105 protein-coding genes and 1 pseudogene (1 of these 106 running past the window's edge) are annotated in these 93221 nt (G+C 34.2%); 27 read left to right on the top strand and 79 right to left on the bottom strand.

Annotated elements, in window-relative coordinates:
* From esaA to BAQ48_RS20435, 7 genes are all read right to left on the bottom strand, one after another.
* On the bottom strand, positions 1-1930 hold a 1930-nt coding region (gene esaA / locus BAQ48_RS20465), incomplete at its 3' end, for a type VII secretion protein EsaA (RefSeq protein WP_071712610.1).
* 126 nt (positions 1931-2056) lie between these two features.
* Positions 2057-2353, bottom strand: a complete 297-nt coding sequence (locus tag BAQ48_RS20460; protein ID WP_000918601.1) for a WXG100 family type VII secretion target — start codon at positions 2351-2353, stop codon at positions 2057-2059.
* A 317-nt stretch (positions 2354-2670) separates the two neighbouring features.
* Positions 2671-3099: a GNAT family N-acetyltransferase gene (locus BAQ48_RS20455; RefSeq protein ID WP_071712609.1), complete on the bottom strand. Its 429-nt coding sequence runs from the start codon at positions 3097-3099 to the stop codon at positions 2671-2673.
* Positions 3100-3102: 3 nt separating this feature from the next.
* Positions 3103-3468: a cupin domain-containing protein gene (locus BAQ48_RS20450; protein WP_071712608.1), complete on the bottom strand. Its 366-nt coding sequence runs from the start codon at positions 3466-3468 to the stop codon at positions 3103-3105.
* A 12-nt stretch (positions 3469-3480) separates the two neighbouring features.
* Positions 3481-3966 (bottom strand): GNAT family N-acetyltransferase, encoded by a 486-nt coding sequence (locus BAQ48_RS20445; protein ID WP_071712607.1) that lies wholly within the window; start codon positions 3964-3966, stop codon positions 3481-3483.
* Positions 3963-4523, bottom strand: a complete 561-nt coding sequence (locus BAQ48_RS20440; RefSeq protein ID WP_071712606.1) for a 2'-5' RNA ligase family protein — start codon at positions 4521-4523, stop codon at positions 3963-3965. Before BAQ48_RS20440 ends, BAQ48_RS20445 begins: the two co-directional genes overlap by 4 nt.
* A 6-nt stretch (positions 4524-4529) precedes the next feature.
* Positions 4530-5096 (bottom strand): GNAT family N-acetyltransferase, encoded by a 567-nt coding sequence (locus BAQ48_RS20435; RefSeq protein WP_071712605.1) that lies wholly within the window; start codon positions 5094-5096, stop codon positions 4530-4532.
* Positions 5097-5232: 136 nt separating this feature from the next.
* Here BAQ48_RS20435 and BAQ48_RS20430 point away from each other — a divergent pair, with 136 nt between their 5' ends.
* The gene (locus BAQ48_RS20430; protein ID WP_071712604.1) at positions 5233-5859 is read left to right on the top strand and encodes a DUF1648 domain-containing protein; all 627 of its coding nucleotides are present in this window, start codon (positions 5233-5235) and stop codon (positions 5857-5859) included.
* A gap of 32 nt (positions 5860-5891) precedes the next feature.
* On the opposite strand, the gene BAQ48_RS20425 is transcribed toward BAQ48_RS20430, so the two are convergent.
* Entirely contained in the window at positions 5892-7019 is a 1128-nt protein-coding gene (locus BAQ48_RS20425; RefSeq protein WP_071712603.1) for a metallophosphoesterase, read from the bottom strand.
* Positions 7020-7138: 119 nt separating this feature from the next.
* A complete protein-coding gene (locus BAQ48_RS20420; RefSeq protein ID WP_071712602.1) occupies positions 7139-7561 on the bottom strand; it encodes a GNAT family N-acetyltransferase in 423 nt (140 codons plus the stop codon).
* 131 nt (positions 7562-7692) lie between these two features.
* Here BAQ48_RS20420 and pdxR point away from each other — a divergent pair, with 131 nt between their 5' ends.
* A complete protein-coding gene (gene pdxR, locus BAQ48_RS20415; protein WP_071712601.1) occupies positions 7693-9108 on the top strand; it encodes a MocR-like pyridoxine biosynthesis transcription factor PdxR in 1416 nt (471 codons plus the stop codon).
* An 89-nt stretch (positions 9109-9197) separates the two neighbouring features.
* On the opposite strand, the gene BAQ48_RS20410 is transcribed toward pdxR, so the two are convergent.
* Positions 9198-10043: a YitT family protein gene (locus tag BAQ48_RS20410; protein ID WP_071712600.1), complete on the bottom strand. Its 846-nt coding sequence runs from the start codon at positions 10041-10043 to the stop codon at positions 9198-9200.
* A gap of 233 nt (positions 10044-10276) precedes the next feature.
* On the opposite strand from BAQ48_RS20410, the gene BAQ48_RS20405 reads away from it, so the two are divergent.
* Complete coding sequence (locus tag BAQ48_RS20405; RefSeq protein ID WP_071712599.1) at positions 10277-11155, top strand: aminoglycoside phosphotransferase family protein; 879 nt, start codon at positions 10277-10279, stop codon at positions 11153-11155.
* 23 nt (positions 11156-11178) lie between these two features.
* Positions 11179-12069 carry a GNAT family N-acetyltransferase gene (locus BAQ48_RS20400; RefSeq protein WP_071712598.1) on the top strand — a complete coding sequence of 297 codons (891 nt, stop codon included), beginning with the start codon at positions 11179-11181 and terminating at the stop codon, positions 12067-12069.
* A gap of 20 nt (positions 12070-12089) precedes the next feature.
* On the opposite strand, the gene alr is transcribed toward BAQ48_RS20400, so the two are convergent.
* The gene (gene alr, locus BAQ48_RS20395; protein WP_071712624.1) at positions 12090-13265 is read right to left on the bottom strand and encodes an alanine racemase; all 1176 of its coding nucleotides are present in this window, start codon (positions 13263-13265) and stop codon (positions 12090-12092) included.
* Positions 13266-13436: 171 nt separating this feature from the next.
* Here alr and BAQ48_RS20390 point away from each other — a divergent pair, with 171 nt between their 5' ends.
* Positions 13437-13898, top strand: a complete 462-nt coding sequence (locus tag BAQ48_RS20390; RefSeq protein ID WP_071712597.1) for a DinB family protein — start codon at positions 13437-13439, stop codon at positions 13896-13898.
* Here the strand turns inward: BAQ48_RS20390 and BAQ48_RS20385 are convergent.
* From BAQ48_RS20385 to BAQ48_RS20350, 8 genes are all read right to left on the bottom strand, one after another.
* Complete coding sequence (locus tag BAQ48_RS20385) at positions 13867-15063, bottom strand: MFS transporter (RefSeq protein WP_071712623.1); 1197 nt, start codon at positions 15061-15063, stop codon at positions 13867-13869. The two genes, BAQ48_RS20390 and BAQ48_RS20385, sit on opposite strands and share 32 nt — an antisense overlap.
* A gap of 202 nt (positions 15064-15265) precedes the next feature.
* Positions 15266-15811, bottom strand: a complete 546-nt coding sequence (locus BAQ48_RS20380; protein ID WP_071712596.1) for a MarR family winged helix-turn-helix transcriptional regulator — start codon at positions 15809-15811, stop codon at positions 15266-15268.
* Positions 15812-15959: 148 nt separating this feature from the next.
* Positions 15960-16736, bottom strand: coding sequence for a Cof-type HAD-IIB family hydrolase (locus BAQ48_RS20375; RefSeq protein WP_071712595.1), 777 nt, complete (start codon positions 16734-16736; stop codon positions 15960-15962).
* Positions 16737-16742: 6 nt separating this feature from the next.
* Positions 16743-17333, bottom strand: coding sequence for a histidine phosphatase family protein (locus tag BAQ48_RS20370; RefSeq protein WP_071712594.1), 591 nt, complete (start codon positions 17331-17333; stop codon positions 16743-16745).
* Between the two features lie 92 nt (positions 17334-17425).
* The gene (spoIIP, locus tag BAQ48_RS20365; protein WP_341350498.1) at positions 17426-18670 is read right to left on the bottom strand and encodes a stage II sporulation protein P; all 1245 of its coding nucleotides are present in this window, start codon (positions 18668-18670) and stop codon (positions 17426-17428) included.
* A 34-nt stretch (positions 18671-18704) separates the two neighbouring features.
* Positions 18705-18923, bottom strand: coding sequence for a hypothetical protein (locus BAQ48_RS28120; protein WP_207544845.1), 219 nt, complete (start codon positions 18921-18923; stop codon positions 18705-18707).
* Between the two features lie 953 nt (positions 18924-19876).
* Positions 19877-20845, bottom strand: coding sequence for an SPFH domain-containing protein (locus tag BAQ48_RS20355; RefSeq protein WP_000226247.1), 969 nt, complete (start codon positions 20843-20845; stop codon positions 19877-19879).
* Positions 20846-20847: 2 nt separating this feature from the next.
* Positions 20848-21276 (bottom strand): NfeD family protein, encoded by a 429-nt coding sequence (locus BAQ48_RS20350; protein ID WP_071712589.1) that lies wholly within the window; start codon positions 21274-21276, stop codon positions 20848-20850.
* Between the two features lie 269 nt (positions 21277-21545).
* Between BAQ48_RS20350 and BAQ48_RS20345 the strand changes: the two genes are divergently transcribed.
* A complete protein-coding gene (locus tag BAQ48_RS20345; RefSeq protein ID WP_071712587.1) occupies positions 21546-22763 on the top strand; it encodes an MFS transporter in 1218 nt (405 codons plus the stop codon).
* Between the two features lie 49 nt (positions 22764-22812).
* On the opposite strand, the gene BAQ48_RS20340 is transcribed toward BAQ48_RS20345, so the two are convergent.
* From BAQ48_RS20340 to spoIIP (BAQ48_RS20315), 5 genes are all read right to left on the bottom strand, one after another.
* The gene (locus BAQ48_RS20340; protein ID WP_071712586.1) at positions 22813-24288 is read right to left on the bottom strand and encodes an amidase family protein; all 1476 of its coding nucleotides are present in this window, start codon (positions 24286-24288) and stop codon (positions 22813-22815) included.
* 186 nt (positions 24289-24474) lie between these two features.
* On the bottom strand, positions 24475-24921 hold the full coding sequence (locus BAQ48_RS20330) for an NUDIX hydrolase (protein WP_071712583.1): 447 nt from the start codon (positions 24919-24921) through the stop codon (positions 24475-24477).
* A 23-nt stretch (positions 24922-24944) separates the two neighbouring features.
* The gene (locus BAQ48_RS20325; protein ID WP_071712582.1) at positions 24945-25685 is read right to left on the bottom strand and encodes a M15 family metallopeptidase; all 741 of its coding nucleotides are present in this window, start codon (positions 25683-25685) and stop codon (positions 24945-24947) included.
* A gap of 11 nt (positions 25686-25696) precedes the next feature.
* On the bottom strand, positions 25697-26194 hold the full coding sequence (locus tag BAQ48_RS20320; RefSeq protein ID WP_000617592.1) for a GNAT family N-acetyltransferase: 498 nt from the start codon (positions 26192-26194) through the stop codon (positions 25697-25699).
* Positions 26195-26417: 223 nt separating this feature from the next.
* The gene (gene spoIIP, locus BAQ48_RS20315; protein ID WP_071712581.1) at positions 26418-27572 is read right to left on the bottom strand and encodes a stage II sporulation protein SpoIIP; all 1155 of its coding nucleotides are present in this window, start codon (positions 27570-27572) and stop codon (positions 26418-26420) included.
* A gap of 89 nt (positions 27573-27661) precedes the next feature.
* On the opposite strand from spoIIP (BAQ48_RS20315), the gene BAQ48_RS20310 reads away from it, so the two are divergent.
* Both BAQ48_RS20310 and BAQ48_RS20305 read left to right on the top strand, forming a co-directional pair.
* On the top strand, positions 27662-27958 hold the full coding sequence (locus BAQ48_RS20310; RefSeq protein WP_071712580.1) for a hypothetical protein: 297 nt from the start codon (positions 27662-27664) through the stop codon (positions 27956-27958).
* A 4-nt stretch (positions 27959-27962) separates the two neighbouring features.
* Entirely contained in the window at positions 27963-28268 is a 306-nt protein-coding gene (locus BAQ48_RS20305; RefSeq protein WP_071712577.1) for a permease, read from the top strand.
* Here BAQ48_RS20305 and BAQ48_RS20300 read toward each other — a convergent pair.
* The 4 genes from BAQ48_RS20300 to cbpA form a co-directional block, all read right to left on the bottom strand.
* Entirely contained in the window at positions 28241-28768 is a 528-nt protein-coding gene (locus tag BAQ48_RS20300) for a DUF1572 domain-containing protein (RefSeq protein ID WP_071712576.1), read from the bottom strand. The genes BAQ48_RS20305 and BAQ48_RS20300 overlap by 28 nt on opposite strands.
* A gap of 17 nt (positions 28769-28785) precedes the next feature.
* Complete coding sequence (csaA, locus tag BAQ48_RS20295) at positions 28786-29115, bottom strand: chaperone CsaA (RefSeq protein ID WP_071712575.1); 330 nt, start codon at positions 29113-29115, stop codon at positions 28786-28788.
* A 66-nt stretch (positions 29116-29181) separates the two neighbouring features.
* A complete protein-coding gene (brnQ4, locus tag BAQ48_RS20290) occupies positions 29182-30519 on the bottom strand; it encodes a branched-chain amino acid transport system II carrier protein BrnQ4 (protein WP_404801655.1) in 1338 nt (445 codons plus the stop codon).
* Between the two features lie 448 nt (positions 30520-30967).
* Positions 30968-31615, bottom strand: coding sequence for a cyclic di-AMP binding protein CbpA (gene cbpA, locus BAQ48_RS20285; RefSeq protein ID WP_001220508.1), 648 nt, complete (start codon positions 31613-31615; stop codon positions 30968-30970).
* Positions 31616-31871: 256 nt separating this feature from the next.
* Here cbpA and BAQ48_RS20280 point away from each other — a divergent pair, with 256 nt between their 5' ends.
* The 3 genes from BAQ48_RS20280 (at position 31872) to BAQ48_RS20270 (ending at position 34741) form a co-directional block, all read left to right on the top strand.
* On the top strand, positions 31872-32741 hold the full coding sequence (locus tag BAQ48_RS20280; protein ID WP_071712574.1) for a hypothetical protein: 870 nt from the start codon (positions 31872-31874) through the stop codon (positions 32739-32741).
* A gap of 208 nt (positions 32742-32949) precedes the next feature.
* Positions 32950-34257 (top strand): hemolysin family protein, encoded by a 1308-nt coding sequence (locus tag BAQ48_RS20275; protein ID WP_071712573.1) that lies wholly within the window; start codon positions 32950-32952, stop codon positions 34255-34257.
* 1 nt (position 34258) lies between these two features.
* Positions 34259-34741 carry a DUF456 domain-containing protein gene (locus tag BAQ48_RS20270; RefSeq protein WP_071712572.1) on the top strand — a complete coding sequence of 161 codons (483 nt, stop codon included), beginning with the start codon at positions 34259-34261 and terminating at the stop codon, positions 34739-34741.
* A gap of 24 nt (positions 34742-34765) precedes the next feature.
* Here BAQ48_RS20270 and BAQ48_RS20265 read toward each other — a convergent pair whose 3' ends face one another.
* From BAQ48_RS20265 to cls, 4 genes are all read right to left on the bottom strand, one after another.
* On the bottom strand, positions 34766-35386 hold the full coding sequence (locus BAQ48_RS20265) for an NAD(P)-dependent oxidoreductase (RefSeq protein ID WP_071712571.1): 621 nt from the start codon (positions 35384-35386) through the stop codon (positions 34766-34768).
* Between the two features lie 102 nt (positions 35387-35488).
* Positions 35489-35668 carry a hypothetical protein gene (locus BAQ48_RS20260; RefSeq protein ID WP_001045957.1) on the bottom strand — a complete coding sequence of 60 codons (180 nt, stop codon included), beginning with the start codon at positions 35666-35668 and terminating at the stop codon, positions 35489-35491.
* Positions 35669-35813: 145 nt separating this feature from the next.
* Positions 35814-36272, bottom strand: coding sequence for a spore coat protein (locus BAQ48_RS20255; RefSeq protein ID WP_071712570.1), 459 nt, complete (start codon positions 36270-36272; stop codon positions 35814-35816).
* A 31-nt stretch (positions 36273-36303) separates the two neighbouring features.
* The gene (cls, locus tag BAQ48_RS20250) at positions 36304-37488 is read right to left on the bottom strand and encodes a cardiolipin synthase (RefSeq protein WP_071712569.1); all 1185 of its coding nucleotides are present in this window, start codon (positions 37486-37488) and stop codon (positions 36304-36306) included.
* Between the two features lie 160 nt (positions 37489-37648).
* On the opposite strand from cls, the gene BAQ48_RS20245 reads away from it, so the two are divergent.
* On the top strand, positions 37649-37735 hold the full coding sequence (locus tag BAQ48_RS20245) for a YjcZ family sporulation protein (RefSeq protein ID WP_000505094.1): 87 nt from the start codon (positions 37649-37651) through the stop codon (positions 37733-37735).
* Between the two features lie 125 nt (positions 37736-37860).
* On the opposite strand, the gene BAQ48_RS20240 is transcribed toward BAQ48_RS20245, so the two are convergent.
* The 8 genes from BAQ48_RS20240 to cotH form a co-directional block, all read right to left on the bottom strand.
* Entirely contained in the window at positions 37861-38367 is a 507-nt protein-coding gene (locus BAQ48_RS20240; protein ID WP_000148200.1) for an acyl-CoA thioesterase, read from the bottom strand.
* Between the two features lie 108 nt (positions 38368-38475).
* The gene (locus tag BAQ48_RS20235; protein WP_071712568.1) at positions 38476-39345 is read right to left on the bottom strand and encodes a TIGR03943 family putative permease subunit; all 870 of its coding nucleotides are present in this window, start codon (positions 39343-39345) and stop codon (positions 38476-38478) included.
* A 3-nt stretch (positions 39346-39348) separates the two neighbouring features.
* Positions 39349-40245 (bottom strand): permease, encoded by an 897-nt coding sequence (locus BAQ48_RS20230; RefSeq protein WP_000418729.1) that lies wholly within the window; start codon positions 40243-40245, stop codon positions 39349-39351.
* 198 nt (positions 40246-40443) lie between these two features.
* Positions 40444-41385 (bottom strand): magnesium transporter CorA family protein, encoded by a 942-nt coding sequence (locus BAQ48_RS20225; protein WP_071712567.1) that lies wholly within the window; start codon positions 41383-41385, stop codon positions 40444-40446.
* 184 nt (positions 41386-41569) lie between these two features.
* The gene (locus BAQ48_RS20220; protein ID WP_071712566.1) at positions 41570-42949 is read right to left on the bottom strand and encodes a putative polysaccharide biosynthesis protein; all 1380 of its coding nucleotides are present in this window, start codon (positions 42947-42949) and stop codon (positions 41570-41572) included.
* Positions 42950-43051: 102 nt separating this feature from the next.
* A complete protein-coding gene (uptA, locus tag BAQ48_RS20215) occupies positions 43052-43654 on the bottom strand; it encodes an undecaprenyl phosphate transporter UptA (RefSeq protein ID WP_000881208.1) in 603 nt (200 codons plus the stop codon).
* 105 nt (positions 43655-43759) lie between these two features.
* Positions 43760-44377 carry an NUDIX hydrolase N-terminal domain-containing protein gene (locus BAQ48_RS20210; protein ID WP_000153593.1) on the bottom strand — a complete coding sequence of 206 codons (618 nt, stop codon included), beginning with the start codon at positions 44375-44377 and terminating at the stop codon, positions 43760-43762.
* A 104-nt stretch (positions 44378-44481) separates the two neighbouring features.
* Complete coding sequence (cotH, locus tag BAQ48_RS20205) at positions 44482-45558, bottom strand: spore coat protein CotH (RefSeq protein ID WP_071712565.1); 1077 nt, start codon at positions 45556-45558, stop codon at positions 44482-44484.
* 181 nt (positions 45559-45739) lie between these two features.
* Here cotH and exsB point away from each other — a divergent pair, with 181 nt between their 5' ends.
* Positions 45740-46357, top strand: coding sequence for an exosporium protein ExsB (exsB, locus tag BAQ48_RS20200; protein WP_071712564.1), 618 nt, complete (start codon positions 45740-45742; stop codon positions 46355-46357).
* 40 nt (positions 46358-46397) lie between these two features.
* Here the strand turns inward: exsB and BAQ48_RS20195 are convergent, their stop codons facing one another.
* From BAQ48_RS20195 to BAQ48_RS20170, 6 genes are all read right to left on the bottom strand, one after another.
* Positions 46398-47015, bottom strand: coding sequence for a phosphoserine phosphatase 1 (locus BAQ48_RS20195; protein ID WP_071712563.1), 618 nt, complete (start codon positions 47013-47015; stop codon positions 46398-46400).
* A gap of 13 nt (positions 47016-47028) precedes the next feature.
* Positions 47029-47574 (bottom strand): short-chain dehydrogenase, encoded by a 546-nt coding sequence (locus BAQ48_RS20190; RefSeq protein ID WP_071712562.1) that lies wholly within the window; start codon positions 47572-47574, stop codon positions 47029-47031.
* Positions 47575-47589: 15 nt separating this feature from the next.
* Complete coding sequence (fosB, locus tag BAQ48_RS20185) at positions 47590-48006, bottom strand: FosBx1 family fosfomycin resistance bacillithiol transferase (protein ID WP_071712561.1); 417 nt, start codon at positions 48004-48006, stop codon at positions 47590-47592.
* A gap of 58 nt (positions 48007-48064) precedes the next feature.
* Positions 48065-49726 (bottom strand): peptide ABC transporter substrate-binding protein, encoded by a 1662-nt coding sequence (locus tag BAQ48_RS20180; protein ID WP_071712560.1) that lies wholly within the window; start codon positions 49724-49726, stop codon positions 48065-48067.
* Positions 49727-49815: 89 nt separating this feature from the next.
* Positions 49816-50796: a DUF2628 domain-containing protein gene (locus BAQ48_RS20175; protein ID WP_071712559.1), complete on the bottom strand. Its 981-nt coding sequence runs from the start codon at positions 50794-50796 to the stop codon at positions 49816-49818.
* A 25-nt stretch (positions 50797-50821) separates the two neighbouring features.
* A complete protein-coding gene (locus tag BAQ48_RS20170) occupies positions 50822-51274 on the bottom strand; it encodes a methylated-DNA--[protein]-cysteine S-methyltransferase (RefSeq protein ID WP_071712558.1) in 453 nt (150 codons plus the stop codon).
* A 133-nt stretch (positions 51275-51407) separates the two neighbouring features.
* Here BAQ48_RS20170 and namA point away from each other — a divergent pair, with 133 nt between their 5' ends.
* A complete protein-coding gene (gene namA, locus BAQ48_RS20165; protein ID WP_071712557.1) occupies positions 51408-52445 on the top strand; it encodes an NADPH dehydrogenase NamA in 1038 nt (345 codons plus the stop codon).
* Positions 52446-52474: 29 nt separating this feature from the next.
* Here the strand turns inward: namA and BAQ48_RS20160 are convergent, their stop codons facing one another.
* Together BAQ48_RS20160 and BAQ48_RS28015 are read right to left on the bottom strand one after the other, a co-directional pair.
* On the bottom strand, positions 52475-53134 hold the full coding sequence (locus tag BAQ48_RS20160; RefSeq protein WP_001042755.1) for an oxidoreductase: 660 nt from the start codon (positions 53132-53134) through the stop codon (positions 52475-52477).
* A 116-nt stretch (positions 53135-53250) separates the two neighbouring features.
* The gene (locus BAQ48_RS28015) at positions 53251-53388 is read right to left on the bottom strand and encodes a hypothetical protein (RefSeq protein ID WP_084064931.1); all 138 of its coding nucleotides are present in this window, start codon (positions 53386-53388) and stop codon (positions 53251-53253) included.
* A gap of 278 nt (positions 53389-53666) precedes the next feature.
* Here BAQ48_RS28015 and BAQ48_RS20155 point away from each other — a divergent pair, with 278 nt between their 5' ends.
* Both BAQ48_RS20155 and BAQ48_RS20150 read left to right on the top strand, forming a co-directional pair.
* Positions 53667-54617, top strand: coding sequence for a metal ABC transporter substrate-binding protein (locus BAQ48_RS20155; RefSeq protein WP_071712556.1), 951 nt, complete (start codon positions 53667-53669; stop codon positions 54615-54617).
* Positions 54618-54752: 135 nt separating this feature from the next.
* Positions 54753-55223 (top strand): GNAT family N-acetyltransferase, encoded by a 471-nt coding sequence (locus BAQ48_RS20150; protein WP_071712555.1) that lies wholly within the window; start codon positions 54753-54755, stop codon positions 55221-55223.
* 96 nt (positions 55224-55319) lie between these two features.
* Here the strand turns inward: BAQ48_RS20150 and BAQ48_RS20145 are convergent, their stop codons facing one another.
* Positions 55320-56270 carry a CobW family GTP-binding protein gene (locus BAQ48_RS20145; RefSeq protein WP_063222785.1) on the bottom strand — a complete coding sequence of 317 codons (951 nt, stop codon included), beginning with the start codon at positions 56268-56270 and terminating at the stop codon, positions 55320-55322.
* A 164-nt stretch (positions 56271-56434) separates the two neighbouring features.
* Here BAQ48_RS20145 and BAQ48_RS20140 point away from each other — a divergent pair, with 164 nt between their 5' ends.
* Positions 56435-57337 carry an aldo/keto reductase gene (locus BAQ48_RS20140; RefSeq protein ID WP_071712554.1) on the top strand — a complete coding sequence of 301 codons (903 nt, stop codon included), beginning with the start codon at positions 56435-56437 and terminating at the stop codon, positions 57335-57337.
* Between the two features lie 24 nt (positions 57338-57361).
* Here BAQ48_RS20140 and BAQ48_RS20135 read toward each other — a convergent pair whose 3' ends face one another.
* On the bottom strand, positions 57362-57946 hold the full coding sequence (locus BAQ48_RS20135; protein WP_071712553.1) for a GNAT family N-acetyltransferase: 585 nt from the start codon (positions 57944-57946) through the stop codon (positions 57362-57364).
* A gap of 75 nt (positions 57947-58021) precedes the next feature.
* On the bottom strand, positions 58022-59494 hold the full coding sequence (locus BAQ48_RS20130; RefSeq protein WP_071712552.1) for a flavin monoamine oxidase family protein: 1473 nt from the start codon (positions 59492-59494) through the stop codon (positions 58022-58024).
* Between the two features lie 177 nt (positions 59495-59671).
* Between BAQ48_RS20130 and BAQ48_RS20125 the strand changes: the two genes are divergently transcribed.
* Together BAQ48_RS20125 and BAQ48_RS20120 are read left to right on the top strand one after the other, a co-directional pair.
* Complete coding sequence (locus BAQ48_RS20125) at positions 59672-59863, top strand: DUF3896 family protein (protein WP_071712551.1); 192 nt, start codon at positions 59672-59674, stop codon at positions 59861-59863.
* A gap of 104 nt (positions 59864-59967) precedes the next feature.
* Positions 59968-60969: an LLM class flavin-dependent oxidoreductase gene (locus BAQ48_RS20120; RefSeq protein ID WP_071712550.1), complete on the top strand. Its 1002-nt coding sequence runs from the start codon at positions 59968-59970 to the stop codon at positions 60967-60969.
* A gap of 45 nt (positions 60970-61014) precedes the next feature.
* Here the strand turns inward: BAQ48_RS20120 and BAQ48_RS20115 are convergent, their stop codons facing one another.
* The 3 genes from BAQ48_RS20115 to BAQ48_RS20105 form a co-directional block, all read right to left on the bottom strand.
* Positions 61015-61959: an alpha/beta hydrolase gene (locus BAQ48_RS20115; protein WP_071712549.1), complete on the bottom strand. Its 945-nt coding sequence runs from the start codon at positions 61957-61959 to the stop codon at positions 61015-61017.
* A gap of 257 nt (positions 61960-62216) precedes the next feature.
* Positions 62217-62672, bottom strand: coding sequence for a DUF3939 domain-containing protein (locus BAQ48_RS20110; RefSeq protein WP_071712548.1), 456 nt, complete (start codon positions 62670-62672; stop codon positions 62217-62219).
* Between the two features lie 110 nt (positions 62673-62782).
* A complete protein-coding gene (locus BAQ48_RS20105) occupies positions 62783-63226 on the bottom strand; it encodes a Dps family protein (RefSeq protein WP_000105199.1) in 444 nt (147 codons plus the stop codon).
* Positions 63227-63467: 241 nt separating this feature from the next.
* Here BAQ48_RS20105 and BAQ48_RS20100 point away from each other — a divergent pair, with 241 nt between their 5' ends.
* Positions 63468-64508 carry a YkvI family membrane protein gene (locus tag BAQ48_RS20100; protein ID WP_071712547.1) on the top strand — a complete coding sequence of 347 codons (1041 nt, stop codon included), beginning with the start codon at positions 63468-63470 and terminating at the stop codon, positions 64506-64508.
* Between the two features lie 34 nt (positions 64509-64542).
* Here BAQ48_RS20100 and BAQ48_RS20095 read toward each other — a convergent pair whose 3' ends face one another.
* From BAQ48_RS20095 to rsgA, 5 genes and pseudogenes are all read right to left on the bottom strand, one after another.
* A complete protein-coding gene (locus BAQ48_RS20095) occupies positions 64543-64911 on the bottom strand; it encodes a DUF3979 family protein (RefSeq protein WP_071712546.1) in 369 nt (122 codons plus the stop codon).
* A gap of 319 nt (positions 64912-65230) precedes the next feature.
* The gene (locus tag BAQ48_RS20090; protein WP_060630531.1) at positions 65231-65536 is read right to left on the bottom strand and encodes a hypothetical protein; all 306 of its coding nucleotides are present in this window, start codon (positions 65534-65536) and stop codon (positions 65231-65233) included.
* Between the two features lie 196 nt (positions 65537-65732).
* Positions 65733-66551, bottom strand: coding sequence for a methyl-accepting chemotaxis protein (locus tag BAQ48_RS28590; protein ID WP_415783884.1), 819 nt, complete (start codon positions 66549-66551; stop codon positions 65733-65735).
* Between the two features lie 123 nt (positions 66552-66674).
* A pseudogene (locus BAQ48_RS28585) lies at positions 66675-67520 on the bottom strand (HAMP domain-containing protein); the annotation flags it as partial.
* A 390-nt stretch (positions 67521-67910) separates the two neighbouring features.
* Entirely contained in the window at positions 67911-68960 is a 1050-nt protein-coding gene (gene rsgA, locus BAQ48_RS20080) for a ribosome small subunit-dependent GTPase A (protein WP_071712544.1), read from the bottom strand.
* Positions 68961-69412: 452 nt separating this feature from the next.
* Here rsgA and BAQ48_RS20070 point away from each other — a divergent pair, with 452 nt between their 5' ends.
* Together BAQ48_RS20070 and BAQ48_RS20065 are read left to right on the top strand one after the other, a co-directional pair.
* Positions 69413-69760, top strand: coding sequence for a DUF4257 domain-containing protein (locus tag BAQ48_RS20070; RefSeq protein WP_002118502.1), 348 nt, complete (start codon positions 69413-69415; stop codon positions 69758-69760).
* A gap of 84 nt (positions 69761-69844) precedes the next feature.
* Complete coding sequence (locus BAQ48_RS20065; protein ID WP_000162691.1) at positions 69845-70069, top strand: hypothetical protein; 225 nt, start codon at positions 69845-69847, stop codon at positions 70067-70069.
* A gap of 301 nt (positions 70070-70370) precedes the next feature.
* Here the strand turns inward: BAQ48_RS20065 and BAQ48_RS20060 are convergent, their stop codons facing one another.
* Entirely contained in the window at positions 70371-71306 is a 936-nt protein-coding gene (locus tag BAQ48_RS20060; protein WP_071712543.1) for an aldo/keto reductase, read from the bottom strand.
* Between the two features lie 107 nt (positions 71307-71413).
* Here BAQ48_RS20060 and BAQ48_RS20055 point away from each other — a divergent pair, with 107 nt between their 5' ends.
* Entirely contained in the window at positions 71414-71722 is a 309-nt protein-coding gene (locus BAQ48_RS20055; RefSeq protein ID WP_071712542.1) for an ArsR/SmtB family transcription factor, read from the top strand.
* 39 nt (positions 71723-71761) lie between these two features.
* Here BAQ48_RS20055 and BAQ48_RS20050 read toward each other — a convergent pair whose 3' ends face one another.
* From BAQ48_RS20050 to BAQ48_RS20040, 3 genes are all read right to left on the bottom strand, one after another.
* A complete protein-coding gene (locus BAQ48_RS20050; RefSeq protein WP_071712541.1) occupies positions 71762-72712 on the bottom strand; it encodes a serine protease in 951 nt (316 codons plus the stop codon).
* Between the two features lie 239 nt (positions 72713-72951).
* The gene (locus BAQ48_RS20045; RefSeq protein ID WP_064474212.1) at positions 72952-73239 is read right to left on the bottom strand and encodes an AbrB/MazE/SpoVT family DNA-binding domain-containing protein; all 288 of its coding nucleotides are present in this window, start codon (positions 73237-73239) and stop codon (positions 72952-72954) included.
* A gap of 115 nt (positions 73240-73354) precedes the next feature.
* Complete coding sequence (locus BAQ48_RS20040; RefSeq protein WP_071712540.1) at positions 73355-75235, bottom strand: FtsX-like permease family protein; 1881 nt, start codon at positions 75233-75235, stop codon at positions 73355-73357.
* A 269-nt stretch (positions 75236-75504) separates the two neighbouring features.
* Here BAQ48_RS20040 and nadE point away from each other — a divergent pair, with 269 nt between their 5' ends.
* A complete protein-coding gene (nadE, locus tag BAQ48_RS20035; RefSeq protein WP_071712539.1) occupies positions 75505-76323 on the top strand; it encodes an ammonia-dependent NAD(+) synthetase in 819 nt (272 codons plus the stop codon).
* A 44-nt stretch (positions 76324-76367) separates the two neighbouring features.
* Here the strand turns inward: nadE and BAQ48_RS20030 are convergent, their stop codons facing one another.
* The 4 genes from BAQ48_RS20030 to BAQ48_RS20015 form a co-directional block, all read right to left on the bottom strand.
* Positions 76368-76829 carry an NUDIX hydrolase gene (locus BAQ48_RS20030; RefSeq protein ID WP_071712538.1) on the bottom strand — a complete coding sequence of 154 codons (462 nt, stop codon included), beginning with the start codon at positions 76827-76829 and terminating at the stop codon, positions 76368-76370.
* A 30-nt stretch (positions 76830-76859) separates the two neighbouring features.
* Positions 76860-77057, bottom strand: coding sequence for a DUF4083 domain-containing protein (locus BAQ48_RS20025; RefSeq protein ID WP_071712537.1), 198 nt, complete (start codon positions 77055-77057; stop codon positions 76860-76862).
* Positions 77058-77158: 101 nt separating this feature from the next.
* Positions 77159-78319 carry a transglutaminase domain-containing protein gene (locus tag BAQ48_RS20020; RefSeq protein ID WP_071712536.1) on the bottom strand — a complete coding sequence of 387 codons (1161 nt, stop codon included), beginning with the start codon at positions 78317-78319 and terminating at the stop codon, positions 77159-77161.
* 145 nt (positions 78320-78464) lie between these two features.
* Complete coding sequence (locus tag BAQ48_RS20015; protein ID WP_071712535.1) at positions 78465-79217, bottom strand: YwqG family protein; 753 nt, start codon at positions 79215-79217, stop codon at positions 78465-78467.
* Positions 79218-79441: 224 nt separating this feature from the next.
* Here BAQ48_RS20015 and BAQ48_RS20010 point away from each other — a divergent pair, with 224 nt between their 5' ends.
* Both BAQ48_RS20010 and BAQ48_RS20005 read left to right on the top strand, forming a co-directional pair.
* Positions 79442-79585, top strand: a complete 144-nt coding sequence (locus tag BAQ48_RS20010; RefSeq protein ID WP_000540420.1) for a YjcZ family sporulation protein — start codon at positions 79442-79444, stop codon at positions 79583-79585.
* An 87-nt stretch (positions 79586-79672) separates the two neighbouring features.
* Positions 79673-80638, top strand: coding sequence for a patatin-like phospholipase family protein (locus tag BAQ48_RS20005; protein WP_071712534.1), 966 nt, complete (start codon positions 79673-79675; stop codon positions 80636-80638).
* A 108-nt stretch (positions 80639-80746) separates the two neighbouring features.
* On the opposite strand, the gene BAQ48_RS20000 is transcribed toward BAQ48_RS20005, so the two are convergent.
* Both BAQ48_RS20000 and BAQ48_RS19995 read right to left on the bottom strand, forming a co-directional pair.
* Positions 80747-80914, bottom strand: coding sequence for a DUF3933 family protein (locus tag BAQ48_RS20000; RefSeq protein ID WP_000816374.1), 168 nt, complete (start codon positions 80912-80914; stop codon positions 80747-80749).
* A 12-nt stretch (positions 80915-80926) separates the two neighbouring features.
* Positions 80927-82369, bottom strand: a complete 1443-nt coding sequence (locus tag BAQ48_RS19995; protein WP_071712533.1) for an aminotransferase-like domain-containing protein — start codon at positions 82367-82369, stop codon at positions 80927-80929.
* A 118-nt stretch (positions 82370-82487) separates the two neighbouring features.
* On the opposite strand from BAQ48_RS19995, the gene BAQ48_RS19990 reads away from it, so the two are divergent.
* Positions 82488-83102 (top strand): LysE/ArgO family amino acid transporter, encoded by a 615-nt coding sequence (locus tag BAQ48_RS19990; protein WP_071712532.1) that lies wholly within the window; start codon positions 82488-82490, stop codon positions 83100-83102.
* Positions 83103-83155: 53 nt separating this feature from the next.
* On the opposite strand, the gene bcbE is transcribed toward BAQ48_RS19990, so the two are convergent.
* From bcbE to BAQ48_RS19940, 10 genes are all read right to left on the bottom strand, one after another.
* The gene (gene bcbE, locus BAQ48_RS19985; protein ID WP_071712621.1) at positions 83156-84385 is read right to left on the bottom strand and encodes a bacillibactin exporter BcbE; all 1230 of its coding nucleotides are present in this window, start codon (positions 84383-84385) and stop codon (positions 83156-83158) included.
* 239 nt (positions 84386-84624) lie between these two features.
* Positions 84625-84831: an alpha/beta-type small acid-soluble spore protein gene (locus BAQ48_RS19980; RefSeq protein ID WP_000113539.1), complete on the bottom strand. Its 207-nt coding sequence runs from the start codon at positions 84829-84831 to the stop codon at positions 84625-84627.
* Between the two features lie 126 nt (positions 84832-84957).
* The gene (locus BAQ48_RS19975; protein ID WP_071712531.1) at positions 84958-85800 is read right to left on the bottom strand and encodes a sugar phosphate isomerase/epimerase family protein; all 843 of its coding nucleotides are present in this window, start codon (positions 85798-85800) and stop codon (positions 84958-84960) included.
* A gap of 37 nt (positions 85801-85837) precedes the next feature.
* Positions 85838-86821, bottom strand: a complete 984-nt coding sequence (locus tag BAQ48_RS19970; protein ID WP_071712530.1) for a DUF6005 family protein — start codon at positions 86819-86821, stop codon at positions 85838-85840.
* Between the two features lie 24 nt (positions 86822-86845).
* The gene (asbD, locus tag BAQ48_RS19965; RefSeq protein WP_071712529.1) at positions 86846-87121 is read right to left on the bottom strand and encodes a petrobactin biosynthesis protein AsbD; all 276 of its coding nucleotides are present in this window, start codon (positions 87119-87121) and stop codon (positions 86846-86848) included.
* Positions 87118-88356 carry an AMP-binding protein gene (locus BAQ48_RS19960; protein ID WP_071712528.1) on the bottom strand — a complete coding sequence of 413 codons (1239 nt, stop codon included), beginning with the start codon at positions 88354-88356 and terminating at the stop codon, positions 87118-87120. The genes asbD and BAQ48_RS19960 overlap by 4 nt, the downstream gene beginning before the upstream one ends.
* Positions 88343-90181 carry an IucA/IucC family protein gene (locus BAQ48_RS19955; RefSeq protein ID WP_071712527.1) on the bottom strand — a complete coding sequence of 613 codons (1839 nt, stop codon included), beginning with the start codon at positions 90179-90181 and terminating at the stop codon, positions 88343-88345. Before BAQ48_RS19955 ends, BAQ48_RS19960 begins: the two co-directional genes overlap by 14 nt.
* A gap of 59 nt (positions 90182-90240) precedes the next feature.
* Positions 90241-92049 carry an IucA/IucC family protein gene (locus BAQ48_RS19950; RefSeq protein WP_071712526.1) on the bottom strand — a complete coding sequence of 603 codons (1809 nt, stop codon included), beginning with the start codon at positions 92047-92049 and terminating at the stop codon, positions 90241-90243.
* 304 nt (positions 92050-92353) lie between these two features.
* The gene (locus BAQ48_RS19945) at positions 92354-92893 is read right to left on the bottom strand and encodes a GNAT family N-acetyltransferase (protein ID WP_116758541.1); all 540 of its coding nucleotides are present in this window, start codon (positions 92891-92893) and stop codon (positions 92354-92356) included.
* 97 nt (positions 92894-92990) lie between these two features.
* Positions 92991-93221 carry the end of an MgtC/SapB family protein gene (locus BAQ48_RS19940; RefSeq protein WP_071712524.1) on the bottom strand. 450 nt of this gene lie beyond the right edge of the window, so the window shows 231 of its 681 coding nt (coding positions 451-681); the start codon falls outside the window, past its right edge; it ends in the stop codon at positions 92991-92993.

Genomic DNA, 93221 nt, shown 5'->3' with positions numbered 1-93221 from the left:
GGTTTCCTCCGTTTCCGTTATCTGTCCCTGTTCCGCCTCCTGGGTTTCCTCCGTTTCCGTTATCTGTCCCTGTTCCGCCTTCTGGGTTTCCTCCGTTTCCGTTATCTGTCCCCGTTCCGCCTTCTGGATTTCCTTCGGTATTATTGTTATTCTGTTCTGTCTTTTGAATGATAGGCTTTTTAACAGTGTTTACTAGCGGCATCATTCCATACTGCGTTTTATTAACTACATTTTCTACCTTGCTGTTTTCTGTTTTTGTTCCTTCATTCTCTTTATTTGGTTCTTCTTTTTTAGGTTCTTCGTTTCCAGAACTAGTTTCTTTCTCGTAATTCCCATTTAATTTCCATTCCCACGTTACAGGAGAGAAAACATCTATATTGACGCTTGAATCTATTAACTTCACACGAAGGCTAATATTTAAATCGCCTTCATTACGCGCAGATATTGCAACTGATCCGTTTTGCAAAAATTCACTTGTACGGTCCACACCATCAATTAATAGCGAATCTGTACTTCCATATAATTCAAATCCACTAGGAATGCTTACATTCATGGTTTGCGAAGAATCCATTCCAATTATTTTCGCTGTATCACTGAATGTAATTCCATCTTTAAACAAACTTTCTTTTACTTCTTTAATTGAATTTCCTAAAGATATGTTATTTGCAGGATCATAATAAAAATTATTTTCTTTACTATATTTATTTGTAAATTGGATTACATTTTTCAATTGTAATTTCGTTACATCAGGCAAATCACTTTGAACGATTTCTTCCATATTTAAACTAGGCAACTTCGTAATTAAATTTTCAATTTGTTGCTTAATTCGAATATCCGGTTGTTTCATCAACGAATTTATAACTACTTCTTGTTGTCCATCATTTGAAATAGACTTTTGTAATCGTTTCAGGATTGTCGCTTGAATGTCACTCTCTAACTTCCCTGCAAGTTCTGTATCATATTCTGACACTTGTTTTTTGACATCTGTTAAATATTTTTGAATTGCTGAAGCATCAGCTAAAATATTAGGATCTTTCTCTGAAAGCGTAAATTGATTTGCGATTATTTTATTTGCAGATTCTAGTGCGCTTAATTGTGTTAAAACATCGCCTGTATTCATATCGCTCATATACTGATTAAATTGATTTGTAAAATTATTCGCTAACAGATTATTATCAGTTTGCATTTTTTGAAAGTTATTAAATCCTTCTACATACGTATTATTAGATTTATTCCCTTCATCTAAAGCTTGACCAAACCCTTTTAAAACATCCTGGAATCCTTTAAAACTATTAACAGAAACACCCGTGTAATCTTGTACCGTTTTAAATTGGTTTGTGTAATTTGCCAACGGGCTATGTACATCTTTTTTATACATAGTCGTTTGAGTGTTCCCTTTTTCGATTATTTTACCTATATTATCTTGCGCACCTTGCAACTTACCGATAATACTTGCAAAATAAACATCAATGATTTGCTTATTAAAATCTTCTAAAATAGCAGAAGCTGTATTTTCCGCCTCAGCTTTCAAATCTTTATTTCCAGTTGCATTTACTTTGTAATTTAACGTTAATTTCTCTGGAAGTTCTGAATCAATCGCAACGGCCTTTCTAGAAAAATCGTTAGGTATTACAATCATCATATTGTAATTATTATTTTTCAAACCACTTTCTGCTACCCCACGACTAACTACGTACCATTCTTGTTTCGTATTTTTATTTACATTTTTAACAAATTGATCTCCAAACGCTATTTTATTACCTTCAAATACAGTACCTTGATCTTCATTCACCAATGCAACTGTCATTTTTTGTGTGGTATTCTCATTTGCTTTCTTAACATTTTGATTTAACGCTAAATAGGAGACTCCTGTTGATAGCACAAGAGCTAAAATAATAAACAACAAGATGCTCCACTTGAACTTTTTCACTACCTATCACTCCTGCGACTGCAAGTCTATTAAGTTAAAGACTCCATATCTTACTCTAGTTTTAAAGTAATTTAGCCATACAACGTATGGTTGCATGGCTAAATTATGTAGTTCTTTTTATCTGTCTTATTGTAGACCGAAATTACGAGAAAGATCTTCGTCATGTCTAGCAACAGCTTCTGCAGTTTTATTAAGCTGCATATTAATTTCTTGTAATAGCTGAGCAAAGTTTTGTACTTTTGGCTTTAATTGATTGAACTGTTGATCAAAGCCTTCAAAAGCACGACCTTCCCATTCTCCTCTTAATTCATTTTGTAAATTTTGTAGCTGACGTAAAATGTCCTCAATTTGATTTGCCCCTTGTCCATATCGAGTCGCTTTTGATTTAAGCTCCTCTGGTGACATACGAATTTGTCCTGCCATTATTAAATCCCCCTTAAAATTTAAAAATAGTAAAATTAATCCAAAATCAATTCTACAAATTGATTATATCAATAATTTAAAAATTTCTAAACAAAAAAATGATATTTTCCCAAAATTTCTCTTTTACTATAATAACAATATATTATATAATGTTAATTTATCTATTTTTCATTCATACCCTATACATTTACTATAAAGTTCTTTACATTTATTTTCTGAAAGGCAATGATCTCCCCTCAACCAATATGATAGGAGGTTATTAAAGTTGTTTAAAATGTGGTTTTTATTTTTCTTCTTCTCCCACTCGCAATATTTTCTCACTTCAAACTCATTATCACTTGCCTTTCAACAAACCCAAAATCTTCATATATCTCTTTCGCAAAATTTCCAGCATATACATTCAAACGAATTTCTAAATACTTCTCCTTCAATTCCTTAATACCAGCTTCCATCAACTCCCGTGATAATCCTCTACCGCGATATTCTGGAAAAACGTACAACTCATATATAAATCCAAGTTTTTCACGAGAAAAATAGTCTACACTTTCCCCTATTAATATCCATCCTAGTACTTTATTTTCTTCTTTAACGACTAAATAATATGCTCCTTTTTCTAAAATCGGCTTTGTAATTTCAAAGGCTTTCTCTATACTTAGCTGACAATTCCCTCTCGTCCCTTCAAAAAGTGACTGAGCTGCATATTTTAATATTTCATTGGTATCTTCTTGATTTGCCTTAATTATCATTTTTCACAACTCCCCTTGAATAATAGGCATTACTATCGCTTGTTCCAGATTCTCCGCTTCCATAACAATTGCCGTTAATCCATGTTCTGTACTTGTCTCATGAAACTCTCCCTTCTCCCAAAACACAGCTTGTCCAGCTTTTATTTTTACTTTTTCTTTATTTGTCCCACATACATACCCTTCTCCGCCCACAATAAGAAGCAGTTGTGATACAACTGCTTCATGATATCCAATAATTCTATTCGCTTGTAAATGCATAGCACCGATATGTATATTCCCTTGATAGTTTACTATTTTCGACATTATGAAATTAGACTGAAATACCGATAAGTGTTTTCCTACTTTTTCACTAAAATTAAATATCTTCATTTCTAGTCCTCCTTATATGTATAAAACCATCCTTACCGTCTGCATTAAATGTCCCTCGAAGTCTTCTTCAAATTGCTCCAATTCAGCAAAACCTTTCGCTTCATAAAAACGCTTTCCTTTTTCATTTGCCGCTTCTACATGTATGTATAGTTTCCGAATCCCTTTTAATACCGTCAGCCCTTTTTGTAATAAACCACTACCTATTCCTTTTCCTTGCTGATCTGGCAATAAATAAATCGCACCTAATTCCGCTTCATTTTGCAGTCTAACAGGTGAGAAATTTGCAAAGCCAATCACTTTCCCCTCTTCTTCTGCAACAAATAAATGTGTATTTTTAAGACGGTATTTCATTTTTTCATCAGAATATGCCTCGTCTAAAAAACGATCTTGAATCTCTCTCGGAATAATACCTTCATACGTATCATGCCAAGCTATTTTCGCCACTGATTGTACAGCATGAATATCTTCTTGCTTCATTTCTCTAATTATATATGTCATCTCGATGTCTCCATTCTCTTTAAATTATATTCTGCTAATATACTAGAAGAAATGGCAGAACCATTTTCATAATTTACCTTAATTAATTTTAATTTCTCAATTGAAGCTGTTGCGAAATCAAATTTTTCATATACATATTCCATTACATTTAAAAACTGATTTATATTTACCCTATTAGCAATCGTGCAATGCGGAATCCATTTTCCTGGTACGTAATACGAATTTAGATTATCGTGAAACGTCTTGAAATAATCATGATAAGAATGATGAAACCTTAACATTTCATCGGTAGTAGTCGGCGCTAGAAAAATTGTTCCATTAGTAGGAAAAGTTCCAATAGAAGGAAAGTCTACTGTAGCCAAATTTTCTTGAGTAGCTACAAACTTCTTTAATTTTTCAATATATACAGTAACATCTAACTCATTATAATCGGCAAGTGTAATATGTGGTTCTACTCCAGCTAGTTGATTTGTTCCAATTATATTTGTTAATTCATTTTGCAATGCTCTAATTTTATTAGTAAATACATCATCAAATGTAGCAATCGTAGCGTACATACTTCCTCACCCCTTCTTTACACACAGCGCTTCCCATTCTTCACGAATCATTCCCATTCGAATAGAATCATAGTACTTTCCATTATAATATCGGCAGTTTCGCATTCTACCTTCTAATCTCATTCCTATTTTCTCTGCTACTTTCATCATTCGTTCATTACCAGACCAAGTCGTGAGCCCTACTCTACCAATCTCCATCTTTTCAAATAGTAAATCTCGATATAATATTAATGCTTCTGTACCGTAACCACCATTCCAGTATGCTGGATCATAAATAACAATTCCCATCTCTAACCAACGCGTCGGTTTATGCTCCCAATAAAATCCGACTGTTCCAATAATTTGGCCGTTATGTTCTATAATTAAATTTGAAAGTGGTTCTTCTTGTAAACGAACCTGCATCTTCTCTTTATAAGACGGATATTCTTGCATTGAAAACGGAAAATACGGTGCATCCCATTTTTTCCATTCTGGATTTTCTTCTTTAAATACGATATTCCATAATGTTTTTATATCTGATTCTTCTATTGTACGAATAGTAACTTTCTTTCCTTTTAATATAACGTTTTGCATAATTACCTCCTACATCCCTCTTCATTTCATATATAATTATAATATTTTTTCAGAAAAATCAAAACAAATATAGCGTATTTTATTGTATAATTTTGTTATAAGATACCAATTATTCATTTAGAAAGCTGGTGATTTAATGAATAATCGATTTAGTATTGCTTCATTTCTCACTATTATTACGACAAATATTATTCTCTATTTCTTCTTACCATCAAGTATCGTTACAAAATGGGACTTCAATGGAACGCCTACATCAACAATGGATAAAAGCACTTTTGTGATCGTAAATATAATTATATGTTCCTTCTTATTCTTTCTATTTTTAGCTTTATCTAAAGCTGCAGGTAACCAAAAATTTCTCATTTGGACTGGCAATACAATGTTACTATTCTTATTTTTTGTTGATATTGTCATTGCACTCATTGCACTTGGCTTCTCACTTCCTCTTGATCATTTAATATTTTTAGCATTAGGTTTATTATTTATATTAATAGGCTATTTCAGTTCCCAAATTGATACGACTAAGTCAACAGTTTCATTAGAATGGAATGATAAGCATCTTGAAAAAAGAGCTTCAAATATTTGTAGTATTTCAATGATGATCGCAGGTGTTTTTTTAGCGATACTTCCGTTTATCGTTTCTGCTCCGTATAGAGGTTATGGCATACTAGCGATTATTTTAGGAATGACGATTATCATTTTACCGAGTACGATTTATTTACTTATTAAAGACAGCAAGCAATCTACTCCTTTAAAAAAGTAATTAAAAAAATAGGAGGTTACATCCCTCCTATTTCAGCTTAATGTTTTCTTTTTCACTTTTTCTATCTCAACTAAAATCCCTTTCTCTATCCAGCCTTCTACTCCATCTCTTTTAACTAAATCATATCCTGAACAGCTTCCATCAATGAGAGAAACAATATCACCTTTTCTTACGCTTATTTGCGCACATGAAATATCCGTTTTCACTGTGTATTCACCTGAATCTAGTTGCTTTATGTATTCATCTTTCACAGAAAGTAATTTATTCGTTTCCTTTTGCCTGCATATTGTGTAATCTTGCTTATTCTCAATAGGCTCAATGTAATAATATGGATAGGTAACCCCGCCCTGCATTGTTACATCGGCATGAAAATCTGCTATTACTTCATACTCTGGAAAACAGTCTACATATGTATAAGAAAACGTATCACCAGCATCTGTCCTCTGAATGATAAATGCGTTTAATTGCCCTGCCTCTTTAATCGCATTTCCCCCATCAATTGCAATAATCTTTTTCTCTTTATCAATTACTGGATTATTAGAGGGTGCCTTATTTGAATAGTTCACAACCGGCCAATGTCCAACTACTACATACTGATTTGCACTATGTGATTTATTGAAAAACTCCGGCATTGCTATCGCATTTTTCCTCTCTGTTTCTTTCCAATCTTCTCTATCTTCTAGCCCTGCATGTACAAAAATATAATCTTCTGTTTCAATCGTTGTTGGCAACTCTGTTAGCCAATGTATTTCCTTTGAAAACTGACTTATTAATAATTCTCTTACTTCTCGAATAGAAGTATCTTCATGAATAGAGAAATGCAATCGCTCTAACCATTCATTAAAAATCGAATGCTTTCTCGAACATAAATAATTAATGAGCCCAGGATTTTCATTTAGAAGGGCATCCACTAAAACCTCACAATTCCCTTCAACAACGTGAACATTTGAACTGTTCTTCACAAGATTCATAACATAGTTTATTACACCAATGCTATCTCTTCCTTTTTCACAAAGATCTCCATTAATAATTAAATAATCTTCATCTTTAAAGTTAACTTTATGCAGTAATTCTTTTAAAAGTGATAATTCGCCATGAATATCAGATATTACGATTACTCTTACATCATTAGGGATTGATAATTTCTTTATTTTCTTCAAGTATAAGCGCTCCAATCATTCTCTTTCTTACTTTATACAAACAATTCAACAAAATAAATTATAAACCTTTCTAATTGAAAGAGGTTCTATATATTATGTCATATAGAACCTATCCTCCTTTATAAATTTTTATGAAAAGAATAACTCACTTTATCATATCCTTCCCTTTCATAAAAACGGTGGGCATCTAGTCTAGGAAACGCTGATGTAAGAGCGATAGACTCACATCCGTATTCCTTTCCCCAGTTCTCTATATACGAAAGCAATACATTCCCATATCCTTTTGAACGATGTGCTTCTGCTGTTACTAAATCATATACAAATACATGTTTTTTGTTATAAAAATTCGTGCAAATCGTTACACCGGCAAGGCTAACAACTTCTCCAATTTCATCGTATAAAGAGAATAATTTATAATTCTCTTCCTTCATTTTTCGAAATAAAAAGCTTGCTTCCTCTTTTGAAAGTTTCGTTCGTAATTGCTGTAAAACAGGTAATACTTCATCTAATTGTTCTTCTGTTACTACTTCTTTAACGTTCATTATAACTCTCCCCTAACTATTTATATAATTTTCTAAATGTTATATCATTATTATAGAAAGTAACTGCCTTCATCTTAAGTGACAGATTAATTCTTTTTTATAAGGCCAGTTTGTAAAGGAGGGGGCTAATAATGGATCTTACTATCCCATTACAATTAAAAAACAAAATACCAATTTACTTACAAATTTACGAATATATGAAACGAGAAATCTCTCAAGGATCACTATCTGCCGGTACACGTCTTCCTTCTCACAGAAATTTAGCAGCACAACTTAACGTGAGTCGTATTACTGTTGAATCCGCTTATCAACAATTACTAGCTGAAGGTTATGTAGAAAGCAAACCGAAACGTGGTATTTTTGTAGCGAACGTCGATATTGACGTGATTCCAAATAAAAGATTAGACGTAACAAAGGAAACGAGCAATTCTATAGATGAACAATTTGAATATGACTGTAGCCAAGGGCTTATTGATCAAACCGCTTTTCCAATTACACACTGGAAAAGAGCATTACAAGAAGCAATACTAAAGTACGAAAATACTTTGTTTGCTAAAGAAGACCCCCAAGGCGAGTTCGTTATTCGAGATCATATTTCAACATATTTATATCATGCGCGCGGCGTACATGCCTCACCTGATCAAATTGTGATTGGCGCTGGGACCCAGCCACTTCTTTGGCTACTACTCCAACTACTTGGTCCCACAAAAGAATACGGGATTGAAAACCCCGGATTTCACCGTGTACATGCAATTGTTAAAAGTTGCAATCGTAAAATTCACCCTATTCCATTAGATGAAAAAGGGATTCATATTTCTAGCTTATACAATACAAAATCTAATGTCGCATATGTTACACCATCACACCAATTTCCACTCGGAATGATTATGCCTTTGTCTAGAAGATTGGCATTGTTAAAGTGGGCCAATGATTGTAACGGATACATATTGGAAGATGACTATGATGGGGAATTTCGCTACACCGGCAAACCAATTCCGTCTCTACAAAGTCTCGACTCAAATGAACGTGTTATTTATATGGGGACATTTTCAAAGTCTTTTCTCCCTTCTTTACGAATGGGATATGCAGTTTTACCACCGCACCTTTTAAAAACATATAAAGATTTGCACGGTATTTTTAAACAAACAGTCTCTACTATACAACAACTTGCATTCGCTCACTTTATACAAAGTGGGAATTGGGAACGTCACATTAATCGGAGTCGTACATTATACAAAAGAAAACATCATACATTAGTAAAATCCATAACGAAAGAAATGAGTACTAACGTTCAAATTCTTGGCGAACAATCCGGACTTCATATCGTTCTACGCGTCCATAACAGTATGAATGAAGAAGAACTTATTGAATCTGCTAAGAAACAAAGTGTTAAATTATATCCACTTTCTCCATATGATTTTGTAACTGACTTACGTAAGGAACCCTACATATTACTCGGTTTTGGTAGTATTCCCGAAAACAAAATTGAAACGGTAGTTAAATTATTAAAGAACGCTTGGTTTCCTAGTTTAAAGGGCATTTGCTAACAGTTCGTTTAACTTGTAATACATTAACAATTCAATAAAACAAAAAGAAGGCTGTTCCAAAATAAATTTTTGAAACAGCCTTCTTCTAGTTATCCACCTGATCGTGAAGCCCTTCCCGGACGCTTAACACCCGTTGTTTCTGTTGAATAAGAAGCTTCAATTATTGCAGTTGGATCTACAGAGAGAACGAGATCTTTCATTTTCGGATAAATGAAACGGTTTGTAATACAATAAATGATTCTCTTATGCTCTCCTAAAAAACCACCTTCTCCATGTAGATACGTAACGGATAATTGTAATTCTTTCATTAATAGATCGCCGATTTCTTTATTCTTACCAGAAATAATCATGACGCTCTTACCTTGATTAATACCATCTAATATGAAATCAATCATCTTCGTAACAATATAGAAAATTGCTAATGAGAACATCGCTTGTTCGATTGAAAATAAAATCGCTACAAATATGAAAATAACCGCATTTACAGCAAGTAAAAATGTACTAATCGGTACTTTAAAATGTTTGTTCATCCAAACTGCTAACATTTCTGATCCGTCAATTGCACCGCCCATTTTCACTACAATCCCTACACCAATTCCAAACAGTACTCCACCATAAAGTACGATTAATAGTTCAGAAGTTGTAATTGCCGGGAATGGTTTTAAATAAATCAATCCGAGTGTTGTAACAACATTTGCATAAGATGTACGGATAAAGAACTTCTTTCCCATTACTTTTGCAGTAAATAATAAAATTGGGATATTAAGTCCTAAAAACACACCATAAAGTGGTAATCCTGCGACTTTATTTGCCATAATCGCAATAGCCGTTACCCCGCCATCTACTAATCCATTAGGTGCTAAAATAAGTTCTAATGAACCCGCTACAATAATGGAGCCAATTGTTAATAATACGTATTCAAATACTTTTTTCATTCATTACCCCCAAAACTTATACATTTTCTTAGTATTATCATAACTAATTTTTTTCGCAAATACAAAGAAATTGCCTTATATACACACATTTTTCACCTTTTTGGTAATTCTTATGTAGAATCTCAAACTCTAATACAATATATACAGAAATGTTAGCCATCCTAATTTTCACTTTTTAATTACATTGTGTTATATAATCAATTTATAGAATTTACAGAATAAGGAGTCCTTTCATGTTACAACAACTATTCACTTCACCTATTTTATCCGTTCACCCCTTACATCCAGGTTATGAAGACCATGCAAGTGACGTGTTTCTTGTTAAAACAGAAGCTGAAGAAGTTATTGTTCGTTCTTCAAAAATGACTGAAGAACCAAACAATGATTTTTGGTGGGGATGCAAAAACCTTTTTGGAATTGATCCACGGAACGTACATCATCTAGAAAAACTACACGCATTATTAAAAAAGCATACGACATTACCTATCCCGACGATTTTCCAAAAACATGTTTTAAATGGACGAGAGTATGTTATCGCCGAAAAACTAACAGGAAGTACGCTACAATCCTTTCTAGGACAACCTGATTCTATTTTATTTAGCCTTGGAAAGGGTCTAGCAGAAATTCATTCGTTTCAGGCAGATTTTATAGGAAGCCCATTAAGTACTTTCCAAGTTCCACTAAAAGAGTTTAACTCTCACATTTTAAAAGTAAGTAAAGACCTTATACATATGTTTTATTCCGATAATACAAGCATACATAACGCATTTCACACTTTTGAATCCCAGCTCTCTTCCCTATCGATACCAAAGGAATCTACACTCGTATTAATCGATATGGATCCCACTCAGTTTTTATCGGATGGTACAACTATTACGGGCTTAGTAGATACTGAAGCTTACGCAGTTGCTCCACGAGAGTTTGATTTTATTGGATTAGAATATGTACTTACAGAAAAAGAAGCTCATGCTTTTAAACAAGGCTATGAGACTATTATGCCTATTCCTCATCTTGAAGAATGTAGACAACCTTATCGATATTTGTATCGGTTATTATCTGTTCAAGGTAATGTAGAATTAGAAAAGTGGTTATGTCATCCATCCTATTTTTAATAACGATTGTGAGGGATTATGAAATGAGTATTAAAAAAAAGAAATCTGTAACAGCAAACGAAATGCAGCAAATGAAAAATTTAGCTTATATTTGTGGCCAACACGACCAAATTGATTACTCGTCAGATTTACATGAAAACTTTTTAACTACTCGTAATAAAGAAGAAATAAATGATTTTTTATTTTATGATGATACTCAATTAATCGGTGCACTAAGCATGTATGACTTTGAAAGACCAACAAAACTAGAGTTAATAGGATTCGTTCATCCGAACTATAGAAAACAACAAATAGGCACTACTCTTTTACAAACCGCAATGAAAGAAATACAGAACAGAGAGGTAGATGAAGCCCTTCTTATTATTAATGGCGACTCCACCTCAGGAAAATCATTTGCAGATTACTTGAAATTACCTTATCTATATAGCGAGTATAGTATGGAGTTCAAATCAAAAAAAACACAAAAAAAACTGGAGAATACTATACAACTTACACTTGCACCTACAGAATCACTTCCTGATCTTATCGATGTCTCTAGTAAAGCTTTCGGCGACTCTGTAGAAAATACAGCTATATGGTTACAAAAAATGTTGCATTCATCTTCTCACCAAGTATACAGCGCTCTTATCAATGACAACGTGATAGGAACAATTACAGTTGCTCACCAAGAGCATTTTACTACATTATCAGGATTCGCTGTGCACCCTTTTCATCAAGGACAAGGATATGGGAAAGATATCCTCACTACTATAGTTCATCGCCTCATTTCTGAAGGTGTTGCAACGATTATACTAGATGTTGAAACAAAAAATAATAATGCTTTAAAGCTTTATACACATTGCGGCTTTGAAATTATAATGAAGCATAATTACTATAACTTGTTACATAGCCCTCTTTTCATTTATAACAAATAAAAAAACTGAATCGATATGATTCAGTTTTTTCTTAATATATTTACAACCGCAGTCGTTTCTTCATTTTCTTTATAAACACGTGGAATTCTTCTATCTAACATACATGTAACTTCATAGTTAATTGTACCTAACATATCTGCTATTTCTTCTACCGCAATTTCTTCTTCACCTTGTTTGCCGTAGAATACAACTTCGTCTCCTACTTGTACTGGCATTGCTTTCGTAACATCAAGCATAAGCTGATCCATACAAACGCGGCCAATAACAGGTACTCTGACCCCATTAATTAAAGCTTGCCCTTTATTAGATAACTGACGATTATATCCATCCGCATACCCAATCGGTACAGTCGCAATCCATTCTTCACCAGTTGTTACATACGTATTTCCATAACTTACACCGCGATTTTTCTTCGCATGTTTAACATGTGCCACTTTTGATTTTAATGACAACGCAGGCTGTAAGGATACAACAGCATGATCCACTTCTTTTGAAGGATACATTCCATAGATTCCAATGCCGACACGAACCATATTTTGAAATGTGTTGCTAAGTTCCATTGATCCTGCACTATTTGAACTATGAATATATGGGATGTGAATTCCTAATTCTTTCGCTGTATTGACAGCTTTTTCAAATAAACTTGTTTGCATATTCGTATATGATTTATCAATTTCATCTGCCGTAGAGTAATGTGTAAATATGCCCACTACCTCTACATACTCCATACGGTTTAATTCTTCTAAAAATAGTTTAACCTCTTCTTCTTGTAAACCGATACGACTCATTCCTGTATCAATTTTAATTTGAATATGTGCTTTCTTTTGAAGGTGTTGCGCAATTTCATTTATGCCTTGTAAATCTTCTATTCTATAGACAGTCATCATAACATCATATTGAATTGCATATTCAGCAGCTGCAACTGATGTATAACCCAATATTAAAATTGGTACAGTAATTCCAGCTTCTCTTAATTCGATTGCTTCATCTACAAATGCAACAGCGAGTTGGTTTACCCCAGCCTCAATTGCCGATTTCGCAACTTCCACTGCCCCGTGGCCATACCCATTTGCTTTTACAGCAGCCATCATTGCAATCTGTTCATTGTTCACATGTTTTTTAAATTCTTTTACATTATGTTTTACAGCATTTACGTCGATTTCAACAATTGTATCTCTTCCATATTTCAAACTCATTGGTCTAACTCCTAACTCAATAATTGCATTCCATTCTATTTCACGTTTCATATGACCTTTTACAATATAATACTTTTCACTATGCTAGTCAAACTACTAGAATTTTCGGAATTTTTAGTATGATATAATACCCTCAAGAAACTATTATATATGGAGACGAGGAGAATTACAATGTTTGTACAATCTGCATTACATCAACTTAAAGTTGCTATTGATACATCTATTCAAATGCTGAATCAATATACTGAAAATGATTTAAAGATAAAGCCGATTGAATCAAAGCGGTCATTATTTGAAATGTGCACACATCTCGCACTTATTTGCCATGCAGATTTACTCATTTTAAATGGCATTACGGAAAAAGAGTTACATACCTTTTATATAGAATATACCCCTGAAACAATTGCTCATATGCAAGAAACGATGCTCCAAGGATACGATTTACTTTCTAAAACTTTTTCATCCTATTCCAATGAAGAATTAGCGGAAATTAAGACTGCTTATTGGGGTATTTCTTATTCTAGATTCGAATGGTTACTTGAAGTGGTTGCACACTTTTATCATCATCGCGGACAAATTCAAATTTTATTATGTGAGCATGTTAAAGATTCTTGCATTCCTTTATTTGAATAAAAAGAGTGGAAACAAGACCAATAAAGAGTATTACTCCTAATAACATAAACGTCTGAGCATAGTCCCCTATTTTCATAAGATAAATAGAAATAATTGGTCCTATACTAGTTCCTAAAAATAAAATGAAAGTATAAATAGAAACTGCTATTCCCCTTGCTCTCCCTCCTAATTGGCCGACAAGAGAAACTAAAGATGGAACCGATATAGCAATACCTATTACGAAACAGACGCTCATCATTACAAGTAACGGCAGCGTCGAAATAAATCCCATTGAGCTTAGACTAAAAATAGCAACCAACAATCCTCCTTGAAGAACTTTCTTTACTTCGAACCTCTTTGTTAAACGACCTGCAAGTGGTGATAGTAACATACCAAATAACCCCGCTAAGCGAAAATAAAGAATTTGTTCTGCTGTTAAATTGTAGATAGGTGAACTCAAATAATTGCCTAAAACAGTATACATATTAACAAAAGCCATTAATAAAACAAACGCAATCATATAGCTCCATACTAAGCTTTTATGTGTAAAAACTTTCTCCATCTGTTTAATTGGCGCCAAAATATCCGTATAAGCTTGAGATATTTCCCCTTTCGGAAGAGAATAATGAACCCATACAGCAGTGATGATATAGACAATGCTAAGAAGAAAGAAAACCATATGCCAGCCAAAATACTGACTAACAGCAGTACTTATTACTTGCCCTGCAATTCCAGCTACTAAAAAACCGGTACTAACAAATCCTATTGTTGTAACCTTTTTCTCTACTGGAAACATTTCTACAACGTAAGCTAACGCTACTGGAGAAAATGTAGCTGCTGCTATCCCCTGTAATCCTCGAAGAATAACAAGCCAAAATAAGCTATCCACAAACCCTAATAAAAAAGAAATAATCGCCAGTGCAAGCAATCCAATAAAGATCACTTTTTTTCGTCCATACTTATCAGAGATTGCCCCAAATAACAAACAACCTATAGCAAACCCTACAGAAAATATACTACCTGTAGCCGCAGATTGCGCTAATGTAACCTGAAAAAGGTCTGAAAATAGAGCAATTAAAGGAATCGTCACATATAGGCTGGACATAACCACCATACCTGCCCAACATAATACAGCTGTTATTACTGTATAATTCCTTTCACTACTTACTTCTTTTGATATTTCCATCATAAAATCTCCCCCTTACAATAATTTTCCTCATCGATTTAAAACTTCTAAAGTAAATGACTCAACATGAAATTCCATCAACACTCCCTTAATTCATTTACGTTAAAAGATACATCATCGTCCCTTTTAATTAGCTAAACATATAATAAGTCAACCTAATTATATGTTTAAATAAAAAAGTTGACTCTCACAATCAACTTAATTACCTACCTTCTCCTAATTTCACCTGCATATTTACTTGCATTTTATTTAATAACTTCTCTAAAACTTGACGCTCTTCCTGATTAAAGTCGTCAACTAATGAAGCGCAAGATAACCAAAAAGTTGGTAAAGATTGCGTAACTAGTTCTTTTCCTTTCGGAGTAATTTTCACCTTTAACCTTCTTCGATCTTCAGAATGATGAAATCTTACGATTAACGCTCGTTTCTCCATCCAATCTAATAAGCCAGTAACAGAAGCACGTGTTATCCCTAATCGACTCGCAATATCCGAAGGACTCATGTTCACTTCTTCTCCATTTGATTCCATTTCACGCAAAATAAACAACAGTAAAAAATCTAATTTACTTTCCGAAATACCAAGCGGAGCTAAATCTACGTCAACAGCATCAAGAACATTATCAGACGTCCATAACATTAACAAACCAAGTTTTGCTGCGATTGGATCCGTATCCGCTGATGCTGTCTTTTTTATTAGCTCTGCATACGGCCCAATCCCTAAAGGAAGAGAATCATTTTTTGAATTCATTCATCTTCACTCTCCTTTCTTTTCAATTAATTAGCTTACCTAACTACTTTTCATTATACTCACATTTTTCCTTTTATTGCAAGAATATTGTTAAACAAAAAAATCCTGCAATTCAAACAGGATTTTTTAAACTGACTAGCTATTATTTTTAAATCATACTAAACTTCTTTAAGGCAAAAGAAATACCGCCTTCACTTGATTTCTTTGTAACGAAATCAGCTTTTGTTTTTAACTCTTCTCCGCCATTTCCCATTGCAATCCCTAATCCTACATACTGCAACATCTCAATATCATTTCTGCCATCTCCAAAAGCAACAGCTTCTGATTTACAAATGTTTAAGTGATCCAATACTTTTTGAATTGCAGTTAGCTTCGATACTTTACTATCTTCCAATACATTTATAACGTAACTATGAAAACGCTCAAACGTAAGCATTGGATATCTTTCAAGAAATTTTTGAGCTTCAATTTCATCCCCATACAGACATAAACAATAGACCTCTTCTGACAAATCCCTGCTTTTTTCAGGATACTTTGCTAAATTTAACGTCTCGTTAAGCGCTTGAATTACACGTTCATTATCCGAGGCTATTCCGTTCATTGCAAATTCTTCTGTAAAGTAAGAAACACTATGACCATGTAATTCAGCAAAGTTTGAAATATCATGAACAATTTCACTTGAAAGTACCGATTTATGTATTACTTCATCCTCACACTTTATATGTGCACCATTTGCAGAAATAAACGTATTTATGCCCAGCTCTTTAAATTGTGAGCATAAGCTATATGGTCTCCCTGTTGTAACAACTACATGAATCCCTTTATCTATTAACCTTCTTACTGCTTCTTTTGTACTTTCGTGCATACTTCTATCAATCTCACTTAAAAGCGTACCGTCAACATCGAAAAATACAACTTTATACATAAATCACTACATCCCGTCTAAATGATTCGTATCATTAATGAAATGTACCGTTTTTTGTTCACCATCAATTTCAATTAAACTTATTCCCGTATCTCCCATTTTAAAGTAATAATCCATTGAAATTGGCATTTGGAAAAATGCTCGTAATAAACTATTTATTACACCACCGTGTGCAACGATTGCTATCCGACCATATGTATTCTCTGTAACGATTTTAGAAAAGATTCCTTCTATCCTCATTCGAAACTCAATAAATGATTCTCCATTTTCAAAACGGTCATGAAGAAACTTTGGCTCAGGATACTTCTTCGCTTCTTCAAATGATAGACCTGCTTGTACCCCATTATTAAACTCCATTAATTCCTCTTCTAATTGAATTGGACAACCAATTGCTTCCGCTAACGTTTCAGCAGTTTCGCGCGCACGTTTTAATGTACTTGCCCAAATGAAATCTGGTACAAAATCCTTTTTCACTTTCTGCACAAGTCTTTGCACTTGCTGTCTTCCGTTTTCTGTTAATTCAAAATCAGCTCGTCCTTCATGTACATTCAGAATGTCCGCTTCGGATTCTCCGTGTCGTATTAGTAGTATTTGCATTCGTTCCCCCACTCCCCGATTCAATATTCACAAAATTACATTATATCACATTTTTTTACTTTCCATAACAAAAAGGAACGGTCTCCCGTTCCTCACCCATTTACCTTCTCCGCATCATTCCAATAATACTTACTAAGTGCTTCCGTTAATACATCAATTGTGTTATATAATTCATCTAACGTATTATCCACACCACCAACTTCAATTAACATCGCATTTTTAGATAAATCTTGGTTATAAACGCCATTTCCATCTTTTTTATATTTCGGAAATATCCCTCTACTTAATCCGTAATAGTTTTCATCTAAATAACTATTGATTGCTCTTGCAATTTTTTCATTTTCTGCACGCCCTTCATTTTCCATCCCAATTATAAAATATAACCTTGCATATGATTTCCCGTTAATTACTTTTGTAGTTACTTTCTTGCGCTGGTCATCACGGTGTATATCTATCGGAAACGCAATTTTATTATTTTGCGCTAATGCTTCTTTTACATATTCATGAGATGCTTTATACGATTGCGGCCATTTCCATTTTTTACTCGCTAATAAATCCCCCATATTCGTTTTATCATGAACAACTGGAATTCCTTGTCCTTCCAGTTGTTCCTTCATCCGTTTCCCTAGTAAGGACACGTTTACATCTGGACTCGATGGATCGGTAGCCCCTGGTAATAACGGATAAAAGGATTCCCAGCTATGTGTATGGTAAATATACACTGCACTTTCCCCTTTTTTCGCTCCGTTCTTTTTCTGCACTGGATTATTCTTTTCCGCTTCTGTAACTTTATCTTTTGCAACTTCTCTCTCTTTCGTTACTTCTTCAATCGGTACACTAGATTCATTTGGGATATTTGTAAAGTTTGTCCCTTCTCCAGCTACAATAATGTTAGAGTAATACTTTGACATACCTGGCACTTCTTTACCGACAAATGTCCTTAAATCTTTAATTTTCAAATCTGTCGCAATAGAAAACATTACATTCCCAACTGACTCCCGTTTATTCTGCTTAAAATAATCAAATCCATAATAGCGATTCTCACTTTCTATCATTTGAACAAAACCTTGCATAGATACTTTTCCAAACCATTGATTCGCATAATTTGATTTCATTGTATGTAAAAGAGACGTCAAAATCGACGCTATAATAATTACTACTAGTGCATATAAAAAAAGTAACGAAATTAGTTTTTTTCCATGTATACGAGTTGCATACTTTTTCACTATATCACCTTCTTTATACATGGATATGTACAAGCCTTTCGTAATATACGCACTAAAAGAGAAATGACAAGTTTTTATAGTACTTTCGTCCGCATCGTCACTGACATACATAACGCATTACAAAACTAAGAAATTTATTGCTAAATTATGCACAACTATATAAATAAAACACCATCACAAGATGGTGTTTCCCCTTATCTGTCGCATCTACAATATCGTTCCGGTTGACTGCAGCTATTACAACATTCACATGGATATGAATCACACCTTCGACAACAGCGGCAATTTGCCTCTCCACATTCATTACAGCATTCGCATGGATAACTGTCACATCGACGGCAACAGCGACAATTCGCCTCCCCACATTCATTACAGCATTCACACGGATAACTATCACATCGACGACAGCAACGACATGGATATTGGTCACAAGTTCCGCAGCATTTACAATGGCTTTCAGGCTCATTACAACCGTTACAGCGAACTTCATATTTATCATCTTCATAGTCTCTGTCTCGTTGACTACGTCCTAAAATATCATCTGCTTCATCCACCTTATGTCTATAACCGCTATGTCTTCTATAAAAGTATGCATCATCCTCTGCTTGTTTCTTTCGATATTCCTCGTCTGACATCCCACTCTGTTTTTTTGCACTTGTATGAGAAAATCTAGAATTATTTCGGTCGTATTGCACTTCATCATCATGTCCATAAAAGCCCTCATAGCTTGCATCAGCAACTCTTTTTTTAGGTTCTCTAACTCGGCCACTGCTAAAACCTCTAGCATTATTTCTTTCGTCATCTAATTCTTCAGAACTCGATGAATCAAACAATATTCCTGCTGCAAATAATACAACAAAGAAAGCAAAGGCGGCATAAAGAATCGAATTAGATAGAGCAACAAAGAATAAGACAACAGTACCTAAAAAGAACAACACACTTTTTACATTTCTTTTTGCAATTGTAGAAAGCACAATAATTAAACCACAAACCAATACTACGGTTGTAGCACTTGGCAGGTCAAAAAAATACCAAATACACGCTACAATTGTTGCTAATATTACTAACATAAAATCCCCCCTGTTTCCCCCTCTTAAAAATCATATGAAATACATTACAAAAAATAAATATATAATTTTGTTTTTTATTAAAATCATGAAACTTAATGAAAATGCGATAGAAACAATTCGCTCCTAATTGCATCTCTATTCATTAAGAAATACCTGAAACAAGAATCTGTTATTTTAAAGGGACTACTATTTGTTATCCTGCTCAAAAATAAAAAGAGAAATGGCATCCCATTTCTCTTCCTCAATCTTATTGTTCTTTGTCTGTATCATTCGAAGGTAATTTCTTCGCTTGTTTTTCTTTAAAGATTTCTCCAATCGCCCCAAGAGTACCAAGTGTTTCAATGGCATTAGACGGAATAAATACTTTATTAGCTGGCCCTTTTGCAACTTCCACTAAAGATTCAAATGATTTGTAAGCAAGTACACGCTCATCTAAATTCGCTTCACGAAGTAATTCAATGCGGTTCTGTTCTGCTTTTGCAATTTCCTCAATCGCTCTTGCTTCCCCTTGCGCTTCTAATTCTTTCGCCTCTTTAACACCTTCAGCTTCTCGAATACGTGCTTCTTTATCCCCTTCAGCCATTAAAATTTTACTTTGCTTTTCCCCTTCAGCTCGAAGGACTTTATCTTGTTTCGCTGCTTCCGCTTCTAAAATAATCGCACGTTTATTACGTTCTGCTTTCATTTGTTTTTCCATTGATGCTTGCACATCTTTTGGCGGATTAATATCGACAACTTCAACACGTTCAATACGTACGCCCCATTTTTCTGTTGCTTCATCAAGCGCTAAGCGGATTTCTGTTGAAATTTTTTCACGACCAGATAATGTTTCATCCAGTTCCATTTTACCAATAATTTGACGCATCGTTGCAGAAGTAATGTTACGTACACCATATTCATAGTTTGAAATACCATATGTCGCAAGTTCTGGTTCAACAATTTGATAGAAAATAATTGTATCAATTTCTACTTGAACGTTATCTTTCGTAATTACCTTTTGCGGTGGTACATTTGTTTGTTGAATACGTAAATCATGATATACACGAACACGATCGACAATCGGGATTAAAATATTTAACCCTGGATGCATTATACGTTGAAACTTACCAAATCTTTCAATAACCCCAACTTTTTGCTGAGGAATAATTTTAATTGTTAATGCAATAAATGTAACTACAATTAGCGCGAATATAATCGTTAACGTTAATGCTACCATATTTATTCACTCTCCTTTTTCACTTGTAATATAGTACTATGCCTCTTTATAACAACAACCTTTTCTCCAACATCAATTGGATCATCTGCAATAGCTGTCCAAGTATCTCCATCTACTTTCACAATACCATTCTCTTCACTTGTAATCGCTTGCATAACAATTACCCTTTTACCGACAAGCATATCTACTGTATCAGTAAAACCTTTTGCTTCTCGAAAGTTTTTTGAAATTCTTTTCGTAAAAAACGTCAATGTTAAACTTACAATCCCACCAACAACAACTTGTAAAAATAGCGCATCAGGAGCGAACAAAGCAATAAGACCTCCGACAACAGCTCCAATTCCAAGCCACAGCATATAAAACGTAATCGACAACATTTCTGCTATAAATAAAATACCAGCTATTATAAACCAAATTACCCAACCAGCCATATGCAGCCCTCACTTTCTTGCTATTTTTTATATGTATATGAAGAAAAGAATGGTTTATCCGCCCTTTCTCATACATGGGCGTTTGCTACAAGCTATTGTATATATTCGCTGTTACAATGAGTATTATTAAAATACTATATTAATATATTCTTCATTATACATGAAAATTCCTTTCAAAAAATGACAAAAAATTTAATTCTTTCAAAAATTAAATCCCTAAATTATAATATTTCTAACTATTGTATTTTTTTAAGAAGGGATGATTCTGATTGCAATATCGTTCACTAGTTTACTATCTAGGGTCGAAAATATGCATTACTCTCGCTGACATCGTATACGTAATGATTATTACAACTCATATCTATATATCAACGAAATCAGCTACTATTACTGCTCTTTTTCCATTATTGCAAGTTATCACTAACCTAATTGCTAACATATCTGCACCACTTATCATGAATCGTTTTCCGTCTTTTTCGTTGCTATTTACTTTGCAATGGATGAAAACAACTCTTTTACTGTTATTAACGGTTTTATTTCCAGTCATTTCCACAAGTATTTTAGCCCTATTAACTTTCATTTTTTTCATTTCATTATGTAGTGGTTGGAGTGCTCCATTATTATACGGCATCCTTCCACGTCTGGCGCCGCAAGGAAAATTGGTAAAAGTAAATAGTATCTTTTCCTTTTCAACACAAATTACACAAGCGGCTGCTTATTCATTCACAAGTATTGTAGTACTTCTCATTGGCGTTACTTCTACACTCATGATTAATAATATTTTGATGATTTTCGGATGTATTGCATTGTATTTTTCATTACGTCCCATACATACTGAAAAAGTAACAGATCCTTCCTCTTCAAATAGTACTGCTTTATTAGAAGGCTGGAAACTACTATTTCAACACCCCTCTTTGCGCACAGTTACACTAATGGACTTAATTGAAACTTTCGCAGGAACAATATGGATTGGTGCTATTACGATGGCTTATGTAACGACTGTTCTTCATAAAGGAGAAGAATGGTGGGGATATATTAATACAAGTTATTACGTTGGCACGTTAATTGGCGGTCTATTAGCGTGGAAAATGAGTACATACATTCAAAATAATTTAATACGCTCTATGGCGATAGGCTCTCTTATATTTAGTATTCTTACATTTTTATACGGTATGACAAGCAGCGGATTTATCGCGATATTCCTATGTGTTCTAATGGGACCATGTTACCAAATTAGGGATATTTCTCAAACGACTGTTTTGCAATCCAGCGTCGCTCCATCTTTATTATCGAAGATGTATACAGCTCACGGTGCTCTTCTCTCAACAGCTTCTGGCCTTTCTATGCTTAGCGTTGGAATTATTACTGATATATTCGGTGTTCGTACTATTTATATCATCGCTTCTTTTCTTATTTTATGTTCTGCTTGTTTATCTTTTAGCTTATTAAAATATCATAAGACAGAATCGAAAGGTATTTCACGGTAATTAATAAAGTAAAAAGGACAGGAATTCCTGTCCTTTTTATATATTCTATTTATGACAAATCCGGAATTTTTCTATGTTTTGTCGCTTGTTCAAAAGCATATGCTAGTTTAATCAAAGTTTCTTCACGAAAAGCAGTACTTGCGAGCGTAATCCCAAACGGTCTCCTGCTCTCCATATATCCCGCAGGTATTGCTATAGACGGATAACCTGCTTTCGCACATATAGTAGAACCTATATAAGAAGGGAATAGAATCGCATCAAGATTATATTTTTCCAGTGCAAAATCAATACCTTGTTCTTGTGAAAAATATATATCTTCTAATCTTGCGTTGATATATTCAGGATTTCTTAACGTATTTGGAAAATCTTTTCTTCCTTCTAACTTAGTTTGCCCATATTTCAAAGCTCTTTCTGCTATGTTCTCGTTAAACTCCATTAACTCCGAAATAGAGTGCACTGGAATAGTAGAAGGTAATTTAGAAAGATAGTTATCTAGACTATGCTTTAGTTCATAAAGCGGTACTCCCCAGCTCCATTTTCTATGGAAAGACGGAATATCAATATTTTCTACTACTGTCGCTCCCTCACTACGCAATACTTCAATTGTTTCCTTAAACAATTTTTCATCATACTCACCAGATTCATAATACTCTTTTGGTGCGTTGTTATATACACCAATCTTTGCTCCATTTAAACCGTTAACATCAAGATACTTTGTATAATCATGTTCTATTATTCCCTCGCTTTTATGAGTAGCTACATCTTTCTCATCTACCCCAGTTAAACCCCCTAGTAAAATAGCAGCATCTGTTACTGTTCTCGCAAATGGACCCGCTGTATCTTGCGAATATGTGAACGGAATAATACCTCTACGACTAATTAAACCGACAGTCGGTTTAATACCGACTACTGAGTTTTGAACAGCTGGACTTAAAATAGAAGCATCCGTTTCCGTTCCAACAGATACTACTGTAAAGTTAGCAGCAACTGCTATCGCAGATCCTGTACTAGAGCCGCCAACAAACATATCATCCTCACCTGTACCGTAAGGGTTTATTGTTTGTCCACCTCTTGCACTATATCCAGCCCACATTTCAAATGACATTGCATTCGCTAATTCTGTCATATTTGTTTTCCCTATTATCACTGCTCCTGCTTCTCGCAGTTTCGTAACGAGAAATGCATCTTCACTACTTATATTTTGTTCTAGAGCAATCGTACCTGCACTTGTATGCATAGAGTCATTCGTTTCAATATTGTCCTTAAGTAAAACCGGTATACCGTGTAATGGACCTCTTATACCTTTTATCTTCCTTTCATAATCTAACGCTTCTGCAATAAAGATAGCATCTGGATTGATTTCTAAAATAGAATTGATTTTTGGTCCGTCTTGATCATACTTTGCGATTCTATGGAGGTAATACATAACTAACTCTTTTGAAGTTAATTGTCCAGCTTCCATCGCTGCCTGTATATCATGAATTGTTAATTCTTTTTGCAACCGTGTATTGAACTGAATCTCCATCGTCATTCTCCTTCTATACAGCCTTTTATTGATAACATGTATCTATTACTTTTTCATTTTCTCCGCTCCTCGCATATACAACTACAAGCCCTTTAAAAGAATTCAACTTCCCAATATAAAAACCTTTTATTTCCTGAAAAATAAAAAGAGTCTGAAACGAATAAACTTCCGCTTCAGACTCTTTTATTACTGTGCGTATACTTCATCTAACAAATGTAAAAACTCACCTTGTTTCCCGGCTAATTCCGGGCATTTGGCAATATCAATCCATTCGTAGCAATATACTAAACCTTCATCTTCCTCGCCGGCACTTACAATATGTTCCCAAGTATCTTTTACATCTGTAAGTAACGTTATATGGAAAAAGTGGCGCTTTTGATATTCCTGTTTTTCCTTCACATGAATAATATAATCTGCTAGAAAACGCTCTATACATAAATGACGTAATCCAGTTTCTTCTTGTACTTCACGAAAAATCGCTGCTTCTAACGTTTCTCCTTCATCAACGGTTCCACCTGGTACTTGGACACCAGCTTTAGGTATATCACGATGCTTAAAAACAAGTAGTTGCATACTCCCCTCTTTTTCTCTTGTCACATATGCATGTACCTTTTTCTTATATAACATCGTCATTATATTTCTCTCCCCTCAATTATTCACTCTGTTACTTCTTCAAGTGTCAATTGATTTTCATATAAATATGTAGCTTGTGGGTTCCCCACATACCTTACATGCCATGGTTCATACCGATAGCCAGTCATTGATTCTTTTTCTTTTGTATATCGAATCACAAAACCAAATTTATGAGCATTTTCAGAAAGCCACTGACCTTCTTTCGTTTCTCCAAAAATGGTTTCTAACTGAAACTTAGCAGATTGTGATGTGATATCCATAGCTAGTCCTGTTTGATGTTCACTCGTTCCAGGAACTGCACTCGACATTGCTGTTTTGGCTTCTCCATCTTGTTTTTTATACATTGTATTTAACGCTTTTTGTCGATCAAAAGATCTAAATCCAGAGACTGCAAATAAGAAAACACGCTCCTTATCTGCTTGCTGAAACATTTCCTCAAGCGCACTGGCTGCCTCTTTCCTCATTTTTTTCTTTTCTTGATCACCTTCACTTGAGTAGCGCACTTTCGGAATAACTAAATCTGGCGGTCTATACCCATCTGGTAAACGCCTACTTTTATTCACAAGCACAAGCATTGAATTCGGATTACTAATTACCGCAATATCCCCATCCATATTCGCAATCGTTTCTTTCGCTTTCGGAAATATATTATTTACATTTACCTCGCGCGCCTGCTTATCCTTATACATTTTATAATTGATTCCCGCTACTCCAACAATGAGTATCGCCGCTACGATACCAAGTAGTATCCATCTTTTTTTCATATAACGACCTCTTATTTTAATAATTTGGCCATTTCATACTCATCGATGTTCTCTCCATCGATAATAAGAGCAGCTCTTTTGACACCTTCTTTCTTAAATCCAACTTTTTTATATAGTGCCTGAGCTCTTGTATTGTGGGCCATTACCGTTAATTCTAAACGCCATACATCATGTAATCTTGCCCACTTCTCGACCTCTTTAAACAATCTAGTCCCAATACCTCGCCCGCTATACTCTTGCAATATACCAATTACAATGGCTGCAACATGTCTCTTTCTTTGAATATTATTTCCATTCACTAAAACAAACCCTACTATTCTCTCGTCTTCAATGGCTACAAATATTGTTGCATATTCATTTTCTACAAATCGATGTATCATTTGTTCTTGTTGCTCAGCTGTAGCTGTTCTTTCTCCTGGTTCATATAGCATAAATTTCGTTTCTTCATCTAATTGCTTACTCAATTGCAAAAATGATGCTGCATCTTCTACCTTGATTTCCCTAATCACTTCAATCACCCTACCCATTTCATAATAAAAAGTTTTCCTTGTAAAAAGATTTTCTCTACTTTCCCGAAAATCCCTTTGCAAATCTCCCAGTATAATTTGACAAATTTCGATATTACTATAACAACGACAAATTATGTCTATTCTGTGACGTCTCATCAATGCAAAAAAAACGCAAGTATTACACTCACGTTTTTCAGACTTTCCCACTAATTTATGTTTCACTTTATCCATTCACTTTTTCAGCTTGCCAAAAGTATTCACCAAACGCTTTAGCAAGTGCATCAATTGATCGATTTAATTCTTCCTCTGTATTATCTACTCCTCCAACTTCTATTAAGATCGCTTGTCCTGATAAATCTTGATTATAGACTCCATTTCCTGTTTGAAAGCCTTTTTGAATGACTCCTCGGCTCACCCCTGGGTATTTTTTATTAATCGCCTCATGTAAAGCCGTTGCTAATTGCAAGTTCTTTTCATAATTTTTATTACCTTTTCCAATCACAAATGCGAGTTTAGCGTATGATTTATCTCCAATTGTTTTTGTTGTAACATTTTTCCGTGCACTATCACGATGTAAGTCAAAAAAGTATTGTAGTTCTTTATTACCAGCCATCGCTTCTTGTACAATTTCTCGTGACAATTTATAAGAACTATTACTATTTAATCCTTTACTTATTAACCTTTGACCGACATCAGTTTTATCATTTGTAGCGCCGATTCCTTCGCCTTCTAACTGTTCACGAAATCGATCACCGACTATTGAAATGTTCGTTGCAGAACTTGTCGCTTTATTCGGATTTGGATCATTTGTTAAATTAAGTAACGGTAAGTATGATTCCCAGCTATGCGAATGATATATAAATGCAACTTGTCTTTTCCCTGTTGTTTGGGCTGGTTGTTTCTTCTCTGTATTCGAATCAGACTTAGGAACTTGTCCGGTTTCTCCAGTCCGTTCTTTTACTACTTCTTCAAGAGGAACGCTCGACTCTATCGGTAAGTTAGAATAATTTGTTCCTTCACCAGCGATAACAATTTCCGTATCATACTTGCCAAACCCCGGAAGTTCTTTCCCTACAAAACTACGAACATCATCAAAACGAATATTCGTAGCCATAGAAAAGAGGAATGAAGAAATAGAAAAATCTTGATTTAAATTCCGGTATTCTTGTGTAAAATAATGATTCTCTTTCCCAAGAACGTACATGTATCCATTCATTGATAACTCATTTAACCAGTTATATAAATACGTTGACTTCGTCTCTTTCAACGAAGTTACCATCATACTAATAAGAAAAAAAGTCGCTAATACCGTAGTAATGACAAATAAAATTAACTTGCGCACGCTTGTTAATTTCACATAAAAAAAGCCTCGATTCATACTATCACCCTCTCTATTCCAAGTTATGTACAAGCTGTAGAGAATAGACCGTCTAAATTCCGGCTATATTGTTAATGAGGTGAAATGAATTGAAGCTACTAATAGGAACATTACCCATTGTATTATCATTTATTTTTTATTGGCTTGCTAAGCATCCTACAATCCGTGTTGCATTACATATTTCAGCGTACTTAGCGCTATATGTACTCGGTACAATTATTTCTATTAATATATACGATGTTTTAATACAAGATTTAGTTTTCATGACAAGTATTCATGGAATTTTACTAAATCCATTTTTTCTTATAGCAGGAGCGTATATAGGGATATACACCTTATATCTACTTTTGACTTACATTATTGCAAATATAAAAAATGGAGCGTAATGAAATGCAACCACCGTTCATCTGTCATATATGCCAAAAAAGAATTACGCGAAAGAAAGATCTTATTACTGCCACATGGTACTTCCACTTGTATTTATTTCACATTGATTGCTTTAAACGACAGCAAGTGTTCATCTCAAGGTTCATCCCTGTAAATACACTTTTTAATTTCTTTCTTATTATATTTGGACTTATTTTTGGCAGTATTCTTATGATTACAGAACCATCTATTATTTGGCTTATTTTCTTATTTCCAATTTCATATCGATTTCTTTCCTATTATTATGTTGAACGTTTTTTCTCTACATAACATGCAGACTGTCCTCTAGGAATACTTAAACATTCCCACTCATTTTCTTTTAACATTTTACCGATGTAAATCATTTGTCCAATATGTAAAGCATAATGTGAAATTTGTCTTTCAATTGCTTGTATGACAGTATGTGCTTCACCGCGAATATATACGGTTTGCAATAAATGTTCCGGCGTTAGCACATTCATGGTATTAAAGACATATTCCCAGCCTTCATTCCATACCGCGAGAATCTCTTCCTTAGAATGATAACCGCCTTCAAATTCAGCATCTCGATTACGACCTGTTTTTTCACCATCAGACGTTAAAAAATCCGTCCATCTCGAACTCATATTACCATGCAGATGCTTTATAATAACTGCTATGCTATTTGTTTCTTCATGAGAAGACCATTCAATCTGTTCATATGATAATTGAGAAAGCACCCGTTCTCCTTGCTTCTTTGTTGCTTTAAAATTCGAAATGGCACATTGTAAATATTCTCGTCCAATATCCATATTCCCCCGCCTTTACACTAACTAATTTTTGTACCATTTGGCAGTTCCATATTAGGCTGAAGTAATACAACATCACCCGCTTCAGGTACGCCTCCTAAAACAAGCACTTCTGATTTAAATCCAGCTACCCGTTTTGGTGGAAAATTTACAACGGCAACGATTTGCTGACCGATTAAATCGTCCGGACTGTATCTCTTCGTAATTTGAGCGCTTGATTGCTTTATCCCAATTTCCCCAAAATCAATTTTTAGTTTGAGCGCTGGAACTCTCGCTTCTTTGAATTCCTCTGCATGTATCACAGTTCCAATTCGTAAATCTAAATTTAAAAAATCTTCAAAATTAGCCATTTTACCATTCCTCCCAATTATTACTTAGACAAAATCTATAAATCCCCTTTAAAAAAAGAAAGGCGCCTAAGCACCTTTCTTTTGTAATTCACTTGATTCATTTGATTTATAGAAGAAGAAACCGATAATCCCGCCAATACACGCTGGGACTAACCACCCTATTCCTTCTTTATATAAAGGTAACATTTGGAGTACATTTGAAATTGCGTCAATTTTGATATTCGCACTTTCTAAACCATTAAATAAGCTAATGGACAAGGCACCAAGTATTGCTCCAATATAAATTGTATTACGCTTTCCTATCCACTTATGGAAATACGAAAGAACGATTAATACAATTGCAACTGGATAAATGATCATTAACACTGGTAAAGTGACTGTAATTAATTGTGTTAATCCTAAATTCGATACAATTAAACTAAATCCACATACTAACGTTACAATCGTTTTATGCGAAAATCTCGGGAATAAATTTGAAAAGAACCCCGCACAAGCAGATGTTAATCCAACAGAAGTTGTTAAACAAGCGAGTATGATAACAAGTCCTAATAAAATTTTACCACTTGTTCCATATAACTCATTTACAACATTCGTTAAAATAAGTCCACCATTCTCTGATACCCCAAGTGATGTACTTGTTGAACCAAGATAAGCAAGTGATAAATAGATTAACGTTAAACCAAGTACTGCAATAATACCTGATACTACTGTTATTTTTGCAACTTGACTACTCTCTTTTATCCCTTTAGAGCGGATAACTTGTACAACGACAATTCCAAATACAAGCGCACTAATTGCATCCATCGTTAAATATCCTTGAATAAACCCACCAAAGAAAGCATTTTCTTTGTAAGCAGCTAACGGCGCAGCTGGTTCTCCAATCGGATCAATAATTGCCTTTCCGACAATAACAGCAACAATTAATACTAATAATGGTGTAAGGAACTTTCCAAACCAATCCACTAATTTAGATGGATTTAATGATAAATACCACGTTATTCCGAAGAAAATTATAGTGAAAAGAAATAGCATGTACCATTCTGAAACCATTGCATCTGATAGAAATGGCTTCATACCCATTTCAAACGAAACAGCTCCAGTACGCGGAATCGCGAAAAATGGTCCAATTGCTAAATAACTAACCAATGGGAAAATAAACGCAAATATAGGGTGAACTCTAGAAGATAGCGCTTTCAAGTCCCCCTCTACAAACGCGACAGCTGTAACAGCTAATAGGGGTAATCCGACTCCCGTTACAAGGAATCCAATTGTAGCAATCCAAACATTCTCTCCAGCTTGTTGCCCTAAAACTGGCGGGAAAATCAAGTTCCCTGCTCCTAAAAATAATGCAAATAGCATTAAACCAATTGCTACCGTATCACCTGGCCTTAAACGTCCCTTCATACTTTTCATTTGCATAGCACTTTTCCATTGTTTATCTCTATCTTTACAATATGCTATGCATCCTCCTCTCTGCTCAAGATGATAAAAATGCCCCTTACAAAGCAGTGTCTTTCTCCATAATTTCTCCATTCCCCTTATTTATTACTCTAATTATTAATATAATTATTGATTTTTGATTTTTTTGAATATTCAAGTCATTAGAGTGGTATTACGTGGAGTTTAGTTGTCAGACCTCTTTGTTTTTATCACACATATAGTAACATATTTAGTTGAAAAATAAAAACATATTTTCAAATTGATTTTTTTGAAAATCACAATTATCTACTTTTTCATTCTTCTACACAAACTTTATTCGGTCATTACACCATTTACATAAAGTTATTTTAAAATACTTTTTTTGCAAATGAAATAACAAAAGCCATCCAACATATGAGATGGCTTTTGCGAATTACTCTATCGTTTCAACTTCACGTGGATTATTCATCTCTTCTACATACACAACTCTAAATCCGTGGTCTTCTAAATCTTTCAATAACAGTTCTAGTTCACCATCGTTAAACTCTTCTCCTAATGTAAACATAATTCTACGAACTAATAATGCATCATTATCAAAAGTCATTAAACTTTGGATGCCAGTATATTTTTTTAACACTGTCGATAACTTTTGGATCGCTCCATTATAATCTTGCGTTCCAATCATAACAGAGTATTTACTAGAATGAACGCCCCATGCATCCTCTAGTAACTCAAAAACTTTCTTATGGGTTAAAATTCCTAGGAACACCCCTTTTTCGTCAATTACTGATAAATAAGGTAGTTTTTTAATTGTAAAAAAGACTTTAAAGAAAGAAGAATCTTCTCTCACATATCCATCTTTATCGTTCAATAATTGTAATACACTTTCTTCTAATGATCCTTTATATTCTAAAATATCTACTTTATATATGTTCCCTAAATATTTTTCTTTTTTTTCATCTAAAACTGGTACACAACGATAGCCAGTTTTGTTCAAATGCTCCAGTGCTTCCCCTATCGTAATTGAACTTGAGCAAAATAAAACTTCCCTTTTCGGCACATAATTCCCTTTAATCCTCATAAATAGCCTCCTTATGTTAAAATACTTTCTGTGCCATAACTATATTATATTTTCAGAAAAAAATAAATAATTTATTTTATTTTTCTGAAAATTATTCTTTTTCTTGTCATAATTTATTCATGAATCCTTCACTTGCATATTTTTCACTATCAATCTTCTCTCTCAATAACTCAATGAAAAATATATTGTAACTTCATTCAAAAAACGCTAAAATAAGAATAAGAATTTTCTGAATATTCTAAGAGTAGGTGGTTATATGTCATTGTTACGCTCACATATATACAAATTTTTATTTGGAGTTATTGTTATTTTTGCCATAAGTCCTATTCCAGCTCTTTTTATTACACACAATTACTCTTATCAAAATGGCTTTATTAGCATTTTTCAAAACTTCGCTCATCTTTCTTCTATATCAATTCCAAAAATTGATTGGATGCATGAATCTATCTTTGTCTCAGCAAATCAAATGATACATACTTCGAATCATCCAACACCGTTATTCCCTTACGTATGGGAAATATATTTTTTATCAATTGTTCGTTTTACCTTTACTCTTGCGATCGGATTCTTCATAAGTTTAGGTATCGGCCATTTATTTTTTAAAGCACCTAACTCGTTTAAAAAATTTACTACCATATTAAAATGGATTCCTTACTCTTTTTGTACTGTAATATTACAATGCTCAGTCTTATTACTGCTTCTATACGTCGCACAATTTATAAACCTTCCTTACTACTCATCTTTTATCATCGTATGTAGTACTTCCATGATTATCGTTATGCAAGCAATAAAAAAATGGATTCCTTTCTTAAATAACACAAATGAATATGAAATAAAACACTCTTCTTTTCTTGTAGATACATTATTTTTAGCTCTTACTTCAAATCATAAATCTATTTTAAGTTCCATTATTATTTCATTCGTTTTTATGGAATGCGTTTTCCATGCAAACGGATTATTACAATTTATCGTTCAATTTGGCGGAAATGCACCCATCATTGTTACAATCGGTCTATTACTACTCTATATCCCATATAGCATACTTTCTTTCCTTCAAACACTTTGGACAACAAACTACTTCAAACAACAATCATACGCCTTAACGAGAAGTATTTCAAAACCGTAATTAGAAATGACCCTCTATAATCTCCAAGTAGAGGGTTATTCCTTCTGTATAGCGGACAAAATAACAACAAATTCAAAAACTATTACAGAAACATACCAATATTTACCCTTTTTCTTTGACTATTCTTTTCATTTAGATTTATTATAAAAGTATAACATAATTGCAGGAGGTGACATCTTTATTCCACACTTTGGAATGGAGAACACACTTGGACATATTAAATATCTTTCTCATCTTTGTACTTATTCTTATTTCTGGCTTTTTCGTTGCATCAGAATTTGCTGTTGTAAAAGTACGAAAAAGTCGAATTGATCAGCTTGCAAATGAAGGAAATAAGCAGGCATTGGCTGCAAGGAGCGTTGTATCTAATTTAGACGTCTATTTATCTGCTTGTCAGCTCGGTATTACAATTACATCTTTAGGTCTTGGTTGGCTTGGTGAACCGACTGTGGAGCACATACTGCGACCACTATTCGAAAAAATTAATATTACTGGAACAATGGCGAATACTTTATCCTTTATTATCGCTTTTAGTGTAATTACATTTTTCCATGTTGTATTAGGAGAATTAGTTCCAAAATCTTTTGCTATTCAAAAAGCAGAAACCATTGCTTTAAAATTTGCTAAACCACTCATTTGGTTTGATAAAATTATGTATCCTTTCATATGGTTATTAAATAGTACAGCTATATTTTTCACAAAGCTATTTGGTTTAGAACCTGCTAAAGAAAATGAACTTGCCCATTCTGAAGAAGAGTTACGACTTATTTTAGGTGAAAGTTTTAAAAGCGGCGAAATAAACCAAACCGAGTATAAATATGTAAATAATATTTTTGAATTTGATGACCGCGTTGCAAAAGAAATCATGGTCCCTCGTACTGAAATGATTTGCTTATCTACTGAAAATACGTTAGAAGAAAACATGGATATCGTCGCAACCGAAAAATACACACGTTATCCTATCATTGAAAAAGATAAAGATGATATTATCGGGATGATTAATACGAAAGAAGTATTCCATGATCAAACGAAAGGGATTTATAAACCACTTGAGTCGTATATACATCCCGTACTCACTGTATTTGAAACTGTTCCAATTCGTAAAACGTTAGTCCATCTTCAAAAGAATCGTGTTCAGATGGCAATCGTTATGGATGAATATGGTGGTACTGCTGGACTTTTAACAATGGAAGATATTCTTGAAGAAATCATTGGGGAAATTCAAGATGAATTTGATGCGGATGAATCGCCTATGATTGAAAAGCGTACCCCTAAGCTTACTGTTTTAGATGGAAAAGTACTTATTTCTGAAGTAAATGATATATTCGGTCTACATATTGATGATAGCGACTTGGATACAATCGGAGGCTGGCTCCTCTCTCAAGCAGTTGATGTAAATATTGAAGCTGGATATTCCATTGAGTATGATGGGTTTCAATTTAAAGCATTAGAACTTGATGGACATCAAATTAAAAAAATAGCTGTACATAAATTGGATATTAAAAAGGAGTTATAAAGTGACTGCATTATTAACAATCTGTATCATTGCCTGTTTCATTGTTTCATTTCTCGCCTTTATTTATCCCATTATTCCAGGTATTCTAGCTGTATGGGCTGGATATTTGATTTACCATTTTGGTATAAATGGCGGAGAACTAACGATTTCTTTTTGGATTGTTCAAGCGATTTTCACACTATTTATTTTCGTTGCTGATTTTATTGCAAATGGATATTTCCTAAAAAAATACGGCAGTTCAAAATGGGGCGAACGTGTTGGTATGGTTTCGATCATTGTCGGATCATTCTTCTTCCCGCCATTCGGTTTAATTATAATACCATTTTTATCGGTTTTTATAACTGAGCTAATGCATAAAAAGGCGCCAAAAGACGCCTTTCTAGTAGGAGTTGCTACTGTCGTTGGATTTTTAAGCAGTACTGTAGCCAAAGCCATTCTACAAATCATTATGATTATCATCTTCGTATGTTATATCATTTTCTAACCATCCCACTTTTGGGATGGTTTTTTAATAGGAAATACCTACTCGACTATTTTCGTATATGTTTTTATGACACAAATCCCATGTGAAATGTGCTGTATCACCAACTGTAATTTTCGAGCCACCTTCTGGTAAGATATCTTTTTCAGTTCGATATACGCCTGTCACCTCACCATCTATTAAATGTGTCGGACAAACGACAGTCCAGCATACATTACTATTACTAAGTTCTTTATACGCAGCTAAGTGATCTTCTGCTGCCGTTGTCGTTTTCCTTTTTGATTCCGCTGATTGAAAACGATATATACTTAGATTTATTCTTGCCTGTAAAATACCAGCTGTTCCTATAGTAATGATTTTCTTTACACCTTCTTCTTCCATTTGCTTTATAATTTGCGGCATACTCTTCGCTAAAGTCCCATTTTGATCTGTTCCAAGTGCACTAATTACTATATCGCTTCCTTTTATCACTTTCTTTATATCCTGTTCGTTCCATACATTACCTTCTATAACTCGTAACCTTTCATGCTGTATTTCTATTCTATTTAAATCACGCGCTAATGCAGTCACTTCAGCTGAGTCCTTTAATGCTAATTTTATTACGTTTGAACCTACTCGCCCTGTTGCTCCCAATATACATACTTTCATTTGTTTTCCCCCTCTTTCCATTCTTTCTCTATTTTTCAATAATCTCAATCAATTTACAACAAAAAAGCTTCCTCATTTATAAGAGGAAGCTCTATTATTACTTTATTTCTTTTCTTTAGAATCCGTAGACTTCTCAGTGCCACTTGTTTCTTTATCCTTTTTATCCTCTTGTTGTGTTGTTGTATCATCTTCTTTCTTCTTGTCCTCATCTTTACTACAACCTACCATTAATAAAGAACTTGCAAGTGCCATAGCAGTTAATGATTTAACCCATTTGTTCATTTGCGTTTCCTCCTTTTGATAGAATATGTACAATCCCATATTACTCTCTATTTTTAAAGGAGAGATTGACAAATAGTAAATATACGGTAAATATTTGTAAATTTTCTAATAACAAAAAAACTAAGGCCCCTGTCACCTTAGTTTTTTATGCAAATTTCTCATTTTCATATGCATGGTTAATTTTATATTCCTTCTTCATAACATATTGCCACACACTATAAGCATAGCGATTCATTTTCAAGAAACAATTTTCCAAAAACGAGCGAAATTCTGGATTTGCAACTTCAACTGCTACTTGAGCCACCTTTAATGCTAATCGTTTTAAATGCGAGATATAACAAATTGCAATACGAATATCCCCGGTATATTTATCGTCTATTCCCTTTTCTATTTCGGGTAAATGAAACGACATTGGTTCACAAGTTATTCGCTGTACATTTTCTCCTTCTTGAAAGTTCACTTGTTCATTATATGCTTGTAACATATACGGTAAATGGTGTTGTAATAAATCCTTTAACTCTTCATCACGAACCCTTCCAGTATACTCTCCTACCTTGTAGATTAGCATATAACTATATCTCATTAATTCTTTCATACAGTCCATTTAAACTCCTCCCTTACCTTTTATTCATATGCTATAAATATGATGCGATTACATTCGCTATTCTTGCTAGAAACCAATCCCAGCTACTTATTTTTTCAAAATCTTCTTCAGAAAATCGTTTTGATTTATGAAAGTCTTCCTTTAATCGACTCCATACGTCATCAACAACTGTTTTGTCATATATGATACAGTTAGATTCATAATTTAAATAAAAACTTCTATTATCAAAATTCGCTGTCCCAATATCCACAATTTCTCCATCAATGATTGTTACTTTCCCGTGAAAAAAGCCATTCCGATATTGATAAATCTCCGCTCCAGCATGTAACATATCTTTCAAATACGGATAGGCAGCTTGTTTTAACAATACGGCATCACTTTTAAATGGGACGAGAATTTTCACGTTGACACCGCGGTTTAATGCATCTTTTAACTCTTTCATCATTTCTTTACTTGGTACAAAATATGGTGTAGCAATAATTAAAGACTTTTTAGCTTGCTTTAAAAGCGCTCCATATTCTTCCCATAATCCTTTTCCATCTGAAAATAAATATTGATATTTTACATTCCCTATCACAGGTAAACTTTCATGTAGAGGCATTTTTTCTCCCGTATCTTCTTTCCAGTCAACAGCAAATTTCCTTTCCATATCCGTGGCACCATTCCCTTTGACTCGTACATGATAATCACGCCACGGACCAAATTTCGGATCTTGTCCAAGGTACTCCTTTCCAATGTTAAAGCCGCCGACATATGATACTTTTCCATCTATCGTAACAATGCGTCTATGGTTCCGTTGATGCAATGAATAGAAAATATTTTTCAGTTTAGGCTTTTTACTAAACGTAAACTGGACACCATTTCTTTTTAGTTGACGGAGTATCTTTTTCTTCAGCTTATATCCACCTATTCGATCAACTGACAATTTTACTTCTACTCCACTCGATGCCTTTTTTTCAAGCAACCGCAAAAACTCTTGGCTTATTTCATCTTTACCTACAATATAAAAATGGATATATATGTACTTTTCTGCATTACGTATATCCTCAAATAATTTCGTATATAACTCTTCACCGTTCGTATATAGTTGAAATTCCCCTAATCGAACTTGTCCTAATTCATATTCACTAGCCATTTTTTTCCCCATTTCCACATCGATGTTCATCCAAATGAATACACCTATTAAACAAAGGAGTATAGCGAAAAAGTGTTTCATGGATATTTTCCTTTCTCCACTTACTGTTATTTCTATATCTTCCCTTTTTTAATACATTATCATGCAAGAAAATATGCCATTACATGATATATGTCCATATCAAACGATAGCTCATTTGCATATTGTATGTTGTATCTTAAAATAAAAGGAGGAAATAACAATGGGCTTCGCACATGGTAATGGATTCGCGCTATTAGTCGTATTATTTATCCTCTTAATCATCGTCGGTGCTGCTTGCTTCTGCTAAGTAGTCACTGTCATATGATATGTGGATGAAAAAACTATAAAAGAGGACACCTATTTAAGGTGTCCTCTTTTCCATATTAAAACTATTTCAGTCTTGATGGTTATTTTGATGACTACATATTCAACTCAAAAAGTTAGTAATGTAGCTACTTTCTTACTTTCTGCCTTACGTATATGACGTTGTTCTGCACGTAACACAGCGATACGATGTAGTTCTTTCTCTTCTTCTGTTTCAGGAATGACACGCGGAACTGGAACTGGATTATTTTCCTTGCTAAGAGCAACAAAAGTAACGAATGAAGTTGCTGCTATACGTTTCTCACCTGAAATTAAGTCTTCAGCTACTACCTTCACAAATACTTCCATTGAAGTTCTTCCCGTCCAAATTACAAAGGATTCATAACTTACACAATCTGAAGAACGAACCGGATGTAAGAAATCTACCCAATCCATAGAAGCTGTGACACATTCTTTTCTTGCATGCCTCGTTGCTGAAATGGAAGCAACCATATCCATCTCCGCTAATATCTTTCCACCAAATAGCGTATTATGATCATTTAAATCTGTTGGAAATACTCGGCTCGTTTTAAACACTCTAGATTCATTTGCTGTTTTCCCCTTAACTCCTGTCACTGTTTTCACCCCTTTAATTATTTATCCATAAATACTGCATCATGTGAACTACATGTTTAATATTAGCAATCTTTAGAACGTTTAGTCCATAAAAAAGAACCGATGTTATCAATCGGCTCCTCTAAATACATATTGTTCTTTCGGCTGTTCAACTTTATTCCATTTCGTTACTTCTAAAACAGGAATGTTCGCATGGAATGGTTGATAAAATTCAGTTGATATTTCTCCTTCAACTTGAATCCAATCATCATTGTTCCATTCTACCCCTTCTGGTTTTTTCACTAACATACCATATACACCAGAATCCGCTACACAATGTATGATACCGAAACGGAATAAGAAGTATTGTTCTTTTTTAGATGAATCATCTCTGAAAACAAATCCTTTATAGGATAGTTTTTTCCCAGTAAACTCGCCAGGATAATTATAAATCGTCTCCATACCTTTTAAGAAATCTTCATCTTTTAAAGCAATATTATCTTTCGTAACAAACTCTTTCTTCCCTTTCTCCATTACACCACGATAGCCTTCTTTTCCGTAATAAATACTCGTATCAGGTCTTAAAAATTGCCTTGTCATAAATGGATCTTTACTTTCTGCCTGTGCTACTGGAAAATGAAAGCCCTTCGCTTTAACAATATCCGAATCTAATGTCGCAATCGGGAAAAATAATCCTGAAACAATCGGGAAACAGAACAAAGTGTAAGAAAATGTTCGTTTCCACCATGTATTTTCATCTTTTGAATGATCATGCCCACAATGGCTATGATCACATCCACAATTGTGCTGTTCTTTCTCCTTTTGATGCTCTTTCTGGAAAACGATAATAATTTGTATAATCGTTAAGAATCCTAAAATAATAGCCGCTGTTTTTGATAAATAAGCATATTTCATATTGATATACTTCGTAATATTACCTGAAATATGAAGCTGCGCAATTAAAATTGTAAAACCTAATAATATATATGCTCGAAACATAATCTACCACCCCATCGCATATATGAGTAGTGAGCTCGCATAAACCACAAGTGTAACTGTAACCGTAACGACAATTACAAATTTCGTTTTAAATGTCGCAAGCATCATAAACATATTTTTAATATCCACCATCGGTCCATATACGAGGAACGCGACAAGTGATGCTGTTGAAAATGTACTTTGGAATGACGATGCAATAAATGCATCCGCTTCTGAACAAAGTGATAAAATAAAAGCAAGTCCCATCATAACAGCTGATGAAGAAAACGGCCCTTGTCCTATAGCAAGAAGTGTTGAGGTTTGTACGAACGTTTGAACTGCAGCAGCAATTAACGCTCCTAACACTAAATATTTTCCCATTGAGAAAAATTCCTCAACAGCGTGTGTACATACGTCCCACATTTTTTTACGTAATGGACGCTTATGATTCACTTCTGGGAAGTGATCATCTCTTAATTGATGCTCCTTAAACATAAATGATAATATAATTCCAACGATAATTGCTACGATAATCGCTACAATAGAACGATACCATACCATGTGCATACTACTTCCAAAGGCAACATATGTTGCAAATAATACAACTGGATTAATAATTGGTCCAGTTAACATAAATGCAATCCCCGCGTATGGTGGAACGCCTTTTCCAATTAATCGTCTTACAATCGGAACAATTCCACATTCACAGCCTGGGAACATCATGCCTAAAAAAGTAGCTAACAAAACAGACAGAAATCGGTTCTTCGGCATCCATCTTGCTACCATATCTTCTGTCACAAACATTTGAATGAATCCTGAAATAAATACACCAATTAGCACAAACGGAAGTGCTTCGATCAATATTGAGATAAAGATTGTATTCATTTGCAGGAATGCTTTCGGTAATTGAAACAATTCCATGATGTATTTCCTCCAACTTTTCATTAACAATATGTAATTTTAACCCCATTTTATTATTTGAACAAGACTTATAAGGAATTCATACCCTTTCTAGACATTACATTTCACACCTTATATCCTTTGTCAAAATTGGGATTTTATAATAAAAAAGCTGCTCTAACGTAGTTTTATAACTATGCTAGAGCAGCTTTCTTATTGTTAAAAGTAACGTTTCTTCCAAAACACAAATGCTAATGTGAAAGATAGTGTTACACATATGATGAGTACAATTACAAAGCCATGCGCTTCCCCTTCAAACGGAACCTTTACGTTCATTCCAAAGAAACTAGAAACCATCGTTGGTAAAGATAAAATGATTGTAATAGATGTTAACAGTTTCATAACACTATTTAAATTATTTGATATGACGGAGCTAAAAGTGTTCATCATTCCACTTAAAATGTGACTATATATTTCCGCCATTTCAATAGCCTGCTTATTTTCAATCAATACATCTTCTAATAAATCTTGATCGTCTTCGTACATTTTTAAAAATGTACTATTACGCATTAATTTTTGAATTACAATTTTATTAGCCTTTAATGACGTTGTAAAGTATACTAAACTTTTTTCAAGGCCTAACAATGTGAAAATCTCTTTATTTTTCATCGATTTATTTAATTGATGCTCTAAATCGATTGTTTTTCGATTAATTTGCTTTAAGTATCTTAAATAATAAGTAGAAATTGTATATAAGAGCTGAAGTGCAAAGCGTGTCTTTTTAAACGTATAAAATTCTTTAATACGTTGGTTAATAAAACGTTCAAAAATTGGGTTTTCTTCTAAGCAAATTGTAACAAAACAATCTGGCATGACAATCATACCTATTGGAATCGTGTCATAAATCGAATTTCCTTCTTCATCATGTCTAACTGTCGGAATATCCACGATAATTAAAGTATTACTGTCTTCCCTTTCAATACGAGAGCGTTCTTCATCATCTAAAGGGTCTTTAATGAAATCTAAGTCTACATTTAAAGTTTGTACTAGATATTGAATTTCTTCTTCCGTTGGATGAAGTACATTAATCCAGCAACCCTTTTGCATTTCCTCAATCTCTTGTAGTTTTCCGTTTCGGTCTGTTAAATACATATTTAACATACTATCACCCCGATTCTTTTTACATGTGGGAATCTACCTCACTTAAACAACAGTTTTTGAACCGCCATGTTCAGCATATGAAACATACGTTTAAATTTCAATAGAAAAATTATTTTGAAAACGTTTTTATTAGAAAAAATTTATAAACATAGAAAAAGACAGAGTGTTCTCTGCCTTAAAAAGCTTATGTTGCCTTTATAACATATTTAGAAAGCATCCACAAGTTAAAGCCAACTGAAATCGTATAGCCAGCGTATGTTGAAATGATAAAACTTACATAATCAAAATGTGGCAGCAGCACAATATTTAAAACTATTTTTACAATAAGTCCAATACCTAATCCTAGCACTGTTTTCTGTTGTTGATTGATTCCTTGTAACATAGCAGCCGTTACGGTGAAGAGAGAAAATAGTATACAAGCAGGAGCATAGTACTGTAGGATAATCCTTCCCATCTCCGGATCATTTCCTGCACCAAATAAAAGAGTATATACCGGCTTTGCTAACACCATCATCCCAATTGCCGCCGGTACCGTAATCCCTACTACTAATACATTCGTCCGCGTGAAATGTTTGTACAACAACTTCGTATTTCCCGCTGTATAAGCTTTCGTCATCTCTGGTACGAGAGACATACTAAAAGCTGTCGCAACAGAAACTGGAATGAGCACAACCATTTGAACTAAGCCGATGATCGCATTAATCTTTTCTGCTTCTCCTTGCATATATCCGATTTGTATGAGTAGTTTATTAATTGTAAATGTATCAATCGTCTGATACAACGGAATCGCTAAACCAACTACAACAAACGGTATTGAATATGTAAAGAGCTCCTTATATAACGAGAAAAAAGATTTCGTTGTTTGCGGTATACTTGCCATCTCTTTTTTCTTTAAATGCCTTCTTCTTTTCATATAATACGCACTTAATACACTTAATCCACCTATAGCCCCCATAAATGCACCAAACGTAGAAATACCAACTGCTAATGAAACAGAGGCTTTTAACACATATAAAACAACAAAGCTTCCTATCAAAATGGTTAAGACTCGAAAAAATTGCTCTACAACTACACTGAGCGCAGAAGGTCCCATCGATTGAAACCCTTGAAAGAATCCCCTTAATAAGCTCATTACTGGTACAAGTATTAATGCAAAACTTACAATTTGAATGTTATGAGTTACAGCCGTTACACTATTCCCTGTTTGATCATTTCCATCAATCACCAGTTCAGCTAAATGTGGTGCTAACAAATACAGTGTAAAACATGAGAGAACTCCCATTAAAAGCATAAATACGATACCACTTTTCAGCACTCTTTTAACCGTATGATAGTCATTCAGTTGATCGTATTTTGATACCATCTTTGAAACAGCGAGTGGTAATCCCATCGTTGCAATACTGAGCATAAGCGTATATGGACGGTATGCATATGTGTATAAAACGTACCCACTCGTACCGACCATAGCTGTAAATGGTATTACATATATAAATCCTAACATTTTAGATATCATCGTTGCCATCGTTAAAAATATCGTTCCACGTATAAACGGTGACCCTTTCATCACATTCCTCCGCTACGCTTTATTATTACACATTATGGACAACTCCCTTTCTTTAGAACCGAACCGAAACAAATAAAAAAAGCCAATGAAAAATCATTGACTTTAACGCGCTGCTTTTTTCTTTTTAAAATACTTTAAACCGAAGTATAGAGCAACAAAGAGAACCGCTCCTATAATTATGTAATGTGTGTAATCAGATGCATACTCTTTAATGTGTCGCCAATTTCCACCTAGCTTTTCACCTAAGTATATAAATAGTATTGACCATGGAATAATCGCAACTACTGTATACAGTGTAAATAGTTTTAATGGCATCTTAGCTAATCCTGCTGGAATAGAGATGGCATGACGTACGACTGGGATAAAGCGTGCAGAAAAGATTACTCCTGCTCCGTAACGCTTAAACCAATTTTCTGCTATGTCTAAATGATGTTTATTAATAAGTAGATATTTTCCATATTTCTCTACAACTGGACGTCCGCCATAGTATCCAAGCCAATATAAAAAGATTTGAGCTAAAGTACCACCGATTGTTCCAGCAATAACTGCACCGACAAAGCTAATTTTACCATCCGCGACTAAAAAGCCAGCATACGAAAGTACAATTTCACTCGGGATAATTTCAATCATTAAAGCTAGCGCTACTCCAAAGTAACCTAAGCTTGCAAAAAATTGCAATAACTGATCTATTATGCTTGCTAACATTTTATTTTCTATCTCCTTTTTTCTTCACATACCATCCCATTATTACATAAAGGTTGCATTCTGCCAATATCTTCATTCCAACAATATTATCGGGAATAAGTATTATTAATCTATTAATGTTTCTTTCCGAGGCTCTTTCATGTAGGCAAACATTTCTTTAATTTGCTCTTCTGTATTTCTAGCAATCGATAAATTAGGCAATTCATTCTCACCAAAAAACTCCACAGCTTCTGTTTCAATACTAGTTTTCTTTTCGCCACCAATAATCTTACAGCCAATAAAAATTTTATATACATGTGTTGCTGAAGGCGATGGTAGATGTTTTTCTTTATCAAATATAGCAAATAGCTTAAAATCATCTACTTCATAACCTGTCTCCTCTAAAACTTCTTTCGCAGCTACTTCTGTCGGCGTATAACCGACATCAGCCCATCCACCTGGTAATGCCCATTTTCCATCACTTTTTTCTTTCACAAATAATAGTTTTTCATTTTGAAAAATAACCGCTCTTATATCAACTTTAGGTGTTTGATAGCCTGTCTCACTTGCAAATAATTTCTCAACAACTTCCCAATCTGTTTTTGTGTAATGTGACATCATAGAAGTTGAAATATCTCTTAATTGTTGGAAACGCTCTATATCATACACATCCTTAGAATACGTTAACCCAGCCTGTGCTATAGATTGTATTTGCTTTACCCAATCAATCCATTTAATCGTCATCTCTACACAACCCCATTCTTTATCAAATAAATACTATTTCCCTTTTATTGATACGTCTTTATTATACAAAAAAAGAGATTGATAATGTTTCAATCTCTTCAAAATTAATCCAATTCATGTAGATGTTCTTGTATATACTTTCTTCTTTTGGTTATATATTGAAAAATCATTTCAGCTTCTTGATCAAATGTTTCTATTTTTTCTTTCATATATGGATCTTGTAGTAAATACGGACGAATCAATTCACACAATCCTTCTACTTTCGGCCTCATAAAAGAAATTGTAAATTGCTCTTCTAATATTTCTTCTAAAATACTGCGGTACTGCTTTCTAAATACAGGTATGTCTAACAACCTTGCACTTAACGTGTTATACCCTTGAATACGAATATACTCATGATTAAGCGGTCTTCCTTGTACATCGCGTCCCCAAGTCGCATCATAATCCCACGGTATAACTTCAAATAAATTTGTTTCATCATTATGATATAATGCATAGTTGTGAACGAAACCATCAAAGTTTTGCGTAAAAATGACCCCAGCTAACCACCGTAAATATTTATCTACATGTAGAAACTTCCCAATTTCTTTTTCATAAGCTTCCCTCGTCAATGTATTCGCTTGAAATACAAATTCACTCAGTTGTTCCTCACTGTTTTTATTTGAACACTTAAATTCATAACCCGCAAAAAGCTCTGTCTTAACATCTTTATCTCTCTCACTCATTAAAGAAAAATTCGCATCATCATCTATCGCATAATAAATAGAACCACTCGGTAACCCTCTATTTTTCAAAAAGTTTTCATCAACTGATTCTAACTGTAAATATACGCCTTGCATTTGACCATTAATTTTTACAAATACATGTTGTGACTTTGGTGAAAGTACACCAATATCATGAAAAAAATCTAAAGATAATTTATTTCGTATGAGAGACGGATCCATAAACTCAGAATTTAAGTGAAACTCCTTCGCCCCTTGAAATTTTTTCGGCTTATAAAACATAACATGATAAGATTTTTTCTCGAATTCACGAATATGAGCACCACGGTAGACAATATCAATGTCATACTTCTTTTTTCCATAAGTTAATTTTGCTGGCACTGGACTCTCTGACCAAATGTCTTTTTTCAATTCCACTAAGTACATTGGATGAACAAAAAAATCATATGAAGGCAGCATGTTTTCTCATCCCTTCTCAGTTCTCTTCATTCAATGTATGCACCACGCCTTGTCCATACATCCGCTATCATCCATTTATATAAAATTACACTCTTGTCCTGTTCAGAAAGAAATCGTATCTCATATCATGTTAAGGAAAAAGAATACCTTTTCAATTTAATACACGATAAGGAGGATTTCTATGAAACGTGATATTAGAAAAGCTGTTGAAGAAATCAAAAGTGCAGGGATGGAGGATTTCTTACACCAAGATCCAAGTACTTTTGAGTGCGATGATGATAAATTCTCTCATCATAGATGTACAACAGGGTGTAAATGTACAACAGGACGTAAATGTACAACAGGAAATAAATGTACAACAGGGCGTAAATGTCCAAGAACAAGATGTACTCGCGTAAAACATTGTACTTTCGTTACAAAATGTACTCATGTAAAAAAATGGACATTTGTTACAAAATGTACTCGTGTACGCGTTCAAAAATGGACATTCGTTACTAAGGTTACTCGTAGAAAAGAATGCGTTATAGTTACAAAACGTACTCGCGTGAAAAAATGTACTTTCGTTACAAAATGCGTTCGCTTTGAAAAGAAATGTTTCTGGACAAAACGATGTTTCTGTAAAAAATGTGTATTTTTCCCTCATAGCCATCATGATTCTTGTGATGATTCGTGGGATCATGGTAAAGACTGTCACGATGACGGGCACAAATGGAATGATTGCAAAGATTGCAGACATAAGTCCTCTTCTTGCAAAAACAAGAAATTCGATCACTTCTGGTATAAAAAACGTAATTGCTAGTTTTTTATGTCCACAAAAAAAGGCCGTTTTGCGGCCTTTTTTACTTTTCCTGAAAATGACTTATATCTGCAAATTGTTTTACTTCACCACAATCGTCATCAAACTCAATTACACTAAGACTTGCGCTGTGCATGAATGGATCATCCCATACATTTGCAATTTCAATACCCGCAAAATGTCCTACAAGTAATTTCGCCGCTGCCGCATGGGAAACAATTAATATATTTTCTCCTTTATGCTTTTCTAATAGAAGCTGTATCCCTTTAATAACTCTTTTATAAACAGACCCAAAATTTTCTCCTGATGTTGACTGAAAAAGATGTGGCTTATTCCAAAATAAATGTACTTCTTCTGGATATTGCTTTTCTATATCCGCGATTGTTTGTCCTTCCCATATACCCATATTAATTTCATAAAAGTGCTCATCCGCTATAATGGGTATATTACGTTCACCTTTTATTAACTCCGCAGTATGAAGGGTCCTTTCACTCGGACTACTATAGATCGCATGAATCGATAAATCTTTCATTCGATCCCCTAATTGTTTCGCTTGTAACATACCATTTTCAGTTAAAGCTGAATTTTTCCGTCCTTGCATTCGTTTCGCCACATTCCATTCCGTTTCACCATGCCTTGTTACATATATAGTTGTTTTCATTTCTTATTCCCCCTCACCATTTTGGTCGTAATTCCCACGGTTCTACTCTCCCTACAATCCATTCCGCTCGTTTACTTTCAATCCCTTTTATAACCCCATCCGCTATCTCTTCATTGGTAAGCCATCTTCCATATGTATCTTCTAAAATAAAACCTAATATAATTCTGTGATAACTACATTGTGTACCACCTATTTGTGATGCGGCCATACGCGATGCTTTACTGCCCAAAATATGAAATAAACTATATGTTTCAGACGACAAATCTAGTTCTTTACAGATGTTTGATAGAGCATGCTTTGCACTCGAGTGTACCCATGCGACAACTACTGTTATTGGACCATTTTTCTCAATTGTATCTTTAATAGCCACCTTCACATCGTCATCATCATGATAATCTAGAGAAAGGCATGTAATACTTTTAGGTGCCGAACTCTCTCGCTTAACATTTTCTAGCTTCATTTCATCTCGTCCAATAATAGAAACATGGAATCCTTGATCACAAAGCCACATAGATACTTTCTTTAACATCCCTGTTCCACCAATTACAAGCGCATGCAAATGCTCTCTCCTCCCTTAATAAAACGTCATATGAGATTTCTCATCCTTATAATAATTTAGACGGTCTTGTAACGTCCCTGAATGAAACTCAAACTTATGACCATCAGGATCAACAAAATATATAGACTCACAATCTCTTACATCTCGTTCTCTTCCTTGTAAAATATGAACATTATTTTCTTCTAACCGCTGCAATAGGCTTTCTAAGTCTTCTTTTTCAACAGAGAATGCAATGTGTGTATAAGATTGGCGAATCTCATCTCTCGGAATATGCGCCTCTTCATTAAGTGCTATCCATACGCCACATATGTTGAAATACGCTAGTTTTCTCCCTTTAACTAATAATTCTCCTTCTAGTACTTTTTCGTAAAATATAATAGATTTTTCTAAATTAGATACTGAAAAACATAGATGATTGATTCCCTTTAACAACTGGACTTCCTCCTATACAAATAAAAGATGAGCGAAAATTCACTCACCTTTTATTATACTATTTTTTTGTAATATATGCCCATTTATAACTGAAGTCCCCACCAAACGTATGATTCGCAATACCTTTTACGTAAGGTTTCTCTAAATACGCTGTACTTTGTTGGTACGCAGGAGAAATAGCAGCATCTTGACCAATTAAGATTTTTTCAGCTTCCGCAAGTGCTTTCCAGCGTGCTGCGTCATCTTTTAATAGTTCTCCTTTAGATTTCGCTACTAAATCATCATACTTCGGATTTGAATAATCCATTTCATTAAATGAGCTTCCAGTCACGAACATATCAATATAAGTCATTGGATCTGGATAATCTGGACTCCATGCAGATAATGAGAATTCATATTCAAATTTCTTTTCTAAATCTAATTTCTGCTTATACGGTTGTTGTTTCAAATTCACTTTAATACCAGGTAAGTTTTTCTCAAGTTCTGCTTTAATAAAGTCGCCCACTTTTTTACGACTACCGTTATCATCATTTAGTAACTCTACTGTAATTGTATCTTGACCAAGTTCTTTCTTCGCTTCTTCCCATAATTTTTTTGCCTTCGCTGCATTATCTTTACTATCACGGAAGTTTTTATTTACAGTGCGGAAGTCTTTTCCATCCGGTCCTGTCGTAAATTTCTCAGGTACTAGGAAATATGCTGGTAATGAACCGTCATTTAAAATAACATCAGCAATCCCTTTTTTATCGTATGCTAAATCAATTGCTTCACGAACCTTTTGGTTTTTAAATGTTGCATTTTTTTGATTAAAGCGTAAGAAATACATACGCGGGTCTAATTTCGTTTTAAATTCATCTGGCTTATTCTTTTTATATTTATCAACAAACTCAGAACTTAAAATAACACGGTCTGCTTGATCACTGTCATATAAATTCACTCCAGTGCTCGTTTCCTTCACGATACTTACATTAATTTCTTGTAACTTTACAGCCTCTTTATCCCAATAATTTGGGTTCTTCTTTAACTGATAACTTTGTTCATGTTTCCATTCACTCATTGTAAATGGACCATTATATACTAATTTATCTGCTTCTAATCCGTATTTATCCCCTTGTTCTTTTACATACTTTTCATTTAATGGGAAGAATGTAGGGAAAGACGTAAGTTCAAGGAAATAAGGTGCCGGTTGCTCTAATTCTACTACCAATGTTTTATCATCCTTCGCTTTAACACCTAATTGATCTGACGGTAATTCCCCTTTGTTTACTTTCTGTGCATTTTTCACATCAAATAAAATGAATGCATATTCTGCAGCTATCGCTTTATCTAATGTACGTTGCCAAGCATATACGAAATCTTGCGCTCGGACTGGATCACCATTTGACCACTTTGCATCACGTAATTCAAATGTATATGTCTTCTTATCTTCACTAATCTTCACATCTTTTGCCATACCTGGCGTTGGTTTATTATCTTTATCTAAACGATATAAACCTTCCATTGCATTTACAAATACACGGAAGGATACAGAATCTGTCGATTTAGATGTATCCATTGAAGGAATTTCAGCTGATTCTAGCAGATTTAATACTTGCTTATCTGCCACTCCCTTATTTGGTTCTTTCTTCGTTGTCGAAGCCTTCTCCCCAGTCCCACATCCTGCAACCAAAACACTAGTCGATAACGCAAGTGCAGCAATTGTTGTTGTCTTTTTCTTCATTCTTCCTTCCCCCAATCTATATGTATAAGTTAAAGCCCGTATAATATATATCATTATACAAAAGATTCTGATTATTTTAAATATTTATTTTAATAAAAAAGAAAAAAGCGGTCAGAAATCAATTTCTGCCCGCTTTTTTGTATAACATGTACTTGTAATCCATCCTCAATGTCAAATGGGTTTTGAACCTTAAATATATCGTCCATCATCTTCAAAAACTCTTCTTCATTTTTAGATTCGCCATTAATCGAAAGTGAGTATGGCTCAACTTCACCTAATTTATAATCAACAACAAATTGAATTATCACCTGCTGTTTTGGCATCCCAGGGCTATACCCTTGGAATTCTACTAATTCTAGCCCTTCCGTCCCGCGGTAATATATCCACTCTGGTTTTTGAAAATAATTTTCAAATGATTCACCAATTGAAAAGAACGGATATTCATAAAGCGAGTTTGTACGAACCTTTTGAATAATATCTCGATCAGTTGGAAAAAAGAAATGGCTAAAGAAAATAGTAGCAACTGCTAACATAGTAACGATTGTCGCTCCCATTTTACTTGTGCCGCCACTATCACGAATAAGATATTTTTCAACCGATTCATCTTTAATTCCCCGTGCTTTTATTCTATATATACGCCTTTCTGCAAATTGATAATAGAATCCATTCGCAAAAATCCCCATCCCAAATAGAATAAATATGAGTAATAAAAATGTAAGAGGTACCATATTAACGATTGGCAATGCTACATTAAATCCCATATAATATGAAAATGCATCACATGCTACTAATAACAGTAAAAACAAAGCAGCAGGTACATAATGCTTACGATACCCAAGCCAACCTACACTGAAAATAGCAGCCCAACCATTCCAGCTCCACCTAGCAATCCGCTTATTTTCAAGCTCCCATTTTCTTTTATAATACGGGTACTGTCCCCCTACATATACTTCTAATTCTTTATCTATTAGCAAGTTTCCCTCATCTTGTTCATTATGCAAGTTACGCTGACAACTTGCACAATTTAACTGATCATCCGCGCAAGGTTGCCCACAATTTATACATTCCAAAACAATCCCTCTTCCCATCCATACGTCATTTCAAAATACCTTCGTGTTTTAATAACCACTCTTTCCTCCATAAACCACCCGCATACCCAACAAGTTTCCCGCTCTTCCCTATTACACGATGACACGGAACGATTATTGATATCGGATTACGACTATTTGCTCCTCCTATCGCTCGTACAGCTTTCGTATTTCCAACTTTCTCTGCAATATCTAAATATGAAGCGCTTACGCCATACGGAATAGTATAGAGCGCATCCCATACATTTTTTTGAAATGGTGTTCCCTTAGCAGACAGTGGGACCGTAAACTCTTTTCTTTTCCCTTTAAAATACTCATCCAACTCATTTATACATTGAACTATCATTTCATTTTTATTTTCTTCTTGTCGTTCATCAACAAATATAACAGACATAATTCCTTCTTCATTTGCTGTAACTTCCAACAAACCTAATTCACTATCATAATAAGCCTGATACATATGTCATCCTCCCATTCATTTCATATTAGTCATTGTAACACGAATAGACAAAATTTTTCGTATAGGCGTTTTATTAGAGAAACGAAAAAGGGAATGGTAAAATATAAGAAAATTCAATCAAGGAGGCTATTTGATGCATTCCAAACTTTTTTCACCCTATACAATTAAAGATGTTACAGTAAAAAATCGTATCGTCATGTCACCTATGTGCATGTATTCTTCAGAAAATGAGAATGGCCAAGTAACTAATTTTCATCTCGTTCATTATGGAACCAGGGCTGCCGGTCAAGTCGGTTTAGTGATGATTGAAGCAACAGCTGTATTACCAGAAGGACGAATTTCTAACAAAGACTTAGGCATATGGGATGATAGCCTAATTGAAGGCTTACATAAAACGACAACATTTATACATGATAATGGTGCAAAAGCAGCCATCCAACTCGCTCATGCCGGAAGAAAAGCTGAATTAGAGACGGATGCTTTCGCTCCATCAGCAATTCCGTTTAATGAAGCAATGAAAATACCAGTAGAAATGAGTATACAGCAAATTAAAGACACCGTATTAGCTTTTCGAAAGGCTGCACTGCGTTCAAAACAAGCAGGTTTTGATGTTATTGAACTACACGGCGCTCACGGTTATCTTATTAATGAATTTCTTTCTCCACTTTCCAATAAGCGGACTGATGAATATGGAGGTTCATCTGAAAATCGCTATCGTTTCTTGCGTGAAATCATTGACTCAATAAATGAAGTATGGAGTGGCCCGTTATTTGTACGTATTTCAGCAAATGATTATCATCCTGAAGGGTTAACGGTTCAAGATTACATTCAGTATACACAGTGGATGAAAGAACAAGGGGTAGATTTAATCGATTGTAGTTCTGGCGCTGTTGTACCAGCACGCATAGATGTGTATCCGGGATATCAAGTACAATATGCTAAACATATTAAGGAGCATGCTAACATTGCAACAGGTGCAGTTGGGTTGATTACGACCGGGGCACAGGCGGAGCAAATTTTAAATAATAGCGAGGCAGATTTAATTTTTATCGGACGTGAGTTACTTCGCAATCCATACTTCCCAAGAATAGCAGCAAATGAACTTGGTTTTGAATTACAAGAACCGTATCAATACGAGCGAGCTCCAGGGAAAATCAGTACGAATAAATAAAACCGAGAAGTCATTCTTCTCGGTTTCATTTATTTTATCGATGTAATTTCATTTGAATTATACGTATGAATACCCGATTCTTCTCGCAGTGCGGTTATATACATCCCTTTCGCCACATCTTTAGCTGAAATTGGTTTATACTTTTTGAAAGCCCCTTTAAAGATAAAAGGAATAATACGAGATAACTTTTCAGCCATTCGTTCACCAAAACGAAATTCTTGTCGATTCCCTACTAATAATGATGGCCTAAAAATGTGAATACCACCGATCACTAATTTTTGCAGTTCCTCTTCCATTTTGCCTTTCACTTGTGAATAAAAGAAAAACGATTTAGGATTTGCTCCCATAGAAGACACAACAAGGAAATTTTGAACCCCTTGTTTTTCAGCTAGACAAGCTGCTCGTAACGTATATTCATAATCTACTTTTTTGAAATTCGCCTTTGTTTTTGCTTTTTTTATTGTCGTTCCTAGGCAACTAAAAACATCATCTACAGCAAAAAACTCTTTATATTCCTCTAATACAGAAAAATCTACTTGCTTTTGCTGTAACTTTTCATGCTGCCATTGCATTGTTTCTCTTACAAAAATAGTAACCGAATCGTAGTAATCTGATTCAAGTAATAGACGCGTTATCTCTTGTCCAACTAAGCCACTTGCACCAAGTACTAACGCTGTTCGTTTATTCATATATGTGTATACCTCTTTATTTACTATTCTCTCCTATAGCTAATCGCCACTAACAGGAGTTTCCGTTCTTCCATTTTACCATAAGTAAAGCACTATGCGTACGCATAGTGCTTTACTTACTCATTTTTCTCATCTTGCTCTGGCAATTTCGTTATTGTTGATGCATTCCCTAAATTACTTATTAATCTTCTTAAAAAAATTAAAACTAAAGCTAATGGAAATACTACCGCTAATATTAATAATATAGCTTCCATTATATATCCCAAACACTCATCCCCCTCCACGCCCTCCTTTCAAATATATGAACGCAGCGTTGTCACATATGCATGCATTAGCAAAAATAATACATCTATATTTGACAACTTTATAACAAAATCAAATCGGAATGATTATTATTTATTGCAACTTTATTAAAGATGTATTATACTAAGTTCGCAAACTAAAACGTAATTATTCCGTTTTGTATTAAAATGATATTTTTCTTCTATAATTGGGGAAAATATATCCGTATAAAAGAAAAGAGGAGAACTTCATGCCTAAGAGATTGACTATATTTTCATTCTTACTTATTTTCACTTTAATGTTTACTGGTTGCTCAAATAAAAAAGAAAGTACTGCCAAGAAAGATGGAAAGCTAACTGTTTATACAACCATCTTCCCTCTTGCTGATTTCGCAAAAAAAATTGGTGGCGACTATGTAACTGTTGAAGCAATTTATCCACCTGGTGCAGATTCTCATACATTTGAGCCAAGTCAAAAACAAACAGTACAAGTTGCAAAATCCGATTTATTCGTTTATAACGGTGCTGAATTAGAGCCATTTGCTGAAAAAATGGAAAAAGCATTACAAAAAGAAAATGTTAAAATTGTAAATGCATCAAAAGGTATTGAACTGCGTACTTCTACTGAAGAAGAGCATCATGATCATGGAGACGGCCACAAAGAGGATGAACATCATCACGATAAAGACCCACACATTTGGTTAGACCCTACTCTAGCAATGAAACAGGCAGAAAAAATTAAAAATGCACTTGTAGAATTACAACCTGACCATAAACAAGAGTTCGAAAAAAACTTCGCAGCACTTCAAACAAAATTTACTGATTTAGACGATCAATTTAAAGCTGCTGTAGCAAATGCAAAAACGAAAGAAATTTTAGTTTCTCATGCTGCATATGGGTACTGGGAACAACGTTATGGCCTGAAGCAAATTCCTATCGCTGGAATCTCAGCTTCTGATGAACCATCTCAAAAGCAACTTGCTGATATTACAAAAACAGCAAAAGAACATAACTTAAAATATATTTTATTTGAAACATTCTCTACTCCAAAAGTAGCATCCGTTATTCAAAAAGAAACAGGTACAAAGATTTTACGCTTAAATCACTTAGCTACTATTTCTGAAGACGATGCGAAAAATAATAAAGATTACTTCACTTTAATGGAAGAAAACGTAAATACATTGAAAGAAGCTACTAACTAATCAACTTTTGATAAGAAGCTGAATATGACATTCAGCTTCTTTTTTATGCGCTTCTGCTTGACTTGACCAAAATAACAAGTAAAATTATCCATATTAGCTTTTGAGCTATATTAATTTAGAAGGTGAGTTGGAATTATGACTCTTCACATTTGTGAAGTAACAGCAAAAAATTGGCGTTCAGTAGCTGCTTTAAACGTCGCAAAAGACCAGCAGCAATTTATTGAAAGTAATGCGTTTTCTTTAGCAGAATCATTATATGAAGGAAACGGAACGTCAATAGGTTTATATGATGGAGAAACACTTGTAGGATATGCAATGTACGGATGGTATTGGGAAAAGCGTAAAAGTGTGTGGTTAGACCGCTTTATGATTGACCAACAATATCAAGGAAAAAGATACGCAAAACGTTTCCTTCGCATACTCCTTCAATTCTTACAAGATAAATTTGAATGTAATATAATTTATTTAAGTTTACATCCAGACAACAAACTCGCAATGGGACTATACGAATCATTTGGTTTCCGTTTAAACGGGGATATTGATGATGAAGGCCCAGTTGTAGGTGTTGTAATGGAGTTACTTTTAGATGAACATACAAGCCTGTGAAAACAGGCTTTTTATAACCCTTTGTTTTTTACAATCTAGCATTTCTCTCAAAGCGCTTAGTTAAGTCAAAAAAATAAGCCTGCAATATACGCAGACTTATTTCACACACTCCTCAAAATGTTCTTGGAACCATTCTTTATTAATATCTTTTCCGATAAACACGACTTCACTTACTCGTTCTTCACCCTCTTGCCACTCTCTATCGTATGATGCAGCAAACAATGTATGTACACCTTGGAAAACGATACGTTTATCTACTCCATCGATAGATAAAATTCCTTTATAACGATATAAATACTCCCCTAGCTCTTGAACGACAGCTGACATCCACTCATTTAATTTTTGTAAATCTAACGGGCGCTCTTCACGTAATACAAACGATTTTACACCTTCTAGATGGTTATGTTCTGTATGAGGATAAATTTGTAACGTATCTTTCGTTTTAAACGTTTGAATTTGTAGTAACGATGGAATATCTACATCACAGTTAGTGGCCTCGATTAACTTTGCAGTTGGGTTAATACCTTGCAGTTCCTGCAATAGATTTTCCTTTTCACTTTCATTCACTAAATCTAATTTATTTACTAAAACGACATCAGCAAATGCAATTTGTTCCTTTGCTTCTAGCCCTTTTTCAAAATGTTTATGTATATGATAACTATCTACTACTGTTACAACACCGTTAATTTGATATGCAGATTGAATGACTGGATCTAAAAAGAATGTTTGTATAATCGGCCCTGGATTTGCAAGGCCAGTCGTTTCAATTACTAAACCATCAAAATCCATTTTACCTTCTGCTTTTACGTCCAGTAATTGTTTTAAAGCAACGAGTAAATCCTCACGTACAGTACAGCACAAACAGCCGTTTGTCATTTCCATAATTTCTTCTTCAACATTCATAATCAACTGATTATCAATACCAATTTGTCCGATTTCATTTACGATCACTGCTAATTTCTGGCCGTGATTCTCTGATAAAATACGATTTAATAATGTCGTTTTCCCTGATCCAAGAAAACCAGTTAATATTGTTACTGGAATCATTTCCTACATCTCCTTATAGCTATATGTTTCTACATTATAGCATATAGAGAAAATCGTTTTTGTAGCAAAACATATTTATTGTTTGTACGCCCCTCTAACTATATAATAATATGTAGTAAGAAAGCCTTTTCAAAAAATAACCATTCATCAAGGGGGTACTTATAATGGAACGAGTTCAAATGGCCGAAACGCTAGAATTTTCTCGTATTATTCAAGGATTTTGGCGCTTAGCAGAATGGAATATGACGAAACAAGAATTACTTTCTTTCATTGAAGAATGTATGGATATGGGGATTACCACTTTCGATCATGCTGATATTTACGGCGGATATACGTGTGAAGGATTGTTTGGAGAAGCGTTACAATTAAAGCCTTCCTTACGTGAAAACATGCAAATTATCACAAAGTGTGGAATCGCTCCCCCATCACCAAAATTTCCAGAGCGATATGTTGCTCACTACAACACTATTGCAGAACATATTATTCAAAGTGCAGAAGCATCACTTAAAAATTTACATACGGATTATATTGATGTACTGCTCATTCATCGTCCTGATCCATTTATGGATCCAAATGAAGTGGCGGAAGCATTCTCACGCTTAAAGCAAGAAGGAAAAGTTCGTCATTTTGGTGTATCTAACTTCTTACCATCTCAATTTAATATGCTAAGTTCGTACTTAGATTTCCCGCTTATTACGAATCAAATTGAAGTATCTGCACTGCAGCTTGAGCATTTTGAAAAAGGGACAATTGATTTATGTCAGGAGAAACGAATCAACCCAATGATTTGGTCACCACTTGCAGGTGGTGAAATTTTTACTGGTCAATCAGAACGCGCTGTACGTGTACGTGAAACTGTTCAAAAAGTTGCTACTGAGCTAGGTGTTAATAGCATCGATACTGTTATGTACGCATGGTTACTCGCTCATCCAGCTAATATGATGCCAATCGTTGGCTCTGGTAAATTAGATCGTGTAAAAACAGCCGCTCTTGCTACAAAAGTTAACTTAGATCGTCAACAATGGTTTACAATTTTCGAAAGCTCTAACGGGCATCCTGTACCATAATATAAAAAAAGAAGAGCTGCTTTCTTACAGCTCTTCTTTTTCATATGTATTTCTCGTCATTGCAAATACACACATATCCCTTAATCCATTTCCATCGACCGCAACACTCGCACTTTCTAAAATACCTTCTAACTTAAATCCTAATTTCTCTGGTATGGCTCTACTCTTCTTATTTAGAGAATCACAACGAATTTCTACTCGGTTTGCTTTCAGTTCAGAGAACGCGTAATCCGTTATACCTTTCGCAGCCTCTACCATATAGCCCTTTCCACTAAACCTTGAATCAATCCAATACCCGATTTCAAATTGAGGTATATCCCAATTAATACGATGTAATCCGCTAGAAGCAATAAATTCACCTGTTTCTTTCGAAAATACTAGTAATCTCAAATCTTCACGCTGTAAAAATTGAATATGCGATTTTCTAATACTCTCTTCTATTTCTTCTTCTGTTTGCTCTTTTTGTGCAAACACCATCCAAGGTTTTAATTCTTTCATAGAAGCTTGAATTGCATCATATACAACTTTACCGTCACCTGGTTTCGGCATTCGAATGAATAGTCTTTCAGTATAAAATTCAGAAGAAAAATCGAATAATAACGGATTCACTGTAAACACTCCCTATAATTCTTTTATATATAATAATATCTATCTCAAGGTATACAGTAAAGAATTTTCCGAATTTTACACTTTTAAATCATTCACCTCCACCGCTACACGAACACCAGATTCGATTGCCCCTTGTATCCATCCATGATATAACGTTGTATGATCTCCGGCAAAGTATAATCTCCCCTCTGGTTTTATAATCGCTGGTTGTAACTCAGATTCTTGACCTGCCTGAAATAACGCAAAACCCCCAAGCGCATATGGATCCAACGTCCAACTTTTTGATATTCCAGATAAGAACTCATCATATACTTGACCGCCTAATATCGTAGCTAAGTTTTGTAATGCGTAATAAATACGATCCCCTTTTGATAACCCATCCCATAACAAAGCATCATAAGACCATGTATAGCTCCCTAACATCATAGCGGGTCCTTCATTTCCAATTCCATAACTTGGATAATAGGAGTAACGAATTGGCAAATCTGTTATTATTCTGCCGCCTAATTGCCCTTGTTCTTCCCAAAATCGACTTTTAAATTGAATTCCTATTTTCGTCGCAGGCATATAGTGCAATTCACGAATTGCTTTCCATTTCTCATGAGATATAGAATCAAATGGATCTACTTCTACAAAACGCATTGTCGAAAACGGAATGGTAACGATTACTAAATCTCCTGTAATACTACTATATTCAAAAGTTTCCTCGTTCCGATAGAAAGCTGTCACACCATCATCATGTTGATGTAACTTCATTAATTTTTGATTATATATAAGATTTTCTTCTAATTGTGGTAAAAAAGACTTTGGTAATTTATCATTCCCGCCTACTATTTCACAAAATCCGCTCTCCTCTTGCATAATGTATAAAAAACGTAACGTCTCTACGAATGACCGTTCTAAAAATCCTTCCAAATCTAATAGAACACCAATCATCTCAATTGTTACTGGCGAAAAGTGAGTATTATATTGATAAGGATGATACTTTAAAAATTGTCCTGTAGAGTATCTCCCAAAATCCTTTACTACAACATCCCAATTTTTCTCTGGGTTCTTTTTTATAAAATTTATAATGGGCTGTACCGCTAACAATAATAGTTCCTCAGACGTTTTTCCGACTTCATTCATTTCCACAGGATACCTTAAAATACTTGGATCTTTTTCATATTGTTTTAATGTCGTTTTTCGACCATTTACGTAAATGATATCAGTCTCATTTCTATTAATAAAAGGGCTCACCTGTAGCCCAAACTTTTTTATATATGCCATCGTTAAAGTGTGCGAATACGGAATTCTCATCGCTCCAACATCTAAATATAATCCGGTATCTTCCATTCTAACGGTCTCGATACGGCCACCTACCCGGTTGTTTGCTTCAAAAATCTTCACTTCATGTCCTGCCGCTTTTAATAAAGATGCCGAAACTAATCCAGCCATACCGGCCCCTACTACAATAATACGTTTCGGAATTGTCGTCTTTTTCAAACCTTTATCTATAACTTGTAACGTTGCATCCATCTCAATGTTATACATTATATCTTTCTGCACAATTCCACCCCTTACTTCACAAAATGAACATTAGTGGTTTAGTGCATTTTATTCATAAATTTCCATAAACATAACACTGTAGCAATTGGAATATTCACGAAAGGTACATAAAGGATATATCTCACATTTCTTAACGCTTCGTATAATATAGCAACTGTAACGAAGGAGTGGTTGAAAATGAAACATACTTATGATTATCACGCTACAAAAAAATATTTAGAATTAAAGAAACAAAACCTAAATAAAAAACTTAGCGATAGGAAACTAAGTGGCAAAGAACATGAACATATCAAACGTGAAATTGACAACTATGAATATATTTTGGACCTAGTCGAAATGAATCATTATGAAAGGGGATTTTCTCATTAAAGGCAGATATAGTATTATCCGCGTTTCATTTTGAGCATTTCATTACGCATTTTTCGTAAGTAAATATATAATAGGATGTACATTAAGATTGAGAGGTATATTCTATGATCAAATTAAGTGTGTTAGACCAATCACCTATTTCAGATGGTAGCACAGCAGCCCAAGCTTTTTCACATACTGTTACACTTGCACAAGAAGTTGAAAAACTCGGATATACACGATTTTGGGTATCTGAGCATCACAATTCTGTAAGCCTTGCTGGTTCAAGTCCTGAAATACTTATTTCTCATATTGCAGCGAAAACGAATCGTATGAGAGTTGGTTCGGGTGGTGTTATGTTGCCACACTATAGCCCATATAAAGTCGCTGAGAATTTCCGCGTTTTAGAAGCGCTTTATCCAAACCGTATCGACCTTGGTGTTGGTAGAGCACCTGGTGGTATGCCTATAGCAACTCGCGCACTTCAAGAAGGGAAAATGGTCTCACTTGATCAATATCCAGAGCAAATTGCAGATGTTGCAATGTACTTACATGATCAAGTACCAGAAAACCATCATTATGCAAATTTAAAGGCTACTCCAGTTATTCCAACATCTCCTGAAATGTGGATGCTCGGTTCTAGCGGAGAAAGTGCTAAAATTGCCGCAAATAATGGCGCTTCTTTTGCATTCGCGCAATTTATTAATGGATTCGGAGGTCCTGAAGTTATGAGGGCTTACCAAGAACAATTCCAACCTTCCTATTTAGGAGATAAACCAAAATCAATCGTCGCTATTTTTGTTATTTGCGGAGAAACAAATGAAGAAGCAGAAAGAATTGCTTCTAGTTTAGATTTATCCATCTTATTACTAGAGCAAGGAAAACGAACGACTGGTACACCTTCTATCGAAACTGCTCAAAATTATTCATACAGTGCTTATGATTTATTCCGTATTAAAGAGAATCGCCAACGTATGATCGTGGGTGATCCATCTTCTGTGAAAGAACAAATAGTAAATTTAAGTAAAGCGTACAATACTGACGAATTTATGATTGTCACGATTACTCATCAATTTGAACATAAGTTACAATCTTATCGCTTACTAGCAAATGCTTTTAATTTATAATTTTAAAAAAGAGATGCATCACACATGATGCATCTCCTTCTCTTACTACTTATTGTTTTCACTTCCTAGATATTCAATAGCTTCTTTTAATAACTCATCAAAGTTAGTAGGATAATCATGATTTAATTTAGGTACAACCTTATACTTATGTTCTATATTTTTATCTCTTAATAACTGTACAAATCGCTCTGTTCCTTCCAAACAGTCTTCATCTTGATCGCCACATATTATATATCCTTTTGTGCCCTTATCATGTAATATTCCTAACAGTTCTTCCCATTCTTCAATTTCCGGGAGCCACGGTGCCATAAAAATAAAACCGTTTACTTCTATTTCGCCTTTTAACATGGAATGTAACGCTACTCTTGCCCCAGCAGAAAATCCACCAATAATACGATTTTTAAAAGTATTACTTACCATAACCTTATCATATAGTCCTTTTAACTCTTCTCTTCCTCTTTCTATATCATCCCAAACATATCCATCTGAAAACTGAATTTGCGAAGACTGTGGTAAAGCTAACGTATAATCTTGTGTCAAAACAGATTTCCAATATGGTTCTATTATTCCTATATTTTCTTGATCACCGTGCATTGCAACGAATAGATTTCCCTTTTTCTTGCTGTCTATATATTTCACGTCTGCTCGTTCCGTTCTCTTTGCTAATTCTTCTCTTTCTTTACATAATTGAACCATTGTATGAAATTCTTCAAATTTATGTAGTGGTTTTAAATCATCATCGGAAATTAAATACTCATTTTCATACCAAAACCCATTTTCTATAATGGCCTCTCTCATTAAATGTAATGCTTCTTTTTCTAATCCTGCTGCACTTGCGAGCGCATATTTAAAATTATATATTTGCGCCTCATTCCCTATTACTCCTGTAGCATGTTCCATTATATAATTGTACGCTTCAAAACTTCCTTTATTTGCATAGCAACGTAACGTTTCATTTAATAATTGAATATAAGTCATACTATTTTTCATTACAAATTCCCCCGTAACCTTTTATAATAATTGTTTCCTACTCTTCCTATCATTCTAGGATCACGGTATAAGTAATTAAATTCTATAATTCAACTTAATAATACCTGATTTTCAGAATGATATTTAATGTATGTATACGCATAATACACCACTCCTTCCTATCCACTAGTTATAGTATAAAGTTTAATAGACTGAAAAATCAATATTTTAACAAACAAAAAAAGACAACAATAATAGTATTGTTGTTCTCATCACGTCTACCCACTATTCTTTTTTTTCTTATCTGGCTTACTTGAAACTAAATAATGTTTTTCTGAAATATATAAGTCACTTTTTAATATACGATTTAAATAAGGTCCTAGTTTAACTCCGCATATGAGGCGATCTTCGCTATCTTCAACAATTGGGAACATTTCTTTTTCTGTTACGTATTGATCTACCGCCTTTTGCACGATATCAATTTCTTTAACTAGGTTTAAATTTTCTGCTGTATGTTCAAATACCTCAAGCGTTTCCTTCGTAATAAGAAAAACATTGGTTGGAAATACAGGTAAATACGGCTTTAACAAATCATAGTTTACTGTATAATCATCATTTACTAATACTGTATAAACGATATTAGCATTCGTTTCAAGAAATTTAGCCATCGCTTGTTCTAATTCATCTTTCGTAATTTCCCGCTCTTCTTTTCCAGTTCTAAAAAAACGAAACATTGCATCGCCTCCTTTTTACTATATTATAGCATAAAAGAAAACTGAAAAATCATAAAAGAAAAAACCATTAAAAGAATTTTCCAATGGTTTTTTTCTTTATATATTTATCTTTATTTTAAGAACGCACTTAGCATCCACACATGTTGTTCTAATGTCGTATGAATTGCTAATAGCATATCGGCTGATGTTTCATCACCTGCTTCACCAGCAACTTCCATACCTTCTTTTAATTCTTGAATAAGTGCAGAGTAATCATTCACTAATGTTTGCACCATTTCTTCTGCTGATTCTTTGCTTGTCCCTTCGCTGACACTAGATGTAGCAAGATATTCTTTCATTGTCGCTAACGGTTTACCTTCTAACGCTAAAATACGTTCTGCTAACTCATCAATATATGTTCCGGCTTCATTATAAAACTCTTCAAATTTTTCATGTAATGTAAAGAAGTGTGGTCCTGTCACATACCAGTGATAATTATGTAGTTTCACATATAACACATTCCAGTTTGCTACCTGCTTGTTTAATACTTCAACAACATTTGTTTTCGTACTCATACAATCCACTCCTCTTATCATTTCATAATGTTTATCTTTTAATAACTTAGTTACATTTTACCATACATTTCCTATCCTTTCGAACGATTGGCTCATATGTAACAAAGTTTTAACACCTTTAATACTTCCCTAATATCTTTTAATTCATGTATGTTTTCTAACAGTTCATACGTCTAATTGTCCAAGCTCATACATATGCATAATAGTAAATCAAGCTCATCGTAGTAGAAAGAGGGATAACATGGACAATCAACAATGGCAAGTAGCAAAGAAAGTCGCTGCTACTTATATTGGAACAGTCGTTGGAGCTGGATTTGCTACTGGACGAGAAATTGTTGAATTTTTTACAGTGAACGGATTATACGGAACAATTGGTATATGTATAAGTGGATTTTTTTTTATTTGGCTCGGTACGAAGATGATGTTACTCTCATCACAAATCGGTGCATTTTCAGCGCAAGAATTTAACAAATATTTATTTGGGGATGTATTCGGAAATGTTGTAAATACATTATTACTACTTGTATTATTTGGTGTAACGAGTGTCATGCTATCAGGAGCTGGAGCGGTATTTGAAGAGCAACTTCGGTTACCAAGACAACTCGGTATTTTCATTACAGTTATCGCCTGTCTCATCATAGGTAGCCGCGGATTACAAGGAGTTTTTGAAGTAAATACACTTGTCGTACCTATTATGATGATTTTCATTATCGGACTTGCTATTACAACGTTTTTTCACGGTACAACTCCTATTAGTAACACTATTCCTGCAGAAAGCTGGAATATGAAATGGATAACTAGTCCTATTACATATGTCGCCTTAAATCTTTCTCTCGCCCAAAGCGTTCTCGTCCCGTTAGCCAGTGAAGTAAAAGATCGAAAGGCCATTTTATGGGGAGGTATTTTAGGCGGGGCAGGACTTTCTTTAATATTATTATGTAGCCATTTAGCTATCTTATCAGTCGACCAATTTTATCAATATAACATTCCAATGGCTGAAGTCATAAGAAAATTCAATGCAACTTTTCACTTTTTCTTTGTTCTTATCATTTTCGGTGAAGTGTTCACAACTTTAGTTGGCAATGTGTTCGGAATGACAAAACAAATGCAATCCATCACCGGTTGGAAAAGTAACAATATTATTTTCTTCATTTTACTAATAAGTTATTGCTTTAGTTACGTTGGCTACAGTGAGTTACTCCATATTCTATATCCTATAATCGGATGGGTAAGCATCATCTTACTTCCGATCATTGCTTTTAAACAAATTCAAAAAACATAAAAAAGCAGCCAATAACTTGGCTGCTTTTTTATGTTCATTCACAATCGTCACATACTTCCCAATATGGCCCCATTTCCAATGCTAAATGTGGCTTTAATTGCAAGCGAATCATTCGACTAGGCATACGCTCTAAAACAAATTGAATGCCATCTTCCTCTTCGTCTAATTCAACTTTTGAAATCGCAATTCTTTGCATAGTAGAAATAGGAATTCCATCTTTATATAAAGTGATTTTCACCTCATCATATTCATTAAAATACAATTCAACACTCATTTCATTTTTCAACATTTCATCAACAATTTCATATTTATCATTTTGTTCCTGGATTATATATTTCCAGCCGCCTCTAGCTTCTTCTTTTGGAGCTGCTTGAAATAATGTCATCAAATCCTCGTATAGCATAAGATAACCCCTCTCTTACTAAAAAACGATGAGTATTTTATATACCCTTTATCTCTATCACTATCCATATGTATTGTACCATATATCAACGTTCTTACCGTATTCATTTGCTTCATAAACCCACACAAAAGACCTAATTCTATCCTCATTATTATGTATATTACCCTATTACGTAATATTCTCCTAAAGGTTTCAAATATCATTAACCTTTAATGCGTGAAAATTCTGCTCTCCTACTTTTTATTAGCTCATAGATCATCTTTCCCTTGGTAGCAAGACCGCCACAAATAAAAAAGAAGAGTGATTTATATCACCCTTCTTAAAAGAATTTCCCTGTAGCAGCTAATGCTAATACTATTATTAAGATTGTAAATAATAACGATACAATGAAACTAAAAATAGGTAATGCTTTCTTTTCATTCTTCTTAAATAGTAACTTTAAACTAAGAAGAATGTTTACTGGTACAAGTATAAAATAAAAGTATTTAACAATTTGCACCGAGCTATTCGAAAGTGTTTTTAAAATAAACACTTCAATTAAAAAAACGATAAAAAATGAAATACTTAACCAAAATGAGACATAACTAAGCCAAGAATGTCTTTTTGTACCCCAATACACTCCCATAACAATCTCCTTTATTTGTATTCTATATGATTATAATTATACACAAAGTTAACAAATACCTCTATTTTTCGACAAATGTTATACAAAATATACCTTTAAATATCACAAAAACATTCTCCATCCCCATTTGATTTTACATAATAAAAACAGACTACTCCAATAGCATACTGCTATGTTGAAGATAGTCTGTCCTTTGTTAAACTTTAAATCTTTCAATTAATACTTGTAACTCTTCAGCCATTTGAGATAATGTGCCCGCCGCAGATCCAATTTCCTCCATTGAAGCTAGTTGCTCTTCTGCTGACGCTGCAACACTTTGTGTACTCGTTGCGTTATTCTGTGCTGTCATTGCAATTTGACCTACAGAAATAGATACTTCATTCGCACCTTTTGACATTCCATTTGCCGTTTCAACCATCGTCTTAATTTGATCTGCTATTTCATTTGTAGATTGTAGAATTTCTGCAAAGTTTTGCTTCGTTTCATTCGCGATAACTAGTCCGGATTGAACTTCTTCATTTACATGATTCATAGATTTTACTGTCTTACTCATATCATCTTGTATTTCACTTATTAATTTACTAATTTCACTGGAAGATACGCTAGATTGCTCTGCCAATTTACGTACTTCATCTGCAACAATCGCAAATCCTCTTCCGTGTTCACCAGCTCTCGCCGCTTCAATTGCAGCATTTAAAGCTAGCAGATTTGTTTGATCTGCAATATTTTGGATTACTTCTAATATATCACCAATTTGCTTTGATTTATTATTTAATAACTGTATAACTGCATCTGATTGCGAAACAGATTCCACAATAGACTGCATTTGATTTACTGTTTTCCCTACTAACTTTCCACCATCTTCTGCTTTTTCACGAGTATGAGCAGAAGCTGTATTAATAGATGATGAACTATTTGCTACATGCTGAATACCTTCTGTCACACTAAACAATAACATAGCGCCGTTCTCTACACTCGTTGTTTGCGTCGTTGCCCCACTTGAGATTTCATCCATTGCCATTGTAATTTGCTCAGTTGCTTCACTCGCTTGTCTTACACTTGCAGTTAGCTCTTCTGATGCCGCTGCAACATGTCCAGCTGAATCATTAATTCTTCCAATTAACGTTCGTAACGAGTTTGTCATCTCATTAAAGCCTTTTGCAAGTTGACCAATTTCATCATTAGAATGAATTTCAATTGTTTTTGTTAAATCTCCCTCACTTATTTCTTTAGAAGTGACAACCAATCTCTTTAAAGGTTTTGTAATAGAAAGTGTCACGAAATAAATAAGTGCTCCTCCTGCAACTAATGAAATAATCATAACAATTAACATATTATAAAATACTGGCTGAGCAGCTTCAATTACTTCATTAGAGTACATCGTTCCAACAATCTTCCAACCTGTTTTTACGTTTGTAGCAAATACCATTTTCTTTTCATTATTATCATACATGTATGAAAAAATACCGTGATTATCTTCATAAATTTTCTTCGCCCAAGAATCAGCTGCCTTGTCTCCTGATTTTTCTTGAGGATGTGCAATTATTTTTTGTTTCCCATCTAAAATAAACGCATATCCTTTTTTACCAATATTGATTAACTTTGTTGTTTTTAATAAATTATCTAAGCTTAAATCTACCGCAACAACACCACTTTTATCTTCTGTTTGTTTTGCAACCGTTACAACAATATGTCCATTTCCTTGCGCCTTATACGGTTCAGTAACAATAATTCCACCTTGCTTATTCATTGCATCTTTATACCAAGGACGCTCTGTTGGGTCATAATCTGCTGCCATTTGTATATTGGGTTCTTGTACAAACTTTTTATCATTCCCAGCAACATATACTTGTTCAACATCTTTATTTAAATTGATATATTGTGATAATGTTTTCCTTAATTCATCTTGATTATCCCCTTGATACATATTACCTTGAATTACCCGTGCAAAACTATTCACATCATTAAATTTCGCTTCAATCATTTGATTGATTAAATTATCTAATATCTTTATGTTATCGTGAGCACTGCTCATAATTTGTGTTTCAAAATTCCTTTTAGCCGTTTGATAAGACATGCCTCCAATAATAGAAACTGCCGCAATTAAAATAACAAAAAATGAAATTAATAGCTTTTTAGCCACTTTCATATTACGAAACCAATTTAATAGTTTACCCATTTCGTACCTCCTACTTGTAAAAATCATTGATTTAATTAATAATTTATCCCAATCCCTAGTTACTATTTTCATATCCTATTACGATGAACACTTTGTAAAGTTTAAACAAATAACTTCCCTTTGTCCATATATATGAATAACATTATTATAAAATTTACAAATACAAAAAAACCAAAGGAACAGTCCTTTGGTTTTTCACATTTTTTTATACTGTTTAGAAAGTTTTTTCCACTTATCACGTTCTGCCCTTGCAAGAATCGCATCTTGTTTTCTCATAAAATACGCCAATTCTCTTTGCAACTTTTTATAGCTCTGCAAACGATTTATCGTAATAAGTCCGTTATTTATTGCATGATGTACTGCGCATCCTGGCTCATTCTCATGTTTACAATCTCGGAAACGGCATGTTTTTGCTAATTCTTCAATATCAGAAAATGTTGTTTGAATTGCATCGCTTCCTTCCCAAAGCTGCAACTCCCTCATGCCAGGAGTATCAATTACGAGAGCACCACTTGGCAATTGAAATAACTCTCTATGAGTTGTCGTATGCCTTCCTTTACTATCTTCTTCACGAATATCTCCTGTTTTCGCTACTTGAAGTCCTATAAGCGCATTTAGCAAAGTTGATTTTCCAACCCCCGATGATCCGACTAAAGCAATTGTTTTTCCTGAAGCAACAAATTGTTGCAACGCTTCAATACCTGTATGTTCTAAACTATCAACAACGAAGATCGGAACACCAATTGCAACAGCTTCCGTTTCTACGATTTTCTGTTCCACATCATTACATAAACCACTCTTTGTTAACACAATAACAGGCATTGCACCACTTTCATACGCTAATAATAAATAACGTTCCATCCTTCTTACGTTAAAATCATGGTTAAGTGCATTCACTAAAAATAGATAATCTACATTTGCGGCTATAATCTGTTCTTCCGTTCGGTTACCAGCTTCTTGTCTTGAGAAGGAGCTTCTTCGCGGAAAAACACGATGAATAATCACTTTCTTTTCATTCTCTATTTTTTTTATATATACCCAATCACCAACTGCTGGGTAATCTCCCTTCGTTAACGCTTCATGACGAAACTTTCCAGACAGTTCTGCCATATATTCACCATCGTTACAAATTATGCGATATATATGCTTGTGCTCAAGTAAAATACGACCTACTTCAAAGTTCTCTACAGCTTGTTCTTCAAAAAAAGAATCCCAGCCGAACGATTCTAAAATATTTTGATTCAAATTGATATCCTCCCTAGTTTAAGAAAAGTGGAAGGATAGTGCGCTCACTTATATAGTATCGCCCTTTCCATCCACCTTTGTATTTTGTTTATGATTCATATAAGTTAAATTCACCATAATACATCACCCCGATCTTATTTTAATTACTCTCATTATATGGAATATCTCGTTAAAAAGCCACTTTATTTAACGTAATTTTCAAATAACTTACTTTTTAGCATTTTAATTTGTCCACGATGACTAATCTCATCTTCTAGCACATGAAACCAAATATAGTGTTGGTTATAGCTAAAACGCCTCATATAATAGACTGAAATGTATCGTAATCTTCCGTCATAATTAAATTGAATGCGAAATATCCCCAAACAAACTTTCTCAATATGGTTATATGAGATATGAAAAGGAATCAATATGTAAAAATCGAATCTTATTCACTAAAAGGAGTGGATTCGATGGAAATGTATCAATGGCTAACCGCTGTTCTCGTTGGTGGCATTACCGGCTTCGTTTCCCATCTAATCAATAACCAAGGTAAGTTATTGCTTCCACGCCGTTTGAAAACTTTTTTTCATTTTGGTTTTTTAACTGATATTTTTACCGGCTGCCTAGCTGCACTTCTCGGACTCGTTTTATTCGACGCCACCTTAATAAAAGAAATAATCAAGGTGTCCATTGTGACTGCTATTTCCGGTCAAACATTTTTACTTCATCAGGCTCTTGGTGGCGAACAGGCTAAAAATACGCAAATTGGGAAAGCTGATGAGAAGATTCAAGAAATTGACAAATTATTACGACGTTAGTATATACTTTCTTTTTAAATTATTGTTATAATGAACAATAAATATTTTCTATTGCGTCGTTTGTCAGAAGAAAGGGTGTTTCGTATGACAAAAAAGAAAGTAGAAGATTTCTTAACAAACACCGAAAAAGAGGAACTGCTAGAAAACTATAAATGTTTACGAGAAGCCCGCACAAAAAGCGAAGCTAACTATTTTGGTGAAGCAGTAAACCATCTGTTAAATAAAGCAAAACAACGAATTATTAAAGATGCAGGCATACATGATGAAAATGCAGCAACTGTACAATCGAAGAGAAAAGCACTGTTTTAGTTACAAGAATTTTCACCATAAGCATTTTTCACATTAGTTTCACATCCATTTCACAAATACTTATATTTCAATATGGTAAACTAAGTACATCCTTTTCCAAGGAACGATATGCCGATATATAAATCCCTATCTCTATAGGGATTTTTTATTTGCTCGAAATTTCCGTTTTAACTCTCCTCCAAGTCAACGGACCATCTTTTCTGATCGCTACGCTCGTAAAATACGTCAATTAATATTTTTTATACTATATGCTATTTATAGGGTATAGAAAAGGGAGTTTAGCATCTCCCCCTCTTTCTGACTATACTTCTAATATCGATTCAATCTGTTTCATGTCCTGTTCATTCAATAAAGCATCCACCGCTCTTACACTTTCTCTTATTTGCTCTGCTCGCTTCCCTCCAGGAATAACAGTATCAATTCCTTGTTTGTTTAATAACCACGCTAAGGCTATATGCGATACTTCGATATTCTTTTCTTCAGCTAAACCTTTTAACTTTTCCACTTTCTTGAAATTATTCTTATATGTATTTTCTTCAAATAGATTTACACTTTTGCGCCAATCACCTTCATTTAATTTAAAATCTTCTGTATATTTACCGCCTAGTATTCCAAAAGCAAGAGGTCCATACGGAATAAATGAAATACCAGCTTCTATACAATACGGTAATAGTTCTTCCTCAGCAGTACGATCTAACATGTTGTAAGGCGATTGTACTACATCTATATAACCATGTTGATTCGCTTCTTTTAATTGCTCTACATTTACGTTGGATATTCCAATTGAAAGAATTTTCCCTTCTTCTTTTAGGCGAGTAAGCTCTCCGATTGAATCTATGTAACTTGTTTCAGAATTTGTAAAGTGTAAATAATATAAATCAATATAGTCAGTCTGTAATCTTCTTAAACTATTTTCCACAGCATTTCTTAAATAGCTTGGTTCATTATTAATATACGTTTCTCCATTTAATAACGGCTGAATTCCACCTTTTGTAGCAAGTACAAACTCATGGCGATTTCTTTTCAATACCTGTCCTACTAATTCTTCTGATCTACCAAAACCGTATGAATCCGCTGTATCAAAAAATGTCACTCCTTGCTGAATAGCTTCTTCTATTAATCGTTTCCCTTCTTCCTCATTCACATCATTATATAAATTATGTCCCCCTACAGCATTCGTTCCTAACCCCAACTTAGAAATAGTTAATCCTGCCTTTTGCAATTTTGTATACTTCATTTTTTCTCCCCCTATATTTCTATTATTCGAATATATTCGAATAATAGAAATATAGCACTTTATATGTTATAGTGCAAATAACTTAACTTATACGAGCAGGTGAAACAATGCGTACTCCCTATCATCCAAATCGAGAAGAAATTCAATTCTCTTCTGTCTTATATGCACTTAGCGATCAAATTCGTTTACAAATTGTAAATATGTTACTAGAGAAAAATGAACAATCTTGTGGCTCCTTAAACATCCCTATCGCCAAATCAACTTTATCTCACCATTTTAAAGTTTTACGTGAGTCAGGTGTTATGTATACGCGTCTTGAAGGAACACAACGTTTCATTTCAATTCGCGAGGAAGATTTAAACGCTAGATTCCCTGGTTTATTACAAGTTGTATTACATGCGACAGAGCCATACTAAAAAACTTCTCATATGAATATGAGAAGTTTTTTAGTATGACTATTCTTTTAATAAATCTATTAATCCGTTCCCTTCAGATGTACGCTCATACCCTAAAGGTACGGTTCTTTTTATTAGTTGCGCATATATTTCTGGCTCTGATAACTTTCTACCATACTCTCTCTCGCACTGCTTAATGAGAAGTGCTAATGCTCCAGCAACATGCGGTGTCGCCATTGAAGTTCCACTTAATACAGCATACTTCCCATCTGGATACGTAGATAATATTTCATCACCTGGCGCTACTAAATCAATTTCTTGATTGGAATTACTAAAACAAGCAATTTTCCGCTCTAAATTAACTGCACCAACTTCAATTACCTCAGAATAAGCACCTGGGAAGTCTAGTTCCTCTGTGTCATCATCGCAATCCCCATTATTTCCAGCAGCACACACAACGAGTACATCTTGTCTTACCGCATTTTGAATTGCTTCATGTAATTCCGGGACGTCTTGCGGACCACCAAGTGACATTGAAATGATTCTCACTTTCTCTTGATTCGGCCCTCTCCAATTTACAGCATAATGAATGGCCTCAATAATTTGCTCATAACTTCCAGAACCATCTCCTGCTAAAACTTTTAATACTAACATTTTAGCAAGTGGTGCCACTCCTAATACACCGACACCATTTTCAGTCGCTGCAATCGTCCCCGCTACATGTGTGCCATGTCCATTATTATCGAGATAAATATTCGGATCACCTTCATAATCTTTCGTGAAATTTCTCCCATCAATAATACGGTCTTTTAAATCTATATGATTGCTATCACACCCTGTATCTAAAACGGCAACGACAATATCTTTTCCTTTCTCACTCTTCTCCCATACTTGTGGAGCATGAATCAATTGTACACCTGGTGGAATTTCATTTACTTGTTCGACCACCTTGTTTACTGTAAAAGGAATCAAATGTATACCTTTTTGTTTATTCGCTGTACTACTGTTCATCGTAATCCCTCCTGAAAATGTGTTATTTTCATTTCAGACCACTGTTGAATAGCTTTAAATTTAACATTCGTTTTTTCTGTTCTATTCTCCTTCATTTCAAATATTTCTCAATATAACTTACTACTTTTTTATTTTTCTTGTGATTCAACCAATAACAAAAATAAAAGGACCAATTTATGGTCCTTTCATAGTCTTTTAAAAGAATTAAATTTAATCTTCAAAAATAATATAAATGAAGATTAAACCTCACTCTTGTTTAAAAATTTCTCTATCTCTTTTATTAAATGTTTCGCTCCATCTATACTAACAGTAATGTTTCCATTTGCTAATGATATGTTCTGATTTGAAACATCACCTGTTATTTGACAAGCATTGTAAGGTTGATATTTTTGTAAAATTACTTTGTCTTCTTCTACGAAAATTTCAAGTGGTGATTTGATTTGTATCCCTAATACATCTCGTAATTCTTTAGGAATAACAATTCGTCCTAGTTCGTCTACTTTTCGAATAACTCCTGTTGCTTTCATATTACTCCCCCCTTACTCTCTATTAATTTTTCCACCTCGCTATTTCCATTTTATCACTATTTGGTAATGCTTGCCTCTTTTTAGAAATTTTTGTACTCAAGTCAAAAAAACACAGTTAACGAATACGTAATCTCTCTTTCAATTGTTTTAAGTAACGAGATCGTATCATTAAGAAGTATACAACTTGGATTCCTATGAAAATACTTATTACAATCGCATTTTCCTTAAACAGTGAGTACTCAAACATCTGCCCTAGCGCAGTTAATGCTACTGCTCCATGTAATGTTGCAACACCTATTGGAACGAAGAATAAAAGTGCCAATCGAATTGTAACCACTTTCGATAATTCCCCACTCGTTAAGCCTACTTTTCGAATCATTTCAAATAAACGAGCATCATCCTCCAAATCAGAAAACAAACGGAAGTAAAGGAAGCTTCCTGCACAAACGAAAAATACAATTCCAATAAAGAAACCTACAAATAGAATTGGTCCTGCGATTTGTAAACTTTGGTTTTGTTCGTATTCTTCTGCACTAAACGTTGTATGTTCTTCATAAGGCTTCATCTGTTGCGTAAGTTCTTTACCAACCTCAATTTCATCTTTCGTTCCTTCTGTTTTGTACACATAATCTTTTTCTTCTTTAAATCCATCTTGTAATGCATCATATTGATTGTTAGAGATTACATAAACATTACCTCTTAATATTTTACTTAATGACGAGGTATTAACTTTTTTCACTTGTAAAGGTTCATTCACATTTGGTAATGTAATTTCATTTCTTTCTTTCATCGGAGGTCCTGGTATATCGACTAACAAAAATAAAACTTCTTTATTTGATACCGCATTAAAGGGTTCTCCTGTTAGCTTTGCATATTCCTTATAGTCTGATTCTTTTATAAAGGTGGCGCTTCTTAACGACTGCTCCTCCGTTTTTTTTGTGGAAATATTCGTTTTTGAAGCTGCTATACTATGTTTCTTTAATCCTTCGTCAATCATCTTCAAATGCTGTGATTCATTACTATTTCCTTGCTTAGAATGATAGTGAAACGCAATTGGTCTCTCCATAATCGCCTTTGTCATTGATGTAAAGCCAACTAATGTACCTATTGCTGAAAATGCTACAGTTGAAATTATGGTTACAATAAAGAACATTCTTGCGTTATCTCTCATACGGTAAGCTAAATCTGACAACGTAATAATATTTGTCTGTGTCCAATAGAAACGTTTACTTTTTTTACATAGTCTAATAATAAAGACACTCAACTGCTTGTATAGCAAATACGTACCAATAATGACTACTGTTGTAACAGGAATCATCATGACAAATACCATTGCACCGTGTGACATAAGCGCTCCTGCATATCCCATACTAAGCAAAATGACTGCTAATATAGAAGAAATAATGGATGCTTTCGGTTCCGGCTTCGCTTCTGCTGATCCTCTAAACAATTTCATAATTTTATTCTTCTGAATCATTCCTGCACTAAACAATGAAATGATCATAAATAATACGAAAAACATAATACTCGTTACAACAATGGCTTTCATTGGAATGTAATAGGGTAAGGAAATATCTAACTTTAATATCATTGGAGCTACAAATATTAATATTCCAGAAAATAACATTCCTGCTAGAATTCCAAAGATAATTGCCCCTATCCCAATCATAATATTTTCAAAAAAGATAAGACGCTTTAATTGATATTTCGTCATACCTAACATCATTAAAATTCCTAATTCGCGCTTTCTCGTTTTTAAAAACATTCCCATCGAATATAAAATAAAGAAAAATGTAAATAAGTAAATAATGGACTGTGCAAAAGACATACTTACGAACACGTACTGGCCCAATTCTCCAGCACTTAATGCCGGATGAAACGCAAAAAATGAATAAACAAAAAAGGCCATAATAGCAAATGCACTACTTAAAAAATATGCTGAATATGTTCGTCTATTTCGCGTCACATTCCGATATGCGAGTTCTCTAATATTCATATTACTTCTCCGCCCTTCTACTAACTATGTTCTTATATTAGTAAAGTACGGAAATACATTCCATCGATTCAAATGACAAAAACCTTACAGTTTTGAAAGGTTTAAAAAATTGATTATACGTTGCACTTTCATTATAATGACTACATTCATATTCATACACGCATCCTATTGTATATTCGTTAGTTTTGCGAAATAATAAAGGATAGGAGTATGTACCAATATATACATAAAAACTTTTACAGCTTTAATATGAAAAGGAGGAAAACATAATGACATTACAAGAACAGATTATGAAAGCATTGCATGTTCAACCTGTAATTAATCCAAAAGTAGAAATTCGTAAACGTGTTGATTTCTTAAAAGATTATGTAAAAAAAACAGGTGCGAAAGGATTTGTACTTGGAATTAGTGGCGGACAAGACTCTACATTAGCGGGACGTTTAGCCCAGCTTGCAGTTGAAGAAATTCGTAACGAAGGTGGTAACGCAACGTTTATCGCTGTTCGTCTTCCTTACAAAGTACAAAAAGATGAAGATGACGCACAATTAGCATTACAATTTATTCAAGCTGATCAATCAACTGCCTTTGATATCGCTTCAACTGTTGATGCTTTTTCAAGTCAATACGAAAACTTATTAGGTGAATCACTAACAGATTTCAATAAAGGTAATGTGAAAGCACGTATCCGCATGGTTACACAATATGCAATTGGTGGACAAAACGGCCTTCTTGTTATCGGAACAGATCACGCTGCAGAAGCTGTAACAGGATTCTTTACAAAATTCGGAGATGGTGGTGCAGATCTATTACCATTAACAGGATTAACGAAGCGCCAAGGACGTGCTTTACTACAAGAATTAGGTGCAGACGAGCGACTTTATTTAAAAATGCCAACAGCTGATTTATTAGATGAAAAGCCAGGTCAAGCTGATGAAACAGAATTAGGCATTACTTACGATCAATTAGATGATTATTTAGAAGGCAAATCAGTTCCAGCTGACGTTGCTGAAAAAATCGAAAAGCGTTACACAGTAAGTGAACATAAAAGACAAGTACCAGCGTCAATGTTTGATGATTGGTGGAAATAGAGCATAAAAAAGAAGCTAATCTCTTTTAGCTTCTTTTTTATGCTTTAACGATATACCCCTACTCTTTTCTCCAATAAATCTTGCAAGCAATCTTCATGTTGTTTACAAAATAACGGCGGCATTTTGTCTAACGGGAAAAACTTCAAATCCAACGTTTCATCACCGTCTATTTTTTTCTCTCCTCCGACAATTGAGCATGTAAAAACTATCACAATTGACTGGGCTTTGTCTCCATTTGGATATGTTTGAAAATATTTTGTATATACTCCAACAAGCTCATTTATTTCTACATCATAACCTGTTTCTTCTTTTATTTCTCTAATCGCAGTTTCTGCGGCAGATTCTCCGATTTCCATTGCACCACCAGGAAACCCCCAAGCATTAAAGTCTCCTCTTTTTTGCAGTAATACTTCTCCCTCTTTATTAAATACACAACCACCCGCAAAGTTTAAAAAAACATAATCATGCCCTACTTTTTTACGTAATTCTTTTATATAATTAGCCATCTTCTTCCCCTTTTCATACACCTTTTATCGTTATTTCTTATCTTTTTCAAGCAATTCAATAATTCGATCTAGCTTCTGGTTCATATTCATCACATGCTGTTTCTTTGCAGCACTGCTTTGCAACACTCTTCTAATAAACAAAGTAAATGATAGGAAAAATAAAACGATAAGTCCGATTACTAAACAAGTATATATCAATGTAAAAATATTACTTTCGAACAAATTCATTCACATTCCACATCCTTCCACTTTAATTTTATCACATAATTCTGATTTTTAAAGTGATACATAATAAAAGAGCACCTTTTACAGATGCTCTTTTTCATTCCTTAATAGGTAAATGTAATTGTCGCTAATGAATAACCTGCCATTGCACTATAAGGCGCTACTTGATAAGATACACGCTTTGCACCTTTTGGCCAATTTATTTCATTTAACACTTTCTTTATATCTTGCATTGTCCCATCCATAGACTGCTTATATCGTACTTCTACTTTTTCTGGTTTAGCTGCAAATTGTTGCTGTAATTTTTGCTTAAACTCATTATAATTTTCTGCTCCATATTGTGCAGACGAGTATTTTAAATTTGTTTCTTTTAACATTTGTTCATATGCAACAGTTTTTGAACTACCCGCTTTTATTTTGTTTGTTAATTCACCAAAGTAACTTGTAGTTGCTGCCGGATATTTACTACGATCCCAGTCGTGATCTTTACTTAATTGCTCGTCAGACATATTAAAATATGAATATGTTACGCGCCCAGCTTTATCTGGTACTGGATCATCGAATGTCGTATCAAGATGGTACCATTTGTTTTCAATGTTTACTAAATTCCATGCGTGAGCTTGTCCATTTCCCGTACCTGTTACAATATGATTTTGGATACCTGCTTCTTTTAGTAACTCATATGTTAATAATGTATACCCTTGGCAAACGGCAGAACGATTCGCTAACGCTTCATATGCTGTATACGCTTGATACGACGTATCATAAGATACATGTTTTACAACGTAATCATGAATAGCTTTTACTTTTTCATGTGCATCCATCCCCGGTTTTACAATTGAGCCTATAATCGATTTCACCTGGGATTTTACATATTGTGTTTGTTCTTTTGATTCACGGTATTTCACTTGCAGAGTAAATGTATAGTTCCCGGGCAGTCCTTTAATAGAATACTTAGTAGACGCTACATTATATTTTACATACTCATCAGCATCTACAATTTTATTAAACTCGCCATACAATTGATCCATAATATTTCTAGCATTTCTATCTTTTGTTTTATATGTGATTGTAATATTTTCTTCTCGATTATCAATCTGTTTTTTTAATTCTTTTCTGAAATCATTTAACAACTTTGCATCTGATTGTGCTGTCGCTACAGTTGAATTCGTAGCTGCATATGATACAGATGACGCTTGTAAGCCCCCCACTACTATAGTAGAACAAAGCAGCGCAGCTGTCATATACTTACTTGTCTTTCCCATTTCGTCACTCCTTACATTCTATAACTATACGAAAAAGTATCGTATAGTTTCAGAGTATACAATACTTTTTCGTATAGGTCATATGAGATTATGCATATTTAACATTGTAAAAAGGTTGTTCTTTTTACAAGAACAACCTTTTTCATTAACAAGTTTGTAATACGCAGCATGCATTTTCAAAACGTCGATTTTTTAAGTCTTCATTTCCAATACAGAAATAAAGCATTCCTAAATCTCCCCACATCATATTACAATTTTTAGTATCTGAATCAATTTGGAATAAAAGCGTCATTTGCTGCGGATCTATGTTCATATATTTTCCAGTCTCGTACAATACCTCATCTTGTACAGAGAATGGCTCACCAAACATTTGATGGTTATCGTAGTTATCTGGAATTAGCTCTTCAAGTAATTGCAAGAAACGATCTGAATCAGCCTCATCTTCAATGAAAAGCTCTGGCAATTTATACGTTAGTTCAAAAGTAGTTGCACACTGGTTATAATTCGGTTGCAATTCATCTGCTCTTCGTAATTGCTCTACAGGAACATCATAATAAAGTACACGCCCCGCTTCAGTTGGATTCACGTCTTCTTCAAAGTAATTTTCAATACTAAAGAAATATAGCATCCCTGTCTTAGGAAGATTGTGATCCATACCAACATTTTGTAAATCCTTTAAATTAAATTGTGCAATAAACTGTAACGGATTTCCTTTGTGCGTTGGATATTCAAACGTAGCCGGAAAATCAGGAATTCCTCCCATTTTCGAACTACCTATCGTAACGCTTTCCTCCATCTTTGGCACAACTTTTACACAAGGAAATACAGTATTAATAAGTTCCTCTTTTAAATGTGTCAGCCCATATTTATCAATTAATACTTCAATTTGTTTATTCATAAATTCTCCTTATATTTACATACTTATTTGTATCATCGCACAAAAATTATACTCCATTCTTTGTAAAAACAACAAGCCTTCAAAAAAACAGGCTCTTCCTCCATACGCGAACAAGTTTAAAAAAGCATAGTATACATTGTTCCTACAAATACGATAGTTCATTATTTCTTCCAGTACATTTTCCCCTCGTTCATTTTTATTTTTAATTTAAGGAGGAATTCCACATGGGTTACGGATATAGTTGCTGTGGTTACGGATACGGCGGTGGCGGCGGTTGTGGTTATGGAGGTTTCGCTTTATTAATCGTTTTATTTATCCTTCTAATCATCATCGGAGCTAGCTGTTGGGGCGGCTTTGTAGGCTGCTAGTAAATTTAAAAACTATTGTAAAAAAGCACGTACAATACGTGCTTTTTTGCCATTTTCAAACCTTTTATTTGAAAGGAAGTATGATTAATGAAGATTGATGGTGTTTTTGAAGGAGGCGGTGTACGCGGAATTGCGCATGTAGGAGCAATTTGCGCGTTAGCTGAAAAAGGCTATGAATGGGAGCGTGTAGCTGGAACATCAGCTGGTTCCATTATTGCTGCGCTCCTAGCAGCAGGATATTCTTGTTCAGAGTTAAAAACGATTATAACTGATATTGATTATAATAAATTTACGAAGAGAACCTTTATTGACAGGATCCCGTTTATCGGAAAAGGATTAAGCGCATGGACTACTCTTGGTATTTACTCTAATATTTTCATAGAAGAATGGATTGAAGAATTACTTCGAAAAAAAGGAGTTCACTTATTTACAGATTTACCTGATTTAAATAAGCTTAAAATTATCGCTTCTGATATAAGTAATGGTAAAATGGTTGTCTTTCCTGATGACTTACCAAACTACGGATTTTTAAATTATCGCTTCTCTATCGCTAAGGCTGTAAGAATGAGTAGTACAATCCCCTTCTTCTTTGAACCGGTAAAATGGAGAACTCCAAAATGGAAGCAGCCTTGTTATATGGTAGATGGAGGAATTTTAAGCAATTACCCAATTTGGATTTTCGACTCACCTACCTCTCCTCGCTGGCCAACTTTTGGGTTTCATTTCGTAAAGGATGCAATTCAAGCTGATCCTGCCCACTATAACGAGCCTATCTCCATGTTCAAAGGACTATTTAAAACAATGATGCAAGCCCATGATTTACGTCATTTAGACAAGGAATCAAAAGCAAGAACAATTACAATTCCAACAGGGTCCATTACAAGTACAAACTTTGAGTTAACAAAGGAAGAAAAAGAGTGGCTTTACAATTCTGGTTATAACGCCGCAAATAAGTTTTTACAATCTTGGAACTTCAGACAATATATTGATGAATATAGAGACGGAAATCAAGACCGAAAAACAAATCGGTATTTCCGTCAACTTGACTCATAATACTATTATTTTTCATACGAGAACACGTAACGCTTTCAAAAAAAATAAGCCTAGTAATGTGATATATTACTAGGCTTATTTACTTCCTATATAATTATTATACTTTGCTTAAGGATACGTTAACCCTTCAGCTTCCTCCGCAGTAATAACGGTGTATCGATTTCCCGTTCGTAATCCTAACAATTCTGCTTTTTCAATTGCTTCCTGCTTCGTATCCGCATAAGCAGCTAAATACTTATCTCCATTGATAATTTGGCAAATTACATATTGTTTCATTATTTTCTCCTCTTACTTTTTCATTAGTTGTGCAAGCTTTTTTATACCTATTTCAATTTCTTCTAACGTTGCGTATGAATATGATAGCCGCAAAAATTGGTTTGCACTTCTATCATACAAAGTACCTGGATTTAATAACATCTTTTCTTTCAAAGCTTTGTCAAATAAACTACGATTTGAAATCGGAACACTCATATGTAACCAAATATAAAAACCACCTGCCGGTTCATACCATGTCGCTATTTCACTACAATACTTCTTTAACATACTCACCATAAAGTCCCTACGTTTTTTAAGCTCACCTCTTACAAACTGTAAATGTTCTTCATACAATCCATCTTTAAACCACTCTGTGGCAATTTGCTGAGATATAGAACTCGATCCATAATCTGTTTGCATTTTTATGTCTGCCAATCTTTGAATGACTGGCTCTGGTCCAACAATCCATCCAATTCTTAATCCTGGACTAATTACTTTAGACATGCTTCCAATATGCAGTACGATTCCATTTCTATCATATGCTTTTAAAGGTTTCGAAATAGGGGCATCAAACCATAAGTCTTGATATACTGCGTCCTCTATAATAGGCAATCCAATTTCATTGCATATCTCCATCACTTCTGTCCGCTTCTTCGTATCCATGCTAAAATTCGTTGGATTATGAAAAGACGGGATTGTATATAAAATAGAAGCATTAAATTGCTTCTTATATTTCGCAATATATGACACATCTAGCCCGCTCTCATCCAATGGCATTCCAATTAAACGTATTCCTGCTGATTGAAAAACATTGAGAGAGTATAAATATGATGGTTTTTCTAATAAAATTGACGCTCCTTTCGGAAGAAGCCCAATAGAAATAAGTTGAAGCGCTTGAATTGCTCCTGAAACAATCAATATAGAGTCAGGAGATACATATATACCATGTCCTTTTAAATAGTCCGCAATTTGCTTCCTTAAATTAAGATTACCTTTTGGCTGTTCATACCCAAGTATCACGTTTGACTTTAAAAGCTTATTCATTACTACTTTCATCTTTTTTTCAGGTAAAAGACTTGGCGCGAGCTCACCTGTTCCTAAACGAATTACATGCGGATAAAACTCAGCTTGATTAATCTCTTGAATAGCAGGCAGATTCGGATAATGAATTCCTGTTTCTACATAAGACTGCCAATTAGGCGGGGGTGCGTATGTTGAAGCATTCTCATTATTATTTACAACAATTGTTCCTTTCCTGCCATTCCCTTCAAGGTATCCCTTTGCTACCAGTTCATCAAAGGCCATTACAATTGTACTTCGATTCACACCAAATGTATGTGCCAAATCTCTTTGTGAAGGTAATTTCGTTCCAACAGTCCATTCTCCATTAACGATTTTTTCTTTTATATACGTTTCTATTTGTTTATACAAAGGAGTCGCTAGAGACGTATTCGGTTTCCAAACGAATCTTTCCATCATATCACCTTACATTCTTTTTGGTTGGCAACCTCCCCAACCATATGGATGGATACAAATTTTCATTTCTTCTATACAATATACACTATCATAATGAATTTAAGTAGGAGGTAATATGATGGGTGAAGCAATTATTCATGGTATCATTCTTGCATTTGGTCTTATTATTCCATTAGGCGTCCAAAATGTTTTCGTCTTTAACCAAGGTGCGAGCCAACCAAACATTTGGAGAGCAGCTCCTGTAGTATTAACTGCCTCTATATGCGATACGTTACTCATATTAATCGCAGTGCAAGGTGTCTCCCTTGTACTACTTACTTTTTCTTGGCTAACTAACGCGTTATATATGATTGGCTTTTTCTTTCTCCTATATATGGGTTTGGTTATTTGGAGAAGTACCCCTTCCAACGATATAAAACAAGAAAACAGTATGCCATTAAAAAAGCAAATCCTTTTCGCTGCATCGGTTTCGTTATTAAATCCACATGCAATTTTAGATACAATCGGTGTAATTGGAACAAATTCGATTCAATACATAGGAAGTGAAAAATGGGCTTTCACACTGGCAACTATTATCGTTTCTTGGATTTGGTTTATAAGCTTAGCTTTAGCGGGGAAATTTCTAAAAAGAATAGACTCGACTGGAAAGACAATCGTATTATTAAATAAGTTTTCCGGTCTCATCATATGGGGTGTCGCACTTTATATGTTAACACAAGTGATTTATTCTTAACGAACGAAAGAGAATTGCATGTTCCATAAAATATCATGCAATTCTCTTTCAAATTATGAAGTAGGTTCCGGTTCCGGTTTTACGTTCTTTGCATCTTTTGCTGGTTTAATCCAAATGATTGCTATAACAGCACCAATACCCGCGAATATACTTGTTAAATAAAACACTTCATGGTCAGCACCTTTCATGAAAAAAGAGTATAGAGGTGGTCCAGCTGCTACACCGATAAATCGCATGGAACTATAAAATGACGTAACCGTTCCCCTCTGTTCCTTTTCAATCCCTTGTGTAATTAAAGCATCTAAACATGGGAGTGCCATACCAATTCCGATTCCCATAATAACGAGACAAAGAAGTAGTAAATAGATTCCTTTTATAAATAAAGGAATAATGACTGAAGCAGAAGCCATTAAAAAACCAATATAAATACACTTCTTCATCACATTTTGATTATCTCCAATTTTTTTACCGGCCATATATGAACTAAGTGAGAGTACAAGTAACGGGATAGCAAGCACACACCCTTTCCATATACCATGAATGTCATACTTTGATTCCAGTATAGTCGACAAATAAAAGAGAATTCCGAATAAAATAAGCATAATAATTGCACCTAATACAAAAATGGCAATCAACCATCTTCCCTTTTCTCGAAACGTAGAGAGAATAGATTTTATAAACTCTTTAAGTGGTGGTACTTCTCCTTCTTGTTTCTTTGCCTTTACTAGAACAAGTAATAAAACAATTGATACTACACATAAAACTGGAATCGCCCAAAATGGTAAGAACCATACAATAGCAGCAAGAGCAGATCCTAAAATAGGGCTCAACACTTTTCCAAATGTATTAGATGTTTCAATGATTCCTAAACCTGTACTAACTTGTTTTTCATCTTTGTATAAATCACCAACACACGGTATAACAACTGGCATTGCACCAGCAGCACCAATACCTTGAATCGCTCTACCGATCAATATCCAAGTGTAGGGATTATCAACTTTCCAAGATACCCAACCAGTTATCGCTCCTCCTATAGCCGCAATCAGCAAACTCGGAACCATTACCATCTTTCGTCCCCATCTGTCTGATAAATAACCAGCAATCGGTATAAGTAGTATGGCTACAATAGAGTAAATTGTAATAATCATGGATACTTGAAACGATGAAATATGTAATTTCTTTTCAATAGTCGGCAGGATTGGAATGAGCATTGAATTCCCTAATGTCATAACAAGTGGAACTGATGCAAGCGCAATTAAACAACAGTTTTCTTTTTTCAACATGTTGACTTCGGAACCTTTCATCATATATTTCTTACCATATAATAGCCCTGCTGGAACGTAATGTTCATTCCACCAGGGCTATTACATCGTTACTACCTTCCCATTCACAACAAAGGAAATAGGTTAAAATATAGCATTATTTCTATTCTTTGAATCCAGTTCATTATATATTCATACCAATTAATTGAAAATAAAAAAAGAAAGGAAGGATCCTTCCTTTCTCCTATAACCTTCTACATTTAGCGAGTATATCCGCCACCAAGCTGTTGTTCTGCCATCGCTACAAGACGTTTTGTGATTTCACCGCCTACAGAACCGTTTGCACGTGAAGAAGTATCAGCTCCAAGTTGTACACCGAACTCTTGTGCAATTTCATATTTCATTTGATCTAGAGCTGCTTGTGCTCCATGTGATGCCAATTGATTAGCGTTACGATTTCTAGCCATTACCGATCACCTCCTTATTTATATATAAATTGTGTTAAATTCGATTTTAAATACATGGTAATTTTTGGTTATTTTTTCATACAAGAAAAAAGAGTCTCCTAAACGAGACTCTTACATCATTTCACTTTATGAAGTTACTACTTCTAATTTTCTATTTGTTAATATCTTCATTTCTTCTTTCAGTATATCTTTCGCATTATGCCCAAACCATTCCAGTGAAGCAAAATAGTTAGTATCTCTCACTTCCTGTATGATCTCATCATAATTTACGATACCTTCAAATAATGGGACCATACCAACTCGGCTTCCTGCTGCTGCATATACATTATTAGGTTCAAACACATGTAAATAATCCGCTGAGGATATATTCTTAAAGTGATAATGTTGTATCCACGGTCTTAATCGATGGAAACTGTCTATTGGATCTGCACCAGACTCCCATATATGAAGAAAATCAAGGTTTATTTTCAAATTCGGATGATTTACTTCTTCTAATAATTCCAAAGTAGAGGGCAACGTGTCCGTTAACGTATTCGGATGTGTTTCTAACAGTACATACATATTATGCTCAGCAAATAAATCACTAATTTTTCGAATTCGCTTCACATACTCTTTCCTCTCTTGAACCGAAAAGTCTTTGCTCCCTTTTTGACCAGCAAACGTACGAATCTTGTTTGTATGAAACCAATTCGCTAACGTTATGAGCTGTTTACACTTCTCTATCGTCTTTTCAAAATTTGCTGATAAGGATATATCTAAATAATCACTAATCATCGTAACTTCTAAATTTTTATCCTTTAAAAAAGCCAATTCTCGTTCTGTCGTTTCACGCTCTTGCATATACAAATTTTGTGCATGAGTCCCCCACAATTCAATTCCTTCAAAACCGTTTTCGTATGCAAATTGAACAATATCAGTAAATGAAATTAATTGATGGCGAAATGAAATGGTACATAGTGAATATTTCATAGCTTTAAACTCCCTTATCTTAAATTCAGTAAATTTTTTAAAGAGTTACGACAGACTGATTTATTTTTATAGCTTTCCACGATAGAAATTGTTTCTCTAATTCTTCCTTAATTTGCAGTTCAATTGCATTCATTTCATCCAGTTTTTCAACAATCGATACTAGCATACCTTTATTATTCGTCATTGCCATTTTAATTGCACGATACTGTACATTTGTAAATCCTTGTACAATATCTTCTACTCGATCACACCAATAATCAAATTCTTGCTCTGAATATTGTAACGTTTCACGGAAGTATGCAAAGGCATGCTCATAACTATATTTACGAATCGCAAGTACTGGAATTTGTTTTACTGCCGCTACAAGCCTAGAAGGCTCATACCCCTCTTCCTCATTTGCCATTTTTATAATTAAGTTTTTCAGCTCCATAGTCAGTTCATTGTCCTTCTTTTTGAATGTTTCCGTGAAATAACTAGCTACCATTTCTTGTGTTGGTTCTTGAATTCCTTCTACATCAATGAAATATCCTCCACCAAAAGGGTTATCTTGAACAGAGTGAAGCACTTTTTCTCTTTCCATATTCCCTTCCCAGCGAAAATCAGGATCTAGCATGAACCATTCTTCTTCTTTCTCTGTCTTCGATATCATTAAATAATGCGGAAACGGTTTTTGATGGAATTTATTTTCCCTCTCAGGTAATAGGGACATATCAACCATTACAATTACATAGCGATTCTCTGGTTTGTTTTCTACTAATTCTAAAAATGTTTCTACATTACTACTTTTATCTCTTCCATGATCATACCATTCGTTCACTTTAATACCGTACAATTTTTCATACCACAGTAAGTAATTATCATGGTTAATATTTTCAGAGTGATATGAAATAATTCCGCCTTCTGTTATATCAAAATCTCCATCCCATAATCCAAAATAAAATGGACGAAAATCTATATCACTACGCCTTTTTATAATTTCACAAAAACAACTCACTAAGCAGTGCACTTTAATTGAAGTCATATTCTCATCCACTTTCCTAAAATGTTAGTTATTCATATTTAGTTCTTGTAACGGCTGTAACTCCTCCATAAAATCAAGTAAAGATCCTACAGTAAGAAACGCCTTTGGATCTACCTCATCCTCTGGGACACATAACTTCAAATCCATTTCTATGTATACGATGAGCTGTAGCATCATGACCGAATCTATATATAAATCTTGATTTAATCGCATCGTTTCTTCTAAATGCGTTACATTTTTCAATTCCATTTTTTCTTCCATAATTTTCAACACTGCATTCTTTAACTCTTCTCGTCTCATGCTGTAACCTCTCCCATCTCTAGTAACTTTCTACTTACTTTTCCAGTTTTATTTTTCGGAATTTCAGTTACACTTTCAATGTCATGCGGAACTTTATAAGACGGTAAGTGCTCCATACACCATTCCCTTATTTGCACGGGATCTACTTGAGAGATCACTTTCGCTTTAACAATTTCGCCCATCACAGGATGTTTTCCTCGATATACTATTGCCTCTTGGACACCTTCTAATCGAAGCATCGTTTCTTCTACCTCTATAGGAAAGACTTTTAATCCTGAAACGTTAATTACATCATCCATGCGCCCCATAAAATGAAGGCCACGCTCAGATTTATATCCTAAATCTTTCGTGAAAATTTCCTTCTCGTTCATTTTCACTACGATTTCTTCAGGCATATTTTCATCTGAACCTATGCTTATACTCGCATGAGCTAATGGATTTCCTAAATCTAAATGGCTTTTCATATCATGACATATACTAATGCAACCTGCTTCAGAACAACCGTATTGCTGCATCATATACGTTGTCATTTCTTTTAATTTATAAAATAATGCTTCTGGCAAAGGTGATCCAGATGTCATAATTTTATGAAACTGAAATGTTCCTAGTGGAAAACTTCCCATAATATGCAGCATAAGTGGTACTGCATATATGATATGTTTTTCTGTATTGCGAACTATATTTAATGCGAATTTAGGGTTTTTATTCGTAATGATAATCGGTTTGCTCCCCCGCGTAATCGCAGATAACGTACCACATATTAATCCATATGAATGTGAAACAGGAGCCATAACGATTGGCACTTCATCTATTTCGCAATTTAAAGCTTCATTATAAGCAGTAATTTCTGTATCAACTTCCGTCCATGCTCTACGAATCAGTTTCGGTTCTCCCGTGGTTCCTGAGCTATATTGTAATAAAGAAGGCTCTTCTAATAATGTTTTCACTACTTCTAATTTTGTGAAGTCGCTATATTCTCCATATAAAAGCCCCACACAATTTGCACGTCTTGCCATTTCAATAGCCGTATCTTTTGGCGTATCTTCATGTATAAGCAGTACAGACGATTGCTTTTCTCTTAAGAAAAGTACAAGTGTAATAATATCAAATGGATCTTTCAAACAAAGTGCCAATCTATGCCCCATTGCTTCTTGGATTTGTTCCATTTCCTCGTAAACTCGTACTCTCGATTCAAAATCACTTTTGTTATACTCTTGTTTATTAACGATTAGCATAATTTCCCCCTGTAACAACTGATTTTCGTATGATAAGTTGTCTTGCTTTATACAATGGATTTGGGACTTCATGAACAAGTGATTCCACGTCCAAATATAAACGACGCTTCGTTAATTGCTCGGCATAGAATGTAGGAGTGTATAATTGAATGTTTTCAAATCTATCTTTCAAATGTGGATATTTTCTTAAATGATTTTCAATTTCTTCAACAACCATCATCCAAAAACTTTCTTCTTTCCATCCATATTCATCCGCAAGTACGAAAGCTAATTCTCCTAAGTTAAATAAGAAAAGTGCATCTAATACCATCTCTTGCAAACATTCGATACGATCCATTTCAAAGAAATCATTCATTTTCCCATTCGCATATGTTTTATGCATTTTAGTAAAGTCCGGACATTTGTCAATTTCTTTCAAGAATGGACGATAAAACTCAATTCCTTCATGAAAGTCCTTTAATGCAATACGGACAGGGACCCCTTCTCTATGAACAAAAATCATATTTTGGCCGTGTGATTCTAATGCAATTCCGTGCTCTACAACAAGATGTATAACCGGTATTATCGCTTTTTGAATAAGTAATTGCAGCCAATTTTCTATCCCATATTTGTTTAACCACGCATCAATAATTGGTGTACCGTCTTTCTCTTTTGCATATAAGCCGTTAAAGGGAACTGCATCCTCTTGTGCATCCAAATACTTATGAACGCTTTCACGCCAAATACATCCTAATGAACCATATACTGATTTCTTATTCGTATCATACGTGACACTCGAAAACTCATTTAGCAAAATTATGCGTGATTCATCTCGCAAATACGAATCCTGACTTACAACATCATGTAACCAATTCGATATAGCTGGTGCACTCACAACAGAATATGGTTTCAACGTACGAAGTGTAGAAGTGTTGAGTATATTCAGTGATAACTTTACATACGGTTTCTTTGGATTCGTAACATTTCTTAACGTCCTCATAGATTGTTGTGCACAGTAATCATCCTCTGATTTCCCTAAATAAATAATACATTTATCCTGTATATGACTAGCATAATTCGGAATGATGAAATTCTCCCACTGCCAAGGATGAACAGGTATAAACACGTACTGTTTTGGATTACATCCAGCACTGTGAATCCGTTCCATAAACTCTTCTAATTTCCGCTCACCAATCTCTTCTATTAAAATTTTGTCATAAATTACTTCATTCTCATAACCTACACTGGAGTGTTTTTTATGCGTTGCAATCCATATGAGTTTTATTGGCTGCATAAACTCATATCCATATTGAAAATTGTCACGATATTGAAATCCAATGCGCGCTTTATAACTAGGATGATATGGATGACCGTCTATTAAATGACTTTCAAACTCATCGTAAGATTTTTGAATGTATTCTTCCTTATTATTTCTTTCATATTGTGCAATCGTGTCTTTAAATATCGTTTGTTCTAATTCTTGAATAAAAGAATCTAATTTCGTTTGCTCTACGTTAACAACCCAAAAAACTTCTTCCAAAAATTGCGAAACTGATTGTATTTCTTGTTTTTCCTCTTGAACTCTTACTATTAATGATTCTATCGAGATACGTCCAAATGTCATTCGTTCTCTTCCGTAACATTCGTACGTGACACTTTTGTTGTCCTCATCAAGTCCTTGTATAAGAAAAAGAATTTGTTCTTCCTTTTCTATACGAACTGGCGTAATGATCCCCTCATAAATTAACGATTCTACTAACTGACGTAACACTCTTCTTCGTACTGAAATGTAATCGTCTGACTCAAGCGCTTTCAATATTTTCGAATGATACATGTCCATTCTCATACCCCCCTCTACCTTACGAAAAATACCATTATTTGTATTACGTGAAATTTTAACGCTATTTATGAGCGAACAGCCACTTCTCTCACGAGCGGATTCTGTACCTGTACGTAAATTGCTTGCTCTAAAGGGTTACTTAACTCGTCAACATCGAAAAACCTCGTTAATAAATTTGCTTTACATGCCAATTTATCCTCTTCCAACAATTCTCTTAAAAAGGTAGAAGGTTCACGATTATAAGGAAGGAACGATTCAAGTACAGATCTTAATTCCGTGAGAAGAATTTCCTCCTTAATTAATCCAGCTGTACCAAATCCGTTAATGAGTCCAAACATATGATTAAAAATTAAGTAGTAACGAAATCTTTCATCTACAATATAGTCGTCATATAAATTTCCAGTACGTTCTCCAATACCAGCTAACTCATTATTAAGCATCTCTTTCATTGAATTACAGAAATAAAAACCTTGATTATCACGGAAATAATATTTGACCGGATAACCATCCTTTAGCTGAACAACGCTATTTTGCTGATGAGCTTCTAATGCAATACCATACTGTAAATACATCCATACCATCGGCTTTAAAGAAATATTCATATATCGTCTAAACCACTCTAAACTTACTTCTTCACAGCTTCTACTTTCTAAATCTGCTAGGCGGTGAATAATATTCGATAAGCGAGTACGTTCTCCAGGTATAGCATCTTGAACTAGTCCAGCAATTAACGTAGCGTCATTTGCATGTTCGCTATAAAAAGGATTCTCTCGTATAATCACTTCAAAACCAGATTCTTCTGCTCCGTAATTTAATGTAATAAATGCTGGATCACAAATAAAATCAAAGCCTGGAAACTTTTCTAAAACTTCACCAATTGCTGTATTTAGCATTTCCTTTCCTTCAAGACCACTCTCAAGTTCTTTCAGTTTATTAATACGCATTGAATTCGTTACTTTCACCGGAAATGAAAACTTAAGCATATACCTTGAATCGGGATGATATAACGTCCTAAGTGATGATGTTGCCATATAATACTTTCCGGCAGGTCCAATATATTCAAGTACTCCTTGTTCTATCCAATCCCGTACGTAAGCTTGATATAATAGCCATTCTGCCTGAAGCGGATGAATTGGAATTAATGAATATTCATCTTCCTTACAGTACTTCGCTATAAATTCCTTACTAACCATCTCATCATTACTTAATTCTTCTTTTATAATCGTTGTCGTAGAATCTGATAATAATGATTTTTCATTTACTATACTTTTATGTGCCCGAAAATAATGAAGCTGACATTCCCCTTTTAATTCTGGAGAATACATTGCACTTTTCCAATCCAATATACCTTGTCTACTTTTTGGTGTAGGATGAGTTAAATGCCCAAATAATAATGACTGCTCCGCTTCTATAAAAGTTGTATGAAAACCATATAATACAGATGTATCTTCTATTCTCTCTTTTGTAAATTCCTCAATATTTTGACAACTACGAATAACTCGAAGCATAAGTTCAGCCGGATTCGTCCCTTCTCCGTAGTTGATAGACATCTCTTTTATTAAGAATGTAATAACTGTAACGTAATCTGCTTTAATAACAGAATTACTATCTCCAATTTGATAATAAAATTGGTCTCCAAACAAATGGCGATCTGTTGATGATTTATATTTAACTTCTCCATACAAAGTAACGTTCTGTGCCGATAGCCGACAACATAAATATGTGGGGACTGTATCTCTATTCAATGTATTACTGAACATACTTTCCATTCTTTCATCCTCTGTAATCCATTCTCCACTCCCTGTTTCTCTTAAATAACAGTTTAAAAAGCTTTGTAATGTTGCATGTTCTGCGATTTGTTTCGCATGCTGCATACTGGTCCTCCTCTTTATATTAAAGCTATCGAAATTTTATACAATAAACAATAATTGAATATCGTTATCAATTATGATTCTAATTGATAATGATATTCAATTCAATAGTATATTTCAGAATTTTTTTATCTAATTTAATTTTTATTGTTTTCTCTCTTTTTTTAATCTAGTTAAAAATACAATAAAAAAATTCTTGTTTTCAAACTAATTACCTACTATTTTTTATAAATCCATCAAAAAGTGGAGAAAGGTATACCTTATTTGGTATACCTTTCTCCACTTTTTATTTACATAATATTATTATTTACACTAATCTATATAACTGTTTGTATAACAAATTCAAATCCCTCCAACAATACGCTGTCTCTTCTACCTGTACTCTCTCTAAAAATTTCGTATCCATTTTTTCAGGATTAAATTTTTCATAAAACTTTTTAGAAGGATTATTCGTAACGACCCAAACTAAAAGTGATTTTATATCATTTTTTATTAATTCCGATAATAAAGCTTGAAATAACTTTTGTCCTATTTGCATTCCTTGATACGTTTGTAAAAGGTAGATCGCATATAATTCCCCATCACAATTATATGCACCGCTTCTTTCCACTCCCCCGTCAATGAATCCAATTATTGCCCCATCTAACGTTTCTGCTACAAATCTATATTGGTATTTATCTTCTTGTTGAAAAATATTTTTCCATTGTTTTTCTCTTTGCTCATATGTTATATTTTCTAAAATTTCATCAGCAAATATCCCTTTATACGTTGTTTTCCAGCTGTCAACATGTACCTTTGCTATACCTGATATATCCTCTTTTATCGCTCTTCTAATATGTACTTCCATCATTTCTCCCCCTTGTTTATTCATCATTATATCAAGTTATTCCCTTAAAAATCCAAATGAAAAAGAGTGAATTTTCTTCACTCTTTTCCTCTTACAATTATCTACTTTCCACTTCAACTGAAACAACACGATCAATCTCTTTTAGTGAACTATATAACTCAGTTGTATATAAGTCTTCTGGAGCTAAAATAACCATCTCCAGTTGCTGATATGCTCCACTATCTATATCTTTAATCTTTACGCGTTTTACATGCATACCTAAATTTTTAATTTGCTTAAATATACCATCCAATTCTTGATGCTCTTTTACAGTAATTTTGATAGATAA

Source organism: Bacillus luti, assembly GCF_001884105.1.
Taxonomy (GTDB): domain Bacteria; phylum Bacillota; class Bacilli; order Bacillales; family Bacillaceae_G; genus Bacillus_A; species Bacillus_A luti.
Note: the sequence above shows the minus strand (reverse complement) of the source record. Positions and strands in the feature narration are given on the sequence as shown.

Excerpts from the sequence above, each read along its gene's own strand:
- BAQ48_RS20040 (WP_071712540.1), bottom strand. The coding sequence starts at position 75,235 with ATGAATATTAGAGAACTCGCATATCGGAATGTGACGCGAAATAGACGA.
- BAQ48_RS20235 (WP_071712568.1), bottom strand. The coding sequence starts at position 39,345 with ATGTTTCGAGCATATATATTATTAGGTTTTACAATTTTAATTGCGCAG.
- cotH (WP_071712565.1), bottom strand. The coding sequence starts at position 45,558 with ATGCTGCCTTCATATGATTTTTTTGTTCATCCAATGTACTTAGTGGAA.
- BAQ48_RS20195 (WP_071712563.1), bottom strand. The coding sequence starts at position 47,015 with ATGAAAACAACTATATATGTAACAAGGCATGGTGAAACGGAATGGAAT.
- BAQ48_RS20380 (WP_071712596.1), bottom strand. The coding sequence starts at position 15,811 with ATGAATTCAAAAAATGATTCTCTTCCTTTAGGGATTGGGCCGTATGCA.
- BAQ48_RS20015 (WP_071712535.1), bottom strand. The coding sequence starts at position 79,217 with ATGAATAAACAAATTGAAGTATTAATTGATAAATATGGGCTGACACAT.
- BAQ48_RS20390 (WP_071712597.1), top strand. The coding sequence starts at position 13,437 with ATGTTTGTACAATCTGCATTACATCAACTTAAAGTTGCTATTGATACA.
- pdxR (WP_071712601.1), top strand. The coding sequence starts at position 7,693 with ATGGATCTTACTATCCCATTACAATTAAAAAACAAAATACCAATTTAC.
- BAQ48_RS20155 (WP_071712556.1), top strand. The coding sequence starts at position 53,667 with ATGCCTAAGAGATTGACTATATTTTCATTCTTACTTATTTTCACTTTA.
- spoIIP (WP_341350498.1), bottom strand. The coding sequence starts at position 18,670 with ATGTATGTCAGTGACGATGCGGACGAAAGTACTATAAAAACTTGTCAT.
- BAQ48_RS20045 (WP_064474212.1), bottom strand. The coding sequence starts at position 73,239 with ATGAAAGCAACAGGAGTTATTCGAAAAGTAGACGAACTAGGACGAATT.
- BAQ48_RS28590 (WP_415783884.1), bottom strand. The coding sequence starts at position 66,551 with ATGGATGAAATCTCAAGTGGGGCAACGACGCAAACAACGAGTGTAGAG.
- BAQ48_RS20170 (WP_071712558.1), bottom strand. The coding sequence starts at position 51,274 with ATGTATCAGGCTTATTATGATAGTGAATTAGGTTTGTTGGAAGTTACA.
- BAQ48_RS20340 (WP_071712586.1), bottom strand. The coding sequence starts at position 24,288 with ATGGAGATTCAGTTCAATACACGGTTGCAAAAAGAATTAACAATTCAT.
- cbpA (WP_001220508.1), bottom strand. The coding sequence starts at position 31,615 with ATGAGGATTAAAGGGAATTATGTGCCGAAAAGGGAAGTTTTATTTTGC.
- BAQ48_RS20445 (WP_071712607.1), bottom strand. The coding sequence starts at position 3,966 with ATGACATATATAATTAGAGAAATGAAGCAAGAAGATATTCATGCTGTA.
- BAQ48_RS19995 (WP_071712533.1), bottom strand. The coding sequence starts at position 82,369 with ATGGAAAGATTCGTTTGGAAACCGAATACGTCTCTAGCGACTCCTTTG.
- alr (WP_071712624.1), bottom strand. The coding sequence starts at position 13,265 with ATGAGTTTGAAATATGGAAGAGATACAATTGTTGAAATCGACGTAAAT.
- namA (WP_071712557.1), top strand. The coding sequence starts at position 51,408 with ATGCATTCCAAACTTTTTTCACCCTATACAATTAAAGATGTTACAGTA.
- BAQ48_RS20105 (WP_000105199.1), bottom strand. The coding sequence starts at position 63,226 with ATGAGTACGAAAACAAATGTTGTTGAAGTATTAAACAAGCAGGTAGCA.
- asbD (WP_071712529.1), bottom strand. The coding sequence starts at position 87,121 with ATGAGACGAGAAGAGTTAAAGAATGCAGTGTTGAAAATTATGGAAGAA.
- uptA (WP_000881208.1), bottom strand. The coding sequence starts at position 43,654 with ATGTTAGCAAGCATAATAGATCAGTTATTGCAATTTTTTGCAAGCTTA.
- cls (WP_071712569.1), bottom strand. The coding sequence starts at position 37,488 with ATGAAACACTTTTTCGCTATACTCCTTTGTTTAATAGGTGTATTCATT.
- BAQ48_RS20225 (WP_071712567.1), bottom strand. The coding sequence starts at position 41,385 with ATGTTAAATATGTATTTAACAGACCGAAACGGAAAACTACAAGAGATT.
- BAQ48_RS20410 (WP_071712600.1), bottom strand. The coding sequence starts at position 10,043 with ATGAAAAAAGTATTTGAATACGTATTATTAACAATTGGCTCCATTATT.
- BAQ48_RS20460 (WP_000918601.1), bottom strand. The coding sequence starts at position 2,353 with ATGGCAGGACAAATTCGTATGTCACCAGAGGAGCTTAAATCAAAAGCG.
- BAQ48_RS20020 (WP_071712536.1), bottom strand. The coding sequence starts at position 78,319 with ATGGGAAAGACAAGTAAGTATATGACAGCTGCGCTGCTTTGTTCTACT.
- BAQ48_RS20210 (WP_000153593.1), bottom strand. The coding sequence starts at position 44,377 with ATGACGATTAAATGGATTGATTGGGTAAAGCAAATACAATCTATAGCA.
- BAQ48_RS19990 (WP_071712532.1), top strand. The coding sequence starts at position 82,488 with ATGGGTGAAGCAATTATTCATGGTATCATTCTTGCATTTGGTCTTATT.
- BAQ48_RS20030 (WP_071712538.1), bottom strand. The coding sequence starts at position 76,829 with ATGGCTAATTATATAAAAGAATTACGTAAAAAAGTAGGGCATGATTAT.
- BAQ48_RS19960 (WP_071712528.1), bottom strand. The coding sequence starts at position 88,356 with ATGCTAATCGTTAATAAACAAGAGTATAACAAAAGTGATTTTGAATCG.
- BAQ48_RS19950 (WP_071712526.1), bottom strand. The coding sequence starts at position 92,049 with ATGCAGCATGCGAAACAAATCGCAGAACATGCAACATTACAAAGCTTT.
- BAQ48_RS20180 (WP_071712560.1), bottom strand. The coding sequence starts at position 49,726 with ATGAAGAAAAAGACAACAACAATTGCTGCACTTGCGTTATCGACTAGT.
- BAQ48_RS20115 (WP_071712549.1), bottom strand. The coding sequence starts at position 61,959 with ATGAAAAATAGTATGACTTATATTCAATTATTAAATGAAACGTTACGT.
- BAQ48_RS20065 (WP_000162691.1), top strand. The coding sequence starts at position 69,845 with ATGACAAAAAAGAAAGTAGAAGATTTCTTAACAAACACCGAAAAAGAG.
- BAQ48_RS20220 (WP_071712566.1), bottom strand. The coding sequence starts at position 42,949 with ATGAAAGGGTCACCGTTTATACGTGGAACGATATTTTTAACGATGGCA.
- BAQ48_RS20070 (WP_002118502.1), top strand. The coding sequence starts at position 69,413 with ATGGAAATGTATCAATGGCTAACCGCTGTTCTCGTTGGTGGCATTACC.
- BAQ48_RS20370 (WP_071712594.1), bottom strand. The coding sequence starts at position 17,333 with ATGCAAATACTACTAATACGACACGGAGAATCCGAAGCGGACATTCTG.
- bcbE (WP_071712621.1), bottom strand. The coding sequence starts at position 84,385 with ATGTTGAAAAAAGAAAACTGTTGTTTAATTGCGCTTGCATCAGTTCCA.
- BAQ48_RS20435 (WP_071712605.1), bottom strand. The coding sequence starts at position 5,096 with ATGCAAAACGTTATATTAAAAGGAAAGAAAGTTACTATTCGTACAATA.
- BAQ48_RS20005 (WP_071712534.1), top strand. The coding sequence starts at position 79,673 with ATGAAGATTGATGGTGTTTTTGAAGGAGGCGGTGTACGCGGAATTGCG.
- BAQ48_RS20150 (WP_071712555.1), top strand. The coding sequence starts at position 54,753 with ATGACTCTTCACATTTGTGAAGTAACAGCAAAAAATTGGCGTTCAGTA.
- BAQ48_RS20350 (WP_071712589.1), bottom strand. The coding sequence starts at position 21,276 with ATGGCTGGTTGGGTAATTTGGTTTATAATAGCTGGTATTTTATTTATA.
- BAQ48_RS19975 (WP_071712531.1), bottom strand. The coding sequence starts at position 85,800 with ATGAAATATTCACTATGTACCATTTCATTTCGCCATCAATTAATTTCA.
- BAQ48_RS20265 (WP_071712571.1), bottom strand. The coding sequence starts at position 35,386 with ATGAAAGTATGTATATTGGGAGCAACAGGGCGAGTAGGTTCAAACGTA.
- BAQ48_RS19945 (WP_116758541.1), bottom strand. The coding sequence starts at position 92,893 with ATGGAAGTACATATTAGAAGAGCGATAAAAGAGGATATATCAGGTATA.
- exsB (WP_071712564.1), top strand. The coding sequence starts at position 45,740 with ATGAAACGTGATATTAGAAAAGCTGTTGAAGAAATCAAAAGTGCAGGG.
- BAQ48_RS20145 (WP_063222785.1), bottom strand. The coding sequence starts at position 56,270 with ATGATTCCAGTAACAATATTAACTGGTTTTCTTGGATCAGGGAAAACG.
- BAQ48_RS20025 (WP_071712537.1), bottom strand. The coding sequence starts at position 77,057 with ATGAATTTGTTCGAAAGTAATATTTTTACATTGATATATACTTGTTTA.
- BAQ48_RS20255 (WP_071712570.1), bottom strand. The coding sequence starts at position 36,272 with ATGGACTGTATGAAAGAATTAATGAGATATAGTTATATGCTAATCTAC.
- nadE (WP_071712539.1), top strand. The coding sequence starts at position 75,505 with ATGACATTACAAGAACAGATTATGAAAGCATTGCATGTTCAACCTGTA.
- BAQ48_RS20160 (WP_001042755.1), bottom strand. The coding sequence starts at position 53,134 with ATGAATAAACGAACAGCGTTAGTACTTGGTGCAAGTGGCTTAGTTGGA.
- BAQ48_RS20300 (WP_071712576.1), bottom strand. The coding sequence starts at position 28,768 with ATGGATATTGGACGAGAATATTTACAATGTGCCATTTCGAATTTTAAA.
- BAQ48_RS20055 (WP_071712542.1), top strand. The coding sequence starts at position 71,414 with ATGCGTACTCCCTATCATCCAAATCGAGAAGAAATTCAATTCTCTTCT.
- BAQ48_RS20125 (WP_071712551.1), top strand. The coding sequence starts at position 59,672 with ATGAAACATACTTATGATTATCACGCTACAAAAAAATATTTAGAATTA.
- BAQ48_RS20090 (WP_060630531.1), bottom strand. The coding sequence starts at position 65,536 with ATGGGAGTGTATTGGGGTACAAAAAGACATTCTTGGCTTAGTTATGTC.
- BAQ48_RS20455 (WP_071712609.1), bottom strand. The coding sequence starts at position 3,099 with ATGATAATTAAGGCAAATCAAGAAGATACCAATGAAATATTAAAATAT.
- BAQ48_RS20400 (WP_071712598.1), top strand. The coding sequence starts at position 11,179 with ATGAGTATTAAAAAAAAGAAATCTGTAACAGCAAACGAAATGCAGCAA.
- BAQ48_RS20230 (WP_000418729.1), bottom strand. The coding sequence starts at position 40,245 with ATGGAATTGTTTCAATTACCGAAAGCATTCCTGCAAATGAATACAATC.
- BAQ48_RS20050 (WP_071712541.1), bottom strand. The coding sequence starts at position 72,712 with ATGAACAGTAGTACAGCGAATAAACAAAAAGGTATACATTTGATTCCT.
- BAQ48_RS20140 (WP_071712554.1), top strand. The coding sequence starts at position 56,435 with ATGGAACGAGTTCAAATGGCCGAAACGCTAGAATTTTCTCGTATTATT.
- csaA (WP_071712575.1), bottom strand. The coding sequence starts at position 29,115 with ATGGCTAATTTTGAAGATTTTTTAAATTTAGATTTACGAATTGGAACT.
- BAQ48_RS20120 (WP_071712550.1), top strand. The coding sequence starts at position 59,968 with ATGATCAAATTAAGTGTGTTAGACCAATCACCTATTTCAGATGGTAGC.
- BAQ48_RS20420 (WP_071712602.1), bottom strand. The coding sequence starts at position 7,561 with ATGAACGTTAAAGAAGTAGTAACAGAAGAACAATTAGATGAAGTATTA.
- brnQ4 (WP_404801655.1), bottom strand. The coding sequence starts at position 30,519 with ATGAAGGGACGTTTAAGGCCAGGTGATACGGTAGCAATTGGTTTAATG.
- BAQ48_RS20450 (WP_071712608.1), bottom strand. The coding sequence starts at position 3,468 with ATGAAGATATTTAATTTTAGTGAAAAAGTAGGAAAACACTTATCGGTA.
- BAQ48_RS19955 (WP_071712527.1), bottom strand. The coding sequence starts at position 90,181 with ATGAGAATGGACATGTATCATTCGAAAATATTGAAAGCGCTTGAGTCA.
- BAQ48_RS20060 (WP_071712543.1), bottom strand. The coding sequence starts at position 71,306 with ATGAAGTATACAAAATTGCAAAAGGCAGGATTAACTATTTCTAAGTTG.
- BAQ48_RS28015 (WP_084064931.1), bottom strand. The coding sequence starts at position 53,388 with ATGGAAGCTATATTATTAATATTAGCGGTAGTATTTCCATTAGCTTTA.
- BAQ48_RS20325 (WP_071712582.1), bottom strand. The coding sequence starts at position 25,685 with ATGAAAAAAAGATGGATACTACTTGGTATCGTAGCGGCGATACTCATT.
- BAQ48_RS20010 (WP_000540420.1), top strand. The coding sequence starts at position 79,442 with ATGGGTTACGGATATAGTTGCTGTGGTTACGGATACGGCGGTGGCGGC.
- BAQ48_RS20100 (WP_071712547.1), top strand. The coding sequence starts at position 63,468 with ATGGACAATCAACAATGGCAAGTAGCAAAGAAAGTCGCTGCTACTTAT.
- BAQ48_RS20095 (WP_071712546.1), bottom strand. The coding sequence starts at position 64,911 with ATGCTATACGAGGATTTGATGACATTATTTCAAGCAGCTCCAAAAGAA.
- BAQ48_RS20000 (WP_000816374.1), bottom strand. The coding sequence starts at position 80,914 with ATGAAACAATATGTAATTTGCCAAATTATCAATGGAGATAAGTATTTA.
- BAQ48_RS20385 (WP_071712623.1), bottom strand. The coding sequence starts at position 15,063 with ATGGAAATATCAAAAGAAGTAAGTAGTGAAAGGAATTATACAGTAATA.
- BAQ48_RS19970 (WP_071712530.1), bottom strand. The coding sequence starts at position 86,821 with ATGACTTCAATTAAAGTGCACTGCTTAGTGAGTTGTTTTTGTGAAATT.
- BAQ48_RS20110 (WP_071712548.1), bottom strand. The coding sequence starts at position 62,672 with ATGTTTCGTTTTTTTAGAACTGGAAAAGAAGAGCGGGAAATTACGAAA.
- BAQ48_RS20440 (WP_071712606.1), bottom strand. The coding sequence starts at position 4,523 with ATGTACGCTACGATTGCTACATTTGATGATGTATTTACTAATAAAATT.
- BAQ48_RS20280 (WP_071712574.1), top strand. The coding sequence starts at position 31,872 with ATGTCATTGTTACGCTCACATATATACAAATTTTTATTTGGAGTTATT.
- BAQ48_RS20355 (WP_000226247.1), bottom strand. The coding sequence starts at position 20,845 with ATGGTAGCATTAACGTTAACGATTATATTCGCGCTAATTGTAGTTACA.
- BAQ48_RS19980 (WP_000113539.1), bottom strand. The coding sequence starts at position 84,831 with ATGGCTAGAAATCGTAACGCTAATCAATTGGCATCACATGGAGCACAA.
- spoIIP (WP_071712581.1), bottom strand. The coding sequence starts at position 27,572 with ATGAATCGAGGCTTTTTTTATGTGAAATTAACAAGCGTGCGCAAGTTA.
- BAQ48_RS20260 (WP_001045957.1), bottom strand. The coding sequence starts at position 35,668 with ATGAACAAATGGGTTAAATCATTAACTGCTATGGCACTTGCAAGTTCT.
- BAQ48_RS20305 (WP_071712577.1), top strand. The coding sequence starts at position 27,963 with ATGCAACCACCGTTCATCTGTCATATATGCCAAAAAAGAATTACGCGA.
- BAQ48_RS20375 (WP_071712595.1), bottom strand. The coding sequence starts at position 16,736 with ATGTATAAAGTTGTATTTTTCGATGTTGACGGTACGCTTTTAAGTGAG.
- BAQ48_RS20430 (WP_071712604.1), top strand. The coding sequence starts at position 5,233 with ATGAATAATCGATTTAGTATTGCTTCATTTCTCACTATTATTACGACA.
- BAQ48_RS20405 (WP_071712599.1), top strand. The coding sequence starts at position 10,277 with ATGTTACAACAACTATTCACTTCACCTATTTTATCCGTTCACCCCTTA.
- BAQ48_RS20245 (WP_000505094.1), top strand. The coding sequence starts at position 37,649 with ATGGGCTTCGCACATGGTAATGGATTCGCGCTATTAGTCGTATTATTT.
- BAQ48_RS20330 (WP_071712583.1), bottom strand. The coding sequence starts at position 24,921 with ATGACGATGTTATATAAGAAAAAGGTACATGCATATGTGACAAGAGAA.